General features: G+C 72.6%; 94 protein-coding genes, 1 tRNA gene and 1 riboswitch (1 of these 96 only partly in view). Of the genes, 33 read left to right on the top strand and 62 right to left on the bottom strand.

Annotation, left to right across the window (positions count from 1 at the left end; all coding sequences use genetic code 11):
• Nucleotides 1-350: 350 nt before the first annotated feature.
• The 9 genes from IEZ24_RS14110 to argC are packed head-to-tail and all read right to left on the bottom strand — an operon-like array spanning nt 351 to nt 9,590.
• Nucleotides 351-914 (bottom strand): DNA-3-methyladenine glycosylase, encoded by a 564-nt coding sequence (locus IEZ24_RS14110; RefSeq protein WP_207206755.1) that lies wholly within the window; start codon nt 912-914, stop codon nt 351-353.
• On the bottom strand, nt 898-2,334 hold the full coding sequence (gene argH, locus IEZ24_RS14105) for an argininosuccinate lyase (RefSeq protein WP_129454300.1): 1,437 nt from the start codon (nt 2,332-2,334) through the stop codon (nt 898-900). Before argH ends, IEZ24_RS14110 begins: the two co-directional genes overlap by 17 nt.
• Nucleotides 2,334-3,779, bottom strand: a complete 1,446-nt coding sequence (gene argG, locus IEZ24_RS14100; RefSeq protein WP_129454301.1) for an argininosuccinate synthase — start codon at nt 3,777-3,779, stop codon at nt 2,334-2,336. The genes argH and argG overlap by 1 nt, the downstream gene beginning before the upstream one ends.
• Nucleotides 3,776-4,327, bottom strand: coding sequence for an arginine repressor (locus IEZ24_RS14095; protein ID WP_129454302.1), 552 nt, complete (start codon nt 4,325-4,327; stop codon nt 3,776-3,778). The genes argG and IEZ24_RS14095 overlap by 4 nt, the downstream gene beginning before the upstream one ends.
• Complete coding sequence (gene argF / locus IEZ24_RS14090) at nt 4,324-5,259, bottom strand: ornithine carbamoyltransferase (protein ID WP_129454303.1); 936 nt, start codon at nt 5,257-5,259, stop codon at nt 4,324-4,326. Before argF ends, IEZ24_RS14095 begins: the two co-directional genes overlap by 4 nt.
• A complete protein-coding gene (locus tag IEZ24_RS14085) occupies nt 5,256-6,476 on the bottom strand; it encodes an acetylornithine transaminase (RefSeq protein WP_129454304.1) in 1,221 nt (406 codons plus the stop codon). Before IEZ24_RS14085 ends, argF begins: the two co-directional genes overlap by 4 nt.
• Nucleotides 6,473-7,417: an acetylglutamate kinase gene (argB, locus tag IEZ24_RS14080; protein ID WP_129454305.1), complete on the bottom strand. Its 945-nt coding sequence runs from the start codon at nt 7,415-7,417 to the stop codon at nt 6,473-6,475. Before argB ends, IEZ24_RS14085 begins: the two co-directional genes overlap by 4 nt.
• Complete coding sequence (gene argJ, locus IEZ24_RS14075) at nt 7,414-8,565, bottom strand: bifunctional glutamate N-acetyltransferase/amino-acid acetyltransferase ArgJ (protein ID WP_129454306.1); 1,152 nt, start codon at nt 8,563-8,565, stop codon at nt 7,414-7,416. Before argJ ends, argB begins: the two co-directional genes overlap by 4 nt.
• Nucleotides 8,562-9,590: an N-acetyl-gamma-glutamyl-phosphate reductase gene (argC, locus tag IEZ24_RS14070; RefSeq protein WP_129454307.1), complete on the bottom strand. Its 1,029-nt coding sequence runs from the start codon at nt 9,588-9,590 to the stop codon at nt 8,562-8,564. The genes argJ and argC overlap by 4 nt, the downstream gene beginning before the upstream one ends.
• Nucleotides 9,591-9,679: 89 nt before the next feature.
• Between argC and IEZ24_RS14065 the strand changes: the two genes are divergently transcribed.
• Nucleotides 9,680-10,480, top strand: a complete 801-nt coding sequence (locus IEZ24_RS14065; RefSeq protein WP_129454308.1) for a maleylpyruvate isomerase family mycothiol-dependent enzyme — start codon at nt 9,680-9,682, stop codon at nt 10,478-10,480.
• An 80-nt stretch (nt 10,481-10,560) separates the two neighbouring features.
• On the opposite strand, the gene pheT is transcribed toward IEZ24_RS14065, so the two are convergent.
• From pheT to IEZ24_RS14010, 11 genes are all read right to left on the bottom strand, one after another.
• Nucleotides 10,561-13,059 (bottom strand): phenylalanine--tRNA ligase subunit beta, encoded by a 2,499-nt coding sequence (gene pheT, locus IEZ24_RS14060; RefSeq protein ID WP_129454309.1) that lies wholly within the window; start codon nt 13,057-13,059, stop codon nt 10,561-10,563.
• Nucleotides 13,060-13,073: 14 nt separating this feature from the next.
• Entirely contained in the window at nt 13,074-14,174 is a 1,101-nt protein-coding gene (pheS, locus tag IEZ24_RS14055) for a phenylalanine--tRNA ligase subunit alpha (RefSeq protein ID WP_129454310.1), read from the bottom strand.
• Between the two features lie 154 nt (nt 14,175-14,328).
• Nucleotides 14,329-16,941 (bottom strand): DUF4153 domain-containing protein, encoded by a 2,613-nt coding sequence (locus IEZ24_RS14050; protein ID WP_129454311.1) that lies wholly within the window; start codon nt 16,939-16,941, stop codon nt 14,329-14,331.
• Nucleotides 16,938-17,648 (bottom strand): response regulator transcription factor, encoded by a 711-nt coding sequence (locus IEZ24_RS14045; RefSeq protein WP_129454312.1) that lies wholly within the window; start codon nt 17,646-17,648, stop codon nt 16,938-16,940. The genes IEZ24_RS14050 and IEZ24_RS14045 overlap by 4 nt, the downstream gene beginning before the upstream one ends.
• Nucleotides 17,649-17,733: 85 nt before the next feature.
• Nucleotides 17,734-18,819 (bottom strand): sensor histidine kinase, encoded by a 1,086-nt coding sequence (locus IEZ24_RS14040; RefSeq protein WP_242498421.1) that lies wholly within the window; start codon nt 18,817-18,819, stop codon nt 17,734-17,736.
• A gap of 21 nt (nt 18,820-18,840) precedes the next feature.
• Nucleotides 18,841-19,107, bottom strand: coding sequence for a DUF4031 domain-containing protein (locus IEZ24_RS14035; protein ID WP_129454313.1), 267 nt, complete (start codon nt 19,105-19,107; stop codon nt 18,841-18,843).
• 33 nt (nt 19,108-19,140) lie between these two features.
• The gene (locus tag IEZ24_RS14030; protein WP_242498422.1) at nt 19,141-19,887 is read right to left on the bottom strand and encodes a TrmH family RNA methyltransferase; all 747 of its coding nucleotides are present in this window, start codon (nt 19,885-19,887) and stop codon (nt 19,141-19,143) included.
• Between the two features lie 35 nt (nt 19,888-19,922).
• Entirely contained in the window at nt 19,923-20,309 is a 387-nt protein-coding gene (gene rplT / locus IEZ24_RS14025) for a 50S ribosomal protein L20 (RefSeq protein ID WP_129454314.1), read from the bottom strand.
• A gap of 66 nt (nt 20,310-20,375) precedes the next feature.
• Entirely contained in the window at nt 20,376-20,588 is a 213-nt protein-coding gene (locus IEZ24_RS14020; protein WP_056606600.1) for a large ribosomal subunit protein bL35, read from the bottom strand.
• 135 nt (nt 20,589-20,723) lie between these two features.
• Nucleotides 20,724-21,407, bottom strand: a complete 684-nt coding sequence (gene infC, locus IEZ24_RS14015) for a translation initiation factor IF-3 (protein WP_242498429.1) — start codon at nt 21,405-21,407, stop codon at nt 20,724-20,726.
• 303 nt (nt 21,408-21,710) lie between these two features.
• Nucleotides 21,711-22,253, bottom strand: coding sequence for an SseB family protein (locus IEZ24_RS14010; protein ID WP_242498423.1), 543 nt, complete (start codon nt 22,251-22,253; stop codon nt 21,711-21,713).
• Nucleotides 22,254-22,299: 46 nt separating this feature from the next.
• On the opposite strand from IEZ24_RS14010, the gene IEZ24_RS14005 reads away from it, so the two are divergent.
• From IEZ24_RS14005 to IEZ24_RS13995, 3 genes are read left to right on the top strand one after another with little or no spacing between them, the layout of a single operon-like run.
• Nucleotides 22,300-22,770, top strand: coding sequence for a cellulose synthase (locus tag IEZ24_RS14005; RefSeq protein WP_191192866.1), 471 nt, complete (start codon nt 22,300-22,302; stop codon nt 22,768-22,770).
• Nucleotides 22,767-23,984, top strand: coding sequence for an amino acid deaminase/aldolase (locus IEZ24_RS14000; RefSeq protein ID WP_191192865.1), 1,218 nt, complete (start codon nt 22,767-22,769; stop codon nt 23,982-23,984). The genes IEZ24_RS14005 and IEZ24_RS14000 overlap by 4 nt, the downstream gene beginning before the upstream one ends.
• Nucleotides 23,984-24,538 (top strand): nucleoside/nucleotide kinase family protein, encoded by a 555-nt coding sequence (locus IEZ24_RS13995; RefSeq protein ID WP_129454318.1) that lies wholly within the window; start codon nt 23,984-23,986, stop codon nt 24,536-24,538. Before IEZ24_RS14000 ends, IEZ24_RS13995 begins: the two co-directional genes overlap by 1 nt.
• Before the next feature lie 7 nt (nt 24,539-24,545).
• On the opposite strand, the gene IEZ24_RS13990 is transcribed toward IEZ24_RS13995, so the two are convergent.
• Nucleotides 24,546-25,496 (bottom strand): GNAT family N-acetyltransferase, encoded by a 951-nt coding sequence (locus tag IEZ24_RS13990; RefSeq protein WP_129454319.1) that lies wholly within the window; start codon nt 25,494-25,496, stop codon nt 24,546-24,548.
• Between the two features lie 33 nt (nt 25,497-25,529).
• On the opposite strand from IEZ24_RS13990, the gene IEZ24_RS13985 reads away from it, so the two are divergent.
• Nucleotides 25,530-26,435, top strand: a complete 906-nt coding sequence (locus tag IEZ24_RS13985) for an aldose 1-epimerase family protein (RefSeq protein WP_129454320.1) — start codon at nt 25,530-25,532, stop codon at nt 26,433-26,435.
• On the opposite strand, the gene IEZ24_RS13980 is transcribed toward IEZ24_RS13985, so the two are convergent.
• From IEZ24_RS13980 to IEZ24_RS13925, 12 genes are all read right to left on the bottom strand, one after another.
• Nucleotides 26,406-27,731 carry an esterase-like activity of phytase family protein gene (locus IEZ24_RS13980; RefSeq protein WP_129454321.1) on the bottom strand — a complete coding sequence of 442 codons (1,326 nt, stop codon included), beginning with the start codon at nt 27,729-27,731 and terminating at the stop codon, nt 26,406-26,408. The genes IEZ24_RS13985 and IEZ24_RS13980 overlap by 30 nt on opposite strands.
• Nucleotides 27,732-27,796: 65 nt before the next feature.
• Entirely contained in the window at nt 27,797-28,276 is a 480-nt protein-coding gene (locus IEZ24_RS13975) for a PH domain-containing protein (protein ID WP_129454322.1), read from the bottom strand.
• Nucleotides 28,260-29,105 (bottom strand): ATP phosphoribosyltransferase, encoded by an 846-nt coding sequence (gene hisG, locus IEZ24_RS13970; RefSeq protein ID WP_129454323.1) that lies wholly within the window; start codon nt 29,103-29,105, stop codon nt 28,260-28,262. The genes IEZ24_RS13975 and hisG overlap by 17 nt, the downstream gene beginning before the upstream one ends.
• A 31-nt stretch (nt 29,106-29,136) precedes the next feature.
• On the bottom strand, nt 29,137-29,400 hold the full coding sequence (locus IEZ24_RS13965) for a phosphoribosyl-ATP diphosphatase (RefSeq protein ID WP_129454324.1): 264 nt from the start codon (nt 29,398-29,400) through the stop codon (nt 29,137-29,139).
• Nucleotides 29,401-29,523: 123 nt separating this feature from the next.
• A complete protein-coding gene (locus IEZ24_RS13960) occupies nt 29,524-30,027 on the bottom strand; it encodes a hypothetical protein (RefSeq protein WP_129454325.1) in 504 nt (167 codons plus the stop codon).
• Nucleotides 30,028-30,135: 108 nt separating this feature from the next.
• Nucleotides 30,136-34,635 (bottom strand): nSTAND1 domain-containing NTPase, encoded by a 4,500-nt coding sequence (locus IEZ24_RS13955; RefSeq protein ID WP_165356034.1) that lies wholly within the window; start codon nt 34,633-34,635, stop codon nt 30,136-30,138.
• A gap of 150 nt (nt 34,636-34,785) precedes the next feature.
• Nucleotides 34,786-35,262: a 6,7-dimethyl-8-ribityllumazine synthase gene (gene ribH, locus IEZ24_RS13950; RefSeq protein WP_129454327.1), complete on the bottom strand. Its 477-nt coding sequence runs from the start codon at nt 35,260-35,262 to the stop codon at nt 34,786-34,788.
• Nucleotides 35,259-36,530 (bottom strand): bifunctional 3,4-dihydroxy-2-butanone-4-phosphate synthase/GTP cyclohydrolase II, encoded by a 1,272-nt coding sequence (locus IEZ24_RS13945; protein WP_129454328.1) that lies wholly within the window; start codon nt 36,528-36,530, stop codon nt 35,259-35,261. The genes ribH and IEZ24_RS13945 overlap by 4 nt, the downstream gene beginning before the upstream one ends.
• The gene (pnuC, locus tag IEZ24_RS13940; RefSeq protein WP_207206756.1) at nt 36,527-37,222 is read right to left on the bottom strand and encodes a nicotinamide riboside transporter PnuC; all 696 of its coding nucleotides are present in this window, start codon (nt 37,220-37,222) and stop codon (nt 36,527-36,529) included. The genes IEZ24_RS13945 and pnuC overlap by 4 nt, the downstream gene beginning before the upstream one ends.
• On the bottom strand, nt 37,219-37,857 hold the full coding sequence (locus IEZ24_RS13935; RefSeq protein WP_129454330.1) for a riboflavin synthase: 639 nt from the start codon (nt 37,855-37,857) through the stop codon (nt 37,219-37,221). The genes pnuC and IEZ24_RS13935 overlap by 4 nt, the downstream gene beginning before the upstream one ends.
• A complete protein-coding gene (ribD, locus tag IEZ24_RS13930) occupies nt 37,857-38,903 on the bottom strand; it encodes a bifunctional diaminohydroxyphosphoribosylaminopyrimidine deaminase/5-amino-6-(5-phosphoribosylamino)uracil reductase RibD (RefSeq protein WP_224745308.1) in 1,047 nt (348 codons plus the stop codon). Before ribD ends, IEZ24_RS13935 begins: the two co-directional genes overlap by 1 nt.
• Before the next feature lie 79 nt (nt 38,904-38,982).
• A riboswitch (FMN riboswitch) is annotated at nt 38,983-39,112 on the bottom strand.
• A 74-nt stretch (nt 39,113-39,186) separates the two neighbouring features.
• Nucleotides 39,187-40,530, bottom strand: coding sequence for a M20/M25/M40 family metallo-hydrolase (locus IEZ24_RS13925; RefSeq protein ID WP_207206757.1), 1,344 nt, complete (start codon nt 40,528-40,530; stop codon nt 39,187-39,189).
• Between the two features lie 80 nt (nt 40,531-40,610).
• Here IEZ24_RS13925 and IEZ24_RS13920 point away from each other — a divergent pair.
• Nucleotides 40,611-40,696 (top strand) — tRNA-Leu (locus IEZ24_RS13920).
• A 73-nt stretch (nt 40,697-40,769) separates the two neighbouring features.
• Here the strand turns inward: IEZ24_RS13920 and IEZ24_RS13915 are convergent.
• Nucleotides 40,770-43,031, bottom strand: coding sequence for a CHAT domain-containing protein (locus IEZ24_RS13915; RefSeq protein WP_129454332.1), 2,262 nt, complete (start codon nt 43,029-43,031; stop codon nt 40,770-40,772).
• A gap of 7 nt (nt 43,032-43,038) precedes the next feature.
• Complete coding sequence (locus tag IEZ24_RS13910) at nt 43,039-44,727, bottom strand: CHAT domain-containing protein (protein WP_129454333.1); 1,689 nt, start codon at nt 44,725-44,727, stop codon at nt 43,039-43,041.
• 142 nt (nt 44,728-44,869) lie between these two features.
• Between IEZ24_RS13910 and IEZ24_RS22395 the strand changes: the two genes are divergently transcribed.
• From IEZ24_RS22395 to IEZ24_RS13890, 4 genes are all read left to right on the top strand, one after another.
• The gene (locus tag IEZ24_RS22395) at nt 44,870-47,272 is read left to right on the top strand and encodes a CHAT domain-containing protein (protein WP_129454334.1); all 2,403 of its coding nucleotides are present in this window, start codon (nt 44,870-44,872) and stop codon (nt 47,270-47,272) included.
• Nucleotides 47,269-48,729: an esterase/lipase family protein gene (locus tag IEZ24_RS13900; RefSeq protein WP_129454336.1), complete on the top strand. Its 1,461-nt coding sequence runs from the start codon at nt 47,269-47,271 to the stop codon at nt 48,727-48,729. Before IEZ24_RS22395 ends, IEZ24_RS13900 begins: the two co-directional genes overlap by 4 nt.
• 116 nt (nt 48,730-48,845) lie before the next feature.
• Nucleotides 48,846-51,431, top strand: a complete 2,586-nt coding sequence (locus IEZ24_RS13895) for a GH25 family lysozyme (RefSeq protein WP_129454337.1) — start codon at nt 48,846-48,848, stop codon at nt 51,429-51,431.
• Nucleotides 51,428-51,754, top strand: coding sequence for a hypothetical protein (locus IEZ24_RS13890; RefSeq protein ID WP_129454338.1), 327 nt, complete (start codon nt 51,428-51,430; stop codon nt 51,752-51,754). The genes IEZ24_RS13895 and IEZ24_RS13890 overlap by 4 nt, the downstream gene beginning before the upstream one ends.
• A 24-nt stretch (nt 51,755-51,778) precedes the next feature.
• Here the strand turns inward: IEZ24_RS13890 and IEZ24_RS13885 are convergent, their stop codons facing one another.
• From IEZ24_RS13885 to ppk2, 5 genes are read right to left on the bottom strand one after another with little or no spacing between them, the layout of a single operon-like run.
• Nucleotides 51,779-52,234 carry a VanZ family protein gene (locus IEZ24_RS13885; protein ID WP_129454339.1) on the bottom strand — a complete coding sequence of 152 codons (456 nt, stop codon included), beginning with the start codon at nt 52,232-52,234 and terminating at the stop codon, nt 51,779-51,781.
• A 42-nt stretch (nt 52,235-52,276) separates the two neighbouring features.
• Nucleotides 52,277-53,206 (bottom strand): universal stress protein, encoded by a 930-nt coding sequence (locus IEZ24_RS13880; RefSeq protein WP_165356035.1) that lies wholly within the window; start codon nt 53,204-53,206, stop codon nt 52,277-52,279.
• A complete protein-coding gene (locus IEZ24_RS13875) occupies nt 53,203-53,859 on the bottom strand; it encodes a hypothetical protein (protein WP_129454342.1) in 657 nt (218 codons plus the stop codon). Before IEZ24_RS13875 ends, IEZ24_RS13880 begins: the two co-directional genes overlap by 4 nt.
• Nucleotides 53,859-55,262, bottom strand: coding sequence for an MBL fold metallo-hydrolase RNA specificity domain-containing protein (locus tag IEZ24_RS13870; protein ID WP_129454343.1), 1,404 nt, complete (start codon nt 55,260-55,262; stop codon nt 53,859-53,861). The genes IEZ24_RS13875 and IEZ24_RS13870 overlap by 1 nt, the downstream gene beginning before the upstream one ends.
• Nucleotides 55,263-55,264: 2 nt before the next feature.
• Nucleotides 55,265-56,245, bottom strand: coding sequence for a polyphosphate kinase 2 (ppk2, locus tag IEZ24_RS13865; protein WP_129454344.1), 981 nt, complete (start codon nt 56,243-56,245; stop codon nt 55,265-55,267).
• A gap of 137 nt (nt 56,246-56,382) precedes the next feature.
• Here ppk2 and IEZ24_RS13860 point away from each other — a divergent pair, with 137 nt between their 5' ends.
• The 6 genes from IEZ24_RS13860 to IEZ24_RS13835 all read left to right on the top strand — a co-directional run bounded on the left by IEZ24_RS13860 (nt 56,383) and on the right by IEZ24_RS13835 (nt 63,227).
• Nucleotides 56,383-57,363, top strand: a complete 981-nt coding sequence (locus IEZ24_RS13860) for an Acg family FMN-binding oxidoreductase (RefSeq protein WP_129454570.1) — start codon at nt 56,383-56,385, stop codon at nt 57,361-57,363.
• A 58-nt stretch (nt 57,364-57,421) separates the two neighbouring features.
• Complete coding sequence (locus IEZ24_RS13855; RefSeq protein WP_129454346.1) at nt 57,422-59,059, top strand: bifunctional 3'-5' exonuclease/DNA polymerase; 1,638 nt, start codon at nt 57,422-57,424, stop codon at nt 59,057-59,059.
• 75 nt (nt 59,060-59,134) lie between these two features.
• On the top strand, nt 59,135-59,683 hold the full coding sequence (locus IEZ24_RS13850; RefSeq protein WP_129454348.1) for a flavodoxin family protein: 549 nt from the start codon (nt 59,135-59,137) through the stop codon (nt 59,681-59,683).
• 82 nt (nt 59,684-59,765) lie between these two features.
• Nucleotides 59,766-61,478 carry a BCCT family transporter gene (locus IEZ24_RS13845; RefSeq protein WP_129454349.1) on the top strand — a complete coding sequence of 571 codons (1,713 nt, stop codon included), beginning with the start codon at nt 59,766-59,768 and terminating at the stop codon, nt 61,476-61,478.
• A gap of 10 nt (nt 61,479-61,488) precedes the next feature.
• Nucleotides 61,489-62,070: a LysR family substrate-binding domain-containing protein gene (locus tag IEZ24_RS13840; protein WP_129454351.1), complete on the top strand. Its 582-nt coding sequence runs from the start codon at nt 61,489-61,491 to the stop codon at nt 62,068-62,070.
• A 95-nt stretch (nt 62,071-62,165) separates the two neighbouring features.
• Nucleotides 62,166-63,227, top strand: coding sequence for an NAD-dependent epimerase/dehydratase family protein (locus IEZ24_RS13835; protein ID WP_129454352.1), 1,062 nt, complete (start codon nt 62,166-62,168; stop codon nt 63,225-63,227).
• Nucleotides 63,228-63,241: 14 nt separating this feature from the next.
• On the opposite strand, the gene IEZ24_RS13830 is transcribed toward IEZ24_RS13835, so the two are convergent.
• Genes IEZ24_RS13830 through IEZ24_RS13815 form a run of 4 tightly spaced genes read right to left on the bottom strand, consistent with a single transcriptional unit; the run spans nt 63,242 to nt 67,442 of the window.
• Nucleotides 63,242-63,904 (bottom strand): sulfotransferase family protein, encoded by a 663-nt coding sequence (locus tag IEZ24_RS13830; protein ID WP_165356036.1) that lies wholly within the window; start codon nt 63,902-63,904, stop codon nt 63,242-63,244.
• A gap of 7 nt (nt 63,905-63,911) precedes the next feature.
• Nucleotides 63,912-65,345 carry a GuaB1 family IMP dehydrogenase-related protein gene (locus tag IEZ24_RS13825; RefSeq protein WP_129454355.1) on the bottom strand — a complete coding sequence of 478 codons (1,434 nt, stop codon included), beginning with the start codon at nt 65,343-65,345 and terminating at the stop codon, nt 63,912-63,914.
• A 10-nt stretch (nt 65,346-65,355) separates the two neighbouring features.
• Nucleotides 65,356-65,979, bottom strand: coding sequence for a hypothetical protein (locus tag IEZ24_RS13820; protein WP_129454356.1), 624 nt, complete (start codon nt 65,977-65,979; stop codon nt 65,356-65,358).
• A gap of 23 nt (nt 65,980-66,002) precedes the next feature.
• Nucleotides 66,003-67,442, bottom strand: coding sequence for a pyridoxal phosphate-dependent decarboxylase family protein (locus IEZ24_RS13815; protein WP_207206758.1), 1,440 nt, complete (start codon nt 67,440-67,442; stop codon nt 66,003-66,005).
• Nucleotides 67,443-67,539: 97 nt separating this feature from the next.
• On the opposite strand from IEZ24_RS13815, the gene IEZ24_RS13810 reads away from it, so the two are divergent.
• On the top strand, nt 67,540-67,827 hold the full coding sequence (locus tag IEZ24_RS13810) for a YiaA/YiaB family inner membrane protein (protein WP_129454357.1): 288 nt from the start codon (nt 67,540-67,542) through the stop codon (nt 67,825-67,827).
• Between the two features lie 76 nt (nt 67,828-67,903).
• Here the strand turns inward: IEZ24_RS13810 and IEZ24_RS13805 are convergent, their stop codons facing one another.
• On the bottom strand, nt 67,904-69,118 hold the full coding sequence (locus IEZ24_RS13805) for an acyl-CoA dehydrogenase family protein (RefSeq protein WP_129454358.1): 1,215 nt from the start codon (nt 69,116-69,118) through the stop codon (nt 67,904-67,906).
• Nucleotides 69,118-70,479 carry an acyl-CoA dehydrogenase family protein gene (locus IEZ24_RS13800; protein WP_129454360.1) on the bottom strand — a complete coding sequence of 454 codons (1,362 nt, stop codon included), beginning with the start codon at nt 70,477-70,479 and terminating at the stop codon, nt 69,118-69,120. The genes IEZ24_RS13805 and IEZ24_RS13800 overlap by 1 nt, the downstream gene beginning before the upstream one ends.
• Nucleotides 70,480-70,567: 88 nt before the next feature.
• On the opposite strand from IEZ24_RS13800, the gene def reads away from it, so the two are divergent.
• On the top strand, nt 70,568-71,170 hold the full coding sequence (gene def, locus IEZ24_RS13795; protein ID WP_129454361.1) for a peptide deformylase: 603 nt from the start codon (nt 70,568-70,570) through the stop codon (nt 71,168-71,170).
• Between the two features lie 3 nt (nt 71,171-71,173).
• A complete protein-coding gene (locus IEZ24_RS13790; RefSeq protein WP_129454362.1) occupies nt 71,174-71,968 on the top strand; it encodes a TrmH family RNA methyltransferase in 795 nt (264 codons plus the stop codon).
• Nucleotides 71,969-71,977: 9 nt separating this feature from the next.
• On the opposite strand, the gene IEZ24_RS13785 is transcribed toward IEZ24_RS13790, so the two are convergent.
• Together IEZ24_RS13785 and cobA are read right to left on the bottom strand one after the other, a co-directional pair.
• A complete protein-coding gene (locus tag IEZ24_RS13785; protein WP_129454364.1) occupies nt 71,978-72,781 on the bottom strand; it encodes a TrmH family RNA methyltransferase in 804 nt (267 codons plus the stop codon).
• On the bottom strand, nt 72,774-74,039 hold the full coding sequence (cobA, locus tag IEZ24_RS13780; RefSeq protein WP_129454365.1) for a uroporphyrinogen-III C-methyltransferase: 1,266 nt from the start codon (nt 74,037-74,039) through the stop codon (nt 72,774-72,776). The genes IEZ24_RS13785 and cobA overlap by 8 nt, the downstream gene beginning before the upstream one ends.
• A gap of 50 nt (nt 74,040-74,089) precedes the next feature.
• On the opposite strand from cobA, the gene IEZ24_RS13775 reads away from it, so the two are divergent.
• The 5 genes from IEZ24_RS13775 (at nt 74,090) to IEZ24_RS13755 (ending at nt 78,141) form a co-directional block, all read left to right on the top strand.
• Nucleotides 74,090-74,611, top strand: coding sequence for a YbhB/YbcL family Raf kinase inhibitor-like protein (locus IEZ24_RS13775; protein WP_129454367.1), 522 nt, complete (start codon nt 74,090-74,092; stop codon nt 74,609-74,611).
• A gap of 340 nt (nt 74,612-74,951) precedes the next feature.
• Nucleotides 74,952-75,467 carry a CAP domain-containing protein gene (locus IEZ24_RS13770; RefSeq protein ID WP_129454368.1) on the top strand — a complete coding sequence of 172 codons (516 nt, stop codon included), beginning with the start codon at nt 74,952-74,954 and terminating at the stop codon, nt 75,465-75,467.
• 86 nt (nt 75,468-75,553) lie between these two features.
• Nucleotides 75,554-76,366: an ABC transporter permease gene (locus IEZ24_RS13765; RefSeq protein ID WP_224745307.1), complete on the top strand. Its 813-nt coding sequence runs from the start codon at nt 75,554-75,556 to the stop codon at nt 76,364-76,366.
• Nucleotides 76,359-77,171: an ABC transporter permease gene (locus IEZ24_RS13760; RefSeq protein WP_129454369.1), complete on the top strand. Its 813-nt coding sequence runs from the start codon at nt 76,359-76,361 to the stop codon at nt 77,169-77,171. Before IEZ24_RS13765 ends, IEZ24_RS13760 begins: the two co-directional genes overlap by 8 nt.
• A gap of 1 nt (nt 77,172) precedes the next feature.
• Entirely contained in the window at nt 77,173-78,141 is a 969-nt protein-coding gene (locus IEZ24_RS13755; RefSeq protein ID WP_129454371.1) for an ABC transporter ATP-binding protein, read from the top strand.
• A 42-nt stretch (nt 78,142-78,183) separates the two neighbouring features.
• Here the strand turns inward: IEZ24_RS13755 and IEZ24_RS22390 are convergent, their stop codons facing one another.
• Complete coding sequence (locus tag IEZ24_RS22390; RefSeq protein WP_129454372.1) at nt 78,184-79,335, bottom strand: PP2C family protein-serine/threonine phosphatase; 1,152 nt, start codon at nt 79,333-79,335, stop codon at nt 78,184-78,186.
• 80 nt (nt 79,336-79,415) lie between these two features.
• Between IEZ24_RS22390 and IEZ24_RS13745 the strand changes: the two genes are divergently transcribed.
• Nucleotides 79,416-80,405: an alpha/beta hydrolase gene (locus IEZ24_RS13745; protein WP_224745306.1), complete on the top strand. Its 990-nt coding sequence runs from the start codon at nt 79,416-79,418 to the stop codon at nt 80,403-80,405.
• Between the two features lie 36 nt (nt 80,406-80,441).
• Here IEZ24_RS13745 and IEZ24_RS13740 read toward each other — a convergent pair whose 3' ends face one another.
• The 4 genes from IEZ24_RS13740 to IEZ24_RS13725 all read right to left on the bottom strand — a co-directional run bounded on the left by IEZ24_RS13740 (nt 80,442) and on the right by IEZ24_RS13725 (nt 83,674).
• Nucleotides 80,442-81,203 (bottom strand): sulfite exporter TauE/SafE family protein, encoded by a 762-nt coding sequence (locus IEZ24_RS13740; protein WP_129454373.1) that lies wholly within the window; start codon nt 81,201-81,203, stop codon nt 80,442-80,444.
• The gene (locus tag IEZ24_RS13735) at nt 81,200-82,258 is read right to left on the bottom strand and encodes an SPFH domain-containing protein (RefSeq protein WP_129454576.1); all 1,059 of its coding nucleotides are present in this window, start codon (nt 82,256-82,258) and stop codon (nt 81,200-81,202) included. The genes IEZ24_RS13740 and IEZ24_RS13735 overlap by 4 nt, the downstream gene beginning before the upstream one ends.
• Before the next feature lie 118 nt (nt 82,259-82,376).
• The gene (locus IEZ24_RS13730; RefSeq protein WP_129454374.1) at nt 82,377-82,838 is read right to left on the bottom strand and encodes an NfeD family protein; all 462 of its coding nucleotides are present in this window, start codon (nt 82,836-82,838) and stop codon (nt 82,377-82,379) included.
• 29 nt (nt 82,839-82,867) lie between these two features.
• A complete protein-coding gene (locus IEZ24_RS13725) occupies nt 82,868-83,674 on the bottom strand; it encodes an ABC transporter ATP-binding protein (protein ID WP_129454375.1) in 807 nt (268 codons plus the stop codon).
• Nucleotides 83,675-83,748: 74 nt separating this feature from the next.
• On the opposite strand from IEZ24_RS13725, the gene IEZ24_RS13720 reads away from it, so the two are divergent.
• Complete coding sequence (locus IEZ24_RS13720) at nt 83,749-84,459, top strand: hypothetical protein (RefSeq protein ID WP_129454376.1); 711 nt, start codon at nt 83,749-83,751, stop codon at nt 84,457-84,459.
• A 6-nt stretch (nt 84,460-84,465) separates the two neighbouring features.
• Here IEZ24_RS13720 and IEZ24_RS13715 read toward each other — a convergent pair whose 3' ends face one another.
• Nucleotides 84,466-84,903: a DUF805 domain-containing protein gene (locus IEZ24_RS13715; RefSeq protein WP_207206759.1), complete on the bottom strand. Its 438-nt coding sequence runs from the start codon at nt 84,901-84,903 to the stop codon at nt 84,466-84,468.
• A 175-nt stretch (nt 84,904-85,078) separates the two neighbouring features.
• Between IEZ24_RS13715 and serB the strand changes: the two genes are divergently transcribed.
• Nucleotides 85,079-86,296: a phosphoserine phosphatase SerB gene (gene serB, locus IEZ24_RS13710; protein ID WP_129454379.1), complete on the top strand. Its 1,218-nt coding sequence runs from the start codon at nt 85,079-85,081 to the stop codon at nt 86,294-86,296.
• On the opposite strand, the gene IEZ24_RS13705 is transcribed toward serB, so the two are convergent.
• On the bottom strand, nt 86,286-87,062 hold the full coding sequence (locus IEZ24_RS13705; RefSeq protein ID WP_129454380.1) for a putative protein N(5)-glutamine methyltransferase: 777 nt from the start codon (nt 87,060-87,062) through the stop codon (nt 86,286-86,288). The genes serB and IEZ24_RS13705 overlap by 11 nt on opposite strands.
• A complete protein-coding gene (locus tag IEZ24_RS13700) occupies nt 87,059-87,550 on the bottom strand; it encodes a SixA phosphatase family protein (protein WP_224745305.1) in 492 nt (163 codons plus the stop codon). The genes IEZ24_RS13705 and IEZ24_RS13700 overlap by 4 nt, the downstream gene beginning before the upstream one ends.
• A 97-nt stretch (nt 87,551-87,647) precedes the next feature.
• Here IEZ24_RS13700 and IEZ24_RS13695 point away from each other — a divergent pair, with 97 nt between their 5' ends.
• From IEZ24_RS13695 to IEZ24_RS13685, 3 genes are read left to right on the top strand one after another with little or no spacing between them, the layout of a single operon-like run.
• The gene (locus IEZ24_RS13695; RefSeq protein WP_129454382.1) at nt 87,648-88,628 is read left to right on the top strand and encodes a cyanophycinase; all 981 of its coding nucleotides are present in this window, start codon (nt 87,648-87,650) and stop codon (nt 88,626-88,628) included.
• Nucleotides 88,625-91,399 carry a cyanophycin synthetase gene (gene cphA, locus IEZ24_RS13690; RefSeq protein ID WP_129454383.1) on the top strand — a complete coding sequence of 925 codons (2,775 nt, stop codon included), beginning with the start codon at nt 88,625-88,627 and terminating at the stop codon, nt 91,397-91,399. The genes IEZ24_RS13695 and cphA overlap by 4 nt, the downstream gene beginning before the upstream one ends.
• Before the next feature lie 25 nt (nt 91,400-91,424).
• Nucleotides 91,425-91,790: a cupin domain-containing protein gene (locus tag IEZ24_RS13685; RefSeq protein ID WP_165356037.1), complete on the top strand. Its 366-nt coding sequence runs from the start codon at nt 91,425-91,427 to the stop codon at nt 91,788-91,790.
• A 43-nt stretch (nt 91,791-91,833) separates the two neighbouring features.
• On the opposite strand, the gene IEZ24_RS13680 is transcribed toward IEZ24_RS13685, so the two are convergent.
• The 4 genes from IEZ24_RS13680 to IEZ24_RS13665 all read right to left on the bottom strand — a co-directional run bounded on the left by IEZ24_RS13680 (nt 91,834) and on the right by IEZ24_RS13665 (nt 95,403).
• Nucleotides 91,834-93,528: a Mur ligase family protein gene (locus tag IEZ24_RS13680; protein ID WP_129454385.1), complete on the bottom strand. Its 1,695-nt coding sequence runs from the start codon at nt 93,526-93,528 to the stop codon at nt 91,834-91,836.
• A gap of 41 nt (nt 93,529-93,569) precedes the next feature.
• Nucleotides 93,570-94,340, bottom strand: coding sequence for an enoyl-ACP reductase FabI (fabI, locus tag IEZ24_RS13675; RefSeq protein ID WP_129454387.1), 771 nt, complete (start codon nt 94,338-94,340; stop codon nt 93,570-93,572).
• A 45-nt stretch (nt 94,341-94,385) separates the two neighbouring features.
• Nucleotides 94,386-95,123, bottom strand: coding sequence for a 3-oxoacyl-[acyl-carrier-protein] reductase (fabG, locus tag IEZ24_RS13670; protein ID WP_165356038.1), 738 nt, complete (start codon nt 95,121-95,123; stop codon nt 94,386-94,388).
• 67 nt (nt 95,124-95,190) lie between these two features.
• Nucleotides 95,191-95,403 carry a dodecin gene (locus tag IEZ24_RS13665; protein ID WP_129454388.1) on the bottom strand — a complete coding sequence of 71 codons (213 nt, stop codon included), beginning with the start codon at nt 95,401-95,403 and terminating at the stop codon, nt 95,191-95,193.
• Between the two features lie 61 nt (nt 95,404-95,464).
• Between IEZ24_RS13665 and IEZ24_RS13660 the strand changes: the two genes are divergently transcribed.
• Together IEZ24_RS13660 and IEZ24_RS13655 are read left to right on the top strand one after the other, a co-directional pair.
• Complete coding sequence (locus IEZ24_RS13660; protein WP_129454389.1) at nt 95,465-95,755, top strand: DUF3099 domain-containing protein; 291 nt, start codon at nt 95,465-95,467, stop codon at nt 95,753-95,755.
• A gap of 177 nt (nt 95,756-95,932) precedes the next feature.
• Complete coding sequence (locus IEZ24_RS13655) at nt 95,933-96,136, top strand: acetone carboxylase (RefSeq protein WP_129454391.1); 204 nt, start codon at nt 95,933-95,935, stop codon at nt 96,134-96,136.
• Nucleotides 96,137-96,179: 43 nt separating this feature from the next.
• Here the strand turns inward: IEZ24_RS13655 and IEZ24_RS13650 are convergent, their stop codons facing one another.
• Entirely contained in the window at nt 96,180-96,623 is a 444-nt protein-coding gene (locus tag IEZ24_RS13650) for a hypothetical protein (protein WP_129454393.1), read from the bottom strand.
• On the bottom strand, nt 96,620-97,609 hold the full coding sequence (gene moaA / locus IEZ24_RS13645) for a GTP 3',8-cyclase MoaA (RefSeq protein WP_129454395.1): 990 nt from the start codon (nt 97,607-97,609) through the stop codon (nt 96,620-96,622). Before moaA ends, IEZ24_RS13650 begins: the two co-directional genes overlap by 4 nt.
• A 69-nt stretch (nt 97,610-97,678) precedes the next feature.
• On the opposite strand from moaA, the gene IEZ24_RS13640 reads away from it, so the two are divergent.
• Nucleotides 97,679-98,015 carry the 5' end (the start) of an SURF1 family cytochrome oxidase biogenesis protein gene (locus IEZ24_RS13640; protein WP_129454396.1) on the top strand. Its footprint extends 584 nt past the window's final position, so 337 of the gene's 921 nt are visible here — the first part of the coding sequence; its start codon is at nt 97,679-97,681; its stop codon lies beyond the right edge, outside the window.

Here is a 98,015-nt window from a genome sequence, read left to right as displayed (position 1 = left end):
TGCCAGAATCATTGTCAAAGAAACCGCGACACCAAACAAAACCAGTGTCAACGGGGCATAACAAACTAATTCGTCGACTAATCAAACACACTGTTGAGTTCTCAAGAATCAGACGCACCCGATCCTCGCCAGCTGTGCTGGTCCGGTCGCGGGGCAACCTGCAGAAACTTACCGGGCGCTCCATCCCGCGTCAAACTCGGCGGAACTTCGTGCTTCGGTGGTCGCAGCTGGTTTCCGCTTCATCTGACCTTCTGGCCAGGAGGCGGCGCCGCTTGCGGCGACAGGTGAAACATTAGACGACGTCCGCCCGTCATGCCAAACCGGGGGTCCCCTTCGTGCATAACCGCAGGTCAGCGGCCTGCGCGGCGTGGCGCCGCGGGGCGGTAGGGGCTGACGGTGGGGTCGCCGGTGGCCCAGAACCGCCACGGCAGGTCGGCTGCATGTCGCAGTCCGACGCGGGGCCCACGACTGATCTGGACCACCTGCTCCCCCGGGACGAGCTCGGGACGCACCCCGTTGTCGCCCAGGTCGATGCCGAGGGCGCGGCACAGGCGCGCAGGTCCGCGCGCCAGGTCGCGGTCGGACGAGCCGGGCCGTCGCGACCGTGCCCGGTCGATCCCGGCCACCACTTCTCCGGCTCGCAGCAGGACGGCGCCCGGGTCGCCGTCGGACCCGGTGACGAGGTTGGCGCAGTGGTGCATGCCGTAGACGAAGTAGACGTACAGGCGTCCGGGCGGGCCGAACATGACGGCGTTGCGGGGCGTACGGCCCCGGTAGGCGTGGGACCCGGGGTCGAGGGGCCCGGCATAGGCCTCGACCTCGGTGAGGCGTACCGACACTCCCCCGTGCGTGAGCACGGCGCCGAGCAACCGCGGGGCGACCTCGAGCGGGTCGCCCTCAGCCCAGTCGACCACGGTGACCCGCACTGGCGGCCCGCAGCTCGTCGAGCTGCTCACGCACCCGGACGGGAGCCGTGCCGCCACGCCCGGAACGCGACGACACGGAGCCCTCGACGGTGAGCACCGAGCGGACCTCCGGCGTCAGGGCCGGCGAGATCGTCGCCAGCTGCTCGTCGGTCAGGTCGGGCAGGTCGCAGCCGAGCTCCTCGCAGAGGCGTACGCAGGCACCCGCGAGCTCGTGGGCGTCGCGGAACGGCACGCCCTCGCGCACCAGCCACTCGGCGACGTCGGTGGCGAGCGAGAAGCCCTGAGGCGCGAGCTCGGCCATCCGCGGGCCGTTGAAGGTGAGCGTGGCGACCATCCCGGTCACCGCCGGCAGCAGGACCTCGAGCGTCTGCACGGAGTCGAAGACCGGCTCCTTGTCCTCCTGGAGGTCGCGGTTGTAGGCCAGCGGCAGGCCCTTGAGGGTGGCCAGCAGGCCGGACAGGTTGCCGATGAGCCGCCCGGACTTGCCGCGCGCGAGCTCGGCGATGTCGGGGTTCTTCTTCTGCGGCATGATGCTCGACCCCGTCGACCACGAGTCGTGGAGCGTGGCGAAGTCGAACTCGCGCGTCGTCCAGAGGATGACCTCCTCGGCGAGCCGGGACAGGTCGACGCCGATCTGGGCGGTCACGAACGCGAACTCCGCGGCGAAGTCGCGTGACGCGGTGCCGTCGATGGAGTTGGCCGAGGAGCCGGTGAACCCGAGCTCGGCCGCGACGGCCTCCGGGTCGAGCCCCAGCGTCTGCCCGGCGAGGGCGCCCGAGCCGTACGGCGAGTCGCCTGCCACGCGGGCGTCCCAGTCCCGGAGGCGCTCGACGTCCCGCACGAGCGGCCACGCGTGGGCCAGCAGGTGGTGGGACAGCAGCACCGGCTGGGCGTGCTGCAGGTGCGTACGACCCGGCATGACCACGTCGAGGTGCTCGGCGGCCTGGCCGGCGAGCGCCTCGACCAGGTCGAGCACGAGCCCGGAGATGGTGCGGGCGTGGTCGCGGAGGTAGGCCCGGAACAGCGTCGCCACCTGGTCGTTGCGCGAGCGACCCGCCCGCAGCCGACCGCCGACCTCGGGGCCGACCTCCTCGAGCAGCAGCCGCTCGAGCGCGCCGTGCACGTCCTCGTCGGTGTCGGCCGGTCGCAGGTCGCCGGAGGCGTACCGCTCCCCCAGCGCCGCGAGCCCGCGCAGGAGCTCGGCGTGGTCGGCATCGGTGAGGAGCCCGGCGCGGTGCAGGGCGTTGGCGTGGGCGCGCGAGCCCGCCAGGTCGTACGGCGTCAGCTGCCAGTCGAAGTGGGTCGAGCGCGACAGCGCCTGGAGCTCCGGGGAGGGGCCGCTCGCGAAGCGCCCGCCCCACAGCGAGCCCTCGTTGGTCGTGCCTGCGCTCGTGGGTGTGTCTGCCATCAGTCGGTACCGAACTCCATCGCCGCGCTCTCGAGCGCGGACTCGTCGAGGTCGTCCTCGTCCACCTGGTCGGCAGCCGAGTGGCCGGTGATCCGGTCGAAGCCACCGGCCTCGATGGCACCGTAGAGGGTGCCGTTCTCGACGAGCACCTGGCCCTGGTCGAGCGGCTGGGAGGCGTAGAGCTCGAGCTTGGCACGCGAGTCGGCGATGTCGAGGTTGCGCATGGTCAGCTGCCCGATGCGGTCGGTGGGGCCGAAGGCGGCGTTCTCGGTCCGCTCCATGGAGAGCTTGTCGGGGTGGTAGGAGAACGCGGGGCCGTCGGTGCGCAGGACCGTGTAGTCCTCGCCGCGCCGCAGGCGGAGGGTGACCTCGCCGGTGACGAGCGAGGCGATCCAGCGCTGGATGGACTCGCGGATCATCAGCGCCTGCGGGTCGAGCCAGCGGCCCTCGTAGAGCAGCCGGCCGAGCTTGCGCCCCTCGTTGTGGTACTGCGCGACGGTGTCCTCGTTGTGGATGGCGTTGACCAGCCGCTCGTAGGCGATGAACAGCAGCGCCATCGCAGGGGCCTCGTAGATGCCGCGCGACTTGGCCTCGATGATGCGGTTCTCGATCTGGTCGGACATGCCGAGCCCGTGGCGGCCGCCGATCGTGTTGGCCTCGTGCACGAGCGCGACCGGGTCGCTGTAGGTGGTGCCGTTGATGGCGACCGGACGGCCCTGGTCGAAGCGGATGGTGACGTCCTCGGCCTCGATCGCGACCGAGGGGTCCCAGAACTTCACGCCCATGATGGGCTCGACGGTCTCCAGCGAGACGTCGAGGTGCTCGAGCGTCTTGGCCTCGTGGGTCGCGCCCCAGATGTTGGCGTCGGTGGAGTAGGCCTTCTCCTGGCTGTCGCGGTAGGGCAGGTCGCGCTCGGTGAGCCAGGCACTCATCTCGTGCCGACCGCCGAGCTCGGTGACGAAGTCGGCGTCGAGCCACGGCTTGTAGATGCGCAGGTCGGGGTTGGCGAGCAGGCCGTAGCGGTAGAACCGCTCGATGTCGTTGCCCTTGAAGGTCGACCCGTCGCCCCAGATGTTGACGTCGTCGTCGTGCATGGCCCGGACGAGCATCGTGCCGGTGACCGCGCGGCCGAGCGGCGTGGTGTTGAAGTAGACGCGAGCGCCCGAGCGGATGTGGAAGGCGCCGCAGGCGAGGGCGGCCAGGCCCTCCTCGACGAGCTGGGTCTTGCAGTCGACCGCCCGGGCGATCTCGGCGCCGTACTGCATGGCCCGCGAGGGCACGCCCGAGATGTCGGGCTCGTCGTACTGGCCGATGTCGGCGGTGTAGGTGCAGGGCACCGCTCCCTTCGCGCGCATCCAGGCGACCGCCACCGAGGTGTCGAGGCCGCCGGAGAACGCGATGCCGACGCGCTCGCCGACCGGGAGGGAGGTGAGGACCTTGCTCACTGGGAGTCCTTTGCTGAAGTCGGGAGGTGGTGGTGTGCGTGCTGGGCCTCGTTGGCGAGGTCGAGGAAGCGCTGCGCCAGGGCCGCGCCGCCGCTCGGGTCGCGGCCGATGACCAGGACGGTGTCGTCCCCGGCGATCGTGCCGAGGATGTCACCGAGGTCGGCCTTGTCGAAGGCGCTGGCGAGGAACTGCGCGGCGCCGGGCGGCGTACGGAGGACGACGAGGTTGGCGCTCGCCTCGGCGCTCACGAGGAGCTCGCCGCAGAGCCGGGCGAGCCGGTCACGCCCGGCAGCGCTCTCGCGGGGCGCGGAGACTGTGCGGTCGCCGCCCTCGCCCGGCACGGCGTACACGAGGGCGCCGTCGGCGCCGCGCACCTTGACCGCGTCGAGCTCGACGAGGTCACGGCTCAGCGTGGCCTGCGTGACGCGGACGCCGTGGTCGCCGAGCAGGTCGGCGAGCTCGGTCTGCGACCGCACCGGGTGGGACGTGACGATGTCGATGATCCGTTGGTGGCGGGCGCTCTTGGTCAGGGGCGACACAGCGCTCATGACGAGCGCTCCAGCAGCCAGGTCAGCACGGCCTTCTGGGCGTGGCGGCGGTTCTCCGCCTCGTCCCACACCACGGAGTGGGGCCCCTCGATGACCTCCTCGGAGATCTCCTTGCCCCGGTAGGCGGGCAGGCAGTGCATGACGATCGCGTCGGCGGCCGCGTGCGAGAGGAGGTCCTCGGTGATGCCGTAGGGCGGGAAGACGCGCAGCCGCTCCTCCGACTCCTCCTCGCGCCCCATGCTCACCCAGGAGTCGGTGATGACGACGTCCGCGCCCGTGACGGCCTCGACCGGGTCGGCGACCAGCTCGATCGAGCCGCCGGTGTCCTGGGCGATCTCGCGCGCCCTGGAGACGACGTGCGCGTCGGGGGTGAAGCCCGCCGGGGCGCCGACCACCACGTGCATGCCGGCGGTGGCACCCGCGAGCACCCACGAGTTGCCCATGTTGCAGGCGCCGTCGCCGACGAAGGCGGCGCGGACGCCGGCGAGCCGGCCCTTGTGCTCGCGGACCGTCTGGAGGTCGGCGAGGAGCTGGCAGGGGTGGAACTCGTCGGTGAGCGCGTTGAGGACCGGCACGCCCGAGTAGGCCGCCATGGTCACCACGTCGGCCTGGTGGGCGGTGCGCCACACGATGGCGGCGGCCTGCCGGCCGAGGATCCGGGCGACGTCCTCGACGCCCTCCCGCGACCCCATCGCGGCGAGGCCGCCGTCGACGGTCATCGGGTTGCCGCCGAGCTCGGCGATGCCGGCCGCGAACGACACCTGAGTGCGCAGCGTCGGACGGTCGAAGACCAGCGCGACGGTGTGGGGGCCGGCGAGCGGCTTGTGCTCGAACGGCTCGGCCTTCATGCGGTCGGCCAGGTCGAGGACCTCGAGCAGCTCGGCCGGCGAGAGGTCGTCGTCGCGGAGGAGGTGGCGCGTCGCGGACGTCATGGGGTGGTCTCCGTGGTGGACGGGGTGGTGGACGGTGCGGCGGCGGCGCGGGCGTTGTCGAGGATCCCGGGCAGGGCGGCGTCGAGGGCGTCGAGGTCGGCGGCGGTGATCACCAGCGGCGGTACGAACCGCAGCCGGGTCGGGCCGGTGGCGTTGAGGATGAACCCGGCCTCGCGCGCCGACGCCACCGCGTGGGTGGCGTACGGCCCGTCGAGCTCGGCACCGCGCATGAGCCCGGAGCCGGTCACCTCGACCACGCCGGTCTGCTTGCGCAGCAGCGCCTCGAGCTGCGCGCCGCGCTCGACCACGGCCGCGAGCAGGCCGTCGGCCTCGATCGTGTCGAGGACGGCGCGGCCGGCCGCTGCGGCAACCGGGTTGCCCCCGAAGGTGGTCCCGTGGTTGCCGGGCTGGAGCAGCGAGGCGGCCGCGCCGTGCGCCACGGTGGCGCCGATGGGGATGCCACCGCCCAGGCCCTTGGCGAGCGTCACGATGTCGGGCGCGACGTCCTCGACGAGCTGGTGGGCGAACCACGCGCCGGTCCGGGCGATGCCGGTCTGCACCTCGTCGAGCCAGAGCAGTGCCCCGTGCTCGTGGGCGATCCGCTGGGCCTCAGCGAGGTAGTCGGCGGAGGGGACGACGACCCCCGCCTCGCCCTGGACGGGCTCGAGCACGACGGCGGCGACGGTGCCGTCGACGGCTGCCTCGAGGGCGGCGACGTCGTCGTACGGCACGAAGGTGACGTCTCCGGGCAGCGGCTCGAACGGCTCGCGGTACGCGGCCTTGGACGTGAGCGCGAGCGCACCCATCGTGCGGCCGTGGAACGAGCCCTCTGCGGCGACGAGACGGGTGCGTCCGGTGCGTCGGGTGAGCTTGAAGGCAGCTTCGTTGGCCTCGGCGCCCGAGTTGCTGAAGAACACCCGGGCCGACTCGTCCCAGCCGAGGAGCCGGACGAGCTGCTCGGCGAGGGCTACCTGCGGCTCGGTGGCGAAGAAGTTGGACACGTGGCCCAGGGTCGAGAGCTGCGTGGTCACGGCCTGCACCAGCGCGGGGTGCGCGTGGCCGAGCGCGTTGACGGCGATGCCGCCCAGCAGGTCGACGTACTCCTTGCCGTCGGCGTCCCACACGTGCGCTCCCTCGCCGCGCACGAGGGCGAGGGCGGGGGGACCGAACGTGTTCATGACCGCACCGGCGTAGCGGTGCTGGAGTGACTCGCTCATGCCGTGTCCTCGCTCCCGTAGGGCTTGCGCAGCTTGGTGGCGGCACCCGGCAGCACCTGGGTGCCGACGCCCTCGTCGGTGAAGATCTCGAGCAGGACGGCGTGCGGCTCGCGGCCGTCGACGACGGTCGCGCGCGGGACTCCCCCGGTCACGGCCTCGTAGCAGGCGCGCATCTTGGGGACCATGCCCGCGTCGAGGCTCGGCAGCAGCTCGCCGAGCGCCTCGGGGCTGATCTCCTGGATGAGGTCGTCGGAGTTGCCGTAGTCGCGGTAGAGACCCTCGACGTCGGTGAGGACGAGCAGCTTCTCCGCACCGAGCGCGATGGCGAGCGCGGCCGCTGCGGTGTCGGCGTTGACGTTGTGCACCACGCCGTGGACGTCGGGGGCCACCGAGCTGACCACCGGCACCCGTCCGGCCTCGATGAGGTCGAGGACCGCCTCGGGCCGCACGCGGGCGACCTCGCCGACCAGTCCCAGGTCGACCTCCTCGCCGTCGACGACCGTGTTGGTCGCCTCGGCGGTGAAGAGTCCGGCGTCCTCGCCGGAGAGTCCGACAGCGAGCGCACCGTGCTGGTTGACCAGGCCCACCAGCTCGCGCTGGACCTGGCCGACGAGCACCATCCTGACGACGTCCATGGCCTCGGGGGTGGTGACCCGCAGGCCGCCGCGGAACTCCGTCTCGATCCCGAGCTTGTCGAGCATCCGCGAGATCTGCGGACCGCCGCCGTGGACCACGACGGGCTTGAAGCCGGCGAAGCGCAGGAAGGCGATGTCCTCGGCGAAGGCGACCTTGAGGGACTCGTCGGTCATCGCGTTGCCGCCGTACTTCACCACGATCGTCTGGCCGTGGTAGCGCTTGAGCCACGGCAGCGCGGCCGCGAGCGTACGGGCCTTCGCGGGGTCGGGTCGGCGGGGGTTCTGGGTCGTCATCTCGTCACTCATGAGCTGTAGGCGCTGTTCTCGTGGACGTAGGCGTGGGTGAGGTCGTTGGTCCAGACGGTGGCTCGCGCGTCGCCGGACTTGAGGTCGATGGTGACGCTGACCTCCCGGCCGGTGAGGTCGACGGAGGCCGGGTCCGCAGCGGGCGTGGACCGCCTGCAGACCCAGACGCCGTTCATCGCGACGTCGAGGTCGGCGGGGTCGAACTGTGCACTGGTGGTGCCGATGGAGGCGAGCACGCGTCCCCAGTTGGGGTCGTTGCCGAAGACCGCGGCCTTGAAGAGGTTGCTCCGCGCCACGCTCCGGCTGACCTCGACCGCCTCGTCCTCCGACGCTGCGTGCAGCGTGGTGATCGCGATCTCGTGGTCGGCGCCCTCGGCGTCCTTGAGCAGCTGCATGGCGAGGTCGGTGCAGGCCTGGGTGAGCGCGGCGGTGAAGTCCTCGGGCGTCGGCGTGATGCCGCTGGCGCCACTGGCCATCACGGTCACCGTGTCGTTGGTGGACATGCAGCCGTCGGAGTCGAGCCGGTCGAAGCTGACCCGGGTGGCGGCGCGCAGGGCGGCGTCGAGCTCGGCGGCCGGGACGACGGCGTCGGTGGTGATGACGACCAGCATCGTGGCCAGCTGGGGTGCGAGCATCCCGGCGCCCTTGGCCATGCCGCCGATCGACCATCCGGCGCCCTCGACGACGGTGTTCTTGCTGACCGAGTCGGTGGTCATGATCGCCTCGGCCGCACTGGCGCCGCCGTCGGCGGAGAGCTCGGTGGTGGCCGCCTCGACGCCGGCGAGCAGGGTGTCGCGGTCGTTGGCGAGACCGATCAGCCCGGTCGAGCAGACGACGACGTCGATCGCGCCGATGCCCAGGCCCTCGGCGACCTTCTCCGCGACCGCGTGGGTGGTCTGGAAGCCCTCCGGCCCGGTGTAGCAGTTGGCGCCACCGGAGTTGAGGACGACGGCGCGCACGACGCCGTCCTTGACGACCTCCTGGCTCCAGAGCACGGGGTTGGCCTTGCAGCGGTTGGCGGTGAAGACGGTGGCGGAGTCGAAGGTCGGGCCCTGGTTGACGACGAGCGCGAGGTCCTTGGCGCCGGTGGACTTGAGGCCGGCGGCGACGCCGGCCGCGGTGAAACCCTTCGGGGTGGTGACGGTCATGGAGCGAGTCCGATCGTGGAGAGCCCGGTGGCCTCGTCGAGGCCCAGGGCGAGGTTCATGCACTGGACGGCGGCGCCGGCGGTGCCCTTGGCCAGGTTGTCGACCACGGCCACCGCCACCAGTCGTCGTACGCGCTCGTCGACGGCGACCTGGACCTGGACGGCGTTGGACCCGAGCACCGACTGGGTCTGCGGCCACTGCCCCTCGGGGAGCAGGTGGACGAACGGCTCGGAGTCGTACGCGGTGGCGTAGGCGACGCGCACCTGCTCCGGCGTGACGCCGTCGAGCAGGGGTGCCTGCACGGTCGCGAGGATGCCCCGCGACATCGGGACCAGCAGCGGCGTGAAGCCGACCTTCACGGGGCCGCCTGCGACGCCGCTGAGGTTCTGCACGATCTCGGGGGTGTGCCGGTGCGTGCCGCCGACGCCGTAGGCGCTGGCGTTGCCCATCACCTCGCTGCCGAGCAGGTGCGGCTTCGCGGCCTTGCCTGCGCCGCTGGTGCCGGATGCGGCGACGACGGTGACGTCGGGCTCGATCAGCCCGGCAGCGACGGCGGGCACGATCGCGAGCGTGGAGACGGTCGGGTAGCAGCCGGGAACGGCGATGCGGCGCGCGCCCCGCAGCAGGTCGCGCTGGCCGGGCAGCTCGGGCAGGCCGTAGGGCCACGAGCCCGCGTGCTCGCCGCCGTAGAACGCCTGCCACTCCCCCGGGTCGGTGAGCCTGAAGTCGGCGCCGCAGTCGATCACGACGGTGTCGTCGCCGAGGGCCTGTGCGATCGACGCGGACTGGCCGTGCGGCAGGCCGAGGAAGACGACGTCGTGGCCGGCCAGCGTCTCGACCGTGGTGTCGGCCAGGACGCGGTCAGCGAGCGGGAGCAGGTGCGGCTGGAGCGCACCGAGGCGCTCGCCGGCGTTGGAGCCCGCGGTGAGCGTGCCGATCTCGACGCCGGGGTGGCCCAGGAGGAGGCGCAGGACCTCACCCCCGGCGTACCCACTGGCTCCGGCAACGGCGACTGATGCGGTCATGTGCATGACTATACATTGGTCTGCATGGATCGGCGCACCGGGTCGTGAATGCCGGGGCGCGACGGCACGTCCTCGCCTACGGTGCACGGGTGACCCGACTCTCCCCGGACGCCTACCTGTCCCACCTCAGCTCCGAGTCCCTGCGCTTCCGCGACGTCCTCGCCCGCTGCGACCCCGCGGCACGGGTGCCGTCGTGCCCCGACTGGACGGCGGCAGACCTGCTGTGGCACCTCGCCGTGGTCCAGCGCTGGTGGGCCGAGGTGCTCACCGCGCGTCCGTCACGTCCCGAGGAGGTCGAGCCGCCTCGCCCGGAGACGTACGACGAGCTGCTGGGGGCCTACGACGCCTGGTCCGCAAGCCTCATGGAGGCCTTGGCGGCCGCCGACCCCGCCGAGGCGGCCTACACCTGGTCCGACGACCACACCGTCGGCTTCATCCTCCGCCGTCAGGCGCACGAGGCGCTCATCCACCGCGTCGACGCCGAGCTCGCCGCCGGGCTGCCCAGCGAGCTCGACCCGGTGCTCGCCACGGACGGCGTCGACGAGGTGCTCGGCGTGATGTACGGCGCCTGCCCACCGTGGGGCGTCTGGAAGCCGGGCGAGGCCCTGATGAGGGTCGACACCACCGACACGGGTGAGCAGTTCTGGCTCAGGTTCGGAAGCTTCTCCGGAACCTCGCCCGACAGCGGGACGACCTACACGGACGAGGAGGACTTCCACGTCGTGCCGGCGCCGGGGGACGACGTCGAGCCGGACGCCGTCGTCGACGGGCCCGCGGTGGCGCTCGACCTGTGGCTGTGGAGCCGGGGTGACGATGCGGAGGTCGCCATGGTCGGCGACGAGGCGACGCTGGCCCGGTTCCGCGCCATCGCCGGGACCCCGATCGACTGAGGACGACAGTCCCCGCGGGAACGACTCTGGCCCGTGAGTCCCTGGCAGACTCACGGGCCAGTGTCGGGTGGTGCTGGTGGTCAGGCGCGCTGGACGGCGCCGGTCCGCTCGGCGGCGAGAGCCACGGCGGCGTCGCGCGCGGCTGCCGCCTCACCCTCCTTGAGGGTCCGGTCGGGCGCGCGGAAGCGCAGCGCGTAGGCCAGCGACTTCTTGCCCTCGCCGACCTGGTCGCCGGTGTAGACGTCGAACAGCCGGATCGACTCGAGCAGCTCGCCCGCGCCCTCGCGCAGCGCCGCCTCGACCGCGGCGGCCGGTACGGAGGCGTCGACGACGAGCGCGACGTCCTCCTTGGCGACGGGGTAGGACGAGAAGGTCGGCGCCTTCCTCAGGTGGACCGCCCGCTCGATGAGCAGGTCGAGGTCGACCTCGGCCGCGACCGTGCGCTTCGGCAGCCCGAAGGCCTCGCAGACGGTGGGGTGCACCTCGCCTGCGTGACCGACGACCACTCCGTCGACCGAGAGCTCGGCGCAGCGCCCGGGGTGCCACGGCGCGAGCTCGACCGACGATGCGGTCACCTCGAGGCCGAGCGCCTCGGCCACCGCGCGGACGGCGTCGACGGCGTCGGCCCAGGAGACGGGACGCGCCTCGCCCCACCAGCCGCCGGCGACCGCGTCACCCGCGGCGACCAGTGCCAGGTGAAGGGGCTGGGCCGGGAGCGCGGCGTCGAGGGCCGCGAACTCGTCGTCGGTCGGACGGCGGTCCACCGGCAGGATCGCAGCGGGTCCGGAGTGCCGGGGCAGCGTGACGGTCCCGGTCTCGAAGATGGCCACGTCGGTGTTGCCGTGCCCGACGTTCTTGCCGGCCGCGCGCAGCACGCCCGGCAGCAGCGTGGTGGTCATGAACCCGGCCTCGGCGCTGAGCGGGTTCGACAGCTGCAGCAGGTCGCGGCGCGGGTCCTCGGCGGTGAGGCCGAGCGCGTCGAGGTCGGCCGCACCGACGAACGGGAAGCTCACGACCTCGACGAAGCCCTCACCGGCCAGCGTGCGACCGATCCGGCGGCGCAGCTGCTGCGGCCGGGTGAGCCCCCTGCCCGACGGCGGGGTCGGCAGGACCGACGGCACCTTGTCGTAGCCGACGAGACGGATGACCTCCTCGGAGAAGTCCTGCGCGTCGGTGAGGTCGGGGCGCCACGGCGGCGGGGTGACGGAGAGCGTGCCGGCGCCTCCCCCGTCGACGGACACCTCGCAGCCGACGGCGCGCAGGCACTCGACGCTGCGCTCCTCGGTGATCGGCATGCCGGACACCCGGGCGGCGAGGTCGCCCGGCACCTCGACGACGGGCATCGCGGGGGGCGTGCCGACCACGGTGACGCCCGGGTCGGCCTGGCCGCCGCCGTGCTCGACGAGGAGCTCGACCACGCGGTCGGCCGCAGCCTCGCAGATCGTCGGGTCGACGCCGCGCTCGTTGCGCTTGCCCGCCTCGGAGGTGATCTTGTGCCGGCGGCCCGTGCGGAACATCGACACGGCGTCCCAGTGCGCCGCCTCGACCAGGACCGTCGTCGTGGTGTCCGAGATCTCGGTCGTCTCGCCGCCCATCACTCCGCCGAGACCGATGATCCCGGAGTCGTCGGTGACCACGAGGTCGGCGGGGTCGAGCGTGCGCTTCGTCCCGTCGAGGGTGGTGAGGGTCTCGCCCTCCCGGGCGCGGCGCACCACGAGGGCGCCCTGCACCTTGTCGGCGTCGTAGCCGTGGATCGGGCGGCCGGTCTCGAGCATCACGTAGTTGGTGACGTCGACCGCCAGCGAGATCGGGCGCATGCCCGCTGCCGTGATGCGGCGGACCATGAAGTCCGGGGTGGGCGCCGTCGGGTCGAAACCGGTGACCTTGCGGGCGACGAAGACCGGGCAGCCCTCGGCGTCCTCGACCACGACGGGGTGGCCGTCGTCGTTGGCCGGAGGGGTGTCACGCAGCGCCGGGTCGCGGAAGCCGGTCGCGCCCTCGACGGACACCAGCACCTCGCGGGCGATGCCGCGGATCGAGAGTGCGTACGCGCGGTCGGGGTTGACCTCGAGCTCGATGGTCTCCTCGTCGAGCCCCAGCACCGGGCGTACGTCCTGGCCGGGCTCGCCGGCGTCGGCGGGCAGCACGATGATGCCGTCGTGGTCATCCCCGAGGCCGAGCTCGCGGGCCGAGCAGATCATGCCGGCGGACAGGTGCCCGTAGGTCTTGCGGGCGCCGATCTCGAACCCACCGGGGAGCACGCCGCCGGGCAGGACGGTGACGACGAGGTCGCCGGGCTCGAAGTTGTGGGCGCCGCAGACGATGCCCTGCGGCTCCCCCGTGCCATTGGCGTCACCGACGTCCACGGTGCACCAGTTGATGGTCTTGCCGTTCTTCTGCGGCTCGGGCTCCTTGGTGAGCACGCGTCCGATGACCAGCGGCCCGGTGATCTCCCGGCCGGGGCTCTCCACCGCCTCGAGCTTGAGGCCGGTGAGGGTCAGCCGGTCGGTGATCTCCTCGGTGGTGGTGCCCTCGGGCACGTCGACGTGGTCCAGGACCCAGGACAGGGGTGCCTTCATCTCAGTCTCCCCTCTCAGATCTCGGTGCCGAATGCGCTGCTGAACCGGACGTCGCCCTCGAAGAGCGGACGCAGGTCCTCGAGGTCGTGGCGGAACATGAACGAGCGGTCGATGCCCATGCCGAACGCGAAGCCGCTGTAGACCTCAGGGTCCACTCCGCACGCGACGAGCACGCGCGGGTTGACCACGCCGCAGCCGCCCCACTCGATCCAGCCCTCGCCGCGACAGGTGCGGCACTCGGCCACGCCCTCGCCGCCCCGGCACACGAAGCACTTGACGTCCACCTCGGCCGACGGCTCGGTGAAGGGGAAGTAGGACGGACGGAAGCGCGTGGTGATGCCGTCGCCGAACAGCTGGGAGGCGAAGTGGTCGAGCGTGCCCTTGAGGTGCGCCATCGTGATGCCCTCGTCGACCACGAGGCCCTCGACCTGGTGGAACATCGGCGAGTGCGTGGCGTCGTACTCGTCGGTGCGGAACACCCGCCCCGGGCACACGACGTAGATCGGGGGCGTGCGGGTCAGCATCGTCCGGGCCTGCACGGGCGAGGTCTGGGTGCGCAGCACGACGTGGTCGTCTGCCGGCTCGGTCCAGAACGTGTCCTGCATGGTCCGCGCCGGGTGGTCGGGACCGAGGTTGAGGGCGTCGAAGTTGAGCCACTCCGCCTCCACGACCGGGCCCTCCGCGACCTCGTAGCCCATCGCGACGAACAGGTCGGCGATCAGCTCGGACTGCAGGGTCAGCGGGTGGCGCCCGCCGCGGCGGCGTCGCGTCGTGGGCAGGGAGACGTCGACCGTCTCCTCGACGAGCATCCGCTCCTCGTGCTCGGCCTCGAGCACGGCCTGCCGGGCCGCGATGGCCTGGTTGATCGCGCCACGGGCCTGGCCGACGCGCTGGCCGGCCTCCTTGCGAGCCTGCGGAGGCAGCGCCCCGATCTCGCGGTTGGCGAGGGCGATGGGGGAACGGTCCCCGGCGTGGTCGAGACGGACCTGCTTGAGGGCCTCGAGGTCGGCGGCGTCGGCGATCGCGGTCAGGGCCGCCTCGCGCATCGCCTCGACCTGGTCGGCCTTGAGCGGGGTCACTTCGACAGGGTCGTAGTCGGTGTTGGGGCCGGACATGGCTCCCTTTCCAGCGGCGACAGGAGGTCGCGGCGATTCTAGAAGTGGATGAGCGTCGGGTCGGACGGGGACTCCCCGGACCCGGTGACGTCAGCTGCCCGACGGACCAGGTCCGGGGCGGAGAAATCGCAGGCTCGTGTCCACGGACCACATGCTACTCGGCGAAGGCCGCCCACACGCCAGCGCATTCGTCGTCCGCCACCAGCTCGCCTCCCAGCACTGCGTTCTGCATCGCCGTTCGTCCGAGCCCGTCGATCGCCTCCTCGGCGCGCGCGCGACCCAGGTTCCACGCCCGGGGGTCGTCGAGCGTCTCGGGTCGCATCGAGGTCTGGGCCATGCCTGCCAGCACGCAGGCCGAGACCTCCTGCGGCAGGCGGTCTGCGACCACCGGAGCCGCGTCGGCCGACAGGGTCTGCAGGTAGTACAGGTCGAGCTTGCCGGTCGCGTCGTAGCGGTCGAGGTTGCGTCCGGCCACCCAGGCGTCGGGGTTGATCGCGGCGAGCCCGACCAGGGCGAGCGCACCCGACACCAGCGCGATCCGCGGCAGCCAGCGCGCCCACCCCGCGACGCCGGCGACCATGATCGCGAGCACGACGAACCCGAGCCAGCCCTCGAACACGTCGACGAAGAGTCGCAGGGTCGTGAAGCCGTACGCGTCCTGGTACACGGCCATCCCGCGCAGGGCCGATGCGACGACCAGCAGCGTGAGGACGCACAGCAGGCCGAGGGAGGCGAACAGCCAGCGGCGGTCCTCCGGGGTGCTCCCGGCACGGCGGGCGGCGACCCAGACGACGAGCACGGTCAGCGCGGTGGCGAGGGTGAGCTGGCCGAAGCCCTGGTGGACGAAGTCGGCGTACGTCAACCCGGTCGTGGCCTCGATGTAGTCGCGGCCGCCGATGAGTGCGCGTGCCTCGGCGGCGATGAACGCGACGAAGACGGCGTCGACCACGAGCACCGGCACCAGCCACTCGAACCGGTTGGCCAGCGCCGCCGGCCGGCGACCGCCCAGCACCTCGACGTCGGCGGGGTTGAGGGCGAGGTAGGACGCACCGAGCGTGGCGGCGAAGACGAAGCAGGCGACGAAGGCGCGTCCGACGAGGTCGTTGAAGGTCAGGTTGGGGACGAGCTGGTCGACCCACGAGCCGAAGACGGGGTTCGCGGTGGCGAAGATCGTGCCGAAGACGGCGAGGCCCAGCAGCGACCAGGCGGTCGTGCGCACCACGGCGGGCGCTCGCGACGCCGTGCCGGCCAGGCGCAGCGATCGGCCGAACCACGGCAGCCCGCGCAGGGACGCCAGCGGCCAGGCGAGGCCGGTGAGGACGATGCCGGGCATCGTGCGGGCCCCGGTCACCCCGCAGAGGAACACGGCCGTCGCCGACACGAGCCCCAGCATCTGGATCCACCATGCGTCCAGCAGGGTCATCGGGAGGACCAGCAGCAGCGCCAGGCCCGCGCAGGCGAGGGTCCACGGCTCGCGTCGGCGGCGGGCGGTGAGGAGGGCCGCTGCCCCGCACACGACCGCGACGAGGGTCCAGGTGACCCCGACGGCGGTGAACGAGAGGGCGACCCCGGCCACGAGCCCGGCCACCGCCGCGGCCACGACCGTGCGCCATCCCGAGCCGATGCCGTCCTCGGGCCAGAAGCGGCCGAAGAGACCGTCCATGCCCTGCTGTGGACGCTCGCCGGCCGCGACGGCGGAGGGTCGGCTCGTCCCGGTGGGGGCCGTGGTCGGCGGCACGACGGGCTCCCGCTCGTCGGCCGGGGACGGTGTGGACGCGGGTCGAGGTGCCGCGGTGGGGACCTCGAGCCGGAGCCGCGCACCTCGGCTGCCGTCGGGGTCGACGAAGCGCAGGGTGCCGCCGTGGAGCTCGGCCACCCAGCGCGCGACCGCGAGGCCGAGCCCGGTGCCGCCGGCGCCGTCGGTCCCGAAGCGCTCGAAGACGCGCTCGCGATCCTCGGGGGCCACTCCCCCGCCCTCGTCGGAGACCTCGAGCCACCAGCCGTCGGGGGCCGTGGCGCCGCTGATCCGGACGGAGGTGCCTGGCGGTGAGTGCCGGGCGGCGTTGTCGAGGACGTTGACGACGAGCTGGCGCAGCCGGGACGGGTCGGCGGTGACGACGAGGTCGTCGGCCACGTCGACGGTGAAGTCGCCGGGACGGCCGGTCGACCGGACCTGGGCGACGGACTCCTCGACGAGCGCGCGCACCGCGACGTCCTGGTCGTCGAGGTCGACCACCCCGGCCTCGAGCCGGGAGAGCTGGAGCAGGTCCTCGACCAGCCGGCCGAGCCGCTGCGCCTCCTCGAGCGCGGCGTCGAGGTGCTCGGGGTCGGCCGGGACCACACCGTCGGCGAGGTTCTCCAGCAGCGCGGTCATCGCAGTGAGGGGTGTGCGCAGCTCGTGGGAGACCGTGGCGATCAGGTCGCGACGCTCCCGGTCGACCGTGGCGAGGTCCTCGGCCATGCGGTTGAAGGCGGCGGCGAGCTGACCGACCTCGTCGGTGGCGCTCGTGCGCACCCGTCCGGAGTAGTCGCCGCGCGCCATCGCCCGGGAGACCTCCGTCATGCGTCGCAGCGGAGCCACCATCCCGGCGGCGAGGAGCTGGGTGACGCCGAGGGCGAGCGCGACGCTGACCGGCAGCACCAGCAGGGCCGGGACCCGTGCCGCCGAGCCGAGCAGGGTCAGCAGGACGGCGGTCACGACCGAGGCGGCGACGAGGATCCCGAGCTTGGCCTTGAGGCTGGAGACGGTGTCGAACCACGCGCTCACGGGAGGTCCTCGAGCGCGTACCCGACGCCGTGGACGGTGCGGATCCGTGCGGCGCCGACCTTGCTGCGCAACGCCTTGACGTGGCTGTCGACCGTACGGGTGGCGCCGGCGCTGCCCCAGGCGTCGCCCCAGTCCCAGACCTCGCGCAGCAGCCGCTCGCGGCCCAGCACCTGTCCCGGCGTCCGGGCCAGGCAGAGCAGCAGGTCGAACTCGGTCGGGGTGAGGTGCACGGCCTCCCCTGCCACGCTCGTACGCCGGGCGCCGGGGTCGATGCGCAGACCACCCACCTCGATGGCCGCGGGCCGCTCGTCGGCCAGCGCGGCTGCCCGCTCGACCCGGCGGAGCAGCGCGGCGACCCGGGCCACGACCTCGCGCATGGAGAACGGCTTGGTCAGGTAGTCGTCGGCACCCACCCCGAGACCGACGAGCACGTCGGCCTCGTCGTCGCGCGCGGTGAGCATCAGCACGGGCACCGGCCGCGCGGCCTGGATGCGCCGGCAGACCTCGAGGCCGTCGAAGCCGGGCAGCATGACGTCGAGCAGCACGACGTCGGGATGCACGGCGGCCGCGAGGTCGACCGCGGACGGCCCGTCGAAGGCCTGCTCGACGGCGTACCCCTCGGCGCGCAGCCGCTGGGCGAGCGCCTCGTTGATGGCGGGCTCGTCCTCGACCACCAGGGCGGTGCGCGGAGCCGGTCCGGATGTCATGCCCCGACCCTAGGAGCCCGGACGGGCAGGAGGCGGGGGCGACTCGTGAAGGTTGTGTGGAGGTGCGGGTCGAGCGAGCGTGCGCTCAGTCCAGCCGCAGGTCCTCACGCGGCCAGTCGACCATCACCCGCGCGCCGCCGCCGGGAGCGTCGTCGATGGTGACCCAGCCGCCGTGGGCGCGGGCGAGACCGCCGACGATGTACATCCCGAGACCGCTGCCCCCGGAGTCGCCGGTGGTCCAGAACTTGGTGAAGACCCGCCGACGGAGCTCGACCGGGATGCCGTCGCCCTGGTCGTCGACGGTGATGCGCACGCCGTCGAGGCTGTCGGACGAGGCGAGACCGACGCTCACCTCGCCCTGGCCGTGACGGACCGCGTTCTCGACGAGGTTGGTGACGACCTGGGTGAACTTGTCGGGGTCGGCGAACACCTCCGGCAGGTCGGGCTCGACCTCGAGGGTGATCTCGCGGGCAGTGCCGGCCTCGATGGAGTCCACCACGCGGCGGACCAGCACCTCGGCGGACGACTCACGCGGGTAGAGCTGGAGGCGGCCGGTGTCGATCCGCGCCACGTCGAGCAGCTCGGCGATGAGCCGCGCGAGCCGGTCGGCGTCGGCGTTGACGGTGGTCAGCATCAGCTTGCGCTGGTCGTCGGTGAGCTTGTCCCAGCGGTTGAGCAGGGCCTGCACGAAGCCCTTGACGCCGGTGAGCGGCGAGCGCAGCTCGTGCGCGACCGTGGCGACGAGGTCGGAGCGCTCACGGTCCAGGCGGGCCCGCCCACGCCCGCTGCGCAGGCCGACCGCGATGCCGGACACGGGCCCCAGCGGCTCCTCGCGCACGAGTCGTGCGGTGGTGAGCACCTCGTCGCCCGAGGCGTTGAGCCAGGACTGCTCCGGCACGCCGCGCACGATCGAGACGGAGTCGAAGGGCCGGTTGACGTCGAGCCAGGTCCGGCCGTCCTGGTCGAGCAGCCGGAGGACGTCGGTGAGCGGGAGCCCCAGCGCCTCCTCGGAGTCCACCCCGAGCAGGGCGGCGCCCTGGGCGTTGAGGATCGTCACGACGCCGGACCGGCTCGCGCCGAGGATGCCGTCGGGGTAGAAGTCTGCGAGCGTCCGCAGCCGGGTCGGGCGGGCGCCGTCCACCCGGTGGCGTGGTGCGCTGTCGTCGGACACGACCGCCACCCTAGGCCAGACCTACGAGCCGAACAGTGCTTTGGGCCGCCGCAGCCCCGCGGCGCGGAGGGCGAGGACCAGCTCGCGCGAGGAGACGGGGACGGCGCCGGCCGTCACCATCGCGTCGTAGTGGTCGGCCGGCACGTCGTAGTGGTCGCGGTCCCAGCCACGCGCGGGGATCCCGTGGGTCGCGGCGAACTCGTGCACCTCGGCGTACGACGTGTCGCTGGCCAGGTGGGACCAGAGCCGGTCCCACCTGCTCACGGCAGGTGGATCGATGAGGATCATTGTCGAGCGAGGCTATCGCGGCCGGGGCTGTGGTCAGGCGCGCTGCGCGCGGGCGCTGGCGTACAGGCAGACGGCCGCGGCGGTCGACAGGTTGAGGCTCTCGGCGCGGCCGTGGATCGGGATCGCGACGCGGTGGTCGGCGAGCGCCGCGAGCTCGTCGGGCAGGCCCCAGGCCTCGTTGCCGAAGAGCCACGCGGTCGGGCCGGACAGGTCGGCCTCGAACAGGTCGACCTCGCCCGCTCCGTCGGCGGCGAGGACGGTGAGGCCCCGCGCCTGCGCCGCCCGCACCGCGACGGCCGGGTCGGGCTCGATGGCGAACGGCAGGTGGAACAGGCTGCCGACGGTGCTGCGCACGGTCTTGGGGTTGTAGGCGTCGACGGACCGGCCGGCCAGCACCACGGCGTCGGCGCCCGCGGCGTCGGCCGTACGGATCACGGTGCCGGCGTTGCCGGGGTCGCGGACGTCCGCGCAGATGGCGAGCAGCCGCGCGGACACGGCGACCACGTGCTCGAGCGGTGCGTCGAGGTGCCGGCACATCGCGACCACGCCGGCCGGCGAGACCGAGTCCGACAGGGACGCGAGCGCGCGCTCGTCGACCAGCGTCACGGGCGCGTCGGCGAGCAGCCCGGCGTACTGCTCGAGGGCGACGGGGGTCGCGAACACCTCCACGACGCACGCCTCGACGGCGAGGGCGCCCTCGACCGCCTTCGGGCCGTCGGCAAGGAAGAGCCGCCGCTCGGTGCGTACCGAACGGCGGCTCAGCTTGCGAGCCTCCTTCACCCGAGGGTTGCTCGCGGCGAGGGGCTGCACGTGGCTCAGGCGGAGACCTTGGGCGCGTTGACGTCCTCGGGCAGCGCGGCCCTGGCGGCCTCGACGAGCGCGGCGAAGGCCGGGGCGTCGTTGACGGCGAGCTCGGCGAGGATCTTGCGGTCGACCTCGATGCCGGCCAGGCCGAGGCCCTGGATGAAGCGGTTGTAGGTCATGCCGTTGGCGCGGGCAGCGGCGTTGATGCGCTGGATCCACAGCTTGCGGAAGTTGCCCTTGTTCTTGCGGCGGTCGTTGTAGCTGTAGACCAGGGAGTGGGTGACCTGCTCCTTGGCCTTGCGGTAGAGCCGCGAGCGCTGGCCGCGGTAGCCGCTGGCGCGCTCGAGGGTGGTACGACGCTTCTTCTGGGCGTTCACTGCGCGCTTGACGCGTGCCATGGGGTTACTCCTTGATGCAATGGGGATGAAGACGGGACGGCGGCCGAGCCACCAGGGGGATGAGGCTCAGATGCCGAGCATCTTCTTGGCGCGCGAGACGTCGCCCTTCTCGAGCTCGACCATGCCGGCGTTGCGGCGGTGCTTCTTGCGGCTGCCCGTGGTCGGCGCGGACGCGAAGGCAGCGCCGGACTTGCGGCCGGCCTGCAGGCGCATGATCTTGCCCGAGCCGGTCACCTTGAAGCGCTTCTTGGCGCCCGAGTGGGTCTTGTTCTTCGGCATGTCTGCCTCAACTTCCTTGTGCGTGTGGATCGGGTGTGTCAGTGGGGTGGAGCTGGGCGGGCCCGCTGAGGTTGGTTGCGACGACTTCGTCGCCGCCTGCTCGAGCGAGGCCTTCGCTTCGCTCAGGACTCGCTCTCAGGCCTCGATCTCAGGATCGAGGTTCTCGGAGCGGCGACGCTCCTTCTTCTGGGCCACCGGACCGGCGGCGTGGGCCGCCTCGCGCTCGGCGTCCTCCTCGGCCTTGCGCTCGGCGCGCTCCTGCGCCTTGCTGGCGCGAGCGGCGTCGGCGTCGATCTTGGCGTCGGCCTTCTTCTTGTGCGGGCCGATGACCATGGTCATGTTGCGGCCGTCCTGCTTGGGCGAGGACTCCACGAAGCCGAGCTCCTGCACGTCCTCGGCCAGCTTCTGCAGCAGGCGGAAGCCCAGCTCGGGGCGGTGCTGCTCGCGACCGCGGAACATGATCGTGATCTTGACCTTGTCGCCGGCACCCAGGAACCGCACGACGTGACCCTTCTTGGTCTCGTAGTCGTGCTTGTCGATCTTGGGACGAAGCTTCATCTCCTTGATGATCACGTTCGTCTGGTTGCGGCGCGACTCGCGGGCCTTCTGGGCGTTCTCGTACTTGAACTTGCCGTAGTCCATGAGCTTGCAGACCGGGGGGCGTCCCTGGGGAGCGATCTCGACGAGGTCGAGGTCGGCCTCCATGGCAAGCTTGAGTGCCTGGTCGGTCGGCACGATGCCAACGGTCTCGCCGTTGGGTCCGACGAGACGGACCTCGGGTACGCGGATCCGCTCGTTGATGCGCAGCTCGGTGCTGATGGGTCCTCCAGTGGTTCGGTGGGTGGGAGCCCCCTGTGCCCTGTCGAATCACTTCGCCCGGAAATGCACAACGGCTCCCGCTGGTGCCAAGCGGGAGCCAGTCACGACACGTCCCCCCCTCTCGGGGGAACTCGTGGCCACAGGAGCCTTTCGACGCCTGTGTTCACTGGGACCGGGACCCGACGATCTGTGGTGCAGGGCGATCGGTGCGGGTGGGAGACGGTGGTGCTGCCTCCGCTTGGCGGGATCGGCGCCACCGTGGAGCATGGTGGCACTGATCGGTCAACACGGAAGACTAGCGGATCATTCCGCCGGGGGCCCAATCCAGCCGTGCCCGCCACTCGTCCCGGTGAGCTCGACGAGCCGCCACCCCGCGGCCAGCCTGCCGAGGTCCTCGCCGTCGACGACGTAGGGCGTGGGGCCGGCGAGGTCGACGAGCAGTGCCTCGGCCCCGTCCTGGACCGCCGCCGTGGCCGCGGTGGCGGTCGTGACCGGCACCGGACGCGCGTCCGGGTCCCAGCGGGTCATCGTCTCGGTGGAGGTGAAGGCCAGCAGGCCCTTGCTCCCGTCCGCGGCCTGGACGAGCACGGCGGCCATGTCGGAGGACTTGTCGTGCGCCAGCCCGTGCTCGTCGATCTCGACCTCACCGAGGACGGCGACGACCGGCACGAGCAGCCGGGCGTCCTGGAGCGCCGACAGGACGGCACCGGAGGTGACGGTGCCGGCCGCATGCCCGGCCAGCGCCTGCACCACGCGTACGTCGGCCGCGCCGTCGTCGTCGGCGAACCCGGGGTCCGGGATGGTGCGCACGAGGTCGTCCGGATGGGAGGTGTCGTCGGGAGCCACTGCGCCATCCTCTCGCGGGCATGGTGCGCTGTGGGAGTCTGGGGCCGTGGAAGGGACTACCTGGGCCGCACTGACCGCAGCGCTGACGGTGGCCGGCGCCATCTGGACGTGGATCGCGTTCCGCCGACGCGGGGCGGCCAACGGCCTGCGCGCGATGGGGTTCACCCTGCTCCCTGCAGCCGCGTGGCTGACGGGCACGCTGGAGATGGTCGTCGAGATCGCCGGCTCGGTGACCGACTGGGCCACGAGCCTGGTCTTCAACGTGCTCACGTGGACGGGCGTGGGTCTCGCCGGTCTGGCGGTCGTCCTCTTCGTGGTGAGCGGGTTCATCCGCGACCGCCAGCTCGCGCGCGGCCAGGCGGCGGGCAGGGCGGGCCGGACGGGCAGGACGCCGGGCGCCCAGTCGCAGGGGCTGCCCGAGGCGTCGTCGACGCGCTCGAAGGCGAGCGGCGGGTCGCCCATCGACGACGACCTGGCCGACATCGAGGCGCTGCTCAGGAAGCGGGGCATCGAGTGAGCGATCACTTCGTCGACCGCAACCGCCTGTGGTCGAGGCTCAACACTGCCCTCGAGGCGCTCCCCGAGCCTCCGTCGACACCGATCGCCGTGGTCGACCTCGACGTCTTCGACGCCAACGCCGACGACCTGGTCCGTCGCGCCGGCGGCAAGCCGATCCGGGTCGCCTCGAAGTCCTTGCGGGTGCCGGCGCTGATCCGGCGGGCGCTGGCCCACGACGGGTTCGCCGGCGTGCTGGCTTACACCCTCGCCGAGGCGCTGTGGCTGCACGAGACCGGGGTCAGCGACGACATCGTGGTGGCGTACCCGACGGTCGACGCGGCCGCGCTGCGGCGGCTGACGTCGTCGCCGTCCGCGGCCGCCGCCATCACGCTCATGGTGGACGATCCCGCCCACCTCGACGCGGTCGACGCCACCCGCGCCTCGCTCGCCGTGCCGATCCGGGTCGCCCTCGACGTCGACGCCGGGCTGCGGGTCGGCGGCCAGCACATCGGCCCGAAGCGCTCCCCCCTCTTCGACACCGCGGACGTCGTCGCCCTCGCCCGGCGGGTGGTCGGACGCCAGGGCTTCCGGCTCGTCGGCATGATGACCTACGAGGGCCAGGTCGCGGGCGTCCAGGACGACGTGCCCGACCAGCGCACGAAGTCCCTGCTCGTACGCCGCCTCAAGCAGGCGTCGATGGCGCAGCTCGAGGTGCGCCGGCGCGAGATCTCCGGGGCCCTGGCCCCGATCGTCGAGCTGGAGTTCTGGAACGGCGGCGGCTCCGGGTCGGTCGAGGCGACAGCGGCGGACGGCGCGGTCACCGAGATCGCAGCCGGTTCGGGCCTGCTGGTGCCGGGCATCTTCGACCACTACGCGTCGTTCGAGCCGCGGCCGGCGGCGTTCTTCGGGCTGCGGGTCTCGCGCAAGCCCCAGCCGACCATCGCGACGGTGCACGGCGGTGGCCTCATCGCCAGCGGCGCGACCGGCGCGGACCGCTCCCCCGTGCCGTGGGCGCCTCCCGGTCTCCACCTGACCGGCCTGGAGGGTGCCGGCGAGGTCCAGACGCCCCTGACCGGCCACCCCGCCACGCTGCTCGGGATCGGCGACCTCGTCTGGTTCCGCCACGCGAAGTCGGGCGAGCTGTTCGAGCACGTCCGGGAGGTGCACCTGGTCCGCGGTGACGCGGTCGTCGAGGTGGTGCCGTCCTACCGCGGGTCCGACCGCGTCTTCTGATGGCCGCCGACCCCGACGGGGTGGCCCGGGAGGTGGCCGAGCAGGTGCTCGCCGCTCCGCCCACCCTGGGACGCGGACGGCTGGTCTGCATCGACGGTCCCGCCGGGTCGGGCAAGACCACGCTGGCCGAGGCCGTCGCCCGCATCGTCCCCGGCACCGACATCGTGCACTGCGACGAGCTCCTGGAGGGCTGGGGCGGGCTGCCGGGGCTGGCTGCCACCGTGCAGTCGCTGCTGACCCCGCTCGCCGCCGACCGGCCGGGCGAGTGGCGGCGATGGGACTGGCTGGCCGACGGCTGGGCGGAGACGCACGTCGTACGTCCGGGCGGGCTGCTGGTGCTGGAGGGGGTCGGCTGCTGGTCCCCCGCGATCGCCGGCCTGGTCGGGCACCTGGTCTGGGTCGAGGCGGACTCCGGGTTGCGGCTGGCGCGCGGCATCGCGCGCGACGGGGAGGCCATGCGCCCCCAGTGGGAGCAGTGGCGGCACGACGAGGACGCGTTGTTCGCGCGGCTCGGCACCCGTGACCACGCCGACCTGGTGGTGACCACCGGTTGAGGAGGGGCTACTCGTCGAGGTGGTAGGAGTCCTGGCGGTAGGACTGCCGGAAGCCCGCCCGCTCGTAGAGGCCGAGGGCGCCCGTAGGGTTGGCCGTGTCGACGTTGAGGCTGGCGGTGACGTAGCCGGCGTCGCGACCGAGCGCGAGGACCTGGCGCAGCAGCGACCCGGCGATGCCCCGCCTCCGGTGCCGGCGGAGCGTCCCGACGTAGGGCACGTGCAGCTCGGGACCCGCACCGCCCGAGGGCGGCACGGCGTACTCGTGCGCGAAGACGTAGCCGGCCACGGATCCTTCCTCGTCGCGGGCCACCAGTGAGAGGTGGTGACGGTCGTGTGCGGCCCGGACCATGAACGTCGCCCAGAAGCCCGCACTGATCGGCACGCCGTCGGGCTGGTCGGCGAATGCCTCGTTGTGGGCCAGCCGCAGCTCCTCGCCCTGCTCTGCCTCGAACGTGGAGACGCGCAGCCCTGCCGGGAGGTCCGGGCCGGAGACCGGTTCGCTGAGGTCGGCGACCATCAGGAAGCTGTGCCGGCCGGGGTGCATGCCGGCCGCGGCCATCAGGTCGGCCTGGTCGTCGCGACCGGCGAGGGCCGTCGCGGAGAACCTGGCGGGCACGTGCGGTGCGTCATGGGCGTGGATCGCGCGGGACCGGTCGAGGGAGCGCGCCAGCATGAGCGTGCCGATGCCCTCGCCGAGCCGGCTCGGGTCGACGTCGCCGAACAGGACGAAGCGCTGGCCCGCCTCGCGCGGCACCCCGGGCATGACGGTCGTGTAGGCGACGAGGTCGTCCCCGTCGTAGGCGCCCTCGAACACGGCGTCGGGCTTGTCCGACATCAGCTCGCGCACCTCGACCGGGCCCAGGCAGAAGCCGGTGGGGTGGTCGGCCTCGATGCGGGTCATCAGGTCAGCCAGCGCAGGAGCGTCGTCCACGGTCAGCTCGCGCGGGGTGATGCCCATGGCGGAAGGCTAGTGATGCCTAGGGTGGTGGTCATGGTGTCTCCCAGCGGCGAGCAGTTCGAGATCTCGGCGGCGGGATACGTCGCGGTGGTCACCGAGAGCGGGGCCGCCCTCCGCAGCCTGCGCCACCACGGACGCGACCTGGTCCACGGGTTCGGAGAGGACGAGATGTCCCACGGTGGCCGCGGCCAGCTGCTGGTGCCGTGGCCGAACCGGATCCGCGACGGCCGCTACACCTTCGGCGGCCGTGACCTCCAGCTCGGCCTCACCGACCCGGGTCGTGGCAACGCCTCCCACGGGTTGGCGCGCTGGGCTGCGTGGACGCTCGAGGAGCACACCGGCACGTCGGTGTCGCTGGTCTACCGCCTGATGGCGCAGACCGGCTACCCGTGGGTGCTCGACCTGCACGTGCTCTACGACCTCTCGGCCGACGGCCTCGTCGTCACCCAGACCGCCACCAACCTCTCGACCGAGCCCGCGCCGTACGCCAGCGGTGCGCACCCCTATCTCTGCGTCGGGGACGCGGTCGAGGACCTCGAGCTCACCCTGCCCGCCCACGAGCGGATGCTGGCCGACGACCGGCAGCTCCCCACCGGAACGGTGCCTGTCGCGGGGGCGTACGACTTCAGGTCGCCTCGCCGGATCGGCGACCTGGTGCTCGACGACGGCTTCGGCTCGCTCGACCGCGTCGACGGACGGGCAACCGTGACCCTGGTCGAGCCCTCGAGCGGGCGCGGCGTCGCGCTGTGGGTCGACGAGCGGCACCGCTGGCTGCAGGTCTACACGGCTCCGTCGGACGGGCCGCGACCGGCGCTCGCCGTGGAGCCGATGACGGCGCCGGCCGACGCGTTCAACTCCGGCACCGACCTGGTCTCCCTGGCCCCCGCCGGCACGACCGGCGACGAGCTCTCAGCGTCGTGGGGCATCCACGCGCTGTGAGGGGTGGTCACCGCCCGGCAGCAGCCGACGGTCCACCCGCAACCGGTCGGGGAGGGTGATCTCGACGTACTCGTTCTGGTCGGGCTCGGTGGTCGATCGGCCGCCCGCGGCCGGGAAGTTGTTGTCGTTCATCACCGCGATGGTGCGGGCGTCGAGGACCTCCACGTCCTCGATGGTGAAGAACGGGAAGGTGAACGGGTCGCCGTGGGGCGAGAGGCCGTCGGGGTTGGCGACGTCCATCAGGTCGACGAGCAGCCGCTTGCCCACCCACCCGTCGCGGTCCCGGTCACGCAGGTCGACGAGGTAGATCCGCTTGAAGACGGCGGTCGCGCCCTGACCGTTGTCACGCTCGATCACGAGCGCCTCGTGCCTGTTGACCTGGATGAAGTCGCCGAGCGCGTGCGCCGGGTCCTCCATGCGGTAGCGCAGGAACCCGTCGTCGAACGCGCCGTCGCGGACCGTGTAGATCCGCAGCGCGTCGGCCATGCCGGCGGCCCTGTCCTCGTCGGTGGCGCCCTCCAGCATCGGCCGGAGCACCGTGCCGTCCGGGCTGATGGACATCCCCTCGAAGCCCTTCGAGCTGGGCAGGTTGGGGGTGGCTCCGGCGAGGGTCGGGTTGGAGGGACTCCTCACCCCGGGCGTCGGCACGGGCGCCTCCAGCAGCCTCCCGCGGCTGTCGAAGTGGAGGACGTAGGGCCCGAGCTCCTCGCCGATCCAGAACGAGCCGTCGGGCGCCACCTGGAACGACTCGGGGTCGAAGTCCCATCCGGTGAGCCTGCGGTCCGGCGCCGGGCAGGTGTATCCCGCCGGCAGCGAGGCCGCCGCCTCGCACCCGCCGTCGCGCCAGGTGGTCCAGGGGATCAGGCGGTCGGGGTCGCTGAGGACTGCCACGGTGCGGTCGTACGTCGTGGTGCCGTCCCCGTCGGGGGCGTCGGTCTCCGGGACGATCCGGTGCACGGACAGCAGGAAGTCGGCGCTGTTGGCCTTGGTGCCGAAACCGTTGTCGGAGAGCACCAGGAAGGAGCCGTCGGCGAGCGCGTGGGTGCCGGAGAAGCCCTGGACCGGCTGCCCGGGGTACGGGGCAGGGACCGCGGTGCTGCCCGAGCTCCAGTGGCCGCTGGGCTCGCTGCCGGGGACGAAGGTCGTCGCCGGCAGCACCGACCAGGCCGACAGGGTGGGCACGCCGGCGTCACCGGGACGGCCCCGGTCGGGGGCGGCGGTCGCGGTTGCGGGTACGAGGGCGGCGGTGGCGAGCAGGGTCGCGGCGAGCGCTGCCGTGCGATGTCCGAGGGTCATGCGCCGAGCCAACCGCCTGCTGGTGACCGCGCGGCGACGGGCGGCTGACGGGAGGGTGACGCCTCTCAGACGTGCCGCGAGGACCCGCGGTCGATCAGCGCGCGCAGCTGGCGTACGCCGTCGCGGGCGACCCGGCCGTCCGAGCCCTGGAGCGCCATCGCCGAGATGGTGGTGCCGTCGGCGAGGTCGAGCGTCGCCCACGGCGCCCCCTCGGGCAGGTGGATGCCGAGGACCTGCTCCCACTCGAGGTGCCGGGTCCGGAAGCCGTTGACCACGACCAGCCCGTCGGTCGTGGCGGTCACCCGCGCGCGGCCGAGGGCCCAGCCGATGACGGCGAACCCGGCGCCCATGACCAGGAGCGTGATCCGCTGGAGGATGTTGAAGCGGTCGCGGACCGACTCGTCGAAGCCGAACCAGGCCGCCGCGCACACCACGAAAAGCATCAGCCCGAACCCGATCACGGCGATGCGCACGCCCATGGGCCGCCAGGTGCGCGGCAGGGGCGGGAGCCCGCTCCCGGGCGTGGGGTCAGAGGCGGCAGGCATGGATGTCCGTGAGCAGGATCGCGCGGGCGCCGATCGAGTAGAGGTCGTCCATCAGCCGCTGCGAACCCGCACGCGGCACCATCACGCGTACGGCCACCCAGCCGGCCTTGCCGAGGGGAGAGATCGTCGGCCCCTCGCGCCCCGGCGCCAGCTCGGTGGCCCGGTCGAGGTGGGCCTCCTCGATGTCGTAGTCCATCATCACGTAGCTGCGCGCCACGAGGACGCCCTCGACGCGACGACGGAAGATCTCGAAGTCCTCGGGCACCTCGCCGCCGCGCGTGATCAGCACGGCCTGCGAGTCGAGGATGACGTCGCCGAAGGTCGCCAGGCCGGCTGCCCGCAGCGTGGAGCCGGTCTCGACCACGTCGGCGATGACGTCGGCCACGCCGAGCTGGATGCTGGTCTCGACCGCGCCGTCGAGGCGCGTGACGGTGGCGTCGATGCCGTGGCGGAACAGGTAGTCCTCGACCACACCGACGTACGACGTGGCGATCCGCAGGCCGTTGAGGTCCTGCAGGGAGGAGTAGCGACCCGCGGGGCCCGCGAAGTGGAAGCGGGAGCGGCCGAAACCGAGACCCATCACCTCGTCGGCCTTGGCGCCGGAGTCGAGGAGTAGGTCACGACCGGTGATGCCGACGTCGAGCGTGCCCTCACCGACGTAGAGCGCGATGTCGCGCGGGCGCAGGTAGAAGAACTCGACGTCGTTCTCGGTGTCGACGAGCGCGAGCTCCTTGGAGTCGCTGCGCTGGCGGTATCCCGACTCGCGGAGGATGTCGGAGGCGGCCTGGGACAGCGACCCCTTGTTGGGGACGGCGATGCGGAGGGTCATGCGAAGGTCACCTGGTTCTCCCAGCTGTGTCTCACAGGTGGGCGTAGACGTCGTCGAGGGTCAGTCCGGAGGCGAGCATCAGGACCTGGGCGTGGTAGAGCAGCTGGCTGATCTCCAGCGCGGTCGCGTCCTTGCCCTCGTGCTCGGCGGCCATCCAGGACTCGGCGGCCTCCTCCAGCAGCTTCTTGCCGATGGCATGGACCCCGGCGTCGAGCTGGGCGACCGTGCCCGAGCCCTCGGGGCGCTCCTCGGCCTTGGTGGACAGCTCGGCCCACAGCTCCTCGAACGTCTTCACGGGGGTCAAGCCTAGGCCGTCCCCTGTGCGGGTCGGACAGGAGGAACCACTGGCGGACACCGCCTCCCCCGTGCGCGGCGTCGAGCCGGGCCCGGCTCCGTCCTGTCCGACGCGCCTCCCGGGTCAGGCCGGCACGCCGAAGAAGGGGCAGAGCACCCCCCAGTCCGCGGACACGATGCCCGAGACATCGACGTCACCGCTCACGGCGTCGTAGGTGACCCGGCCCGCGTCCTTGACCACCCAGCCCTCGCCGGCGAGGTTGATCGTCCAGCGGCCCCCGGAGGAGGTGGTGCTCCCGCTGACGAAGTCGAAGACGATCCGGTCGACGCCGCTGCCCTCGACGGTCTGGCCGGTGGTCGAGTGCGTGGCGCCGCCGGCGTACTTGAGCAGGAGGACCATCCCGGTCGTGGTGCCGTCCGCGTCGACCAGCGGGGTCATCGAGTAGCGGTTGCGGCGCGGGTCGGTGACGAGCGCCGACAGGACCTGCGAGCCGTCCGAGCAGGTGGCCAGCACGAGCTGGTCGTGGCCGTCGATCGGCAGCCACTCCCTGGCCTCGGCGGGCGCAGCGGCGCTGAGGGCGAACAGGCTTGCGGCGGCCACCGAGGCGGCGGTGCGTGAGAGCTTCACTGGAGTGTCCCTTCGGTCAGGATCCGGGAGCTTCCCGGCAGGCACAGCCAAGGTGACTCCGGTCGCGACCGACTCACGATCCGCTCACGGCCGCCGCCGCGGTCCCGGTCAAGGCCCCGGGCACGTCTCGCGCCACGGCACGCCCGGACGGATCACGGCCCACTCGTCCCTGCTCAGCTGGCGTCCGGCGAGCGCACAGGCGCGCGCCACCCACCCTGCGGGGTCGAGCGCGAGGTCGCGGACGCGGCCGGGCCGGCCGAGGCTGCCGCCCTCGAACCAGGCCCGCAGCGTGACCGGCGTGCCTGACAGGAAGCCGGGGGCGTTCTCCTCGGTGACCGGCAGGCCGATCGGCGACCAGGTCGCGGGCTCCCAGAGCCGCACGTCACCGTCGGTACCGAGGCTCGCCACCACGGCGCCCACCTGCACGATGTCGATGACGAACCCGGCCGAGACCTCGCGTGGCGGAGCCACGGTCTCCAGGGATCGACCGTCCAGGAACAGCATGCGCCCGTCGAGGACCCCGACGGCCAGCTCCGTGCCGGACCAGCCGAGCGCCGTGCCGTTGAGCGCTGTGGCGGAGGCGCTCTCGAGCTCGCGGGTCGCGAGGACCTCCTGCGACGCCACGTCGAGCAGGAGCACCCGTGCGTCCCGTACGACGGCCGCTGTGGCGCCGTCGCCGTCGATGCGGACGACTCCGTCGTAGGAGGTGATCGGCTCCCGGTCGACGACCGGGCCGGCGAGCTCGCCCGCTCCCAGGTCCACGACGGCGATGCCGTCACGGCCGTTGACCACGGCGTACCGGCCATCGGGTGTCACGGCCACACCCACGGGGTCCCAGGGCAGGCGGATGGCGTGGCGCAGCGCGCCGGACGACGGGTCCCACACGGCGACGTAGCCGCGGTCCTGCCTGAGGCTCGCGCGTCCGACCACGTTGACCGCCCCGACAGCCACGCTCCCGTCCCCGGCCATCGCCACTGCCCACGGCTGGCAGGCGCAGCGCGCAGGCATCGCGAGCTCGGTGGCGTCACCCGAGGCGGGATCGAGGAGGAATGCCTCGTTGACGGCGGTCTCGACGTAGTCGATCGCCACCACGCGGGTGCCGTCGAGACTGGTCTGGCCGGAGAACGGGCTGGTGCCGAGCTCGGTGGAGGACCACAGGCCGCCGGCGTCCCCGAGCGTCCACGTCGACAGCAGGCCGTCGCGGCCCGCGGACCAGAGGAACCTGCGGTCATCACCCGCGACGACGGGAGCCATCACCGCCCCGCTGTGCGCGCCGGTGAACTCGTCCAATAGTCGTCCCCGGCGGTCGCGTGCCTGCACCGTCTCCCCCGCCCCGATCACGAAGGTACGCCCGTCCGGTGCCCAGTCGACGCCGTCGTCGAACGAGGAGACCGTCATCTCCTGTCCGCGGGGCTCGAAGGTCCGGGAGTCACGCAGCCGGAGTCGCACGCGGTCCGGCCGGGAGCGGTCGGCAGTCAGGACCAGCCCTCCGTCGGGTGACACGCTGGCGACGGAGAAGCCGAGGGTGCGGAGGGTGCCTGGCCGGTCGGGGTCGAGGACGTGACCGACGTCGAGGGGAGCCTCGTAGCTGAGCCGCCCGTCGGGCCACGCGCGGAGCAGTCCGGGGTAGGCGTCGGTCTCGAGCGCCACGGCGCGGAGCGCCCGTCCGGCCGGCGAGGCGGTGACCAGGTGCGTGGGCGTCAGCACCGCCACGCGACCGTCGGACAGCCACACGGCGTCCAGCAGCTGTGGGTCCCGCTCGCCGACGAGGCGCGTCAGGTCGTCGGGGTCGAGGGACCACTGGGTCCTCCCGGACGCGTCGTCCCACAGCTCGACGCCGGAGCCGCCGCTGTCGTCCCAGAACGTGACGAGGAAGCCGCCCTCGGCCCCGTGGACGGCGCTGACGTGCCCGGCGTCCGGGACCTCCCGCGACCACACCTCCTCCCCCGTGGCGGCGTCGACCCCGATCACCCGGGGGTCGTACTCGGCCACCGCGACGACCGTGCCGTCGTGGCTGGCGTCGGCACGGAGGAAGGGCGTCTCGGCACGTCGCTGCCGGAGCAGGTCGGGCGTGCGTGCCAGCAGGCTGAGCAGAGCGCCGTGGGTCTCGGGGCCGGGCTCGGTGCGCACCGCCTCCACGGCCTGCAGCAGTGCGAGGTCGAGCTGCTCCTCGTTGAGCGATGCCGCCGCCAGCCGACGGGCGTCGGCGGCGACCGCCGCTGCCGCCTGGCGATCGCGCGCCTGTGCTGTCTGCTGCCGGGACACGGCCGCCAGCACGCCGGCGACCACGGCCACCAACAGGAGCACGACGGCGAGGGTCAGCAGGAGGCGCAGGGACCGGTTCTGGCGCTCGCGCTGCGCCGCTCGTTGCTCGGCGCCGCGCCGCTCCTCGTCGACCGCCTCCTCGGCCCGGGCCAGGAAGTCGCGCTCGACCGATGTCGACTCGTCGGGGTAGGCGGCCAGCACGTCGAGCGCGGACTGCAGGCCGGCCCCACGCCACAGCAGCCCCGGGTCGCGGCCCTGCTCGTCCCACTGCCCGGCGGCGACGGCCAGGCGCTGCTGGACCGTACGGGTGCTGACGTCGTCGGCGAGCCACCGCGCGAGCCGGGGCCACTCGCGGAACAGCGACTCGTGCGCGACCTCGACGGAGTCCCCGGTCAGTGTCAGGAGCCGCGCTCCTGCGAGCGCGGCCGCCACGTCGCCCGTGTTGCCCGACAGCCCCTCGAGCTCGGCCACCGGGACCCGGCGGCGGACCACCTCACCACTGCCGCTGCGGCCCGCCAGCCGCAGCAGGACGACCCGCGCAGTGCCGCGGTCGGCCTCGGGCAGGGAGTCGTACGCCTCCTCGGCGAGGTGCGCGACCGCGCCGGGCAGGCCGCCGATCGCCACGTAGTCACCGTAGGTGAGCCGGTGGTCGTGACGGCGCTCCCAGAGCTGGAGGAGCGAGGTCGAGAGGAGGGGCAGCAGGCCGGGCTCCTGGCCCGCGTCGTCGGTCAGCGTCTCGGCCAGGCCGGTGTCGAGGGTCAGCCCGGCCGCCCGGGCGGGCACCTCGACCATCCGCCGCACCTCCGCCGCGCTGGGAGCGCCCACCAGGAGCGTGGCGTCCCGGGCCAGGGACGCCAGCGCGGCGTGCTCGGCGATCCTGGGGAAGTAGTCGCCCCGTACGACGAGCACCACGCGCGCGTCGGTCTCGTGCGCGATCCCGGCGAGGGCGTCGAGGAAGGACTCGCGCTCGCGGTCGTCGTCGCACGCCGTCCACACCTCCTCGAGCTGGTCCACGACGAGCACGGTGCGGCGCACGTCGTCGGTCCCACCCTGCTCCGCGAGCCGCAGCAGCAGGTCGCCGAGCGAGGGTGACGCCTGAGCCGCCCCCAATGCCACCGTGGCGAGCTCGCGCATCGGTGAGGCGCCGGGGCGCATCACCAACGTGGTCCAGCCGGCGCTCCCGGGCAGGGCGTCCTCCGCGAGTGCGCCGAGCATGCCTGCCCGAACGAGGGACGACTTGCCGCTGCCCGACGCGCCGACCACGGCAACCAGCGGCTCGGAGGAGAGGCGTGCCAGCAGCTCGGCGACCAGGCGTTCGCGCCCCGCGAACCAGGGATGGTCCTCGACGTCATAGGTCTCCAGACCGCGCCACGGGCACACGTCGGGCGGCAGGGTCCGCGGCGCTCCCCCCGTCTGCAACGCGTAGATGCCTTCCACCAGTGCCGACCGGCCACCGCGCAGGGCATAGCCGGCGGCGGCCACGGACCCGACCTCCTCGCGCACCACCCCAAGGCTCTCGGCCCGCGAGGCAGTCGGGGCCTGGTCCGCGCCACCGACGGTCGGTCGCGCCACCGGCTCGGGCAGCCGCATCAGCGCCGGGTCCTGGGCGAGCACGCGCGCGTGCAGGTCGCGCAGCTCGGGTCCCGGGTCGACGCCGAGGTCCTCGGCGAGGCGGCTGCGCGCCCGTTCGACGGCACCCAGCGCCTCGCCCTGACGACCCGCGCGGAACAACGCCAGCACGAGCACGCCCCAAGCCCGTTCGCGCCAGGGGTGCTCGGCGACCAGCTGCTCGACCTCCGGGACCGCGGCGGCGGACCTGCCCAGGTCGACCTCCGCGGCCCACCGGTCCTCGCGCGCACTCACCCGGATCTCCTCGAGGCGTTGCCGTTCCGCCCGGCCGAAGCCGGTCTCCTCGAACCCGGCGTAGGCCGGTCCGCGCCACAGGTCGAGCGCCTCGCGCAGGATGTCGGCCGCCTCGTCCGGTCGGCCCGCATCCAGCGCGGCACGCCCGGCCGCAGCGAGGTGCGCGAACCGTCCGGCGTCGACCTCGTGCTCGGACACGGCCAGCCGGTAGCCCGACCCCTCGGTCACCACGATGGTCGGAACGCCTCGGCGCTCGGGCTCCAGCGCGTTGCGCAGCCGGAGGACGTAGGTCTGCAACGCCTTGCCGGGCGACCGGGGAGGCTGGTCGTCCCACAGCGAGTCGGCGAGCTCGTCGATGGTGACGACGCGGCCCCCGGCCGCGACGAGGTGCGCCAGAAGCGTGCGCTCCTTGCCTCCCACGACGTCCACGGGGCCACGCGGCCCGTGCACCGCGAGGGGGCCGAGCACGCTGAAGCGCATGGCCAGATGGTAGGGACGCATCGTGGTCAGCGGGGCAGGTTCGGCAAACGCCTCGGGGCCCGGGTGCGGCCGCCGACGGCTCGTACGGTTGCGGTCATCCCCCCAGGGTGGGAGGTGGCGGTCGAGATCTGGTCTCGGTCCGGTGTCGGCTCAGCCGCGGACGGCCCGGACCACGCGCGCGGTGTCGAGCGCGGCGGCCGTGGCCTCCCAGCCCTTGTCCTCGGCCGACCCCTCGAGCCCCGCGCGGTCGAGGGCCTGCTCCTCGGTGTCGCAGGTCAGCACGCCGAAGCCCACCGGGATCGCGTGGTCGACGCTGACCTGGGTCAGGCCGTCCGTCGCGGCCGAGCAGACGTAGTCGAAGTGCGGGGTGCCCCCTCGGATCACCACGCCCAGCGCCACCACCGCGTCGTACCCGGCCCGGGCCAGCGCGGCGGCGACGACGGGCAGCTCGAACGTGCCGGGGACCCGGATGACCTCCGGCTCGCTGACCCCGTACGCCGCGAGCGCGCGCTCGGCGCCGGCGACGAGGCCGTCCATCACCTGCGTGTGCCAGGTGGCGGCGACGACCGCGACCTTGAGGCCGCTCGCGTCGTAGGGCTGGGCGGTGGGGGCTCCGGCGCCGCTCATCGTGCTTCTCCTTCGCTGGGGTCGTGCTCGTCCTGGTGGTCGACCGCGAGGTCGGGCAGCTCGTGGCCCATCCGGTCGCGCTTGGTCCGCAGGTAGGTCAGGTTGTGGTCGGTGGGGTGGGGCGTGATCGGCACCCGCTCGGTGACCCTGATCCCGAAGTCCTCCAGGCTGGAGACCTTGTCGGGGTTGTTGGTCATCAACCGCACGGCGCCGATGCCCAGGTCGCGCAGGACCTGGGTGGCGGTGCCGTAGTGCCGCGCGTCGGCGGGCAGGCCGAGGTCGAGGTTGGCGTCCACGGTGTCGCGACCGCCGTCCTGCAGCTGGTAGGCCTGCAGCTTGGCGACCAGGCCGATGCCCCGCCCTTCGTGGCCACGGAGGTAGACCACCACTCCCTTGCCCTCCTCGACGATCGCTCGCAGGGCCTCGTCGAGCTGGGGCCCGCAGTCGCAGCGCTCGCTGCCGAAGACGTCGCCGGTCAGGCACTCGCTGTGCACCCGGGTCAGGACCGGCTCGCCGGCCGCGACCGCTCCCGCGATGTCGCCGTGGGCGAGCGCGACGTGCTCGCTGTCGTCGATGGTGATCCGGTAGCCGTACGCCGTGAACTCGCCGTGGCACGTGGGCAGCCGGGTCTCCGCGACCCGCTCGACGTGCCGCTCGTGGCGGCGGCGGTAGCGGACCAGGTCCTCGATGGAGATCATCGCGAGCCCGTGCTCGTCGGCGAACTCCCGCAGCTCGGGGCCGCGCTTCATGGTCCCGTCGTCGTTGACCACCTCGACGAGCACACCGGCCGGGGTCAGGCCCGCGAGCCTGGCCAGGTCGACGGCCGCCTCGGTGTGCCCGCGACGCACCAGCACGCCACCCTCGCGGTAGCGCAGGGGGAACACGTGCCCGGGACGGGTGAGCTCCCACGGCTCGGTGGCCGAGTCGGCGAGGGTGCGCGCCGTGTGGGCGCGGTCGGCGGCGCTGATGCCCGTGGAGACCCCGTCGCGGGCGTCGACGGAGATCGTGTACGCCGTGCGCAGCCGGTCCTTGTTGTGCGGGGTCATCAGCGGGATCTCGAGCCGCTCGAGCATGGCGCCCGGCATCGGCACGCAGATGACGCCGCTGGAGTGGCGGATGGTGAAGGCCATCAGCTCGGGCGTCGCCTTCGCCGCAGCGAAGATGATGTCGCCCTCGTTCTCGCGGTCCTCGTCGTCCACGACGACCACGGCCTTGCCGGCGGCGATGTCCTCGATCGCCCGCTCGACGGGGTCCAGTCGCACGCTCATGCCGCGACCACCTCCTTCTCCTCCTCGACGGCCTCGACCACGGTCCGGCTGTCGCGCCACCAGACGAAGAAGCCGATGACGACGAAGACGGCGTAGAACAGGTACATCCCGGCCGTCGGGTAGTACTCGGCCCGGATCAGCGAGGTCACGCCGACGACGTCGACCAGGACCCAGACCAGCCAGAACTCCACCCAGCCCCGGGCCATGCCGTAGGTCGCGAGCATCGAGCCGGCGAGGATCCAGGCCTCGGTGAGCGGCCCCCACGACCCGAGCACGCGGGTGAGCAGGACGTACGCCGCGGCGTAGCCCACGACACCGAGCACGAGGAGCTGTCCCCGCTCGGCCCACGTCGCCCAGCGTGGCGCGATCGCGCCACCGTCCGAGGCACCGCCGGCGTTGCGCGCCTGCGACCAGCGCCACCACCCGTAGACCGACACAGCCGCGAAGAACACCTGGCGGCCGGCCTGGCCCCACAGGGGCTCCTCGACGGCCCCGGAGAACTCGCCCGTGGCGAAGACGGTGAAGAGCAGCAGGTTGCCGACGAGACCGACGGGCCACGCCCACACGAAGCGCTTCATCCCGAGGATCGCGCTGGCCAGGCCGAACAGGTTGCCGATCACCTCGCGGGCGCCGAGGGCGCCGCCCGGCACCGGGATGGTGCCGTGGACCAGCCATTCGAGCAGGGACATCATTCTTCCTCGTCGTTCGCGGTGGTGGGGGCCGCGGCGGTTGCCGGGGCGTAGGCGCCGAGCAGCTTCTCGACGTGCTTGGCGATGACGTCGGCCTCGAGGTTCACCAGGTCGCCGACCCGGCGGCTGCCGAGCGTGGTGCGGGCGAGCGTCTCGGGGATGAGGCTGGCGGTGAAGCTGGCCTCCCGCGCCTCGACGACGGTGAGGCTCACGCCGTCGACGGTGATCGAGCCCTTGTCGACGACGTAGCGCGCGAGGTGCGCCGGCAGGGAGATCTCGACGACGTCCCAGTGCTCGCTGGGAGACCGCGAGATCACCTCGCCCACACCGTCGACGTGGCCCTGCACGATGTGGCCGCCGAGCCGCTTGTCGACGGTGACCGCCCGCTCGAGGTTGACCCGGTCACCGGGGACGGCCCCGCGCAGCGAGGTCTTGTCGAGCGTCTCCTGCATCAGGTCAGCGGTCCAGCGACCCCCACCGATGTCGGAGACCGTGAGGCAGCAGCCGTTGACGGAGATGGAGTCACCCAGCACGGTGCCCTCGAGCACGGTGTCGGCGGCCACGGTGAGCCGGATGGCATCACCCTGGTCGGTGACCTCTGCGATCGTGCCGAGCTCCTCGACGATCCCGGTGAACATCAGTTCCTCCTCAGGTGGGGGCGCATGGTCAGGCGCACGTTGGTGTCCTCGCCGTCGTGGCCCTGGAGCACCGTCACGTCGGAGACGTGCAGGTGGAGGGCGTCGGCGATGGTGCCGATGCCGAGGTCGCCGACCGCGGTGCGGCCGGCGCCGAGCAGCATGGGCGCGACGTAGGTGACGACCTCGTCGACCAGTCCGGCCGCGAGGAAGGCAGCGGCCAGGGTCGGCCCGCCCTCGAGGAACACGTGCTGGCGGTCGCGCGCGAACAGGTCAGCCAGCGCCTGCTCGGGGTCGCGGGTGCGCAGGCGCACCGTCTCGGCGCGGTCGTTGAAGATGCGGCGGTCGGCCGGCAGGTCGCGCAGCCCCATGACCGCGCGCAGGGGCTGGATCGCGACCGGCTCGTCGAGCTCGTCGCGCACGGTGAGCTCGGGGTCGTCGACCTCGACGGTGCTGGTGCCGACCAGCATCGTGTCGCACAGCGCCCGCAGGCGGTGCGTGTCCAGGCGCGCCGCGCGGCTGGAGACCCACCGGCTGGTGCCGTCGGCGGCGGCGCTGCGACCGTCGAGGGTGGTGGCGAACTTCCACGTGACGAACGGCCGGCGCCGCGCGATGGCGAAGGTCCAGGCCCGGTTGACCGCCTGCGCCTCCTCGATCATCTCGCCGCCGACGACCTCGATCCCGGCCTCGCGCAGCCGGCCGGCGCCGCCCACGGCGACCGGGTTGGCGTCGGGCTGGGCGAACACGACGCGTACGACACCCGCCGCGATCAGCGCCTCGCTGCACGGTCCGGTGCGGCCGGTGTGGTTGCAGGGCTCGAGGGTCACGACGGCGGTCGCGCCGCGAGCGGCCTCACCCGCCTCCGCGAGCGCCGCGGCCTCGGCGTGCGGCGTGCCGGCCCCGCGGTGGAAGCCCTCGGCGATCGTCGTGCCGTCCGGCGCGAGCAGCACGCACCCGACACGGGGGTTCGGGCCGAGAGGCACGCCGGGGGTGGTGGCGAGCGCCAGGGCGCGCCGCATGGCGCTGCGCTCCGCCTCGCTGGTCGTCATCTCCGCCTCCGGTCCGGTGTCTGGACTCAGGGGGGCGGCGACGGGGCGCGCCTCCGCGAGGAAGTGGCGCGCGAGCCGTCAGCGTGCACTTCTCATCCGGACTTTGACCGTCGGTCCAGGAGTTCCACCTGGTCAACCGGCCACTGGCGGTGGTCGGGTCGCGGACTGTGACCGCCGGTGCGGAGTTACACCGCCCCCAGAGCACGCAAGCTCTTCGTGCCGGTAACCATGCCACAACCGCGACCATTCCCTCACCGGCGTCCACGGGTGACGTGCGCAACACTCAGGCCTGGTCGAGGAACCTGTCGAAGACGCGGGCGCCGAACTCGAGCGCGTCGACGGGCACCCTCTCGTCGACGCCGTGGAAGAGGGCGGTGAAGTCGAGGTCCGCCGGCAGGCGCAGCGGCGCGAAGCCGTACGACCTCATGCCGAGCTTGCGGAAGTGCTTGGCGTCGGTGCCGCCGCTCATCAGGTAGGGCGCGACCAGCGCGTCGGGATCCTCCGCCAGCAGGCTCCGCGTCATCGCGGTCACCAGGTCCCCGTCGTACGGGGTCTCCCACGGGTCCTGCTTGGACTCGAACTCGAAGTCGATGCCGTCGCCGGCAAGCTCGCGCAGCGTCGCGAAGAACTCGTCCTCGTAGCCGGGCAGGAAGCGGCCGTCCACCGTTGCGTGGGCGTCGGTCGGGATGACGTTGGTCTTGTAGCCGGCCCGGAGCATCGTCGGGTTGGCGGTGTTGCGGATGACCGCGCCGAGCATCCGGGCGGCGTCGCCGAACTCCTCCACCAGCGCCTCGGCGTTGTCGGGGGTCGCCTCCGTGCCGGCGAGCTCCCCGACGGTGGCGAGCAGCACCTCCATCGTCGGCGTCAGCCGTACGGGCCACTGGTGGGCGCCGATCCGGGCGACGGCGCCGGCGAGGCGGGTGACGGCGTTGTCGTCGTTGATCATCGAGCCGTGGCCGGCCCGGCCCCTCGCCGTGAGCCGCATCCAGGCCATGCCCTTCTCCGCGGCCTCGATCAGGTAGACCCGGCGACCGCGCACCGTGGCGGAGAAGCCCCCGACCTCGCCCACGGCCTCGGAGCAGTCGGCGAACAGGTCGGCGTGCTGGTCCACGAGGATCCCGGCGCCGTGGTGGCCACCCGCCTCCTCGTCGGCGGTGAAGCAGAGCACCAGCTCCCGGTCGGGGGCGGCCTGCGCGGCGGCGCGGGCGCGTACGACGCTCAGCAGCATCGCGTCGAAGTCCTTCATGTCGACCGCGCCGCGGCCCCAGACGTGACCGTCCTTGATCTCGCCGCTGAACGGGTCGACCTGCCAGTCGGACGCCTCGGCCGGTACGACGTCGAGGTGACCGTGGACCAGCAGCGGGGCGCGACCGTCGCCGCCGCCCCAGCGCGCCACGACGTTGGCCCGCCCGGGGCGTCCCTCGATGATCCGGCTCTCGATCCCGACCTCGTCGAGCAGCGCGGCGACGTGCTCGGCGGCCTTGCGCTCCCCCGGCCCGTCGTCCGTGCCGTAGTTGGACGTGTCGATGGCGATCAGGTCCTGGCAGAGCTGGACGACCTCCCTGGCCGGGTCGTACGAACGGTCCTGCGAGCCGGCTGCCGGGCTGTCCGTGGGCGTCTGTTCCATGCCGTCCATCCTGCCCCACGAGCAAGCACCAGCCCCGATTCGTCGGCGGCGAAGTGCCTTGCTACTCTTCTCCAGCACTCGTCCGGGTGGCGGAATTGGCAGACGCGCTAGCTTGAGGTGCTAGTGCCCGTATTAGGGCGTGGGGGTTCAAGTCCCCCCTCGGACACAGAAGGACACGATCGAGCCCCAGGCCACCGGCCTGGGGCTTCGTCGTTGTCGTGGGTCGGCGTTGTCCTGGGTCAGCGACGGGACCATGCCGGCACGATCTCGACCCTGAAGCGGTCGTTGATCGGCTCGGTGAGCACCGGCACCGCTGTCGACACGGCGACCGGCGCGTCGGGATTGTCGGAGAGGGTCACGACGTGGATCCGGGTGGTGCCGTCCGGGGGGCCGCGCCGGAAGGCGAGCTGCCTTCCGTTCGGGGACCATGTCGGGTCCTGGTCGATCTCGTCGCCCTCGAGGAGGGGCCGGGCTGAGGCTCCCAGCTCGAGCGAGACGGTGAAGAGGTCCCTGTCCGGCGGCACGCCGTCGCCAGTGGAGCGCGTGAAGGCGATGGTGTTGGTGAGCGGCGAGAAGACGGCGTCACCGTCCCTCGACTGGTCGGGCATGAGCGCCCGGCGCGTGGTCGAGGGGTCGTCGAGCTCGAGGGTGAACAGGGTCCCCTCCATCGGCTTCGTCGTCTCCGTCTCCGAGCGCACCGCCGACCAGTACACGACGTGGTCGCCGTCGGGCGAGATCGTCGGGTCGCCCACGCGGCGGTCCGAGGTCTCGTCGAGGACGCGCGTGGCGCCGGTCGCCAGGTTGAGCTCCACCAGTCGGTACTGGCCGTCCTCACCGATGCACGGGGAGACGATGAGGTCCGGATCCTCGGGGTGCCGGGCGGGACGCTCCATGCTCTTCTCGCAGAGCTCGGGCGGTTCGCCGAACAGCGGATCTCCCGTCTGGTCCGCGGCCGACGGGTCGGCGACCAGCAGCCGGAAGGTGTCGCCTGTCTTCTCCGTGAAGATCAGCGTGTCGCGTTTGCGGCTGATCGACGCGCCTGCCCAGCGGGCGTTGCCGTCCGTCACCCGTTCCCAGCGATCTCCTTCCACGTCGACGCGGTACAGATCGAGCTGGGAGTCCTGCGGCCCGGCGGCGACGAGCAGCTGGTCGTCAGCCAGCGGCGACGCAGCAACCGGCAGGACCGTCGTCGCCCGGGCCCCATCCTCACCACCTTCCTCCACCCCGCCACCGGAGTCGGTGCCGGGCCCATCGCCGGAGTCGAGGGTGGCGAGTGCGAGCACCACCGCCACCACGGCTGCCGCGCCGCCCGCACCGATCGCAAGTCGGCGCCAGACCGAGCCGGGCAGCGGGTCCGACACCGGGTCTGGCGGCGGGGGTGGCGGGACGGCGTGGACGTCGTGGAAGATCGCCCCGTCCGGCGCACGCAGGAACAGCACCGGCGTCGCCCACTCGTCCCGGAACCCTCCCAGCAGCGCCTTGCGGGCACTGGTGACGGCCTGGTCGACCGGGAGTCCGTCGACGAGGGAGCCGTAGAAGTCACTGGTGAACGCGACGGCAGCGCGATCGCTGATGGGGAACTGCATCGCGACCACGGCGGTGGCGTCCTGCTGGACGAGTCCCTGGGCGATCCCACCGAACGGGTCGAGGGCGTCGGTGCGCGCCGAGCGGCAGGCGTTGAGCACCACCATGCGCAGCGGGTCGTGGTCGCGCACGAACGGTCCCAGCACCGACGACGTGATCGCAGCGCGGGCACCGTGCTCGTTCTCGAAGTAGATCACTCCCTCGCGGAGCCGTTCGTCGAAGTCGCCGTGGCCGACGAAGTGGATCACGTGTGTCTGGTGGTGCCGCAGCCACGGGCCGAGCTCTGCCACGACCGGGGAGGGCAGCCGGTCGAGCACCACCGACCCCGTCGCGACGCGGTCCGCCATCGCTTCGTTCAGCCGCTCCCACTCGGCCTCGACGTCGAGGGTCTCCAGGTCGGTGGGCGAGGCGATCACGGCGAGCACCCGCAGCGGGCCGTCGACGGTGATCGCCCGCGGCACCGAGGGGACGTCGACGTAGCGCACCAGCGGTGTCCGCTCCGACTGGGCGATGAAGTGGTTGTTGGGCTTGTCGTAGAGGAGCTCCCACGGCAGTCCCGCGATCTCGGCGGCATCCGTGAGCCGCAGCCGCAGGCGGAGTCCGCCGGCCTTCTCGCGAGCGACGTCCTGGCTCCGCGACCACGCAAGCAGCACCTCGTCGCGGAAGATCGCGTCGTACAACGGGCCCCCGAAGTCCATCGCCGCCTGCTGCTGGGTGCTGGCGCCCGACCTGCGCGTGCCGCTGCGGCCGGGGTCGAGCTTGAGCAGGAGGTTCTCGAGGGTCGTCCCGTCGAACGGGAGCGCGAACCTCACGCTGGAGGCGGTGCCGACCGGCGAGCCGGTGACCAGGGCGGCGTACGACCCGTCGACCTCCTTCTCGATCAGGAGGTCGAAGTTGACGTACGTCCTCGTGGTCACGTCCGGGTCACTCGGCCCTCGCCAGCTCGCCCTCGATGTCGGCGTAGTCCGCCGTGTAGCGCAACGTCCCGCCGTCGGTGAGCTCGAAGAAGTCGCCCGCGCCGGGGGTGCAGTCGGGCGAGGACGTCGACGTGAACTGGTCGACGTGGATCTCGAACGTCCGCCCCGCGACGCCCTCGAGGCTGGCGCGCCCCTCGCAGGGCAGCGAGCTGACGTAGATGCTGCCGCAGGGCTGGCCGAGACGGCACGGCGCGGTGATGTCGAGCCGCACGTCGAACTCGGTGCCGCCCGACCCGACGGCGGTGCCGGTCCAGGAGCCGGCCAGTGCGTCCCCCTCCCCCGGGTCAACGGAGGCCTCCGAGGCGGTCCCGTCGGGCGTGGAGCCCCCCTGCTCGTCGTCGTCGCGCGTGAGGGCCAGCGCGAGCCCGATGGTGGCGATCGCGATGACGGCACCCCCAGCGACCAGCGCGCGCAGGTGCCGGTGCCGTACGCCCCTGGCCGGCGGTGTCGCCGTGTCGGGGGCTGTGTCGCCAGCGGCACCGGGAGTGGCGTCGGTCGATCCCGTCGGTTCGGACGCGGGGGTCGCGACCACGTTCTCGAAGATCGCCCCGTCGGGGGCCCGCATGAACAGCACCGGAGTGGCCCACTCGTCGCGGAACTCGGCCAGCAGCGCCTTGCGAGCGCTCGTCACGGCCTGGTCGACCGGGAGGCCGTCGGCGACCGAGCCGTAGAAGTCGCTGGTGAACGTGACCGCCGCCCGGTCGCTGATGGGGAACTGCATCGCCACGACGGCCGTGGCATCCTGCTGGACGAGGCCCTGGGCGATGCCGGCGAAGGGGTCCACGGCGTCCGTACGCGCGGACCGGCACGCGTTGAGGACCACCAGCCGCAGCGGGTCGTGGTCGCGCAGGTGGGGCCCGAGCACCGAGGACGTCACGGCCGTCCGTCCGCCGAGCCGGTCCTGGAAGTAGAGCACCCCCTCGTGCAGGCGATCGTCGAAGTCGCCGTGGCCGATGAAGTGGACGACGTGGGTGGGGCGGCGACGGAGCCACGGTCCGAGCTCGGCGAGTCGGGGGCTCGGCAGCCGGTCGAGGACCACCTGGCGCCCGTCGATCCGGTCGGCGAGCGCCTCGCGGAGGCGCTCCCACTCGGCGTCGACGTCCAAGGGCTCGAGGTCGGTCGGCGAGGAGATGATCGCCAGGACCCGGAGCGGACCGTCGACGAGCATTGGCCTCGGCACGTGCGGGACGTCGAGATAGCGCACGAGCGGGGTCCGCTCGGACTGGGCCGGGAAGGCGTTGGTACGCCGGTCGTAGAGCAGCTCCCAGGGCAGGCCCGCGATCGCCGGCGCACCCGTGAGCCGCAGCCGCAGCCGCAGGCCGGCACCCTGCGCCCGGCTGAGGTCCTGGCTCCGCGACCACGCCACGCCGACCTCGTCGCGGAACAGGGCGTCGAAGAGCGGGCCGCCGAAGTCCATCGCCGCCTGCTGCTGGGTGCTGGCGCCGACGCGCCGGGTCCCCGAACGACCGGGGTCCAGCTTGAGCAGCAGGATCTCGAGGGTCTGCCGGTCGAAGGGCAGGCGGAACTCCTGGCTGGTGGCCTCGCCCACCGGGGACCCGGTCACCAGCGCCTGGTACTGGTCCTCGGCCTGCTGCTCGACCAGCAGGTCGAAGTCGAGGTAGCGACGAGGAGGCATGGCGCGCTCTTTCGCAGGTGGTGCTGCTTGGACCAGACTAGATCCGCCGACCGGTGCTGAGGTACCCATGGCGACCCGCATCTTCGAGCCGCCGTGTCGGCAGGTGGCGGGTCCACGGACCCCGGGACGTCGGAGGTGCGCCGTGAGCACGGTCGACAGCTGGATCTCGGTCTGCGAGTCGCTCGCATCGATCCCCTCCGCCGACGACCGCAGGGCCCTCGTCTCCGCCCTCGCGTCGCTCGGGCTGGCGGAGGCCGACCGCGAGGTCCTCCTCGCGGCGTCCGCCGGACGGGGCGACCGCGCCGAGGTGGCCGGGCAGCTCGCGGCGCAGGCGCCGCGGGCGGCGGTCCTGACGTACGCCGCCGCACCGTCCTGGACCGACGACGAGGTGGACCGCGCGACGGCAGCCGCGCAGTCCGTCCGCGCCGGAGCCGCCATCCACGACCCGGCGGACCTGTCCGCGCTTCCCCCGGACCTCGCGTCGGCCCTGGTGTCCGACCTCCTGTCCGCCGGGGACGACGGGCAGCTCGACCTGGTGGTGGCGGCCACTGCTCCCCATCGCTATCCCACGGCGCCGATGATCGCGCACGCGGCGACCCTGCCTGTCGGCGCGAGGACCCGGGACCGCCTCGTCGTGGCCGTCGCCGCGACTCCTGAGATCCTCCTGCTCCGGGGTGCGGCAGAGGTCCTGGCACGGCAACGCGCCGACGCGCGCGACCTCGCCGCCGTCCTGACCGACGTCGGCCGGGCGCGACACGGCCTGGCCGCGGCAGGACCGTACCGGTGGTGGGGACCGGATGGGACCGGGGCTCGCTCCGCAGGTGCGGAGCGAGACGAGAGCGGTCCCGTGTGGCGCAGTGGCTCCGAGGAGGGCGGTGGCCTCGAGGATGGCGGTGACGGCCGACGGGCGTACCCCCGGCTGGACGTCGTCACGGGAACCAGCAGGCCGGACGTCATCGTCGTCGACCAGCCCTTCGAGGTCACCCTCGGTCTCCAGCAGCGCAAGGACCGCGCCCTGGTCGCGACCCCCGCGGTGACGTTCCCCTCCGGCGAGACGGTCGTCCTCGAGGTCGTCCTGCTCCACGACCCGGACTCGATCGAGGTGACCGCGTCACCGCGCGCCACGCTCACCGTCGGAGACGACGACCCGTACCCGTCGGTGACCCTCACGTGCACGGCGAGGTACGGCGAGGACCTGGGCACCCACCGGCGACTCGGCCTGCAGATCGCTCGCGACGGGCAGGTCGTCGCCGTTGCCTGGCGCACGATCATCGCGGTCGACACGCCGTCGCAGGTCGACCTGGCCGCGCCGCTGCCCATGCGTGACACCGAGCTCGTGGACCTCGCCCCGCTGCTGACCGAGGACGCCCCGGACCTGCTCGTATCCGTGTGCCGGGGCGACACGGCGTCGTCGTGGATCTGGAGCGCGTTCGCCGTGAGCCCGCAGGTCGAGGTGCCGGACCTGCCGAGCAGCACCACGCTCGAGGGGGACATCGCCGGGTTCGCGCTCGAGACCCGCCGCTCGATCGCGTTCTCCGCAGACGCCTCCGCCGACTTCCTCGGCCTCGCCGGGCGCGCCCGTCGGATCGGGCGAGCCATCCCGCCCGGCATCCAGGAGGCCGTCCGCGCGGTGGCGACGGCACCGGGGCGCGACCGGGCGCCGGCCGTGCTGCTGCTCACCGAGGAGCTCGTCGTTCCCTGGGAGCTGGCCTGCCTCGAGCCGCGGCTGGTGACACCGTGGGGAGGCGACTCCCCGTTCCTCGGCGCGCACGTCGCCGTCGGGCGGTGGCCGCTCACAGAGCACCGACCCCGCCCGCGGCCGCGCACGTCCGTGTCCGTGCGGACCGGGGCCGTGCTCACCGCCGACTACACCGGCGTCCCCGGGTGGGGCCGCCTCGACCATGCGGTCGCAGAGGCCGCCGAGGTGGCGCGGCTCTTCGACCCGCCCGCGGTGGCCGTCGCCCCCGAGCTCTGGACGGTCATCGACCTGTTCCGCGGACTGCCCACCCCTGCTGACGTCCTCCACCTGGCGTTGCACGGGCAGTACGACGCCGCCGGTGGCCAGGAGGGCATCGTGCTGCTGGCGAGGAGCTCCGCCACGGGATCACCTGTCGCCCAGTTCCTGACCCCCGCCGAGGTCGAGAACGGCGCCCTCGACCACGGTCCGCTCGTGTTCCTCAACGCCTGTCAGGTCGGCTCGGACGAGCGGGTGCTCGGCGACTACGCCGGCTTCGCCTCGACCCTGCTCCGCATCGGCGCGACGGCGGTGGTCGCGCCGCTGTGGAACATCCGCGACGACGTCGCCAGCAGCGTCGCCCGTCGGTTCTACGCAGCCACCCTCGGTCCGGACGCCGTGCCGGTCGCCGAGGTGGTCCGGGCCCTGCGCGCGACCTACACCGAGCAGGCCGTACGCGCCGGGGACCCCGAGCTGCACGCGACGCTGGTGGCCTACCAGGTGTTCGGGCACCCGCGCCTGCGACTGCGACCCGGGGGCGCTCCGGGCCCCGGAGCGACGGCACCCGATGGAGAGCGAGTCGAGCGATGAGCGAACAGCTGAACCCCGAGGGCACACCGGTCGTGGTGGGGCCCGTGGCCATCCGCACGTTCGGCCTCACCGGCGAGGTGGAGGTCCACCTCGCCGGCTCGAGCGGGATGCGCGGCGAGGAGCAGGCCACCCCCGACCTGCTCGAGTCGCTCGCCCGAGCGGGGATGGCCGAACAGCTGTCGGTCGTGGTGTCCCACCACAGCGAGCTGACCCCGAGTGCGGGCACGCGAGCAGCCGGAGGCGCCGACGACATCGTGCTCGAAGTCCCCGCCCCCGGCGAGGACAACGGCCAGGTCCTGCTGTACGCCGCGGAGGACGGCTCGCTCTCCTGGCACCTCCCCGACGACATCGCCCCGACCGACGTGCCCACGCGCGGCGGTGAGCGCCGCAGCTACCGCATCCCACGGACCGTGGTCCCTGCGGTCGGCCCCGTGGACACGGGGCACCGAGGACTGCTCGGCGCCGTCGGCACCAAGGTGCTGAAGGTGCTCGTCTTCCCCCTCGTGGATCCGTTGCTGGGGCGGGTGGGCGACTTCTTCGCCTCCCGCTGGGAGGACCGGCACAGGCTCAACCGGGTCCGCTGGATGGGGCCCGACGACTACTCCCGGCCCACGCCGGTCTCGTTCGGCCCCGGCGACTGGAGCCGGCTCGGGGAGGGACGCGCGCTGCTCCTCGTGCACGGCACCTTCTCCACCGCCCACGGCGCGTTCGGCTCACTGCCGCCGGAGGCGATGACCGCGCTGCACGCGGCGTACGGAGGTCGTGTCGCGGCCTTCGACCACCACTCCGTCTCCGCGTCGCCCGCCGAGAACGTGGCGCTGTTCTCCTCCCTGGTCCCGACCGGCGTGCAGCTGGAGCTCGACCTGGTCACGCACTCGCGTGGAGGCCTCGTCGGGCGCGAGCTGGCCGCGCTGGAGACGGTGCGCGTCCACGGGATCGTGCAGGTGGCGGCGCCCAACGGCGGCACCGTGCTCGCCGACCGCGAGCACCTCTCGGACCTGCTCGGGCGCCTGACGAACATCGTGCAGTTCATCCCCGACAACGGCGTCACCGACACGCTCGGCCTGATCCTCGCCGTGGTCAAGCAGGTGGCCGTCTCCGCCGTCGGCGGTCTCGACGGCATCACCTGCATGGAGCCCCGGGGCACCTACCTCGAGTCGCTCAACGCGCGTCCCGCGGTGCCGGCCGCGCTGTTCGCGATCGCGGCCGACTACGAACCGCCGAGCGGCTCGCCACTGGGCCGGATCGTCCGCGACGGTGCGACCGACCTCGTCTTCCGGACCGACGACAACGACCTCGTGGTGCCGACGACGGGTTGCTTCGATGTTCCTGGGGCACCCGGTTTCCCGGTCGGGAGCAGGCTGGTCCTCGACTCCGGCCGTGGCATCGAGCACTGCTCCTTCTTCCGCGACGAGGAGGTCGTCGAGCACCTGCTGCGGTGGCTCCCGTCGCCCTGACACCGGCCGGAATGTCTAGACGTCCCTTTACCAAACGCGCCGGGAGGGGGACCGTCGTGGGATGAGGCTCCGCCGGGGCCACTCCCGTCCCCGGCCGCGGGACCCGGGGGTGAGCCATGGCGGAGAAGATCGACGTACTGACGTCCGACGGAGCCGCGCCACCGGGGCTGGCCGCTCCGCCGATGCCCACGGCCCGCTCCTCAGGTGCGGGGACGAACCTCAAGGCCTCGGCGGTGAGGACGTTCCGCGTCCTGACGGCCAACGTGCAGTCGTTCCCGCCCACGGCCATCACCCTCGCCCAGGCGCGCGAGGACATCCGGGCGAACGCCGCCGACGGCGACCTGGTCCTGCTGCAGGAGATCGACCAGCGCTACCGGCGCGTCGTGCTCGAGGAGTTCCCGAGCACGGACTGGCACGTCTTCTACGGCCCGAAGGACAACCGCGCGCCGATCGCCGTCCGCACGGACGTCTTCGACGTGGTCGACGAGGAGGCCCTGCAGATCCACCGCGGCGTGCCAGGACTGCACGAACGGCGACACCTCACCCACCTGCACCTGCGCCACCGCGAGCTCGGTGTGGATCTGCACGTCACCAACCTGCACCTGGTCGCGGGGGCGTTCCACAGGCCTCCCAAGGCAGACGCTGCCCTGCGCCAGACCGAGTGGAACGACGCCATGCGCACCCACGACGCCCTCGTCGCGCGGCTCGTGGCCACCGGGGCGCCGGTGATCGCCGGTGGCGACTACAACCGCCAGCTGCGCGCCTTCCGCGCGCGGCTCGAGAAGCTGGGTGGCGGACGCCAGGTGTCCTTCGCCACCGACACCGCCTCCATCGACCTGCTCTGGTTCATCGACGGCGTCACCGCGACCTGGGGCGAGCGTGCCCGTACGACCTTCCGTGGCCGCGAGGGTCGCCCCCCGAAGCAGCGCAACAGCGACCATGCCGCCCGTCAGGCCACGCTCGCGCTCACCACGTCCCTCCAGCCGGCCACGGCCCCGGCACCGGCCACCGTCGTGATTGCACCCGACGGCACCTCGACGAAGGGCGACAAGTCCAAGGCGCGCGCCAAGAAGCAGCGCAAGAAGAAGCGGGCCCTCGAGTCCTTCGTGACCCCCCAGCAGGCGCCTTCCGGGGTGCCCGCGGTCAGCACCGCCGTGCCCCCGAGCGTCGGCCGGTCGTTCGCAGGCCCCGTCGACAAGCCCTTCGCCCTCACCGAGTTCGGCGACCGGAACCCCAAGGTCGTCGACTGGCTGACCAGGGCCGCCCTCGAGGAGGTCGAACGCCGGCTCGACTACCGGCTCACCGTCGTCCAGGGCTCCTACAACAAGGGTCGGGTGAGCGCGTCCGCCTCCACGCACGACGGCGGCGGCGTCGTCGACCTGCTCGCCTGGGACTGGCGGCGCAAGGTCAAGGTGCTGCGCGAGGTCGGGTTCGCCGCGTGGTACCGCGCGGACCGCCCCGGGTCGTGGAGCGCGCACATCCACGCCGTGCTCATCGGCCACCCGAAGCTGGACCCCAGCGCCGCTGCGCAGGTCGTCGCCTACCGCGCGGGACGAGACGGCCTGAAGGGCAGCCGGCCCGACGACTTCCCGCGACCGAGCCCCATACCCGTGTTCTCCTACCCGCCCCGTGAGGTCGAGGTGACCGTGCCGGGCTCCGGTGAGGACCGACGCAAGGGTTCGGTGACGCCGCTGGGCAGCGCGTTCCCGCCCCGCCGAACCCTCGACGGCGTCGACATCAGCCACCACCAGTCGGGGCGCCTCGACCTCAAGGCCGCCCGGGCGGCGGGCGTGCGGTGGCTCTACGTCAAGGCGACCGAGGGCACGTCGGTCACCGACCGGCTCCACCGCAAGCGGGTGCGCCAGGCCCGTACGGCGGGGCTTCCGGTCGGCGCCTACCACTTCGCCCGTCCGGAGGGCCGCGATGCCGTCGCGGAAGCGAAGTACTTCCTGGCCCACATCGACCTGCGGGCCGGCGACATGGTGCCCATGCTCGACCTCGAGGACACCGGGGACCTCACGCTCCCCCAGCTCACCGAGTGGACGGGGGCCTGGGTGCGTACGGTCGAGCACGAGCTGCGCCGCAGGAAGCTCGCGGGCAAGCCCGTCATCTACACCCCGTTCAACCTCACCAAGGGCTTCGGCTGCCTGCTGTGGGTGGCGCGCTACAGCGACGACTTCCGGGCCCCGGTCATCCCTCGGCCGTGGGTGCGCGCCGCCATCTGGCAGCACTCGAACGGCAGGCTCGGTCCCGTCAAGAGCGTGCCGGGACTCGGGCGGGTGGACGTGAACGCCCTGCACCCCGACCTCCCCCTGTCGGCGCTGCGCCTGCGCCCGGCGGGCCGCCCGGCAAAGCCCGGCCGCGCCACGCCGCGACCTGGCACGACCGTGTCGGAGCGTCCGACCCCCGCGCCGCTCGAGGCGGCCCCGACCGTCGAGGCGACCCCCTCCGTCGAGCTGGTCCCCCTGCAGACGCCCGACCCGACCGGCGCCACGGCCGCCCCGACCGTGACGACCACGACGAACGGCGGGACCGCCGACCAGCAGGGCTCGATCGTCATCACCGTCACGGTGCCGTTGCCCGCGACGCCCGCACCCCTCCTCGTGACACCCGACCTCGGCCCCCTCGAGGCGCAGCTGACCCTGGCTGCCCGTGGCATCCAGGGCGCGATCGAGGCACTTCCCGAAAGGCAGGAACCATGAACCCGCTCCCCATCGCCACCGAGGTCCTCCGCCGGCTGGACCCCCGCATCCGCAAGGCGATCTACACGGTGCTCGCCGTGATCGGCGCCGTGCTCGCGGGCCTGGTCGCAGCAGGCGTCGAGGACCTGCGCTGGTTCACGGTCGACCAGGCTCTGCAGGTGTACGCCTACCTCTCGCCCCTCATGGGAGTCGTCGCGGTCGCGAACGTGGGCACCGGCGACGCTGACGAGGCGACCCTGCTGGACTTCGACGAGGACGCCGACGCGTCGTCCTTCGAGCCCGTCGGCGACGAGAGCGAGGTGTTCGCCGAGCTCGTGCACTGACCCGCCGTGCTCCCGGACGTACGGCTAGCCGCGGCCCTGCTGCTCCCGCCGCCGTCGCACCGCAGCGGGCAGTGTCAGCATGACGGCCAGCGCCACCCCGACGAACATCCCGATCGAGTTCGCTGCGACGTCACGGGGGTCGGAGACCCGGCCGGGGATCTCGCGCTGCACGCTCTCGATCATCGAGGTGAGCACGATGCCGGCCGCGAGCGCCGCGAACCAGTGCCGCGTGCCCACGAGGAGCAGGAGGAACATCCCGAGCGGGACGAACAGGCCGATGTTGGCGACGAACTCGATCCGCTCGATGCTCAGGCGGCTGGTGAGCGGGTCGAGGTCGGGGTAGCGCTGCAGGCGGGCCAGGACCCGCCCCGCCAGGCTGGCGTAGTCGGGCTGGTCCTCGGCCGGGGTGAGCGTGACGAGCCCGACGAAACCGAGGTAGACGAGGGTCAGCAGGCTCAGGACGGGGTGACGGTGCAGCACGCGGCCATCATCCCGGTCGGCCCCTGACGTCGGCGGGCCGGCTCAGGTCTGCGGGGAGACCTCCTCGGCCACGAGCTCCCAGTCGGCCGGTTCGCCCGAGTGCTCCACGACCGGCACCACCATGACCGGGCAGCGCGCCGCGCGCAGCACCGTACGGGCGAGCGAGCCCAGGTGCTCGGGGACCCACCCGTGGACGCCGCGTCGGCCGATGACGACCAACGAGGCGTTGCGTGAGTCGTCGACCAGGACGTCGGCGGGCCACTGGTGCCGCACCTCGACCTCGACCTCGACCTGGGGCCAGTCACCGCGGACCTCGGCCACCGTCGCGACGAGCCGTTCCTTCTGCTCCTCGCGCCACTCGGCGGCCACCCGGTTGCTGATGATGTCGTCGTAGGCCGCGTCGAGGCGCCAGGCGTGGACGATCCGCAGGGGCGCGCCGGTGGCGGCGGCCCAGGCGAACCCGGCGTCGAGCACCTGTCGCGGCACGCCACCCTCGTGGACGCCGACCATCACCTCGGTCGCCGCGGGATCCGGGCGCCAGTCGCCCGGCACCGACACCACGGGGCAACCGCTGTGGGCCGCGGCACCGTGGCTGGTGGACCCGACGACCAGTCGTTCGAGGGTGCTCGAGGTGCGGTGCTGCACGACCACGAGGCGGGCGGCACCGCTGAGCTCGACCAGGACCTGTGCCGGCACGCCGCGCCGCGAGAGCGTGTCGATCGCGACGTCTCCGTGCGACATCTCCACCAGCTCCTGGGAGACGTCGGCGAGGATGCCCTCAGCGACGGCGGCCGCCTCGACCCGGTCCACCAGTGCGCCCGGGACGCTCGGCAGCGGGTTCCGTGTGACGTGCACCAGCGCGATGCGCGCACCTTCTCGTCGGGCGACGTCGATGGCGAAGCGCAGGGCGGGTGTCTCGCGGCCCCGCCCGGTCACTCCCACGACGACGCTTCCTGCGGCGATCTTGTTCATGCTTCCACCTTCTCCCCCCGCCATCGGTGTGCGGCAGGGCCGGAGGTCCCGTCCGGCGCCCGCACGAGTCCTGCGGCCAGCACGGCTCCCACCCAGCCCGGCGCGAGGTCGCCCAGCGTGTCGGCGTACGCCGTGGCCGACTCGGCCGAGCGGGTCACGAAGGCGAAGTACTCCCACAGCTCCCAGACCAGCGACACCGTCAGCCCGGCCGCCACCGCGACCTCGAGCCGCTGCAGCAGGGGGGCTGCGGCGGCACCGCTGAGGAGCAGCACGCCGGCACTGAGCGCCGCCGTGTTGACCAGGTGGATCGCGTCGTCGAACCACACCACCCGGTCGTACAGGTCGAGGCGGTTGCCGAGGAGGTCGGAGAAGGCCGGCATGGTCACGAGGAGGTCGCCACCCCACGGGTAGGGACGGTCGCGCTCCCCGGCGGCCGGGGGGCGGCCCCTGGCACGCAGCGCCCGGAGGGCATGGAGGAGCGGCACCAGCAGTGCGAGCATCGGGTAGGTCACCGCGCGGGCGACCGGTGCCTTGCCCTCGAGGTTGCCCCAGCCGGGGTCGAGCGCCACGCGAGCGACCGCGAGCAGGAGCAGGACCTTGGCGAAGACGTCGGCGACGACCACCCAGGCCGGAACAGGGCGGGGGGCGGACATCAGTCCACCAGCACGCGCTCGCCGTAGGACGGGACCACGGCCGTCCAGCCGAGCTCGTCGGAGATCGACCGGGCCAGGCTCGCGGCCGACCCCGGCTCGCCGTGCACCACGTAGACCGTGCGCGGCGGTCGCGGTGCCCGGGCGAGCCACTCGAGCGTCTCGGCCGCGTCGGAGTGCACCGAGAAGTGGGGCACCACGACCACCTCTGCCCGAACCGGCACGTACCGGCCGTGGATCTTCACCTGCCGCGCCCCCTCCGCGAGCTGCCGACCGCGGGTGCCCTCGACCTGGAAGCCGGTGAGCACCACGCAGTTGCGCCGGTCGGGCAGCTGGTGGGCGAGGTGGTGCACGACGCGACCACCGGACGCCATCCCGGAGGCGGAGATCACGATGCTGGGGGTCCGCGGCCGGTTGAGCCGCATCGAGCCCTCGACGTCGTGCACCGCGTGGACGCGGTGGCTGTCGAACTGGTCCACGAGCTCGCGCGCCTCGGGACGGAGCTCGGGACCGCCCCGTTCGGCCGCCCGGCGGTAGCAGTCGAGCGCGGCGAGCGCCATCGGGCTGTCGACGTGGATCGGCACGTCCGGGATCTCGCCCTGCTCGACGAGCCGCCGCAGCTCGAGCAGGACCAGCTCGGTGCGATCCACCGCGAAGGCCGGGACGAGCACGCTGCCGCCCCGTCCGATGGTCCGGCGGACCGCGTCGGCGAGCAGGCCGGGGTCCGGTGGCGGGTGCCGCCGGTCGCCGTACGTCGACTCGACCACCAGCGTGTCGACGGCGGGCGGGTCGGGCGGCGGCCGCAGGAGCGGGTGGTGGGGCCGGCCCAGGTCGCCGCTGAAGGCCACCCGGTGCCGTCCCCCTTGGTCCTCCCTCGTGAGTCCCGACTCGATCGTGACCACCGCGGAGCCGAGGATGTGGCCCGCCGGGCGCAGCGTCGCAGTGAACCCGGAGGACAGCTCGACCGGCTGCTCGAAGTCCACAGGGCTGAAGAGGCCCAGCGCCCGTTCGACGTCGCGGTCGTCGTACAGCGGGAGCGCCGGACTGTGCCGGGAGAACCCGGCGAGGTTGGCGTACCGCGCGTCCTCCTGCTGGAGGTGGGCGCTGTCGCGCAGCACGATGGCCGCGAGTTCCGCCGTCTCCGCGGTACAGGTCACGCGCCCGCGGAAGCCGTCCTTGACCAGGCGAGGCAGGTAGCCCGTGTGGTCGAGGTGCGCGTGCGTCAGCACGACGTCGTCGATGGTGGCCGGGTCGACGGGAAACGGCTCCCAGTTGCGGCGTCGGTGCACGGCGAGGCCCTGGTAGAGGCCGGCGTCGACCAGCAGCCGATGCCCGCCGGACTCCAGCAGGAAGCGGCTGCCCGTGACGGTGTCGACGGCTCCGAGGAAGGTCAGCGCGGTCGACATCGTCAGCTCCCCGACCGCGGGAAGAAGCGTGCGGGGTCCTCGTCGTCCTCGTGCACGCGGGCTGCGGGGCCGACCAGGAGGGGGTCGGGCACGCCGACCAGCTCGTGGTCCTTCTGGGGGTAGTCGAGCTGCGAGAGCAGGACGCGCATGGCCTCGAGGCGGGCCCGCTTCTTGTCGTTGGACTTGATCACCGTCCATGGCACGTCGCCGGTGTCGGTGTGGAAGAACATCGTCTCCTTGGCGTCGGTGTAGGCCTCCCACTTGTCGAGGCTGGCGAGGTCCGTCGGGGAGAGCTTCCACTGCCTGACCGGATCGGAGGACCGTGCGGCGAAGCGGGCGGCCTGCTCCGCGCGCGACACCGAGAACCACAGCTTGACCAGGTGGATGTCGGCATGCGTGAGCATCCGCTCGAAGTCGGGCGTCTCCCGCATGAAGTTCAGGTACTGCACGGGCGTGCAGTAGCCCATCACACGCTCCACGCCCGCCCGGTTGTACCAGGAGCGGTCGAAGAGCACGATCTCCCCGGCGCTCGGCAGGTGCGCCACGTAGCGCTGGAAGTACCACTGGGACTGTTCGAGCTCGGTCGGCACGCTGAGGGCGACCACCCGCGCGCCACGCGGGTTGAGGTGCTCGGTGAACCGCTTGATCGCGCCGCCCTTGCCGGCGGCGTCCCGGCCCTCGAAGAGGATCGCGATCTTCTGGCCGGTGTCCCGGACGTGCGCCTGGAGCTTGAGCAGCTCGATCTGCAGGAGCCGCTTGGTCCGCTCGTACTCGCGCCGGCCCAGCTTGGTGTCGTACGGGTACCCCTGCCGCCACGCGGGAAGCCCGTCGGGACCGGGCGCGTCGTCGGCCTCCTGACCCTCCGGCCGCAGCTCGTCGCTGAGGTCCACCAGCTCGTCGAGCTCCTCGGCGTGGCCGAGCGTCCGCGGGGTCGCCGCACCGGCGTTCTCGTCCCGCTCGTCCAGCTCGTCGACGGTCGTCATGTGGCGACGCTAGGACCCGGCAGGCGTGCTGCGGCAGAGACTGACGTCCCACCCTCGCGGGACCTACGGCACTGCCAGCGCAGGGTGGGTGCGGCGCAGTCTCGACAGCAGGAAACGCACCCTCAGAGGAGCCGGCCATGACCGCCACCCGCCTCGTCCCCGTCGAGACCCTGCACCGCATCGTCGAGGTCGCATCGCGCGCACCGAGCGTGCACAACACCCAGCCCTGGCGATGGCAGGGCGACGCCCGCACGCTCGAGCTGTACGCCGACCGGACCCACCAGCTCGCCGCGACCGACCCGTTGGGCCGCAACCTGACGATCAGCTGCGGGGCGGCGCTGCACCACGCGCAGGCAGCGGCCGGGGCGCTGGGGTGGTCCACCCACGTCGTACGCCATCCCGACCCCGCCCAGCCCGACCTCCTCGCCTCCATCGAGCTGACGCCCGGCACCCCGTCGCCCAGGGCGCAGGAGACACTGGCCGCGATCGAGGCGCGGCGCACCGACCGGCGTCGCTTCAACGCCTGGCCCGTCCCCGAGGAGCGGCAGGCGCACCTGGCGAGGATCGCGCACCAGCGGGGCGCCCGCGCCGTCGCCCTCACCGACGAGTCCGAGCGCTACATCGCCGAGCGACTGGTCCGACGAGCCGCCGACCGCCAGCGGGCGAACCCGGCCGCCCGGGCCGAGCTCGAGGAGTGGCTGAGCCGCGATGCGGGGGACGGTGTGCCGCCCGCGGCCCTCCCGGAGCCGGCCGACCGTGCCGGGGCCCATCCGCACCGGTTCGAGGGGACCGTGCGGGAGGACCACCCCGGTCCCGAGGTCGAGGCGACGGACGGCCTCATCGTCTTCTTCGACACCTCCGACGACCCACACGCCTGGCTCCGGGCCGGAGAGGGCCTGGCCGCGATGTGGCTCGCCGCGGAGGAAGCCGGACTGTCCCTCGTCCCGCTGAGCCAGGTGATCGAGGTGTCCGAGACCCGCCAGGCCTTCCAGGTCGAGGTGCTCGGCAGCCTGGCGCACCCCCTCCTGCTCGTCCGCGTCGGCTGGCGCTCCACCGCGGGCACGTCCCTCGCCCGCACCCCGCGCAGGCCTGTGTCGGAGGTGCTCGACCTGGTGTGACCGCCTGCGTCGACGTGGCACGGCCGGCCGCGTCGGTGGCGTGGGAGAGGGTGTCCCCATGGCTCGCATCCGGCTGTCCCGTCTGCCGGGCGATCGCGTGCTGGTCACCGAGGACGACGCAGCACGTGAGATCGCGCTCGGCGACCTGCCGCGACTGGTCCGCGAGCGCGAGGCGGCTGCGCCCCGGTGGGTGTGGGACGACACCGCCCGCTGGTATCCCCCGCTCCTCGCAGCGGGCGTACGGGTCGAGCGGTGCCACGACCTGCGGCTGTGCCGGAGGCTCCTCGCGCGGGCGCCGGCCGTCGACCCTGGGCTGCTGCGCGGCGAGGAGACCCGGCTGTGGGACACGCTGGGCCCCGTCGTGGCCTCGGACCCCGTGCTCTTCGGCGCTGCCGACTCGGCCGACCACCTGCGGGCCGACGTCGAGGACGCGCGCCAGCTGGCCGCGGTCGCCGCCTCGCCGGAGGCCGCCCGGCTCGGCCTGCTCCTCGCCGCGGAGTCGGCGGGAGCACTCGCGGCGGCCGAGATGACCCATGCCGGAGTCCCGTGGAGCATCGAGGTGCACGAGGCCCTGCTGGTCGACCAGCTGGGCCCCCGCCCGCCACGCGGCGCGCCCCCGCGGCTGCTGGCTGCCTGCGCCGACGACGTACGCCGGCACCTCGGTGCGCCGGGCCTCAACCCGGACTCGCACCCCGAGCTCCTCGCGGCCCTGCGCCGTGCGGGCCTCGATGTCGCCGACACGCGCGCGTCGACGCTGCAGCGCCTCGACCACCCCGTGGCCGAGCCGCTGCTGCGCTACAAGAAGCTCGCCCACCTCTTCCACACCAACGGCTGGGCATGGCTCGACGAGTGGGTCCGCGACGGACGGTTCCGGCCGTCCTACCAGCCCGCAGGCTCCGTCACCGGCCGTTGGTCCTCCAACGGGGGCGGTGCCCTGTCGTTCCCGGCGCAGGTGCGCCCGGCCGCCGTGGCCGACGACGGCTGGGTGCTGGTGGTGGCCGACGTCGCACAGCTCGAGCCCCGGGTGCTCGCAGGCATGAGCGGCGACCGCGAGCTGGCCCGGGCCGCGCGCGGCGCCGACCTCTACCAGGGGATGGTCGACGCCGGGGCGGTCGCGAGTCGCCAGCACGCCAAGCTCGGCCTGCTCGGTGCGATGTACGGCGCGACGAGCGGCGAGAGCGGGCGCATGGTGGCCGACCTCACCCGCCGCTACCCACAGGCGTTCGGGCTGGTCGAGGCGGCGGCCCGCGCCGGCGAGCGGGGCCAGGCCGTCCGTACGCTCCTGGGGCGGGGCTGCCCGCCCCTCGGCGCCTCGTGGGACGAGTCGCCCGACGCGCCGGCCACCGACCTGGCCGACCAGGACCGCCGTCGACGCGCCCACGGCCGGTTCACCCGCAACTTCGTCGTGCAGGGCACCGGCGCCGAGTGGGCGCTCTGCTGGATCGCCGACCTGCGCAACCGGCTGTGGCGCCTGGGTGGGGACGGGCCGGTCGAGGCGCGAGCGCACCTGGTCTTCTTCCTGCACGACGAGGTCGTGGTCCACGCACCCGCGGACCTCGCCGACGCCGTGGCCGCCGACGTGACCGCGGCGGCCACCGCCGCCGGCCGTCTCCTCTTCCGCGAGATGGCGGACGACTTCCCCCTCAGCGTCTCGGTCGTGCGGTCGTACGCCGACGCGGGCAAGCCGGGGACGTAGGTCCCCCGCTCCCCCGCCCTTCGCCCCTGCCCCTGTGGCCGGGTCCGACGCAGGCTGGTGGCGAGGAGGAAGGTCATGAACACACTGGTCGTGCACGAGTCGCACTTCGGCAACACCCGCACGGTGGCCGAGGCGATCGCGGACGGGATCGCGGACGGGTTCGCGAGCGTGGAAGGGGCGGGCCACGAGGGCCGCGGGGAGGGCCGGGTGGAGGTCGTCGACGTGACCGAGGCGCCCGACCGGCTCGCCGCCGACGTCGACCTGCTCGTCGTCGGTGCGCCCACGCACGCGTTCTCGATGAGCCGAGCATCGACGCGGCGCGACGCGCGCACCCAGGGCGCCGACCCCGGCCACGAGGCCCGCGGCGTCCGCGAGTGGCTCGAGACCCTGACCCCCACCGGGGAGCCGCCCGACGTCGCCACCTTCGACACCCGCGTCACCACCGTCAGGAAGCTGCCCGGATCGGCCGCCCGCGCGGCCGGTCGCTCGGTGGCTCGCCACCACCTCGGGAAGGTCGTCGGCTCCGCCTCGTTCTTCGTCGAGGACTCCCACGGTCCGCTGGCCGACGGCGAGCTCGACCGTGCTCGGGACTGGGGCCGGGCCCTCGCGCGCCGGGAGGCGTGACGCTGTGGGTCATCTCACGGTCTGAGCGGGACCGCATACCCCCGGTTTGCCATCGACCGCCGGATGCTGGTGTGTTGGAGCGATGGCCACCGGAATCGAACACCCACGAGACCTGCCCACACCCGACGTCGTCGACGAGCCGCACCCGGCCCTCGACTCCGCGATCGGGTCCACTGTGCCTCGCGAGAGCGGCCTGGACAAGGTCGTCTTCGGCGTCACCGCACTCGTCAGCCTGGCGTTCCTCGCCTGGGGCTTCGTCAGCACCGGCAGCCTCGCCGACGCCTCGGCCAGCGGCCTGGCGTGGACGATGGAGAAGACCGGCTGGCTGTTCGTCCTGACGTCGAGCGCGTTCGTCGTGTTCGTCATCTGGCTCGCCCTCGGCAAGTTCGGCAACATCCCGCTCGGCCGTGACGACGAGGAGCCGGAGTTCCGCACGATCTCCTGGGTCGCGATGATGTTCAGCGCCGGCATGGGCATCGGCCTGATGTTCTACGGCGTCAGCGAGCCGATCACCCACTTCGTCACGCCGCCGCCAGGCACGGGTGAGCCGGGCAACGCCGAGGCCGCCCAGAACGCCATGGCGACGACGATGTTCCACTGGACGCTCCACCCGTGGGCGATCTACGCCGTCGTCGGCCTCGCCGTCGCGTACGGCGTCTACCGCAAGGGCCGGCTCCAGCTGATCAGCTCGGCCTTCGAGCCCCTCCTCGGTCGCCACGCGCACGGTGCCGGGGGCAAGGCGATCGACATGTTCGCCATCTTCGCGACCCTGTTCGGCTCGGCCACCTCGCTCGGCCTCGGCGCCCTCCAGATCGAGTCCGGCCTCCAGATCGTCACCGGGCTCGGCGACACCGGCAACGCCGTCCTCGTCGGCATCATCGCCGTCCTCACCGCCGCCTTCGTGCTCTCCGCCGTGTCCGGTGTGGCCAAGGGCATCCAGTGGCTGTCCAACATCAACATGGTCCTCGCCGTCGCGCTGGCCCTGTTCGTCTTCATCGTCGGCCCGACCGTGTTCATCCTGAACCTCCTGCCGACCTCGATCGGCAGCTACGTCGCCGACCTGCCGATGATGGCCGCGCGCACCGCCGCCGAGGGGTCCGAGGCCAGCGAGTGGCTCTCCGCCTGGACGGTCTTCTACTGGGCCTGGTGGCTCTCGTGGACGCCGTTCGTCGGCATGTTCATCGCCCGGATCTCCCGCGGCCGCACCATCCGGCAGTTCGTCACCGGCGTGCTGCTCGTCCCCAGCCTCGTGAGCGTCGTGTGGTTCTGCATCTTCGGCGGCGCCGCCATCGACCTGCAGAAGTCCGGCACCGACATCGCAGGTGCGGGCGGGCTGGAGAACCAGCTCTTCAGCACCCTCGAGGCCTACCCGCTCGCCACCGTGTCGAGCATCGTGGTGATGGTGCTGGTCGGCATCTTCTTCGTCTCCGGCGCCGACGCCGCCTCCATCGTGATGGGCTCGCTCTCCGAGCGCGGCACCATCCACCCGAGCCGGCCGACGGTCATCTTCTGGGGCGTCGCGACCGGTGCCGTCGCCGCCGTGATGCTCCTGGTCGGCGGTGCCGACGCCCTCAGCGGCCTGCAGACCATCACCGTCATCGCCGCGCTCCCGTTCGTGCTGATCATGATCGGCCTCGCCTTCGCGCTGGTGAAGGACCTCGCCACCGACCCGCTGGTCGTGCGCCGCAAGTACGCCCTCGAGGCCGTCGAGGCAGCCGTGATCACGGGTGTCACCGAGCACGGCGACGACTTCGTGCTGTCGGTGGAGAAGGACCCGGAGGCGAGCCGCAACTAGGGTCTGCCGCATGAGCACCCCCCTGCGCATCGGCTTCGTCACCGGCGCGACCCCCGACAAGTGGGCCCGCCACTGGCGTGACCGCCGGCGCGAGCCCCTGGAGCTCGTGCCGGTGACGGAGTCCGAGCAGGTCGACGGTGTGCGCGACGGCAGCCTCGACATGGCGCTCGTCCGCCTGCCGGTCGAGCGCGACGGACTGCACTGCGTACGCCTCTACGACGAGCTGCAGGTCGCGGTCGCCTCGCGCGAGCACGTCCTGGCCGCCGCCGACGAGGAGGTCACGACGGCCGACCTCGTCGACGAGCAGCTCGTACGTCCCCACGCCAGCGGCTGGACGCCGGACGCCGACCAGCTCGACTGGCCGCCGATGACGGAGCAGGAGGCGATCGAGACCGTCGCCGCGGGCACCGGCGTCGTGATCCTCCCCATGTCGATCGCCCGGCTGCACCAGCGCAAGGACGTCGTCACCCGCGTCGTCGCCGACCTCGAGCCGACCACCATCGCCCTCGTCTGGCGGGTGGACCGGGACGACGAGGTCACCCAGGCTTTCGTCGGGGTCACGAAGGGGCGTACGGCCAACACGTCGCGCTGACGGGCGACGCACCGGTCGGGCGCCGCGGTGCGCGACCGGTCTCTGGGTACGGGGCCGGTGTGGGCGGGACCGTCCCGGCCCGACGAGGAGACGACATGCGCATCGTGATCACAGGCGCCAGCGGGAACGTGGGGTCCGCCCTCCTGCGGAGACTGGCCGCCGACGGGGGGCACGAGCTCGTCGGTGTCGCCAGACGCCCACCCGGGGGCGGTGCGTCGTTCCCGGAGGTGGAGTGGGTCGCCGCCGACCTGACCGTCGACGACCCGACGACCCTGTTCGACGCCTGTCGCGGAGCCGACGCCGTCGTGCACCTCGCCTGGGGCTTCCAGCCCTCGCACCGGGAGGACCACCTGCGTGAGCTCGGCGTCGGCGGGACCAGGCGCGTCATCGAGGCCGTCGCGGCGGCGCGCGTGCCGCACCTCGTGCACATGTCGTCGGTGGGCGCCTACTCCCCCAAGCGCGACGACTCCCCCGTGGACGAGTCGTGGGCCACCGGCGGCGTCCGGACCTCGATGTACAGCCGCCACGAGGCCGCCGCGGAGCGGCTCCTCGACGAGATGGAGGACGAGTCCGAGGTGGTCGTCACGCGGATGCGTCCGGGAATCATCGGCCAGCGCAGTGCCGCCAGCGCCCTCCTGCGCTACGGGCTTCCCGCTCTGGTCCCGGCCGGGCTGCTGAGACACGTGCCGGTGCTGCCGATCGACGAGCGGCTCGTCATCCCGATGGTCCATGCCGACGACGTCGCCGACGCACTCGCCCGGGTGGTCGGGGCCCGGGCCCACGGTGCGTTCAACCTGGCCGCCGACCCACCGGTCACGGCGCAGGACGTGGCCGCGGCGCTGGACGCGCGCCTCGTCCACGTCCCGTCGGGGGCCGTGCGCGCCGCCGTGTCGGCGAGCTGGCACGCCCGGCTGCAACCGCTCGACCCCGGTTGGATCGACCTGGGGTACGCGGTGCCCCTCCTGGACACGACCCGGGCGCGGACCGAGCTCGGGTGGGAGCCCGTGGTCGACGGGACGGCCGTGCTGGCCGAGGTCCTCGACGGCATGCAGGACGCAGCGTCGTCCGACTCACCGGTCCTGAGGCCACGGACGGTCTGGAACGGCGCGCGTGCCGCACTTCGCAGAGGACCGGTCAGCAGCCGCCGGGAGACCTGAGACGACGGGGCGACTCAGCCGCGGTGCCTGCCCCGCCGGGAGTGCGGCGTCGCCATCACGGCTCGGACACGCTCGGTGTCGAGCTCCTCGCCGAGCCAGTCGAAGAGCCCGCGCAGCACCTCGGGGTCGGCCACGTAGTCGTCGTAGTGGACCCGGAAGACCGCGTCGCCCAGCCCCTCGGCGGCCGACAGCATCTTCGCCTCGATCCGCTGCACCTGGCCGAGGGGGTCGTCCTTGTGCGTCCAGTAGTTGCTGGCCGCGACGTCCTCGAGGTTGCGGGTGTTGAGCACGAACCGCGCCCCGGGGAAGACCTGGCGCAGGAACTCGAGGTAGTCCGGCAGGTCCTCGTCGTACCACCGGATCTCCTTGTAGCCCGTCACCCGCGTGTCCGGCTCGGGCCGCAGGAGCGTCGCCTCCGCGAGGTCGCGGATGCGGGCGAGGGAGACGTCCTCGGGGAAGGACTCGATGCCGAACCACGGGTGGGTCGGCTGCGAGGCGCGGGCGGGGTCGACGCGCGCCTTCTCCGCCAGGCCGCTGCGGTGGAAGTCGTAGAGGTGCCGCATCGCGTGGCGGTTCTCCCCGCGCAGCAGCCACCCGGGGATCGAGTTGAGGATGCCCATCAGCAGGGTCGAGCCCGACCTGCCGTACGTCATGACGAAGACGTGCCGACGCTCCATCAGGACGTCACCACGACCTGTCCAGCGGCCGGCCCTCGTGGAAGCCGGCAGCGGACTGGACCCCGACGAGTGCCCGCTCGTGGAGCTCGGCGAGGTCACGCGCGCCGGCATAGGTGCACGAGGAGCGCACGCCCGAGCAGATCTGGTCGATGAGGTCCTCCACCCCGGGGCGCTGCGGGTCGAGGTACATCCGCGAGGACGAGATGCCCTCCTCGTAGAGGCCCTTGCGAGCCCGGTCGTACGACGACTCGCCCGTGGTGCGGTTGGCGACTGCCCGTGCCGACGCCATGCCGAACGAGACCTTGAACGGACGTCCGTCGGCGTCGTGCATCAGGTCGCCGGGGGACTCGTGGGTGCCCGCGAACCACGAGCCGATCATCACCGAGGAGGCGCCTGCGGCCAGTGCGAGGGCGACGTCGCGTGGGTGGCGTACGCCGCCGTCGGCCCACACGTGCCTGCCGAGCTCGCGGGCCGCCGTCGCGCACTCCAGGACGGCGGAGAACTGGGGCCGGCCGACGCCGGTCATCATCCTGGTCGTGCACATCGCACCCGGTCCCACACCGACCTTGACGATGTCGGCGCCCGCCTCGATGAGCGTGCGGGTGCCTTCGGCGGACACGACGTTGCCCGCCGCGATCGGCACGGTGGGCGACAGGGCCCGTACGGCCTGCAGCGCCTGCACCATGCGGTCCTGGTGGCCGTGGGCGGTGTCCACGACGAGGCAGTCGACGCCGGCAGCGAGCAGCTCCGCGGCCCGGTCGGCGACCTCGCCGTTCACGCCGACGGCGGCCGCGATCCGCAGTCCCCCGGCAGCGTCCAGCGCAGGTCGGTAGAGCGTCGCGCGCAGGGCCCCGAGCCGGGTCAGCACCCCGACCAGCCTGCCCGCGTCGTCGACCGCGACGGCCAGCGGGGCCTTGGCGCGCTCGATGGCGTCGTAGACCTCGCGAGGGTCCGTCGCGGCCGTGACCGTGACGACGCCGCGGTTCATCACCGTCGCCACCTGCGCGAACCGGTCGACCTCCGCGCAGTCGCCCTCCGACACGACGCCGACCGGTCGGCCGTCCTGGACGACGACCGCGGCCCGGTGCGCGCGCTTGGGGATCAGCGACAGCGCCTCGGCGACGGTCTGGTCCGGACGCAGCTCGATCGGGGTGTCGAAGACGCGGTGGCGCTGCTTGACCCACGCGACCACGTCGGCGACGACGGGGAGCGGGATGTCCTGCGGGATGACCGTGATGCCGCCCCTGCGGGCCACGGTCTCCGCCATCCGCTTGCCGGCGATGGCCGTCATGTTGGCGACCACCAGCGGCAGCGTCGCGCCGGTGCCGTCGGAGGTGGCGAGGTCGACGTCGTAGCGGCTGGCGACTGCGGAGTGTCGCGGGACCATGAACACGTCGTCGTAGGTCAGGTCGTGACCGGGGTTCTCGTGGAGGAACTGCACTGGCGGGAGTCTACGCAGCCGGGCGCGGCAGCCTCCTCGGTCGCAGCCCGACGTCGGCGAGCTCGAGCTCGGCGAGGCGGCGTACGACCTCGGGGTCGCGTGCGCGCCACGCGCCCGCCGGGTCGTCGCTGACCCTCGCGAGCACCCGCATCGGCTGGTTGGCCAGCGCCCGGAGGGCGAACAGGTCGAGGTCCTCCTGCGCGTCGATGAACCTCGCGCCGGCGGTCGCCTCGCGGGCGAACCGCCAGCGGATCGGCAGGTGGATCGCGGCGACGATCAGGATCGGGATCAGCGCCACGGACAGGCCGAGCAGCAGTGCCAGCCGCTCCACCGCCTCCACCGTGTCGCGCCCGGCCGCGGCGATGCCCTCGGCGCCGGAGGCAGCCTTGTCGAAGGGCGATGCCAGCTCGTCGCCGACCAGGGGCGCCTCCCCCAGCCGGCCGCCGGCGTCGCGGAGCTGCTCGGCCATCGAGGTGGCCGACGCATCCGTCTGCCGCGCCGGCCCGGCGAGCTCGGTCGTGCCGTCGTGGACGGCCGTCCCGATCCACACCCACAGCACCAGCCAGGCCACGAAGAACAGGTCGGCGAGCACCTGACGGGTGCGGCGGGCGGGCGTGTCGGCGAAGAGCTTCATGCGGCCCACCCTGCCAGTCCGGGTCAGTCCTGCGCGGCTGCCGCCTCCTGCAGCGCGCGCCACGTGCGGTCGACGTCGGCCTCGGTCGTGCGCCAGCTGCCGACGGCGAGCCGGATGGCGGCGCGGCCCTCGACGGTCGTGTGCGACAGGTACGCCTCGCCGGACGCGTTGACCTCCTCCATGGCAGCCAGTGTCTGCTCGTCGCCGGCGGTGAGCCGGAACACGACCAGGGACAGCGACGGCTCGGTCACCATCTCGAAGCGGTCGTCGGCCGCGACCAGGTCCGCGACGTGCGCGGCGAGCTCGACGCCGCTGCGGATGTGCGCCCGCAGGCCCTCGAGGCCGTACGTCCGCAGCACGGCCCACAGCTTGATCGCTCGGAACCGCCGCCCGAGCTGCGGGTGCCAGTCGCGGTAGTCGACGACCTCGCCCGACTCGGAGGCGGCGTTGCGGAGGTACTCCGGCAGGATCGACAGCGCGCCGGTGAGCGCGGCGCGGTCGCGCACCCAGAAGGTGCTGCAGTCGAAGGTCGTCAGCAACCACTTGTGCGGGTTCGTGACGAACGAGTCGGCGGACTCGACCCCGGCGAGGTGGGCGCGGTGCTCGGGGCAGACCGCCGCGACGCCCGCCCAGGCGGCGTCGACGTGCACCCACGCCCCGTGCTCGCGAGCGATCCGTCCCGCACCCACGACGTCGTCCATCGCGCCGGTCGAGGTGGACCCGGCGGCGAGGTGGACCAGGACCGGCGTCAGGCCCAGCTCGACGTCGGCCTCGATCGCCGCCCGCAACGCGTCGAGGTCCATCGCCTGCGTCAGCGGGTCGACGCCGATCGCGCGCACCGCGTCCTCGCCGAGCCCCGCCATGATCGCGGCCTTCACCAGCGAGGAGTGCGCCTGGGTCGAGCCGTACACCCGCCAGCCGGCGTCGCCGAGACCGTGCCGGCGGACCTCTCCCCCGCTCGCCCGGTGCAGCGCGGCGAGCAGCGCGGTGAAGGTCGCCGTGGAGGCCGTGTCCTGGATGACCCCGCCGCCCGGGCCGTCGCTCCGGAAGTCCTCCGGCAGGCCCAGCGCCTCGGCGAACCAGTCGAGCACCACCTGCTCGACCTCCGTGACCGCCGGGCTGGTGGCCCAGATCATCCCCTGCGCGCCGATGCCGCTGGAGAGCAGGTCGCCGAGGATCGCGGCCGGTGAGGAGTTCGCCGGGAAGTAGGCGAAGAACCGGGGGTGCTGCCAGTGCGTCAGCCCGGGCACGACGACGCGGTCGAGGTCGGCGAGCACCGCGTCGAACGGCTCCCCGGCCTCCGGCGCCGACGCCGGCAGCTGGCGGCGTACGTCGCCGGGGGCCACCTGCGCGCGCACGGGCAGGTCGTCGAGCGAGGCCCAGTAGTCAGCGATCCAGTCGATCGCGGCATGGCCCTGCCGGCGGAACTCCTCGGGCGACATGTGGGCTGGCTGGTCTGGCATGCGCTGAACGTACTCGGCGAGGTCGAGCCCGCGTACTCAGACCGGACCGGGTAGGTCGGCGGCTGCCGGGCGGCTGCGCCGGGGCGAGGGTTGACCCATGGCCTCCACGACTCCCTCCAAGAACACCAACGCCTTCTTCCTGCAGGCCGGCATCTCGTTCGCCGTCGCGCTGCTGACCATGATCTTCGCGATCTTCTACCTCCCCGTCGACCCGTGGATCCGCGCCTTCCTCGGCCTCGGGACGATGTTCCTCACCACCTCGAGCTTCACCCTCGCCAAGTGCGTGCGCGACGCGCAGGAGGACAGCTACGTGGTGTCGCGGATCGACCAGGCCCGCGTCGACAAGATCCTCGCCGAGCACGACCCGTTCAAGTCCGTCTCCTGACACCGCAGACGATCGACGACGAAGCCCCTCCCGGTCCGCCGGGAGGGGCTTCGTCGTGCGCGGTCGTCGGCGGCGGCTACTTCAGCTCCGCGCTCGACAGCCCGAGGATCCGGCGGGCCACGATGAGCTGCTGGATCTGCTGGGTGCCCTCGAAGATGTCGAGGATCTTGGAGTCGCGCGCCCACTTCTCCAGCAGCTCGGCCTCGCTGTATCCGAGCGTGCCGCACAGCTGCACGCACGACAGCGTCACGTCGGAACCGACACGGCCGGCCTTCGCCTTGGCCATCGACGCCTCGAGGGAGTTGGGTAGGCGGTTGTCGGCCATCCAAGCCGCCTGCATCATCAGCAGCTTGGCTCCCTCCCAGTCGGCCTCGAGCCGCAGGAAGGTCGCCGCCGCGGCGGACTGCGCCTGGGCGGGCCGGTCGTAGTCGATGACCACGCCCGCCTGCTCGAGCAGGTCGCGGGTGAGGTCGAGCGAGGCGCGGGCGCACCCGACGGCCATCGCGGCGACCAGCGGCCGCGTGTTGTCGAAGGTCGCCATGGCACCGGCGAAGCCGGACTTGACGTCGATCTCCGGCGAGCCGAGCAGGTCCTCCGCCGGCACCCGGCAGTCGGTGAAGGTGATGACCGCGGTGTCGGACGCGCGGATGCCGAGCTTGTGCTCGAGCCGCTCGACCTTGAGCCCGGGGTTGTCCTTGCGGACCAGGAACGACTTGATCGCCGCCCGGCCCAGCTCCTTGTCGAGGGTCGCCCAGACCACGACGGAGTCCGCCCGCTCGCCGGAGGTGACGTAGATCTTCTCGCCGTTGATGACGTACTCGTCACCGTCCTTGACGGCGGTCGTGGTGATGTTGGCCGAGTCCGAGCCGGTGCCCGGCTCGGTGATGGCCATCGCCGCCCACGTGCCCTTGTAACGCTCGAGCTGCTCCTCGTTGGCCACCGAGGCGATGGCCGAGTTGCCCAGCCCCTGCCGCGGCATCGACAGCAGGAGCGCCGTGTCGCCCCAGCACATCTCGGCCACGGACAGCACGGACGCGAGGTTGGCGCCGTTCCTCACCTTGCCGGCGTCGGCACCCGCGTCGTCACGGCGTACGCCGCCCGCCCCGGCGCCGCCGGTCGCACCTGTCTCGGACACGCCGTCGATCAGCGCGGCGAGCATGTCGAGCTCCTTGGGGTACTCGTGCTCGGCGCGGTCGTACTTGCGCGAGATCGGGCGCAACATGTTCATCGCCAGCTGGTGCGCCTGGTCGGCGAGGCCCGCGTGCTTGCGGGGGGTCTCGAGGTTGATCATCAGACCATCACCACGCCTTCCATGACTCCGACGGCCCGCAGGTCGCGGTACCACCGTTCGACCGGGTGCTCCTTGACGAAGCCGTGGCCACCGAGCAGCTGGACGCCGTCGAGGCCGATGCGCATGCCCTTCTCGGTGCAGAGCTGGCGGGCCAGCCCGACCTCGCGGGCGAAGTCCTGGCCGCGGGTGGCGCGCGACGCGGCCTTCCAGGTGAGCAACCGCATCGCCTGCACCTCGATGGCGATGTCGGCGACCATGAACGCCACCGACTGACGGTGGCTGATCGGCTCGCCGAACGCCTCGCGCCCGTTGACGTAGTCCTTCACGTAGTCGAGGACGGCCTGCCCGGTGCCGACCGCCAGCGCGCACCACGCGAGCCGGGACAGTCGCACGCACTCGGCGTACGCCGCACCCCCGGTGTCGCCGAGGAGGGCGTCCGCGCCGACACGCACCCCGGAGAGGTGCAGCCGCGACAGGCCCGCGGCCCGGACGCCCATCGAGGGGTCGGCCTCCACCTCGAGACCGGCGGTCCCGGACTCGACGAGGAAGAGCGCCGGAGTCCCGTCGAGCATGGCCGCGACCACGAAGAGCTCGGCGTCGGCCCCGCGGACCACGGCGGACTTCATCCCGTCGAGGACGAAGCCGTCGCCGTCGCGCAGCGCCGTGGTCGACAGCGAGAACGGGTCGAAGAGGACGGTGGGCTCGGCGATCGTCAGGGCGGCGGCGGGGACGTCGGTGCCCGTGAAGGCCGGCAGGTAGGTCTGCTGCTGCGCCTCGGTGCCCCACAGGCCGATCGCCGTCGCGACCGCACCGGGGGCGAGGGTGGCGACGGCGAGCCCCATGTCACCGCGGGCGAGGGCCTCGGCGACGAGCGTGCCGGCCATCGCGGACCGCTCCTCCATGATGCCGCCGAGCTCGTCGGGCACCCCCAGGCCGGGGAGCCCCACCTCCTGGGCGGCCGCGAGGACCTCGTCGGGGGCAGCGCACGCCTCGTCGGCGGCGGCCGCCGCGGGCCGCAGGAGCTCGTCGGCGAGCTCGCGGACGACCTCGAGGAGCATGCTCTCGTCGTCGGTCGGGGTGAGGTCGAAGACGCCTCGGGACTCGGCGGTGACAGGCCGGGCGCCGGCCGTGCGCCGGCCGGCCCTCGCGAACTGGCGACCGGCGGCGGTCGCCACCCGGAAGCCGTTGCGTGTCGTCGAGTAGACGACCTGCTCGGTCTGCCTGCGCAGCCCGACACGGTCGATGAGGTCGCTCTGCGCCAGCCGGTTGACGGCGGCGACGGCGAGGCCGATGGGGTCGCGGGTCTCCCGGGAGGACAACCCGTGGCGCCCGCCCGGCCGGAGGCTGTTCATGATGGACATGGCGAAACTGTAACTCCGAGTTACACCTTTCGCCAGAGGGCCGCCCGTGGTGCCGGTCACCCATCGCCTCCTCGTTAGGATCGCCCGCATGCCAGACGACGAGACCCCTGAGCCTCACGCGCCGTACGGTCCCCTCCCCGAGGGTGGCACGGTTCGCGCGATCACGCGGTGGGGCACGCCCGTCATGCACCGTCCGCAGGCGGCGGTCACGTCCTACGACGACGCCCTGCGCTCGCTCGCCGCCGACATGGTCGCCACGATGTACGCCGCCGACGGCGTGGGTCTCGCTGCCTGCCAGGTCGGCGAGGACGTCGCGATGTTCGTCTTCGACTGCCCCGACGACGAGGGTGTCCGCACGGTCGGCGTCGTTTGCAACCCGGTCCTCACCCTCCCCGAGGGCAAGGACCGCCACCTCGACAGCGACGACGAGGGCTGCCTGTCCTACCCCGGCTCGTTCGAGCCCTGCGCCCGACCGGACTGGGCCCGCGTCGACGGCACCGGGATCGACGGGGAGCCGGTCACCTTCGAGGGCAGCGGCCTGCTGGCCCGGTGCCTGCAGCACGAGACCGACCACACCCTCGGCACGGTCTTCGGCGACCGGCTCTCGGCGAAGTCGCGCAAGAAGCTCGGCAAGAAGCACGACGCCGCTGCGGACGACTACCCGCCGACCTGGCCCGCCGAGAGCGCCTGAGCCGTGGCCGATCTCCGCATCACCCGCGAGAACGCGCGCTTCCAGCAGTGGGAGGCGCTGCTGACCAACCGTTCCAAGCGCCACCGCAACCGCGAGTTCCTCGTCCAGGGCGTACGCCCCATCTCGCGCGCCGTCGAGGAGGGCTGGACCGTGCGTGCCCTCCTGCGCGCCGAGGGCCCGACATCGGAGTGGGCCGACGGCCTGTGGAGCACCACCGACGCGGAGCGGGTGACCCTCTCCCCCGAGCTGCACGCGCGGCTCAGCGGCAAGGAGGACGGCGCCGAGCTCGTCGCCGTCGTGGAGATGCCGGAGGACGGGGTGGAGCGGCTGGGGGACTCCACGCGGCCGCACGGACCGATCGTCGTCCTCGACCGGCCGACCAGCCCCGGCAACATCGGCACGCTCGCCCGCTCCGCGGACGCGTTCGGTGCCTCGGCCCTCGTCGTGACCGGCCACGCGGCCGACCCCTACGACCCGCGGGCGGTACGGGCGAGCACGGGCTCGCTCTTCGCGCTCACCGTGCTCCGGGTGCCCGGTCCCGGCCCGGTCGTGGAGTACGCCCACGCGCACGGTCACCGCATCGTGGGCACCGACGAGGAGGGCAGCGTCCTGTCGTCCGTCGACCTGCGCGGGCGGCTGCTCGTGGTCGTCGGCAACGAGACGACCGGCCTGTCCTCGGGCTGGCGGGCTGCGTGCGACGAGATCGCGTCGATCCCCATGGTCGGCACGGCGTCGTCGCTCAACGCCGCCGTCGCGGGATCCATCGTGCTCCACGAGGCACTGCGGCAGCGGGGCTGACGAGCGCCGTCAGCGGCGCGCCGCGGCGTAGCAGGCCACCGCGCTGGCGGCCGCCACGTTGAGCGAGTCGATCCCGGCGGCCATCGGGATCACCGCGCGCCGGTCCGCCGACGCCTCCCACCGAGCCGACAGGCCGTGGCCCTCCGACCCCAGCACGAGGGCGAGCCGGTCCACCCCCGCGACCGCCTCCTCGATCGGCACCGAGTCCGGACCCAGCGTCAGCGCGACCGTGGTGAAGCCGCGCCGGGACAGGTCGGGCAGCGCGTCGTACCAGTCGGGCAACCGGGTCCACGGCGTGGAGAACACGGCGCCCATGCCGACCTTGATCGAGCGCCGGTAGAGCGGGTCGGCGCACCGCGGGGCGAGCAGCACCGCGTCGAAGCCGAGCGCCGCGCCCGAGCGGAAGACGGCGCCCACGTTGGTGTGGTCGACGAGGTCCTCCAGGACGAGCACCGACCGGGCGCCCTCGAGCACGGCGGTGAGGTCCGGCAGCGGCCGGCGGCGCAGGGACGCGAGGGCGCCGCGGTGCACGTGGAAGCCCGTCACCTCCTCGATCAACGCCTCGGGCAGGACGTAGACCGGAGCGGCGCCCGCGTCGAGCACGTCGGCGAGGCCGTCGAGCCAGCGAGGCGCCATCAGGAACGACCGGGCCTCGTAGCCCGCCTCGACGGCGCGCCGCACGACCTTCTCGCCCTCGGCGAGGAAGAGACCGTGCTCGGCCTCGAGGTGCTTGCGGAGCTCGACGTCTCGCAGGTCGCGGTAGTCGGCGAGACGAGGGTCCTCGGGGTCGGCGACCTCGACGAGGTCAGCCACGCCCCTGCCCACGATCTGCCTGCCCGCGATCCGGATAGTGGGCCGGGCGGGCCACGGCGACCACCTCGCCGATCACGATGATCGCGGGCGGCACCACCCGGTGGGCGGCGAGGTCGGCGGCCAGCGAGCCGAGGGTGGTGAGGACGGTGCGCTCGGTGGGCATGGTGCCGTCGACGATCACCGCGACGGGCGTGTCGGCGGACCGGCCGCCGGCGAGGAGCGCGTCCGCGATGGCGGGTGCGTTGTCGACGGCCATCAGCAGCACCAGGGTGCCGCGCAGCCCGGCGACGGCGTCCCACGCGACCAGCGACTCGGGGTGGCCGGGCGGCAGGTGACCGGAGATGACGGTGAACTCGTGCGCCACGCCGCGGTGGGTCACCGGGATGCCGGCCCGGGCCGGGACCGCGATGGCCGAGCTGAGGCCGGGGACGACGGTGACCGGCACGTCGGCGGCGGCGCAGGCGAGCAGCTCCTCGAAGCCGCGGCCGAACACGAAGTTGTCGCCACCCTTGAACCGCACCACGCGCTTGCCGGCCCGGGCGCGGTCGACGATCACCTCGTTGATGTGCTCCTGCGTGGCCGAGCGCCCGCGCGGCAGCTTGGCGACGTCGATCAGCTCGACGTGCGGGCCCAGCTCGTGGAGCAGCTCGCGCGGGGCCAGGCGGTCGGCGACCACCACGTCCGCGGTGGCGAGCGCGTGGCGGGCGGCGACCGTCACCAGCTCGGGCTCGCCCGGACCTCCGCCCACGAGGACGACCCCGGGGCTCCGGTCGAGGGCGTCGGAGGCCGCCAGGTGCCCGTCGCGCAGGGCGGTGACGATGTCGTCGCGCAGCGCGGCCGACTTCTTCGGCTCGCGGTTGCCCAGCACCCCGACCGTGAGGCTGCCGTGGTGGCCGACGGCCGGCGTCCACGCCGTGCCGCCGAGCGCGTCGTCGGCTCGCACGCAGAAGGTGTGCCGCTGCTCGGCGGCCGCGACCACGCGCGCGTTGACGTCCGGGTCGTCGGTGGCGGCGACGACGTACCAGGCGCCGTCGAGGTCGGACTCGGTGAAGTCGCGCAGCACGAGGGTCAGCTCGCCGGCCAGGCCCTCGATCGCCGGGGTGACCTCGGGGCTCACCACCGTCACGTCGCCGCCGGAGGCGATGAGGGCAGGCACCCGTCGCTGCGCCACGTGGCCGCCGCCGACGACGACGACCCGGCGGCCGGTGAGGACCAGTCCGGCGAGGTACGGATGGGGGTCGGCACCGGTGTCGGTCATTGCCCCATTGTCTCTGGCCGACGTCACGGGGCGGTGGCTAGGTTCGAGGAATGAGCATCGAACGCCCCGTGGCCCCCAACCCGTACGACTACCTGCCGCCGACCGCGTCCTTCACCGTGACGAGCGAGGACGTGACCGACGGTGCCCCGTTGAAGGACGACCAGGTGGCCGCCCTCGGCAACACCTCGCCCCAGCTGAGCTGGTCGGGCGCGCCCGAGGGGACCCGGTCCTACGTCGTGACCTGCTTCGACCCCGACGCCCCCACGCCCAGCGGCTTCTGGCACTGGTGCCTGGTCGACATCCCGGCCGACGTCACCTCCCTCGACACCGGTGCGGCCGCCGGCGACCTCCCCGGTGGGGCGTTCCACGTCCGCAACGACGGCGGCGAGGCCGGGTTCATGGGCGCCGCTCCCCCCGAGGGCGACCAGCCGCACCGCTACTTCTTCGTCGTCCACGCCGTGAAGGACGACTCGCTGGGCGTCGACGCGGACGCGTCCAACGCCGTCGTCTCGTTCAACCTCGCGTTCAAGACCCTGGGTCGCGCCATCCTCCACGGCACGTACCAGCACTGACGGTCCGGCGGCCGCAGCCGCCCACGTCACATCAATCACACCAGTCTCACCAGACACATCAACCTCAGGAGACTCGTGGTCAGGGCCGACAGGTCCAGACCACGGGTCTCCTTTTTCGTCGTTTGCGTCATGAAGAAACGGTCAAGGCGTTTTGATCTGTGACGACCGGTTTTCTCAGGTCTACCCCTGAAACTTGACGCTGCACCGGGATGTCGCCGGTCACTTCCCGTGAAACCTCGACATGAATCACGCGCAGTGCGTATCTTCAACCCCGAATCTCCCAAGATTTCGTCAAGATCCCCGCTCCCCCGAAACCGCGGATCTGCTCTGGAGGACCACCGTGCAGCACGCCCGATTCATCTCGCGCTTCGCGGCCATCGGCATGGCCGCCGCCGTCGTGTGCGGCGTCCCCGCCGCCGCCGAGGCCAAGACCTGGTCGGTGCCCCGCGCCGTCTCCGCGACCGACCCCGCCGACCTGACCAACAGCGAGCTCGAGGACGCGCTCATGGTCCGGATCAACCAGGCGCGCGCGTCCAACGGCCTGCGCAAGATCTGGAACTTCGACGTCTGCACCGACAAGCTCGCCGAGCAGTGGGGCGAGCGCATCGCGCGCACCGGCCTCTTCGAGCACCGCGACCAGGGCGAGGTCATCCGCAGGTGCAACAAGTCCTGGGCCGGCGAGACGCTGGTGCGGGGCACCGGACTGAGCCCGGAGGAGATGGTCCAGCTGTGGCTCGACTCCCCCGGCCACCGCGAGATCCTGCTGAGCCCCCGTGCACGCCGCGCGGGCGTCGCCATCACCGACGACGGCCAGGGCCGCACCATCGGCGTCGTCAACCTGGTGCGCCACAACTGACGTGCACCTGAGGCCCCGCGTGTGAGACGATCCCCGGCCCCCTCGTGGGTGGGCCGGGGATCGAACTCGTCGAAGGGGGCTGTGCGATGCGGGGCGGGGGGATGCTGCACGTCGCCGTCGCGACCCGCGCCTTCCGCCGCTACTCCACCTACCGGGCCGCCACCCTCGCCGGGATCTTCACCAACTCGGTCTTCGGGATCATCTACTCCTACGCCTACATCGCGCTGTGGGACGCCAACCCCACGGCCGGGGGCTACGACCAGCAGGACGCCGTGACGTACGTCTGGCTCGGCCAGGCCCTCCTCATGACGATCGCGCTGTGGGGCGGCGGCACCACCGACGACCTGGCGGAGCGGATCCGCACCGGCGACATCGCCATCGACCTCTACCGACCAGTCGGCCTCGTGGGGTGGTACCTCGCCAGCGACCTCGGCCGCGCGGCGTACCACCTCCTCACCCGCGGCCTCGGGCCGACGCTCATCGGGGTCGTCGTGTTCGACATCGCCCTGCCCTCCACGGTCGTCGCGGGGCTCGCCTTCGCGGTCTCGCTGGTGCTCGCGGTGGTGGTGAGCTTCGCGATCCGCTTCCTGGTGGCGAGCACCGCCTTCTGGCTGCTCGACCAGTCGGGGGTCAAGGTGATGAGCGGCGCGTTCGCGATCTTCTTCAGCGGCATGATGCTGCCGCTCGTGCTCTTCCCCGGCTGGCTCGGCACGGTCGCCAACGCCCTGCCCTGGGCGTCCTACGTGCAGGTGCCCGCGGACATCTGGCTCGGCAAGCACACCGGCACCGACCTCGTGGCCGCACTCGGCTTCCAGGTCATGTGGGCGGTCGTGCTGCTCGCCGCCTGCCAGGGCGTGCTGCGCCTGGCGACCCGCAAGGTGGTGGTCCAGGGTGGCTAGCCCGGAGCCGGCACAGCACCTGCGCACGTACGCCCAGATCGCGTGGCTCTGGATCCGGGCCGCCTGGCAGTACCCGACGTCCTTCGTGCTGCTGGCCGTCGGCAACGGACTGATCACCGGCCTCGACTTCGTCGGCCTGTGGATCATGTTCGCGCACCTCGACGACCTTGCGGGATTCACGCTCCACGAGGTCGCCCTGCTCTACGGCAGCGCCTCGCTGGCGCTCGCGGTCGCCGACACGGCCATCGGCAGCGTCGAGCGGATCGGCACCTACATCCGCACCGGGCGCCTCGACCAGATGATGACCAAGCCGGTGCCGCTGCTCGTGCAGGTGTGCGCCGACCAGTTCACGCTGCGTCGCCTCGGCCGGCTGACCCAGGCTACGGTCGTGTTCGGCTGGGCGTGCACCTACGTCGACTGGACCCCGCTGCGCGTGCTGGTCGCCGTCTCGATGCTCGTCAGCGGCGCGATGGTCTTCTTCGGGCTGTTCGTCGGCTTCTCGTGCGTCCAGTTCTGGACGACCGACGCCACGGAGTTCGCCAACGCGTTCACCTACGGCGGGGCGACGGTCACGCAGTACCCGCTCAACATCTTCCCGCGCGAGGTGATGGTCGGGCTGACCTTCGTCATCCCGGTCGCGTTCGTCAACTGGTACCCCTGCCTCCACCTCCTCGGTCGCACCGATCCGTACGGGACGCCGGAGGCCTTCCAGTTCGCCTCGCCGCTGGCGGGGGTCCTCACCATGGCCGCGGCCCTCCTCGTCTGGCGCACCGGAGTGCGCCACTACACCTCCACCGGGAGCTGACATGACCCCGCACCAGCCGCTCATCGACGTGCAGGACCTCGGGCGCAGCTTCGACGTACGCCGCAAGGTCGAGGGCCGCCGGCGCCGCTCGCGGGAGTCCGTCGTCGCGGTGCACGACCTCACCTTCTCTGTGGATGCCGGCGAGATGGTGGGCTACATCGGCCCCAACGGCGCCGGGAAGTCGACCACCATCAAGATGCTCACGGGCATCCTCGTGCCCACCGAGGGCGGGGTGCGGGTGGCCGGCCTGGACCCGAGCCGTGACCGGGTCGAGCTGGCGCGGCGCATCGGCGTCGTCTTCGGGCAGCGCTCCACCCTGTGGTGGGACCTCCCGCTGCGCGACTCCTACGACCTGCTGCAGAAGATGTACCGCATCGAGCCGGCTCGCTACCGCCAGAACCTGGCGCGCTTCGTGGAGCTGCTCGACCTCGGCGACCAGCTCGACACCCCGGTGCGCCAGCTCAGCCTCGGGCAGCGGATGCGCGGGGACATCACCGCCGCCCTCCTCCACGACCCCGAGGTGCTCTACCTCGACGAGCCGACGATCGGCCTCGACGTGGTGAGCAAGGGCCGCCTGCGCGAGTTCCTCCGAGCGCTCAACGCCGAGCGCGGAACGACGCTGCTGCTGACCACGCACGACCTCCAGGACATCGAGGCGCTGTGCGACCGGGTGATCGTCATCGACCACGGCACGAGCGTGTACGACGGATCGCTGGCGGGCCTGCACGCCCAGGGCGGGTCCACGCGGACCCTGGTGGTCGACCTCGTCGACGAGGCACCGCCCGTGGAGGTGCCCGGCGCCACGGTGCGCCGGGTCGAGGGCCCGCGCCAGTGGCTGTCGTTCCCCGCCGACGCGAGCGCCGCACCGATCGTGGCCGCAGTCGCCGCGGCGTACGACGTCGCCGACCTCTCCATCCAGGAGCCGGACATCGAGGACGTCATCCGCGAGCTGTACTCGCGGGGCGCCTGACGCGTCGTCGGAGGGCGCCAGCCGCCGAGGTCAACAGCCGGGTCAGTGCCCGAGGCCGCGGTGCCGCTCGGAGTCACGCTCCGGCGACGTCAGCGGCATGCGCTCGAGCACCAGCATGGCGCGGTCGTCGTCGCCGCGCGACACCTTCTTGAGCACCCGCTTCGGCAGGCCGGTGAAGCCCCGCGCGTCGACCGCCTGGAGCGCCACCTGCCGCAACCAGTCGATCCCCTCGTCGAGGTCGCGGTCGGCCGACTCGATGACCCCGTCGGTGTAGAACATCAGCGCCTCGCCCGGGTGCAGGCGGCCCTTGCTGGGGGTGAACTCGGCCTCGTCGATGACGCCCAGCGCCATCCCCCGCGCGTTGTCGATCGACCAGCCCCGGTGGCCGAGGTGCCAGTGGAGGGCGGGCGGGTGGCCGGCGCTGGTGATGGTGTAGTCGCCCGTGACGAGGTCGACCTTGATGTGCACGGCCGTGGCGAGCGACTCCTCCGACTCCTGGCGCAGCAGGAAGGCGTTGGCCGCGGCCATCAGCTCGGCGGGCGGCAGCGCACCGATGAGGCCACCGAGCGCGCCCGCGAACTGCAGGGCCTGGGGACCGACGGCCGTGCCCTTGCCGCACACGTCGACCAGCGCCATCTCCAGCCACCGGCCCTCGCGGAGGTCGGCGACGAGGAAGTCGCCGGCATAGCTCGGACCGTTGGCGGTGATCGTGGCCGACTGGGAGCGCCAGCCGTCGGGCAGCGGCGGCACAACGCCCTGCCGCTGGAGCCGGTCGCGCAGCTGCGTGAGCACCGCCTCGCTGAGCGCCATGGGCAGGCCGGAGCGCTGGCGGCTCGACTGGTAGATCGCGAGCATCAGGGCCAGCGCGAAGATCACGAGGGCCGACTCCCGCGTGGGCGTGGCGAAGTCGCTCTGCATCGAGGTCCACACCGCGACGCCCGCGAGCACGACGGCCAGCACCAGGAGCGGGACGAAGCGCAGGAGCATCGTGCCGACCATGAGGAACAGGAACCACATCGCGACCGGGATGATGACCTCGAGCAGCACCCCGAGGAGCGCGGTGAGGCCGACCATCGCCACCAGGACGACGAGCAGGAACGTCTGGCTGGCCCGCGACCCGGTGCGCCAGCCGTCGATGCGCTGCCGGACGTACGACGCGAGGCCGCGCACCACGGTCCCCAACGCGTTCGACACGTCCGAAGGGTAGGGCTCGACAAGGTCTCCCCGGCGTGGAACCGACAAAATCCGCGACGGCGGATCGATAGGCTCGACCCATGCCTCTGCTCCCCCTGCAGGCCGACGTCCTCGGTCCTGACTTTCGGGTGGAGACCATCTCCCTCCCGCCCGATCCCGAAGGCCCCGTCGTCGCCACCCTGGTGACGCTCGAGCCGGACAGCCCGAACGGTCGCGCCGTGCTGCACGTGCACGGGTTCGCCGACTACTTCTTCCACGCCGAGTACGCCCGGTGGTGGGCCGATCGCGGCTACACCTTCTATGCCCTCGACCTCCGCAAGTACGGCCGGTCGCTGCTGGAGCACCAGACCCCCCACTACGTGGCGGACCTCGACGAGTACTTCGCCGAGATCGACCTGGCGTGGTGGCGCATCACCCGGCGTGACGGCCACCGCGAGGTCATCGCGTCGGCCCACTCCACCGGCGGGCTCACGGTCCCCCTGTGGGCCCACAAGCGCAGGCCGCCCGAGCTCGTCGCGCTGGTGCTCAACTCGCCGTGGTTCGACATGCAGGGCGCGGCGTGGCTGCGCAGCCCCGCGACCCGCCTCGCCCTCGAGCGCATCGGCACCAGCCGTCCCCTGCAGGAGATCCCACGCAAGGTCAGCACGGTCTACGGGCGGTCCCTGCACCGCGATCACGGTGGCGAGTGGGACTACGACCTGTCGTGGAAGCCCCTGGAGTCGCGACCCGTGTACGTCGGGTGGCTGCGCGCCGTACGCCGCGGCCACGCGCTGCTCCACGCCGGCCTCGACCTCACCTGCCCGACCCTGGTGCTCTCCTCTGCCCGGTCCTTCTTCGGCGAGCAGACCGAGGAGACCGCCATGACGCACGACATCGTTCTCGACGTCGAGCAGATCCGGCACTGGGCCTCGTCCGTCGGGCGCCACGTCACCTCGATCGCGATCGAGGGCGCGATCCACGACGTGGTGCTCTCGCGCCCCGAGGTGCGCGCCCAGGCGTACGCCGCCATCAGCACGTGGCTGGCGGCGTGGGTGGAGTCGGGGGTCCTGGGGGCGCGCGAGGGGTCGTAGCGCTCGCGCCTCGACCACCGAGGGCGGGCGACCCGCTCAGGCGACGAGAACGACGAGCGCGACGATCCCGACGGTGGCGATCACCGCGCGCAGCAGGGCCGGCGGGAGCCGGCGTCCCACGCCCGCCCCGATCTGGCCCCCGACGACCGAGCCGAGCGCGATCAGGCCGGCGACGACCCAGTCGATGTCGGCGACCGCGATGAAGACGAGGGCGGCGACCGCGTTGACCAGCAGTGCCAGGACGTTCTTGGTGGCGGTGTGGCGCTGCATCGAGTCGGCGACACCGATGCCGAGGATCGCCATGAGCAGCACGCCCTGGGCCGCCCCGAAGTAGCCGCCGTAGACGCCGGCCGCGGCCACGGCCGGCCAGACCCACCACACGCCGTGGTCGGGGATTCCTCCGCGCGACTCGGCGCGGGCGGCGACCGAGCGCTGGATCCGGGGACCGAGCACCACCAGCAGGACGCCGAGCGCGATGAGCGCGGGCACGATGGTGTCGAACGCCGACGACGGCAGCCAGAGCAGCAGCAGCGCCCCGGCGACGCCGCCGAGCAGCGACGCGGAGCCGAGCCGGAGGACGCGGGCCCCCTGGCCGGCGAGCTCGCGACGGTAGCCGAAGACCCCGGACATGCTCCCGGGGACGAGACCGACGGTGTTGCTGACGTTGGCGGTGACCGGGGGCACGCCGAACGCCAGCAGGGTCGGGAACGTGATCAACGTTCCCGACCCCACCACGGTGTTGATGGTTCCGGCTGCCACCCCGGCGAGGGTGATCAGCACTGCCTCGGTCGGACTCACTGGCCGGCGGGAGCCTCCGGGTCGCTGCTGTCGGTGGTCGGCCGCAGCTTGCCCGGGCTGGCCGCGATCTCGGCCTCCGCGATCGCCTGCTGCACGGCCTTGTCGGTGGCCGACGTCTCGGCGTCGTCGGACCCGCGCGGCAGCTGCGGCTCGGTGGGCCCCATGTCGACCCGCTTGCGCGGGGTGGCGTCCTTGGGGATGCCGGCGATCTCGTGGATGGACGAGCCCAGGCCCTCCATCGCCTTCGTGATCTCGGAGGGGATGACCCACACCTTGTTGGCGCTGCCCTCGGCGATCTTGGGCATCATCTGGAGGTACTGGTAGGCGAGCAGCGACTGGTCGGGCTGGCCGTCGTGGATCGCCTGGAAGACGGTCTGGATGGCCTGGCCCTCACCCTGGGCACGCAGGATCGCGGCCTCGCGGTCGGCCTGGGCACGCAGGATCTGCGACTCACGGTCACCCTCGGCGTTGAGGATCTGCGACTGCTTGTTGCCCTCGGCGGTGAGGATGGCCGACTGACGCTGGCCCTCGGCGGAGAGGATGAGCGCCCGCTTGTCGCGGTCGGCGCGCATCTGCTTCTCCATCGCGTCCTTGATCGAGGGCGGCGGGTCGATGCCCTTGAGCTCCACCCGGTTGACGCGGATGCCCCACTTGCCGGTGGCCTCGTCGAGCACGCCGCGCAGGCCCGTGTTGATCGAGTCACGGCTGGTGAGCGTCTCCTCGAGGTCCATGCCGCCGACGATGTTGCGCAGGGTGGTCATGGTGAGCTGCTCGATCGCCTGGATGTAGTTGGCGATCTCGTAGGTGGCCGCGACCGGGTCGGTCACCTGGAAGTAGATGACGGTGTCGATCGACACGACCAGGTTGTCCTCGGTGATCACCGGCTGCGGCGGGAAGCTGACGACCTGCTCACGCAGGTCGATGAGGTAGCGCACCTTGTCGATGAACGGCACGACGATGTTGAGTCCCGCCGGCAGCGTCCCCTTGTACTTGCCGAAGCGCTCGACGATGCCGGCGCGCGCCTGGGGCACGATCCGGACCGTCTTGGCGAGCATGACGACGATGAACAGGACGACGAGCAGGAACAGGATGAACAATGCTGACGGCACTGGTCTCCCCCCGATCTTGTGATGTGCGTTGGGTGGTGCGGATGAAAGGACGCGAGGCGTCGGGTCAGGGCTCGAGCGTCGCCACGGGGTGTACGTAGGCCGTGGCGCCCTTGATCTGGAGGATCTCGACGGTCTCGCCCGGCGCGATCCGCAGGTTCTCGTCATAGGGAAGCGCCGTCCAGAGCTCACCGCCGGCCTTGATCCTCCCGGGCGCCAGCCCGGTGATCTCCTCGGTCACGAGCCCCCGCGTGCCGACGAGCTTGCCGTGGCCGAGCGAGAGCTCGGGCCCGCCGTGGAGGCGCTTGACGAAGGCCGGACGCACGAAGGCGAGCATCGCGGTCGAGGCGGCGAGAGCGGCGAGGACCTGCACGACGACGGGCAGGCCCAGCAGCGCTGCCACCATCCCGATGACGGCGCCTGCCGCCAGCATGGCCAGGATCAGGTCCAGGCTGAACATCTCGGCGACGCCGAGGCCGATCGAGAGCGCGAGCCAGGTCTCCCAGAGGTGGTCGCGGATCCAGTCCATGCCCTGACCTTATCCAGTGGATGCTGACGTCAGGCGGGAGCGACCCGCTGGGCGGGGCGACGGCGGGCCGCGAAGCGGTCGTCGGCGCGGCTGAGCAACAGCGGCATCCCGAAGGTCTCCGAGAGCGTCTCGGCCGTGACGACGTCGTCGACCGGTCCCGAGTCGACGACGCGTCCCTCGCGGAGCAGGAGGGCGTGCGTGAAGCCCGGGGGGATCTCCTCGACGTGGTGCGACACCAGCACGGTCGCGGGTGAGTCGGGGTCGAGGGCCAGGTGCGACAGCGTGGCGACGAGGTCCTCGCGACCCCCGAGGTCGAGGCCCGCGGCCGGCTCGTCGAGCAGGAGCAGCTCGGGGTCGGCCATCAGCGCGCGGGCGATCTGGACCCGCTTGCGCTCGCCCTCGCTGAGGGTGCCGAAGGTCCGCTCGAGCAGGTGGCTCGCTCCGACCTCCGCCAGCAGGGCCGCGGCCCGGTCGTGGTCGAGGTCGGCGTACTCCTCGCGCCAGCGGCCGACCACGCCGTAGGACGCGGACACGACCACGTCCCTGACGAGCTCGCTCCTGGGGATCCGGTCGGCCAGCGCGGCGCTGGTGAGGCCGATGCGCGGACGCAGCTCGAAGACGTCGGTGGTGCCGAGCACCTCGTCGAGGATGCCGGCGACCCCCGAGGTCGGGTGCAGCTGGGCCGCGGCGACCTGCAGGAGCGTGGTCTTGCCGGCGCCGTTGGGGCCGAGGACCACCCAGCGCTCGTCCTCCTCGACCAGCCAGCTCACGTCGTCGAGCAGCAGCGATGCACCACGGCGCACCGTGACGCCTGCGAACTCGACGACGGCGACCATGATCCTCACCCTATCCAGCAGCCGCCCCCGGCCGGGACGGACACGACGGTGGGGGCGGAGTAGCCTCGCCCGCGATGTCGTCCACCGTCCCCGCCCTCCCCCACTCGGCGACGCTCGCCTGGTGGCTCACTGCGTGGCTGCGCGGCCACGAGCAGACCGACCACGTGCTCGACGAGCTCGCCGACGCCACCCACCTCCTCGCCGGAGGCTCGGCGCTGGACCTGCTGGTGCGCGCCCGCGGCACCGGCGCGACGTACGCCGGGCTGGCGCTGCCGGTGGAGGGCGATCCGCTGGGTCTGGGCGGACCGCCCGCCTTCAACGCAGCGGCCCTCGAGGCCGGCCAGGCGGTGGTGGTCGGCGACCTCGGCCTCGTGCCCGAGGAGCTGGGCGAGACGGTGCAGTGGCGGACGTACGACGCGGCCCGGCGCCAGCTGCCCGACGTCGGCGAGGCCGACCGCGGGCTGCGCGAGGAGCTCCTCGGGGCGGCCGGGGACCTCGCCGACCTCGACGTCGCGCGCTGGCGTCCCGAGGCCGCCGACGCGCTGATGAACCTGCACCATCGGCCCGCGGTCGACGCACCGCTCGGCACCCCGGCTCGCTGCGTCGAGCTGGCTGCGCGCGGGCTGCAGGCGTGGACGATCGTCGACCTGGCGCTGGTCGACGACGGCGGTGCGGTGTCGGCGTACGAGGTGGAGCGACGTCGCACCCTGCTGCAGCCGCTGGGTCGGGCGGCACGCCGCGCGATCGTCGCGGCGTGCTCGCCCGAGGTCTGGCCTCCGGCCTAGGAGGGCTCAGCCGCCGTACTGGCCGCTGCCGTAGGGCGCGGCCGGGGGAGGCGGCGGGTAACCACCCTCGTAGCCGGCCGGCCCCGTCTTGGGGTTGGGGCCGTACTTGTTGTCGGCCTTGGAGTCGGTGCAGAACCACACGATGATCAGGATCCAGCCGATGATCGGGATGATGCCGATCAGGATCCACCAGCCGCTGCGGTCGATGTCGTGGAGGCGACGTACGCCGACCGCGAGGCTCGGCAGGAACAGGGCCAGGCTGACCACGGTGTTGACCAGGCCGCCGCTCGTGGCGCCGTCGTAGTCGGTGCCGATGACGGTGTCGATGATGTTGGTGGCGATGCCGACCAGGAACGAGAACAGGGCGAAGTACCAGTACTCGGAGCGACGCGCGCGTCCGGAGAAGTCGACGTACTTGGACAGACACGTGCGGACTGCGGTCATGAAGTCCAATGGATTACCCCCTGTGTATGGGCGGTTCCGTGGGCCGGACCGCCAGCGGCAGCACCGTAGGGCATCCGGCGACGCGGGACCAGCACCCCGGCCGGAGGGCTACCGCCCGCCCGAGGCGCGGACCCGGGCACCCGGCGGTGACGTGCGGGGCTAGCCTTCCTCCACCATGGAAGACGAGCCGAAGACTCTCCTGGTCACCCTCACGGGCAAGGACCGGCCGGGCGTCACCTCAGCGATCTTCGCGGCGCTCTCGGGCGCCGGGGTCGAGGTCGTCGACATCGAGCAGATCGTGCTGCGGCGCCGCCTGGTGCTGGGCATCCTCGTGACGGCGCCCCGCGACTGGAAGAAGCTGCGCGACGTCATCGAGCGCACCGCCGCCGACCTCGACATGAACGTCGAGGTCGAGCGCGGCGCCGGCGACAACCGCAGCAGGCAGGGCGACCGGTCGCACATCACCATCATCGGCAACCCGCTCAAGGCGTCCGCGATGTCGGCCATCGCCGGACGGATCGCCGACTCCGGGGCCAACATCGACAAGATCGAGCGGATGGCGCGCTACCCCGTCACCGCCATCGAGCTGCACGTCTCGGGAGCACCGGCGGACACGTTGCGCCCGCTGCTCGCCGTCGAGGCGGTCAAGCAGGGCATCGACCTCGCCGTCCAGCGCGACTCCCTGCACCGGCGCGGCATCCGCCTGATCGTGATGGACGTCGACTCCACGCTCATCCAGGGCGAGGTGATCGAGATGCTCGCCGCCCACGCCGGCCAGGAGGCCGAGGTCGCCCGGGTGACCGAGGCGGCGATGCGCGGCGAGCTCGACTTCGAGGCGTCGCTGCGCGAGCGGGTCGCCCTGCTCGAGGGCGTCCCCGAGTCGGCGCTCGAGGAGGTCTACGACTCCATCGTCCTGGCGCCCGGCGCCCGCACCATGGTGCGCACGCTGCGCCGCCTGGGCTACCGGTTCGCGATCGTCTCGGGCGGCTTCACCCAGATCACCGACCGGCTCGCCGCCGACCTCGGCATCCACTTCTCGCGCGCCAACGAGCTCGAGGTGGTCGACGGCCGGCTGACCGGCCGGATCGTCGGCGACGTCGTGGACCGCGCCGGCAAGGCGACGGCGCTGCGCGAGTTCGCCGCGGAGGTCGGCGTGCCGGTCGACGCCGTGATCGCCATCGGTGACGGCGCCAACGACCTCGACATGCTCAACGCGGCGGGGCTCGGCATCGCCTACAACGCCAAGCCGATGGTGCGCGACGCCGCGGACACCTCCGTCAACGTTCCCTACCTCGACGCGATCCTCTACCTGCTCGGCATCTCCCGCGAGCAGATCGAGGAGGCCGACGCCGCCGTCGGCATCGTCACGCCCGCCCCGCCCCTCACGACCTGACCCCGACGGCCACGCACCCACCGATCGCCGGGTCCTCGACGACCCGCGTCGTCAGGCCGGCCGCCTCCATCGCCGCCGACGTCAGGCCCACCTGGGACCGACCGGTCTCCACGACCAGCACTCCCCCGGGCGCCAACCACCCGGACGCGGCCGCGGCGAGGCGACGATGCACGTCGACGCCGTCCACGCCGCCATCGAGCGACACGAGGGGCTCGTGGTCGCGGGCCTCCGGCGGCATGTCGGCGACGCGGCCCGTCGGGACGTACGGCGCGTTGGCGGCCAGCACCTCGACCCGGCCCCGGAGCCCGCGCGGCAGCGCGTCGTAGAGGTCACCCTCGTGCACGGCGGCCCGGGGCGCGTTGGCGCGTGCGCAGTCGAGGGCGACCGCGCTGACGTCGGCGGCGTGCGCCTCGACGGCGTCCGGCAGGCAGGCCGCGACCGGCGCCACACCGCAGCACATCTCGACGACCACCACTCGTCCGGCGTCACCCGGCCGGGACCTGGCCGCTGCCTCGGCGAGCGCCGTACGGGCCAGCAGCTCGGTGCGCCGGCGCGGGACGAAGACTCCGGGGGCCACCCGGAGCCGCCGCCCCAGGAAGCCGACCCACCCGAGCACGAGCTCGAGGGGCTCCCCTGCGACGCGTCGGGCGACGAGCGACTCGAGCCCGGCCGCACCGCCGGCGGCCTCCAGCAGCAGCTCGGCCTCTGCCTCGGCCCACACGCACCCGGCCGCGCGGAGCCGCGCGACCACCTGGGCGTGCGTCACGCGTCGCCGAGGTGGAAGGCGTCGAGCCGCGCCCGTCCCGGACCGAGGTCCGCCCACACGCACTCGACCGTGAACACCGCCACCGCCGCGGTGGGGAACCCGCGCGTGAGCATGCCGGTGGTCGCCGCCGCGTCGCCCTCACCGTCGTCGACGAGCTCGGCCAGCGAGGCCATCGTCGGGTTGTGGCCGATGACGACCAGCGTCCGGACGGAGGCGTCGGTCTCGCGGAGGAGGTCGAACGCGGAGTCGGTGCCGGCGGCGTAGAGCGCCTCCGAGAAGTCGGCGAGGTCCTCGTCCCAGCCTGCGCCCAGGGCGACGTGCTCCCAGGTCTGACGGGTGCGCAGCGCATCGGAGACGAGCACCGCGTCGGGCGCCAGGCCGTGCTCGCGCAGCCGGCGACCCGCGGCCTCCGCGTCGCTGCGACCCCGGTCCGCCAGTGCGCGGACGTGGTCGGTGGGCGCACTGTGCTCGGCCCTGGCATGTCGCATCACGACCAGCCGTCTCGACACGCGTTCCACGGCGTCCCTCCCCAGTCCTGCCCCACTCGTGCTCGGGCCCAGCCTTCCAGCCGCTAGCCTGCCTGTCATGCCCAAGGGACCACTCATGATCATCGGTGGCGCCGAGGACAAGCTGCGCAAGCCGACCATCCTCAAGCACTTCGTGGCCCTGAGCGGGGGCCGTGACGCCCGCATCGCGGTGATCCCGACCGCGTCCTCGCTCGGTCGTGAGGTGGTCGACGTCTACGACGCGCTGTTCACCAAGTTCGGTGCGGCCCGCGTCGACTCCGTACGCCCCGAGTCCCGCGAGCAGGCCCACGACCCCGCACTGGTGAAGGCCCTCGACGAGGCGACCGGCGTGTTCATGACCGGCGGCAACCAGCTCAAGCTCTCCGCGATCGTGTGCGGCACCCCGGTGGGCGAGGCGATCAGGCGCGCCCACGACCGCGGCGCGGTCGTCGCGGGCACCTCGGCCGGCGCCAGCATCCAGTCCTCGCACATGGTGGCCTTCGGCGTGGGCGGAGCCACGCCGAAGCAGCGGATGACCCAGGTGGCCGCCGGCCTCGGCCTGGTGGACACGGCGGTGATCGACCAGCACTTCGACCAGCGCAACCGCTACGGCCGGCTCCTGATGATCGTGGCCCAGAGCCCCCAGCTGCTCGGCATCGGCGTCGACGAGGACACCTGCGGCCTCGTCGAGGACGTCGACGGCGACCTGGTGATGCGGGTCATGGGCAAGGGGGCCGTGACGATCTTCGACGGCGCCCGGATGGTCTCCAACGCCTACGAGGCCACCCGCTCCTCGCCCCTGCTGGCCAGCGGCGTCGTGTTCCACACGCTGCCCGAGGGCACCGTGTTCAACCTGTCCACCCGTGCCCTCGTGCCCCAGGAGCCGGTGGTCGAGCCCGAGGACGCCGACGAGCTCGCCGAGGCGACCCGCGACCTGCGCCAGCTGGCCCGCGACATCGCCGCTGCCGACGCGACCCCGGCCGCGATCCGGCGACGCCTCAAGCTGCGCCGTACGACCACCCGCCAGACCCCCGACCCGACCCAGGGAGATCATCGATGAGCGAGCGGCCCACCCCCGACCTGGAGATCGTCGAGACCCGGGTCTACCGCGGCCCCAACGTCTGGTCCTACGACAAGTCGATCCACCTCGTGGTCGACCTGGGCTCGCTCGAGCAGTTCCCGACCAACACCATCCCCGGCTTCACCGACGACCTCGTCGCGATGCTGCCCGGCCTGCGTGAGCACTCCTGCTCGCGCGGACGCCGCGGCGGCTTCCTCGAGCGGCTCAACGAGGGCACCTGGCTCGGCCACGTCGCCGAGCACGTCGCCCTCGCCCTGCAGCAGCTCGTCGGCCACGACATCCGCCGAGGCAAGACCCGCCAGGTCAAGGGACAGCCCGGCCGCTACAACATCATCTACGGCTACATCGAGGAGAACGTCGGCCTCACGGCCGGCCGCCTCGCCGTACGCCTGGTCAACCACCTCGTCGAGGGCGACCCCGACTTCGACTGGGAGACCGAGCGCGACGACTTCATCCGTCGCGCCGAGCGCACCGCCTTCGGCCCGTCGACCCAGGCGATCGTGGACGAGGCGGTGTCGCGGGACATCCCGTGGATCCGGCTCAACCAGTACTCCCTCGTCCAGCTCGGGCAGGGCGTCCACGCCAAGCGGATCCGGGCCACGATGACCTCCGAGACCTCCTCGATCGCGGTCGACATCGCCTCCGACAAGGACCTCACCACCAAGCTCCTCGGCGCCGCTGGGCTGCCGGTGCCCAAGCAGGAGTCGGTCCGCACGGAGGACGGGGCCGTCGCCGCCGCCCGCCGCATCGGCTACCCCGTCGTGCTCAAGCCGCTCGACGGCAACCACGGCCGCGGCGTCTGCCTCGACCTGCAGGACGAGGCCGACGTGCGGGCGGCGTTCCCGGTCGCGCACGGCCAGTCGCGCCGCGGCAACGTCATCGTCGAGTCGTTCGTCACCGGCAAGGACTACCGCTGCCTGATCATCGACGGCCGGATGGTCGCGATCGCCGAGCGCGTGCCCGCGTCCGTCACCGGCGACGGCACGTCCACGGTGGAGGAGCTCGTCGACCTCACCAACGCCGACCCCAGGCGCGGCGTCGGGCACGAGAAGGTGCTGACCCGCATCAAGGTCGACGAGGCGGCGATCGAGGTCCTCGCCGACCAGGGACACAAGCTCGACTCGGTGCCCGCCGAGGGCGAGATGGTCAAGCTCGCGCTGACCGGCAACATGTCGACGGGCGGCATCTCCATCGACCGCACCTTCGAGGCCCACCCGGAGAACGTCGAGATCGCCGAGGAGGCCGCGCGCATGGTCGGCCTCGACATCGCCGGCATCGACTTCATCTGTCCCGACATCACCCAGCCGGTCCGCGAGACCGGCGGCGCGATCTGCGAGGTCAACGCCGCGCCCGGCTTCCGGATGCACACCCACCCGACGATCGGCGAGCCCCAGTTCATCGCCAAGCCGGTGGTCGACATGCTGTTCCCGCCCGGCGCGACCTCGCGCATCCCGATCGTGGCCGTGACCGGCACCAACGGCAAGACCACCACCAGCCGGATGATCAGCCACATCTTCAAGGGCATGGGCCGCAAGGTCGGCATGACCTCGACCGACGGCGTGGTCATCGACGAGCGGCTGCTGATCCGCGCCGACGCGTCGGGGCCGCGGTCCGCGCGGATGGTGCTGCAGAACCCGCGCGTCGACTTCGCCGTCTTCGAGGTCGCCCGCGGGGGCATCCTCCGCGAGGGCCTCGGTTACGAGCGCAACGACGTCGCGGTGGTCCTCAACGTGCAGCCCGACCACCTCGGCCTGCGCGGCATCGACACCGTCGAGCAGCTCGCCGACGTCAAGGCCGTGATCGTCGAGGCTGTGCCGCGCGACGGGCACGCCGTCCTCAACGCCGACGACCCGCTGGTGCGCGAGATGCGCCGCAAGTGCTCCGGCCAGGTCGTGTGGTTCTCGATGGAGGAGCCCGGCAGCGAGGTGCGCGACATGATCGACGCCCACTGCCGACGCGGCGGCAAGGCGATCGTCCTCAACCCCAGTGACCGCGGCGAGATGATGGTCGTCCAGCACGGCCGCCGCGAGATGCAGCTGGCCTGGACCCACCTCCTGCCCGCGACCTTCAGCGGCCGGGCCCGGATGAACGTGCAGAACGCCCTCGCCGCGGCGGCCGCCGCCTTCGCCGCAGGTGCGCCGCTGCACGACATCCGCCAGGGCCTGCGGACCTTCTCGACCAACTACTACCTCTCCCCCGGCCGCCTCAACGAGGTCGAGGTCAACGGCGTCAACGTCATCGTCGACTACTGCCACAACGCCCCCGGCATGAAGATGCTCGGCGACTTCGTGGACCGCGTCGGTGACTCGCTGGAGTCCTCGCACGACCTGGCCCGGCCCTCGCGGATCGGCATCATCGCCACCGCCGGCGACCGCCGCGACCAGGACATGGTCGAGCTCGGCCACATCGCGGCCCAGCACTTCGACGTGTGCATCGTCCGTGAGGACGTCGCCCTGCGCGGCCGCGAGCGCGGCGCGACGGCCCAGCTGGTGCTCGACGGTGTGCGCACCGCGATGGCCGAGGGCGCGCGCTGCAAGCAGTCCGAGCTGGTGCTCGACGAGATCGAGGCCGTCCGCCACGCGATGAGCCGCGCCAACCGCGGCGACCTCGTCGTGGTGTGCGTCGACAAGCACGCCGAGGTCATGGCGGAGCTGGAGGCCTGGTCCGACGTCGCCCAGGCGGGCTCGGGGGCCAACCCCGACGCCCCCTCGGCCGACCCGGACTACACGCCACCGGCGACGGACTCGTGAGGCCGGCCGGGACGAGGGTGTGCGCGTGAGGGTCCTCGACCTGTCCGGGCTGCCCCACCGCCCGATCGAGGCCCACGGCAGCCGTGGCTTCTCGGTGGGCGCCTTCGGCATCAGCGCCGACGCGCACCTGGTGGCGGTCACGCTCGCCCCGGGCGGGACCATCGGCCGTCACCCGGCCGTCGCGCGCCAGCTCCTGGTCGTGCTGAGCGGGGAGGCGGAGGTGAGCGGCGCCGAGCTGGTCGTACGCCGCCTCGGCCCCGGCGAGGCCGCGGTGTGGGAGCCCGGAGAGGTGCACGAGACCCGGTCGCCCCGCGGCATGACGGCGATGATCGTGGAGGGCGACCTCGACATCGGCGCCCCCGGCGAGCAGGTCGACCCCGGCGACGTCTGACGCTCGCACCGCCGCTCGCCGGGCTGTCGGTCGAGCAGGAGCGTCAGTCCTCGCTCGCCGCGCGCACCTTCTGCGACAGGGTCTCGGGGCTGTCCGGGGTTCCGCCGTGCGCGGCGATCCAGTCGTACGCCTCCTGCCGCTCGGCGTGGCACATCAGGCCGACGACGTCGCCGGGCTGCGCACGGTCGACGAGCGCGGCGAGGCAGGCGACCTCGGTGGGGTAGGTGTCGATGTCGGTGACGCCGACGCGGGCGGCACCCGCGCGCAGCAGGACGTCGACCTCGTCCATGGTGCGCGTGCGGAGGTAGCGCTCCTTGTGGCCGATGGCGACCACGTCGCTGCCCTTGGCCCCGATCTCGCCCAGCGCTCCGATCAGCTCGTCGGTGCGGTCACCGACGGCACCGAGGCCGAGCAGCAGGCGCGCGCCGGGGCGGCGTACGCCCGACATGATCTCCAGCAGCGCCTCGAGCCCGGCCTCGTTGTGCGCCAGGTCCATCACGACGCTGACCTCTCCGGGCAGGGAGAAGAAGTTCATCCGGCCCGGGTTGTGCTCGGCGTCGGGGCGGAACGAGGTCAGGCCCGCGACCACGTCGTCGCGGGACAGCCCTATCGCCAGCGCGGCCGAGGCGGCCGCGAGCGCGTTCTCGATGTTGAACCGCGACAGCCCCGCGAGCGTCATGGGCACGTCGACGAGCTCGACGAGCGGGTCGGGGTCGACTCCGGGCGCGAGGACCGTGATCCACCCGTCGATGACCGTCGTGGCGCGACCACCCCCGTGGCTGAGCACCTCGCGGACCGCGGGCGAGTCGGGGTCGCGGCTGAAGATCCACGGCTGTGCGGAGATGACCGCCTGCATCGCGAGCACGCGCGGGTCGTCGCCGTTGAGCACCGCCCAGCCGTCCTTGCGGGTGATGCGCGGGACGACGGACTTCACCTCGGCGAGCTGGTCGACGGTGTCGATGCCCTGCAGTCCGAGGTGGTCGGCGGTCACGTTGGTCACGACCGACACGTCGTTGCGGGTGATGCCGATCCCCTTGAGCAGGATGCCGCCGCGGGCGGTCTCGGTGACCGCGAGCTGCACGCCCTCGAGCCCGAGTGCCCGCCCGGCGCCCGAGGGGCCCGAGTAGTCGCCGGCCTCGACGAGCACCCCGTCGCGGTAGATGCCGTCGGTGTTGGACCACCCGACGACGAGCCCGCTCGTGCGCGCGATGTGCGCGATCATCCGGCTGGTGGTCGTCTTGCCGTTGGTGCCGGTCACCGCGACCACCGGGATGGTCGGCGTGATCGTGGCCGGCCGGTCGCCCCTCGGGGCCGCCGCGACCTCGTGGGCGGCGGCACTGACGGCGGCCTCGACGTCGGGCGTGGGGAGCGCGTCGAGGGCGTGCGCGACCGCCTCGCCGAGCGCCCGCGCGCGGCCGCGGTTGCGCCAGGGGAAGGCGACGACGACCACGTCCGGGTCACCGGTGGGGCGTACGCGCACGGCGAGGCGACGCGTGCCGGCCTCGGCGGCGATGGCGCGTACCAGCCGCTCCACGGCCCGCAGCGCGAACCGCTGGCGGAAGCCCGAGCCCGCGGCTCCCGGCCGCGTCGTGCGCAGCCCGATGCGCCGGGCGAACCGCAGCGCCGTCTCCTCGCCCGCCTCGGTGATCGTGGAGACGTCGAGGGTCAGCTTGACCGCCGCACGCGGGAAGTAGAGGTTCGGGCCTTCGAGGACGCGCAGCTCGACGAGTGAGGTCACCGGGGGAAACTACCGAAGGCCGGCCCGCTGCCCACAGGCCCCTAGAGTCCCATGGCGTGGAAGCCGCCGTCGACGTGGACGATCTCGCCGGTGGTCGCCGGGAAGAAGTCGCTCAGCAGCGCCACCACGGCCTGCGCGGTCGGCGTGTGGTCGGACTCGTCCCAACCGAGCGGGGCGCGGTCCTTCCACGCCGACTCGAGGTCCTCGAAGCCCGGGATCGCCTTCGCGGCCAGCGTCTTCAGCGGGCCGGCTGAGACGAGGTTGCAGCGGATCCCCTCCGGGCCGAGGTCGCGGGCGACGTAGCGGCTGGTGTTCTCCAGCGCGGCCTTCGCCACGCCCATCCAGTCGTACGCCGGCCACGCGGTGGTGGCGTCGAAGGTCAGCCCGACGATGGACGAACCGCGCGAGAGCAGCGGCCTGGTCGCGACGGCGAGCGACTTGAGGGAGTAGGCCGAGACCTGCACGGCCTGGGCCACGTCCTCCCAGGGACCGTCCATGAACTTGCCGCCGAGCAGGGTCTCCGGGTTGCCGTAGGCGATCGAGTGCACGACGCCGTCGAGGCCGTCGACGTGCTCGCGCACCTGGTCGGCGAGGCCGGCGAGGTGGGCCTCGTCGGTGACGTCGAGCTCGAGCACCGGCGCCTCCTGCGGCAGCCGCTTGGCGATCCGCCTGGTGATGCCGAGGGCGCGGCCGAAGTTGGAGATGAGCACGGTCGCACCCTGCTCCTGCGCGACGCGTGCGGTCGCGAAGCCGATCGAGCTGTCCATCGTCACGCCGGCGACGAGGATGCGCTTGCCGTCGAGGATTCCCATGAGTGTGTCCCTTCGTGTGACCCGGGGGCCGTCAGGTGGTCGGAGTCAGTGGCCCATGCCGAGGCCGCCGTCGACCGGGATGACGGCCCCGGTGACGTACGCCGCGCCGTCGGACGCGAGCCAGGTGACGGCGGAGGCGACCTCGGCCGTCGAGGCGTAGCGGCCCAGCGGGACCTGCGTCTTGATCGCGGCCTTCTGGTCGTCGGTCAGCACGTCGGTCATGTCGGTCTCGACGAAGCCCGGCGAGACCACGTTGGTGGTGATCGAGCGGCTGCCGAGCTCGCGGGCCAGCGAGCGCGCCATGCCGACGAGGCCGGCCTTGGACGCGGCGTAGTTGACCTGTCCGGCGGAGCCGAGCAGGCCGACCACGGAGGAGATCAGGATGATCCGGCCCCGGCGCAGTCGCAGCATGCCCTTGGCGGCCCGCTTGGCCAGCCGGAACGTGCCGGTGAGGTTGGTGTCGATGACCGACGACCAGTCGTCCTCGCTCATCCGCAGCAGCAGGGTGTCCTTGGTGATGCCGGCGTTGGCGACCAGCACCTCGACCGGGCCGTGCGCCTCCTCGACCTGCTTGAACGCCGCCTCGACGGCGTCCGGGTCGGTGATGTCGCAACGCACGTCGAGGGCACCCTCGGGCGCCCCGCCGGTGCGGGTGGTGACGGCCACCTTGTCGCCCTGGGCGATGAACGCCTCGGCGATCGCACGGCCGATGCCGCGGTTGCCGCCGGTCACGAGGACCGAACGGGGCTCGGAGGGGGCGCTGGATCCGGGAATCTGGCTCACGCTCCCGACGCTAGTGATTACCGGAGGGTATGCCGAAACGGCCTCGCCGCACAGGGGTGTCCCGGAGTCACTCGTCCTCGAGGCGGAAGCCGACCTTCATCCCGACCTGGAAGTGCTCGACCGAGCCGTCCTTGGCCTGGCCGCGGATCTGGGTCACCTCGAACCAGTCGATGTGGCGGAGGGTCTGGCCGGCGCGCTCGATGCCGTTGCGGATGGCCTGGTCGATGCCGTCCGGCGAGGTGCCGACGATCTCGGTGACGCGGTAGGTGCGGTTGGACATGGGGTTCCTCCTGCTCGACGCTGCACGTGGTCGGTTGAGCCTAGCGACGTACACTCGAGGCATGGCCAAGTCCGACGCTGTGCGCATCACGACGGCCCGCAGCAGCGCGGCCGAGGACATGCGCACACGGCAGCGCCGCTACGCCATCTCGATGACCATCCGCACCGTCTGCTTCCTGGCCGCCGTGTTCGTCGGGGACGGGGTGCTGCGGTGGATCCTGGTGGCCGCAGCCGTGTTCCTCCCCTTCCTCGCGGTGGTCGTCGCCAACGCCGAGAACCAGCGCGACGACGGATTCAGGCTTCCTGACGGCGCCGGGGCACACGAACTGACGGCTCGCAGCGACGAAGACTGAGGAAATACCGCCCGACACGGCCGTGTCTAAAGTTTGGTTTTCACCCAGTCCCATGGAATGATCTTTACTGCGAGCGCAGCATCCCCCGTCTGCGTCAGCGTCGAAGTGCCGGACAGCTTCCCCCCGTGGCTGTCCGGCACTTCTCTTTGCACCACGTACGCCCGGAGGAGGACGTCGATGGACCTCGACCGCGACATCTGCTCGGCCAAGGGCTGCCAGGCCGACGCCGTGTGGGACCTGCAGTGGAACAACCCGAAGATCCACACCCCCGAGCGCCGCAAGTCGTGGCTCGCGTGCGACGAGCACCGCTCCTCGCTCTCGGACTTCCTCGGGGCGCGAGGGTTCCTGAAGGACGTCGTTCCACACTCTCCGGCGGGCTGACTGCCGCCGCACGTGCGGCGGTTCCGGCCTCCGCACTCGCGTCTCAGGGGCGCGATCTGCCGCACGAGCGACTGATCCGGCGGATGGAGCGGTCCCGCGTCCACGCGCCGCCGGCTCCCGCAGCACCGATGGCCGCCAGCACCAGGGGCAGGTGCACCGCGACGGCGTCGGACAGCGTCTGCGCGAGGACCAGCGCCGTGCCGGTGAGGCCGACCATGATGGTGCCGGCGCCGGGGAGGCCGGCACGGTGAGGCCTGCGGGGGCGCAGGGACCGCCGTGCGTCGTGGCGCCCCATCGGGACGCCCAGTGCGGTGCCGCCGGCGAGGACGCCGACCAGCAGGAGAGGGCGGATCTCCGCCTCCTCGAGCACGTGGGGCAGGGCGAGGTGTGCAGCTGTCCCGACAGCCGCGAAGATCGCGAACCTCCACGGGGGGATCGGGCCGAACCAGGAGCTGAACGGTGCCGGTGCGGGGTCGACCTCGCTCATCCCCCGATGGCGGACATGGGCCGGTCGGGCTGGAGGAAGGTCACGTCGTCGATCCCGTGCCCGGCGCGCTTGCCGCGCATGGCGATCACCCATCGCTCGGCGATCTCCTCGTCACCGGCACCGGAGCGCAGCGCCGTACGGAGGTCGGACTCCTCGCGGGCGAACAGGCAGTTGCGCACCTGGCCGTCGGCGGTGAGGCGGACGCGGTCGCAGTCGCCACAGAACGGGCGGGTGACCGAGGCGATGATGCCCACGGTCGCCGGGCCACCGTCGACGTCGAACAGCTCGGCGGGCGCGCTCCCCCGCGGCTGCCCGTGGGGCGTCAGGGTGAACTCGGCCGACAGCGCGTCGAAGATCTCGTCGGCGGTCACCATCTCGGCCCGGCTCCAGTCGTGCTGGGCGTCGAGCGGCATCTGCTCGATGAACCGCAGCTCGTAGCCGTGCTGGACGCTCCAGCGGAGCAGCTCGGCGGCCTGGTCGTCGTTGGTGCCGCGCAGCAGCACCGCGTTGAGCTTCAACGGACCGAGCCCGGCGGCCTTCGCGGCCTCCAGGCCGGCGACCACGTCGGCGAGGCGGTCGCGACGGGTGATCGTCGCGAAGGTCTCCGGACGCACCGAGTCGATGCTGGCGTTGATCCGGTCGAGCCCGGCGTCGGCGAGGGCCTGCGCGGTGCGGGACAGCCCGAGCGCGTTGGTGGTCAGCGACGTCTCCACGCCGAGCGCGTGCGTACGGGCCACGATGTCGACCAGGCCGCGGCGCAGGAGCGGCTCGCCGCCGGTGAAGCGCACCTCGCGGATGCCGAGGCGTTCGACGCCGATGGTGATCAACCGGACGACCTCGTCGTCGGTGAGCGTCTGGTCGGTGGGCAGCCAGTCCAGGCCCTCCGCGGGCATGCAGTAGTTGCAGCGGAGGTTGCAGCGGTCGGTCAGCGAGACACGAAGATCCGTGGCCACGCGTCCGAAGCGGTCTGCCAGCGGTGTCGTCACTGTCACAGTCTAACGAGCGGGCCCGAGGCACCCGCCGTACGCTCAGGAAGCGCCGGATAGCCTCGACGCGTGCACAAGCTGCGGTTCCTGCTCTCGCGCCGCTGGATCGTCTTCGCACTCGTCGTCGTCGCGCTGGCCTGGGTCGCCTGGCGGCTCGGCGAATGGCAGTTCCACCGCCTCGAGGACCGCCAGGAACGCAACGAGATCATCCAGCGCAACGAGGAGTCCGGCCCGGCCCCCGTCGCCGAGGTGCTGGCGCCCGGGCGGGACGTCGCCCTCGCCGACGAGTGGCGCATCGTCGAGGCCACCGGCACCTACGCGGTCGAGGACACCGTGATCGTGCGCTACCGCACCCGCGAGGGCGCCGCCGGCGTCGACGTCGTCGTCCCGCTCGAGCTGGCCGACG

Origin of the sequence: Nocardioides ganghwensis (assembly GCF_014779655.1) — a bacterium.
Classification (GTDB): Bacteria; Actinomycetota; Actinomycetes; order Propionibacteriales; family Nocardioidaceae; genus Nocardioides; species Nocardioides ganghwensis.
The sequence above is the reverse complement of the archived record's forward strand: the minus strand, read 5'-3'. Positions and strand labels throughout refer to the sequence as shown.

Coding starts and splice junctions, on each gene's coding strand:
- IEZ24_RS13735 (WP_129454576.1), bottom strand. CDS start 82,258: ATGCTCGCCAAGACGGTCCGGATCGTGCCCCAGGCGCGCGCCGGCATC.
- argJ (WP_129454306.1), bottom strand. CDS start 8,565: ATGACCGTCACCACCCCGAAGGGTTTCACCGCGGCCGGCGTCGCCGCC.
- IEZ24_RS13990 (WP_129454319.1), bottom strand. CDS start 25,496: ATGGGCATCACCCCGCGCGAGCTGACCGTGGACGACGCTCCTGCGCTG.
- IEZ24_RS13980 (WP_129454321.1), bottom strand. CDS start 27,731: ATGACCCTCGGACATCGCACGGCAGCGCTCGCCGCGACCCTGCTCGCC.
- pheT (WP_129454309.1), bottom strand. CDS start 13,059: ATGAAGGCACCCCTGTCCTGGGTCCTGGACCACGTCGACGTGCCCGAG.
- IEZ24_RS13995 (WP_129454318.1), top strand. CDS start 23,984: ATGGCCGCCGACCCCGACGGGGTGGCCCGGGAGGTGGCCGAGCAGGTG.
- fabI (WP_129454387.1), bottom strand. CDS start 94,340: ATGGGAATCCTCGACGGCAAGCGCATCCTCGTCGCCGGCGTGACGATG.
- cobA (WP_129454365.1), bottom strand. CDS start 74,039: ATGACCGACACCGGTGCCGACCCCCATCCGTACCTCGCCGGACTGGTC.
- def (WP_129454361.1), top strand. CDS start 70,568: ATGCCAGACGACGAGACCCCTGAGCCTCACGCGCCGTACGGTCCCCTC.
- cphA (WP_129454383.1), top strand. CDS start 88,625: ATGAGCGAGCGGCCCACCCCCGACCTGGAGATCGTCGAGACCCGGGTC.
- IEZ24_RS13975 (WP_129454322.1), bottom strand. CDS start 28,276: ATGCCTGCCGCCTCTGACCCCACGCCCGGGAGCGGGCTCCCGCCCCTG.
- IEZ24_RS13665 (WP_129454388.1), bottom strand. CDS start 95,403: ATGTCCAACCGCACCTACCGCGTCACCGAGATCGTCGGCACCTCGCCG.
- IEZ24_RS13910 (WP_129454333.1), bottom strand. CDS start 44,727: ATGCCTCCTCGTCGCTACCTCGACTTCGACCTGCTGGTCGAGCAGCAG.
- argB (WP_129454305.1), bottom strand. CDS start 7,417: ATGAGTGACGAGATGACGACCCAGAACCCCCGCCGACCCGACCCCGCG.
- IEZ24_RS13660 (WP_129454389.1), top strand. CDS start 95,465: ATGGCCAAGTCCGACGCTGTGCGCATCACGACGGCCCGCAGCAGCGCG.
- IEZ24_RS13835 (WP_129454352.1), top strand. CDS start 62,166: ATGCGCATCGTGATCACAGGCGCCAGCGGGAACGTGGGGTCCGCCCTC.
- argC (WP_129454307.1), bottom strand. CDS start 9,590: ATGACCGCATCAGTCGCCGTTGCCGGAGCCAGTGGGTACGCCGGGGGT.
- IEZ24_RS13650 (WP_129454393.1), bottom strand. CDS start 96,623: ATGAGCGAGGTCGACCCCGCACCGGCACCGTTCAGCTCCTGGTTCGGC.
- IEZ24_RS14095 (WP_129454302.1), bottom strand. CDS start 4,327: ATGAGCGCTGTGTCGCCCCTGACCAAGAGCGCCCGCCACCAACGGATC.
- IEZ24_RS13815 (WP_207206758.1), bottom strand. CDS start 67,442: ATGCCAGACCAGCCAGCCCACATGTCGCCCGAGGAGTTCCGCCGGCAG.
- IEZ24_RS13840 (WP_129454351.1), top strand. CDS start 61,489: ATGAGCACCCCCCTGCGCATCGGCTTCGTCACCGGCGCGACCCCCGAC.
- IEZ24_RS14085 (WP_129454304.1), bottom strand. CDS start 6,476: ATGAGCGAGTCACTCCAGCACCGCTACGCCGGTGCGGTCATGAACACG.
- IEZ24_RS13855 (WP_129454346.1), top strand. CDS start 57,422: ATGGCTCGCATCCGGCTGTCCCGTCTGCCGGGCGATCGCGTGCTGGTC.
- IEZ24_RS13800 (WP_129454360.1), bottom strand. CDS start 70,479: ATGTCCATCATGAACAGCCTCCGGCCGGGCGGGCGCCACGGGTTGTCC.
- ribD (WP_224745308.1), bottom strand. CDS start 38,903: ATGACGACCAGCGAGGCGGAGCGCAGCGCCATGCGGCGCGCCCTGGCG.
- IEZ24_RS13900 (WP_129454336.1), top strand. CDS start 47,269: ATGAGCGAACAGCTGAACCCCGAGGGCACACCGGTCGTGGTGGGGCCC.
- IEZ24_RS13850 (WP_129454348.1), top strand. CDS start 59,135: ATGAACACACTGGTCGTGCACGAGTCGCACTTCGGCAACACCCGCACG.
- ribH (WP_129454327.1), bottom strand. CDS start 35,262: ATGAGCGGCGCCGGAGCCCCCACCGCCCAGCCCTACGACGCGAGCGGC.
- IEZ24_RS13875 (WP_129454342.1), bottom strand. CDS start 53,859: ATGTCCGCCCCCCGCCCTGTTCCGGCCTGGGTGGTCGTCGCCGACGTC.
- IEZ24_RS14020 (WP_056606600.1), bottom strand. CDS start 20,588: ATGCCGAAGAACAAGACCCACTCGGGCGCCAAGAAGCGCTTCAAGGTG.
- IEZ24_RS13745 (WP_224745306.1), top strand. CDS start 79,416: ATGCCTCTGCTCCCCCTGCAGGCCGACGTCCTCGGTCCTGACTTTCGG.
- argF (WP_129454303.1), bottom strand. CDS start 5,259: ATGACGTCCGCGACGCGCCACCTCCTCCGCGACGACGACCTCTCGCCG.
- IEZ24_RS13830 (WP_165356036.1), bottom strand. CDS start 63,904: ATGGAGCGTCGGCACGTCTTCGTCATGACGTACGGCAGGTCGGGCTCG.
- IEZ24_RS13695 (WP_129454382.1), top strand. CDS start 87,648: ATGCCCAAGGGACCACTCATGATCATCGGTGGCGCCGAGGACAAGCTG.
- IEZ24_RS13655 (WP_129454391.1), top strand. CDS start 95,933: ATGGACCTCGACCGCGACATCTGCTCGGCCAAGGGCTGCCAGGCCGAC.
- pheS (WP_129454310.1), bottom strand. CDS start 14,174: ATGTCCGGCCCCAACACCGACTACGACCCTGTCGAAGTGACCCCGCTC.
- IEZ24_RS13935 (WP_129454330.1), bottom strand. CDS start 37,857: ATGTTCACCGGGATCGTCGAGGAGCTCGGCACGATCGCAGAGGTCACC.
- IEZ24_RS13845 (WP_129454349.1), top strand. CDS start 59,766: ATGGCCACCGGAATCGAACACCCACGAGACCTGCCCACACCCGACGTC.
- IEZ24_RS13925 (WP_207206757.1), bottom strand. CDS start 40,530: ATGGAACAGACGCCCACGGACAGCCCGGCAGCCGGCTCGCAGGACCGT.
- IEZ24_RS13775 (WP_129454367.1), top strand. CDS start 74,090: ATGAGCATCGAACGCCCCGTGGCCCCCAACCCGTACGACTACCTGCCG.
- IEZ24_RS13890 (WP_129454338.1), top strand. CDS start 51,428: ATGAACCCGCTCCCCATCGCCACCGAGGTCCTCCGCCGGCTGGACCCC.
- ppk2 (WP_129454344.1), bottom strand. CDS start 56,245: ATGACGACCGTCGACGAGCTGGACGAGCGGGACGAGAACGCCGGTGCG.
- IEZ24_RS13805 (WP_129454358.1), bottom strand. CDS start 69,118: ATGATCAACCTCGAGACCCCCCGCAAGCACGCGGGCCTCGCCGACCAG.
- IEZ24_RS13755 (WP_129454371.1), top strand. CDS start 77,173: ATGACCCCGCACCAGCCGCTCATCGACGTGCAGGACCTCGGGCGCAGC.
- IEZ24_RS13700 (WP_224745305.1), bottom strand. CDS start 87,550: ATGCGACATGCCAGGGCCGAGCACAGTGCGCCCACCGACCACGTCCGC.
- IEZ24_RS13820 (WP_129454356.1), bottom strand. CDS start 65,979: ATGAAGCTCTTCGCCGACACGCCCGCCCGCCGCACCCGTCAGGTGCTC.
- IEZ24_RS13880 (WP_165356035.1), bottom strand. CDS start 53,206: ATGAACAAGATCGCCGCAGGAAGCGTCGTCGTGGGAGTGACCGGGCGG.
- IEZ24_RS13985 (WP_129454320.1), top strand. CDS start 25,530: ATGGTGTCTCCCAGCGGCGAGCAGTTCGAGATCTCGGCGGCGGGATAC.
- pnuC (WP_207206756.1), bottom strand. CDS start 37,222: ATGATGTCCCTGCTCGAATGGCTGGTCCACGGCACCATCCCGGTGCCG.
- IEZ24_RS13715 (WP_207206759.1), bottom strand. CDS start 84,903: ATGACCGCAGTCCGCACGTGTCTGTCCAAGTACGTCGACTTCTCCGGA.
- IEZ24_RS13730 (WP_129454374.1), bottom strand. CDS start 82,838: ATGGACTGGATCCGCGACCACCTCTGGGAGACCTGGCTCGCGCTCTCG.
- IEZ24_RS14035 (WP_129454313.1), bottom strand. CDS start 19,107: ATGATCCTCATCGATCCACCTGCCGTGAGCAGGTGGGACCGGCTCTGG.
- IEZ24_RS13895 (WP_129454337.1), top strand. CDS start 48,846: ATGGCGGAGAAGATCGACGTACTGACGTCCGACGGAGCCGCGCCACCG.
- IEZ24_RS13945 (WP_129454328.1), bottom strand. CDS start 36,530: ATGAGCGTGCGACTGGACCCCGTCGAGCGGGCGATCGAGGACATCGCC.
- IEZ24_RS13765 (WP_224745307.1), top strand. CDS start 75,554: ATGCGGGGCGGGGGGATGCTGCACGTCGCCGTCGCGACCCGCGCCTTC.
- IEZ24_RS13860 (WP_129454570.1), top strand. CDS start 56,383: ATGACCGCCACCCGCCTCGTCCCCGTCGAGACCCTGCACCGCATCGTC.
- IEZ24_RS13870 (WP_129454343.1), bottom strand. CDS start 55,262: ATGTCGACCGCGCTGACCTTCCTCGGAGCCGTCGACACCGTCACGGGC.
- IEZ24_RS13720 (WP_129454376.1), top strand. CDS start 83,749: ATGTCGTCCACCGTCCCCGCCCTCCCCCACTCGGCGACGCTCGCCTGG.
- IEZ24_RS14045 (WP_129454312.1), bottom strand. CDS start 17,648: ATGACATCCGGACCGGCTCCGCGCACCGCCCTGGTGGTCGAGGACGAG.
- rplT (WP_129454314.1), bottom strand. CDS start 20,309: ATGGCACGCGTCAAGCGCGCAGTGAACGCCCAGAAGAAGCGTCGTACC.
- IEZ24_RS13955 (WP_165356034.1), bottom strand. CDS start 34,635: ATGCGCTTCAGCGTGCTCGGCCCCCTCGCGGTGCACGGGCCGCGTGGC.
- IEZ24_RS13725 (WP_129454375.1), bottom strand. CDS start 83,674: ATGGTCGCCGTCGTCGAGTTCGCAGGCGTCACGGTGCGCCGTGGTGCA.
- hisG (WP_129454323.1), bottom strand. CDS start 29,105: ATGACCCTCCGCATCGCCGTCCCCAACAAGGGGTCGCTGTCCCAGGCC.
- serB (WP_129454379.1), top strand. CDS start 85,079: ATGGAAGACGAGCCGAAGACTCTCCTGGTCACCCTCACGGGCAAGGAC.
- IEZ24_RS13810 (WP_129454357.1), top strand. CDS start 67,540: ATGGCCTCCACGACTCCCTCCAAGAACACCAACGCCTTCTTCCTGCAG.
- argH (WP_129454300.1), bottom strand. CDS start 2,334: ATGGCAGACACACCCACGAGCGCAGGCACGACCAACGAGGGCTCGCTG.